At 29.2% G+C, this 92,343-nt stretch carries 83 protein-coding genes and 1 pseudogene (1 of these 84 cut by a window edge); 6 read left to right on the plus strand and 78 right to left on the minus strand.

Annotated features, from left to right (window positions below; all coding sequences use genetic code 11):
• From HBE96_RS26095 to mraZ, 16 genes are all read right to left on the minus strand, one after another.
• Nucleotides 1-124, minus strand: partial view of a YlmH/Sll1252 family protein gene (locus tag HBE96_RS26095; protein WP_169296019.1) — the start only. 647 nt of this gene lie to the left of the window's left edge; the window shows 124 of its 771 coding nt (coding positions 1-124); its start codon is at nucleotides 122-124; its stop codon lies beyond the left edge, outside the window.
• Between the two features lie 2 nt (nucleotides 125-126).
• The gene (locus tag HBE96_RS01590; RefSeq protein WP_169296020.1) at nucleotides 127-396 is read right to left on the minus strand and encodes a YggT family protein; all 270 of its coding nucleotides are present in this window, start codon (nucleotides 394-396) and stop codon (nucleotides 127-129) included.
• 15 nt (nucleotides 397-411) lie between these two features.
• Nucleotides 412-876, minus strand: a complete 465-nt coding sequence (locus HBE96_RS01595; RefSeq protein WP_169296021.1) for a cell division protein SepF — start codon at nucleotides 874-876, stop codon at nucleotides 412-414.
• Nucleotides 877-890: 14 nt separating this feature from the next.
• The gene (locus HBE96_RS01600; protein ID WP_169296022.1) at nucleotides 891-1,553 is read right to left on the minus strand and encodes a YggS family pyridoxal phosphate-dependent enzyme; all 663 of its coding nucleotides are present in this window, start codon (nucleotides 1,551-1,553) and stop codon (nucleotides 891-893) included.
• Between the two features lie 175 nt (nucleotides 1,554-1,728).
• Complete coding sequence (locus tag HBE96_RS01605; RefSeq protein ID WP_169296023.1) at nucleotides 1,729-2,457, minus strand: DUF881 domain-containing protein; 729 nt, start codon at nucleotides 2,455-2,457, stop codon at nucleotides 1,729-1,731.
• A gap of 10 nt (nucleotides 2,458-2,467) precedes the next feature.
• Nucleotides 2,468-2,809 carry a DUF1290 domain-containing protein gene (locus tag HBE96_RS01610; RefSeq protein WP_169296024.1) on the minus strand — a complete coding sequence of 114 codons (342 nt, stop codon included), beginning with the start codon at nucleotides 2,807-2,809 and terminating at the stop codon, nucleotides 2,468-2,470.
• A 123-nt stretch (nucleotides 2,810-2,932) separates the two neighbouring features.
• Nucleotides 2,933-3,643: a DUF881 domain-containing protein gene (locus HBE96_RS01615; protein WP_169296025.1), complete on the minus strand. Its 711-nt coding sequence runs from the start codon at nucleotides 3,641-3,643 to the stop codon at nucleotides 2,933-2,935.
• A 12-nt stretch (nucleotides 3,644-3,655) separates the two neighbouring features.
• Complete coding sequence (locus HBE96_RS01620; protein ID WP_169296026.1) at nucleotides 3,656-4,426, minus strand: cell division protein FtsQ/DivIB; 771 nt, start codon at nucleotides 4,424-4,426, stop codon at nucleotides 3,656-3,658.
• A 141-nt stretch (nucleotides 4,427-4,567) separates the two neighbouring features.
• Nucleotides 4,568-5,680 carry a stage V sporulation protein E gene (gene spoVE, locus HBE96_RS01625; RefSeq protein WP_169296027.1) on the minus strand — a complete coding sequence of 371 codons (1,113 nt, stop codon included), beginning with the start codon at nucleotides 5,678-5,680 and terminating at the stop codon, nucleotides 4,568-4,570.
• Between the two features lie 55 nt (nucleotides 5,681-5,735).
• Nucleotides 5,736-6,689 (minus strand): phospho-N-acetylmuramoyl-pentapeptide-transferase, encoded by a 954-nt coding sequence (gene mraY / locus HBE96_RS01630; RefSeq protein WP_169296028.1) that lies wholly within the window; start codon nucleotides 6,687-6,689, stop codon nucleotides 5,736-5,738.
• 11 nt (nucleotides 6,690-6,700) lie between these two features.
• A complete protein-coding gene (locus tag HBE96_RS01635; RefSeq protein WP_169296029.1) occupies nucleotides 6,701-8,089 on the minus strand; it encodes a UDP-N-acetylmuramoyl-tripeptide--D-alanyl-D-alanine ligase in 1,389 nt (462 codons plus the stop codon).
• Nucleotides 8,090-8,259: 170 nt separating this feature from the next.
• Nucleotides 8,260-9,717: a UDP-N-acetylmuramoyl-L-alanyl-D-glutamate--2,6-diaminopimelate ligase gene (locus HBE96_RS01640; RefSeq protein WP_169296030.1), complete on the minus strand. Its 1,458-nt coding sequence runs from the start codon at nucleotides 9,715-9,717 to the stop codon at nucleotides 8,260-8,262.
• A gap of 82 nt (nucleotides 9,718-9,799) precedes the next feature.
• Complete coding sequence (locus tag HBE96_RS01645) at nucleotides 9,800-11,989, minus strand: stage V sporulation protein D (protein WP_169296031.1); 2,190 nt, start codon at nucleotides 11,987-11,989, stop codon at nucleotides 9,800-9,802.
• A 59-nt stretch (nucleotides 11,990-12,048) separates the two neighbouring features.
• Nucleotides 12,049-12,537 (minus strand): hypothetical protein, encoded by a 489-nt coding sequence (locus HBE96_RS01650; protein ID WP_169296032.1) that lies wholly within the window; start codon nucleotides 12,535-12,537, stop codon nucleotides 12,049-12,051.
• A 27-nt stretch (nucleotides 12,538-12,564) separates the two neighbouring features.
• Nucleotides 12,565-13,494 carry a 16S rRNA (cytosine(1402)-N(4))-methyltransferase RsmH gene (rsmH, locus tag HBE96_RS01655; RefSeq protein WP_169296033.1) on the minus strand — a complete coding sequence of 310 codons (930 nt, stop codon included), beginning with the start codon at nucleotides 13,492-13,494 and terminating at the stop codon, nucleotides 12,565-12,567.
• A gap of 24 nt (nucleotides 13,495-13,518) precedes the next feature.
• Nucleotides 13,519-13,947, minus strand: coding sequence for a division/cell wall cluster transcriptional repressor MraZ (mraZ, locus tag HBE96_RS01660; protein ID WP_169296034.1), 429 nt, complete (start codon nucleotides 13,945-13,947; stop codon nucleotides 13,519-13,521).
• A gap of 586 nt (nucleotides 13,948-14,533) precedes the next feature.
• On the opposite strand from mraZ, the gene ychF reads away from it, so the two are divergent.
• Nucleotides 14,534-15,634 carry a redox-regulated ATPase YchF gene (gene ychF / locus HBE96_RS01665; RefSeq protein ID WP_169296035.1) on the plus strand — a complete coding sequence of 367 codons (1,101 nt, stop codon included), beginning with the start codon at nucleotides 14,534-14,536 and terminating at the stop codon, nucleotides 15,632-15,634.
• A gap of 155 nt (nucleotides 15,635-15,789) precedes the next feature.
• On the opposite strand, the gene HBE96_RS01670 is transcribed toward ychF, so the two are convergent.
• Complete coding sequence (locus HBE96_RS01670; RefSeq protein ID WP_169296036.1) at nucleotides 15,790-18,099, minus strand: AAA family ATPase; 2,310 nt, start codon at nucleotides 18,097-18,099, stop codon at nucleotides 15,790-15,792.
• A gap of 318 nt (nucleotides 18,100-18,417) precedes the next feature.
• Between HBE96_RS01670 and HBE96_RS01675 the strand changes: the two genes are divergently transcribed.
• Nucleotides 18,418-18,822, plus strand: a complete 405-nt coding sequence (locus HBE96_RS01675) for a hypothetical protein (protein ID WP_169296037.1) — start codon at nucleotides 18,418-18,420, stop codon at nucleotides 18,820-18,822.
• A gap of 35 nt (nucleotides 18,823-18,857) precedes the next feature.
• On the opposite strand, the gene HBE96_RS01680 is transcribed toward HBE96_RS01675, so the two are convergent.
• Complete coding sequence (locus tag HBE96_RS01680; protein ID WP_206154789.1) at nucleotides 18,858-21,404, minus strand: calcium-translocating P-type ATPase, PMCA-type; 2,547 nt, start codon at nucleotides 21,402-21,404, stop codon at nucleotides 18,858-18,860.
• 198 nt (nucleotides 21,405-21,602) lie between these two features.
• Here HBE96_RS01680 and HBE96_RS01685 point away from each other — a divergent pair, with 198 nt between their 5' ends.
• Entirely contained in the window at nucleotides 21,603-23,237 is a 1,635-nt protein-coding gene (locus tag HBE96_RS01685) for a putative manganese-dependent inorganic diphosphatase (RefSeq protein WP_169296039.1), read from the plus strand.
• A 59-nt stretch (nucleotides 23,238-23,296) separates the two neighbouring features.
• Here the strand turns inward: HBE96_RS01685 and HBE96_RS01690 are convergent, their stop codons facing one another.
• The 36 genes from HBE96_RS01690 to HBE96_RS01865 all read right to left on the minus strand — a co-directional run bounded on the left by HBE96_RS01690 (nucleotide 23,297) and on the right by HBE96_RS01865 (nucleotide 60,855).
• Nucleotides 23,297-23,578, minus strand: a complete 282-nt coding sequence (locus HBE96_RS01690; RefSeq protein ID WP_169296103.1) for a hypothetical protein — start codon at nucleotides 23,576-23,578, stop codon at nucleotides 23,297-23,299.
• A gap of 137 nt (nucleotides 23,579-23,715) precedes the next feature.
• Nucleotides 23,716-24,507: a flagellar hook-basal body complex protein gene (locus tag HBE96_RS01695; RefSeq protein ID WP_169296040.1), complete on the minus strand. Its 792-nt coding sequence runs from the start codon at nucleotides 24,505-24,507 to the stop codon at nucleotides 23,716-23,718.
• Nucleotides 24,508-24,522: 15 nt separating this feature from the next.
• On the minus strand, nucleotides 24,523-25,302 hold the full coding sequence (locus HBE96_RS01700) for a flagellar basal-body rod protein FlgG (RefSeq protein ID WP_169296041.1): 780 nt from the start codon (nucleotides 25,300-25,302) through the stop codon (nucleotides 24,523-24,525).
• Entirely contained in the window at nucleotides 25,299-25,454 is a 156-nt protein-coding gene (locus HBE96_RS01705; RefSeq protein ID WP_169295908.1) for a hypothetical protein, read from the minus strand. Before HBE96_RS01705 ends, HBE96_RS01700 begins: the two co-directional genes overlap by 4 nt.
• A 44-nt stretch (nucleotides 25,455-25,498) precedes the next feature.
• Nucleotides 25,499-26,020, minus strand: a complete 522-nt coding sequence (locus HBE96_RS01710) for a hypothetical protein (protein WP_169296042.1) — start codon at nucleotides 26,018-26,020, stop codon at nucleotides 25,499-25,501.
• 30 nt (nucleotides 26,021-26,050) lie between these two features.
• The gene (locus HBE96_RS01715; RefSeq protein WP_169296043.1) at nucleotides 26,051-26,776 is read right to left on the minus strand and encodes a FliA/WhiG family RNA polymerase sigma factor; all 726 of its coding nucleotides are present in this window, start codon (nucleotides 26,774-26,776) and stop codon (nucleotides 26,051-26,053) included.
• 4 nt (nucleotides 26,777-26,780) lie between these two features.
• Nucleotides 26,781-27,455 carry a flagellar brake protein gene (locus tag HBE96_RS01720; protein ID WP_169296044.1) on the minus strand — a complete coding sequence of 225 codons (675 nt, stop codon included), beginning with the start codon at nucleotides 27,453-27,455 and terminating at the stop codon, nucleotides 26,781-26,783.
• Nucleotides 27,456-27,466: 11 nt separating this feature from the next.
• Nucleotides 27,467-28,345: a MinD/ParA family protein gene (locus HBE96_RS01725; RefSeq protein WP_169296045.1), complete on the minus strand. Its 879-nt coding sequence runs from the start codon at nucleotides 28,343-28,345 to the stop codon at nucleotides 27,467-27,469.
• The gene (gene flhF / locus HBE96_RS01730; protein WP_169296046.1) at nucleotides 28,342-29,553 is read right to left on the minus strand and encodes a flagellar biosynthesis GTPase FlhF; all 1,212 of its coding nucleotides are present in this window, start codon (nucleotides 29,551-29,553) and stop codon (nucleotides 28,342-28,344) included. The genes HBE96_RS01725 and flhF overlap by 4 nt, the downstream gene beginning before the upstream one ends.
• On the minus strand, nucleotides 29,553-31,568 hold the full coding sequence (gene flhA, locus HBE96_RS01735; protein ID WP_425350697.1) for a flagellar biosynthesis protein FlhA: 2,016 nt from the start codon (nucleotides 31,566-31,568) through the stop codon (nucleotides 29,553-29,555). Before flhA ends, flhF begins: the two co-directional genes overlap by 1 nt.
• A 65-nt stretch (nucleotides 31,569-31,633) precedes the next feature.
• Entirely contained in the window at nucleotides 31,634-33,466 is a 1,833-nt protein-coding gene (locus HBE96_RS01740) for a fused FliR family export protein/FlhB family type III secretion system protein (RefSeq protein ID WP_169296104.1), read from the minus strand.
• A 49-nt stretch (nucleotides 33,467-33,515) separates the two neighbouring features.
• A complete protein-coding gene (gene fliQ / locus HBE96_RS01745; RefSeq protein WP_169296048.1) occupies nucleotides 33,516-33,785 on the minus strand; it encodes a flagellar biosynthesis protein FliQ in 270 nt (89 codons plus the stop codon).
• Between the two features lie 10 nt (nucleotides 33,786-33,795).
• Nucleotides 33,796-34,572: a flagellar type III secretion system pore protein FliP gene (fliP, locus tag HBE96_RS01750; protein ID WP_206154790.1), complete on the minus strand. Its 777-nt coding sequence runs from the start codon at nucleotides 34,570-34,572 to the stop codon at nucleotides 33,796-33,798.
• Nucleotides 34,565-34,921 (minus strand): flagellar biosynthetic protein FliO, encoded by a 357-nt coding sequence (gene fliO, locus HBE96_RS01755; protein WP_169296049.1) that lies wholly within the window; start codon nucleotides 34,919-34,921, stop codon nucleotides 34,565-34,567. Before fliO ends, fliP begins: the two co-directional genes overlap by 8 nt.
• Before the next feature lie 35 nt (nucleotides 34,922-34,956).
• Nucleotides 34,957-35,484 carry a flagellar basal body-associated FliL family protein gene (locus HBE96_RS01760; protein ID WP_169296050.1) on the minus strand — a complete coding sequence of 176 codons (528 nt, stop codon included), beginning with the start codon at nucleotides 35,482-35,484 and terminating at the stop codon, nucleotides 34,957-34,959.
• A gap of 97 nt (nucleotides 35,485-35,581) precedes the next feature.
• A complete protein-coding gene (locus HBE96_RS01765) occupies nucleotides 35,582-35,800 on the minus strand; it encodes a flagellar FlbD family protein (protein ID WP_169296051.1) in 219 nt (72 codons plus the stop codon).
• Nucleotides 35,801-35,906: 106 nt separating this feature from the next.
• The gene (locus HBE96_RS01770) at nucleotides 35,907-36,953 is read right to left on the minus strand and encodes a flagellar hook-basal body complex protein (protein WP_169296052.1); all 1,047 of its coding nucleotides are present in this window, start codon (nucleotides 36,951-36,953) and stop codon (nucleotides 35,907-35,909) included.
• A gap of 84 nt (nucleotides 36,954-37,037) precedes the next feature.
• On the minus strand, nucleotides 37,038-37,427 hold the full coding sequence (locus tag HBE96_RS01775) for a TIGR02530 family flagellar biosynthesis protein (protein WP_169296053.1): 390 nt from the start codon (nucleotides 37,425-37,427) through the stop codon (nucleotides 37,038-37,040).
• A 20-nt stretch (nucleotides 37,428-37,447) separates the two neighbouring features.
• Complete coding sequence (locus HBE96_RS01780; protein WP_169296054.1) at nucleotides 37,448-38,179, minus strand: flagellar hook capping FlgD N-terminal domain-containing protein; 732 nt, start codon at nucleotides 38,177-38,179, stop codon at nucleotides 37,448-37,450.
• Nucleotides 38,180-38,216: 37 nt separating this feature from the next.
• On the minus strand, nucleotides 38,217-39,662 hold the full coding sequence (locus HBE96_RS01785) for a flagellar hook-length control protein FliK (protein WP_169296055.1): 1,446 nt from the start codon (nucleotides 39,660-39,662) through the stop codon (nucleotides 38,217-38,219).
• 5 nt (nucleotides 39,663-39,667) lie between these two features.
• Nucleotides 39,668-40,108, minus strand: a complete 441-nt coding sequence (gene fliJ / locus HBE96_RS01790) for a flagellar export protein FliJ (protein WP_169296056.1) — start codon at nucleotides 40,106-40,108, stop codon at nucleotides 39,668-39,670.
• Nucleotides 40,109-40,123: 15 nt separating this feature from the next.
• On the minus strand, nucleotides 40,124-41,431 hold the full coding sequence (gene fliI / locus HBE96_RS01795; RefSeq protein ID WP_169296057.1) for a flagellar protein export ATPase FliI: 1,308 nt from the start codon (nucleotides 41,429-41,431) through the stop codon (nucleotides 40,124-40,126).
• Nucleotides 41,432-41,443: 12 nt separating this feature from the next.
• Nucleotides 41,444-42,223 carry a FliH/SctL family protein gene (locus tag HBE96_RS01800; RefSeq protein ID WP_169296058.1) on the minus strand — a complete coding sequence of 260 codons (780 nt, stop codon included), beginning with the start codon at nucleotides 42,221-42,223 and terminating at the stop codon, nucleotides 41,444-41,446.
• On the minus strand, nucleotides 42,207-43,223 hold the full coding sequence (fliG, locus tag HBE96_RS01805; RefSeq protein WP_169296059.1) for a flagellar motor switch protein FliG: 1,017 nt from the start codon (nucleotides 43,221-43,223) through the stop codon (nucleotides 42,207-42,209). The genes HBE96_RS01800 and fliG overlap by 17 nt, the downstream gene beginning before the upstream one ends.
• A gap of 6 nt (nucleotides 43,224-43,229) precedes the next feature.
• Entirely contained in the window at nucleotides 43,230-44,816 is a 1,587-nt protein-coding gene (gene fliF, locus HBE96_RS01810) for a flagellar basal-body MS-ring/collar protein FliF (protein WP_169296060.1), read from the minus strand.
• Nucleotides 44,817-44,837: 21 nt separating this feature from the next.
• The gene (fliE, locus tag HBE96_RS01815) at nucleotides 44,838-45,149 is read right to left on the minus strand and encodes a flagellar hook-basal body complex protein FliE (RefSeq protein WP_169296061.1); all 312 of its coding nucleotides are present in this window, start codon (nucleotides 45,147-45,149) and stop codon (nucleotides 44,838-44,840) included.
• 11 nt (nucleotides 45,150-45,160) lie between these two features.
• The gene (gene flgC / locus HBE96_RS01820; protein ID WP_169296062.1) at nucleotides 45,161-45,595 is read right to left on the minus strand and encodes a flagellar basal body rod protein FlgC; all 435 of its coding nucleotides are present in this window, start codon (nucleotides 45,593-45,595) and stop codon (nucleotides 45,161-45,163) included.
• A 115-nt stretch (nucleotides 45,596-45,710) separates the two neighbouring features.
• Nucleotides 45,711-46,112 (minus strand): flagellar basal body rod protein FlgB, encoded by a 402-nt coding sequence (gene flgB / locus HBE96_RS01825; protein ID WP_169296063.1) that lies wholly within the window; start codon nucleotides 46,110-46,112, stop codon nucleotides 45,711-45,713.
• Nucleotides 46,113-46,559: 447 nt separating this feature from the next.
• Nucleotides 46,560-47,417: a flagellin N-terminal helical domain-containing protein gene (locus tag HBE96_RS01830; RefSeq protein WP_169296064.1), complete on the minus strand. Its 858-nt coding sequence runs from the start codon at nucleotides 47,415-47,417 to the stop codon at nucleotides 46,560-46,562.
• 36 nt (nucleotides 47,418-47,453) lie between these two features.
• Nucleotides 47,454-48,134, minus strand: a complete 681-nt coding sequence (locus HBE96_RS01835) for an Ig-like domain-containing protein (protein ID WP_169296065.1) — start codon at nucleotides 48,132-48,134, stop codon at nucleotides 47,454-47,456.
• Between the two features lie 210 nt (nucleotides 48,135-48,344).
• A complete protein-coding gene (locus HBE96_RS01840; RefSeq protein WP_169296066.1) occupies nucleotides 48,345-48,659 on the minus strand; it encodes an ArsA-related P-loop ATPase in 315 nt (104 codons plus the stop codon).
• A gap of 85 nt (nucleotides 48,660-48,744) precedes the next feature.
• Nucleotides 48,745-49,428, minus strand: a complete 684-nt coding sequence (locus tag HBE96_RS01845; RefSeq protein ID WP_169296067.1) for an Ig-like domain-containing domain — start codon at nucleotides 49,426-49,428, stop codon at nucleotides 48,745-48,747.
• Nucleotides 49,429-49,749: 321 nt separating this feature from the next.
• Nucleotides 49,750-55,014, minus strand: a complete 5,265-nt coding sequence (locus HBE96_RS01850; protein WP_169296068.1) for a DUF5050 domain-containing protein — start codon at nucleotides 55,012-55,014, stop codon at nucleotides 49,750-49,752.
• 293 nt (nucleotides 55,015-55,307) lie between these two features.
• Nucleotides 55,308-57,557 (minus strand): cell wall-binding repeat-containing protein, encoded by a 2,250-nt coding sequence (locus HBE96_RS01855; protein WP_169296069.1) that lies wholly within the window; start codon nucleotides 57,555-57,557, stop codon nucleotides 55,308-55,310.
• Nucleotides 57,558-57,572: 15 nt separating this feature from the next.
• The gene (locus tag HBE96_RS01860; protein WP_169296070.1) at nucleotides 57,573-60,335 is read right to left on the minus strand and encodes a cell wall-binding repeat-containing protein; all 2,763 of its coding nucleotides are present in this window, start codon (nucleotides 60,333-60,335) and stop codon (nucleotides 57,573-57,575) included.
• Nucleotides 60,336-60,516: 181 nt separating this feature from the next.
• Nucleotides 60,517-60,855: a hypothetical protein gene (locus HBE96_RS01865; RefSeq protein ID WP_169296071.1), complete on the minus strand. Its 339-nt coding sequence runs from the start codon at nucleotides 60,853-60,855 to the stop codon at nucleotides 60,517-60,519.
• Nucleotides 60,856-61,141: 286 nt separating this feature from the next.
• Here HBE96_RS01865 and HBE96_RS01870 point away from each other — a divergent pair, with 286 nt between their 5' ends.
• Entirely contained in the window at nucleotides 61,142-61,474 is a 333-nt protein-coding gene (locus tag HBE96_RS01870; protein WP_169296072.1) for a single-stranded DNA-binding protein, read from the plus strand.
• 536 nt (nucleotides 61,475-62,010) lie between these two features.
• Here the strand turns inward: HBE96_RS01870 and HBE96_RS01875 are convergent.
• From HBE96_RS01875 to HBE96_RS01975, 21 genes are all read right to left on the minus strand, one after another.
• Nucleotides 62,011-63,072, minus strand: a complete 1,062-nt coding sequence (locus HBE96_RS01875; protein WP_169296073.1) for an HD-GYP domain-containing protein — start codon at nucleotides 63,070-63,072, stop codon at nucleotides 62,011-62,013.
• A gap of 476 nt (nucleotides 63,073-63,548) precedes the next feature.
• Nucleotides 63,549-64,343: a flagellin N-terminal helical domain-containing protein gene (locus HBE96_RS01880; protein ID WP_169296074.1), complete on the minus strand. Its 795-nt coding sequence runs from the start codon at nucleotides 64,341-64,343 to the stop codon at nucleotides 63,549-63,551.
• Nucleotides 64,344-64,700: 357 nt separating this feature from the next.
• Complete coding sequence (locus HBE96_RS01885) at nucleotides 64,701-64,877, minus strand: YjfB family protein (RefSeq protein ID WP_169296075.1); 177 nt, start codon at nucleotides 64,875-64,877, stop codon at nucleotides 64,701-64,703.
• A 348-nt stretch (nucleotides 64,878-65,225) separates the two neighbouring features.
• Complete coding sequence (locus tag HBE96_RS01890) at nucleotides 65,226-66,233, minus strand: dTDP-glucose 4,6-dehydratase (RefSeq protein ID WP_169296076.1); 1,008 nt, start codon at nucleotides 66,231-66,233, stop codon at nucleotides 65,226-65,228.
• A gap of 5 nt (nucleotides 66,234-66,238) precedes the next feature.
• Complete coding sequence (gene pseG / locus HBE96_RS01895; protein WP_169296077.1) at nucleotides 66,239-67,282, minus strand: UDP-2,4-diacetamido-2,4,6-trideoxy-beta-L-altropyranose hydrolase; 1,044 nt, start codon at nucleotides 67,280-67,282, stop codon at nucleotides 66,239-66,241.
• 251 nt (nucleotides 67,283-67,533) lie between these two features.
• Nucleotides 67,534-68,340, minus strand: coding sequence for a flagellin N-terminal helical domain-containing protein (locus HBE96_RS26820; protein ID WP_169296078.1), 807 nt, complete (start codon nucleotides 68,338-68,340; stop codon nucleotides 67,534-67,536).
• Between the two features lie 109 nt (nucleotides 68,341-68,449).
• Nucleotides 68,450-69,451 (minus strand): SGNH/GDSL hydrolase family protein, encoded by a 1,002-nt coding sequence (locus HBE96_RS01905; RefSeq protein WP_243186797.1) that lies wholly within the window; start codon nucleotides 69,449-69,451, stop codon nucleotides 68,450-68,452.
• 2,089 nt (nucleotides 69,452-71,540) lie between these two features.
• A complete protein-coding gene (rffA, locus tag HBE96_RS01910; RefSeq protein ID WP_169296079.1) occupies nucleotides 71,541-72,668 on the minus strand; it encodes a dTDP-4-amino-4,6-dideoxygalactose transaminase in 1,128 nt (375 codons plus the stop codon).
• Between the two features lie 404 nt (nucleotides 72,669-73,072).
• Nucleotides 73,073-74,260 (minus strand): hypothetical protein, encoded by a 1,188-nt coding sequence (locus tag HBE96_RS01915; RefSeq protein ID WP_169296080.1) that lies wholly within the window; start codon nucleotides 74,258-74,260, stop codon nucleotides 73,073-73,075.
• The gene (locus HBE96_RS01920) at nucleotides 74,257-75,369 is read right to left on the minus strand and encodes an SGNH/GDSL hydrolase family protein (protein ID WP_169296081.1); all 1,113 of its coding nucleotides are present in this window, start codon (nucleotides 75,367-75,369) and stop codon (nucleotides 74,257-74,259) included. Before HBE96_RS01920 ends, HBE96_RS01915 begins: the two co-directional genes overlap by 4 nt.
• A 16-nt stretch (nucleotides 75,370-75,385) precedes the next feature.
• Nucleotides 75,386-76,375 (minus strand): Gfo/Idh/MocA family protein, encoded by a 990-nt coding sequence (locus tag HBE96_RS01925; RefSeq protein WP_169296082.1) that lies wholly within the window; start codon nucleotides 76,373-76,375, stop codon nucleotides 75,386-75,388.
• Nucleotides 76,376-76,403: 28 nt separating this feature from the next.
• Entirely contained in the window at nucleotides 76,404-77,705 is a 1,302-nt protein-coding gene (locus HBE96_RS01930) for a radical SAM protein (RefSeq protein ID WP_169296083.1), read from the minus strand.
• A gap of 161 nt (nucleotides 77,706-77,866) precedes the next feature.
• Nucleotides 77,867-79,039, minus strand: a complete 1,173-nt coding sequence (locus HBE96_RS01935; RefSeq protein ID WP_169296084.1) for a glycosyltransferase — start codon at nucleotides 79,037-79,039, stop codon at nucleotides 77,867-77,869.
• A 23-nt stretch (nucleotides 79,040-79,062) separates the two neighbouring features.
• Nucleotides 79,063-80,151: an FkbM family methyltransferase gene (locus tag HBE96_RS01940; protein WP_169296085.1), complete on the minus strand. Its 1,089-nt coding sequence runs from the start codon at nucleotides 80,149-80,151 to the stop codon at nucleotides 79,063-79,065.
• Between the two features lie 98 nt (nucleotides 80,152-80,249).
• Nucleotides 80,250-81,848, minus strand: coding sequence for a radical SAM protein (locus tag HBE96_RS01945; RefSeq protein ID WP_169296086.1), 1,599 nt, complete (start codon nucleotides 81,846-81,848; stop codon nucleotides 80,250-80,252).
• A 187-nt stretch (nucleotides 81,849-82,035) separates the two neighbouring features.
• Entirely contained in the window at nucleotides 82,036-83,664 is a 1,629-nt protein-coding gene (locus HBE96_RS01950) for a TDP-N-acetylfucosamine:lipid II N-acetylfucosaminyltransferase family protein (RefSeq protein WP_169296087.1), read from the minus strand.
• A gap of 79 nt (nucleotides 83,665-83,743) precedes the next feature.
• Complete coding sequence (locus HBE96_RS01955; RefSeq protein ID WP_169296088.1) at nucleotides 83,744-84,748, minus strand: DUF268 domain-containing protein; 1,005 nt, start codon at nucleotides 84,746-84,748, stop codon at nucleotides 83,744-83,746.
• 23 nt (nucleotides 84,749-84,771) lie between these two features.
• Nucleotides 84,772-86,094 (minus strand): radical SAM protein, encoded by a 1,323-nt coding sequence (locus HBE96_RS01960; protein ID WP_169296089.1) that lies wholly within the window; start codon nucleotides 86,092-86,094, stop codon nucleotides 84,772-84,774.
• Between the two features lie 29 nt (nucleotides 86,095-86,123).
• The gene (locus HBE96_RS01965; protein ID WP_342590146.1) at nucleotides 86,124-86,693 is read right to left on the minus strand and encodes an acyltransferase; all 570 of its coding nucleotides are present in this window, start codon (nucleotides 86,691-86,693) and stop codon (nucleotides 86,124-86,126) included.
• Between the two features lie 26 nt (nucleotides 86,694-86,719).
• Complete coding sequence (locus HBE96_RS01970; protein WP_169296091.1) at nucleotides 86,720-87,868, minus strand: glycosyltransferase; 1,149 nt, start codon at nucleotides 87,866-87,868, stop codon at nucleotides 86,720-86,722.
• Complete coding sequence (locus HBE96_RS01975; RefSeq protein WP_206154794.1) at nucleotides 87,869-89,185, minus strand: nucleotide sugar dehydrogenase; 1,317 nt, start codon at nucleotides 89,183-89,185, stop codon at nucleotides 87,869-87,871.
• 526 nt (nucleotides 89,186-89,711) lie between these two features.
• Here HBE96_RS01975 and HBE96_RS01980 point away from each other — a divergent pair.
• Together HBE96_RS01980 and HBE96_RS01985 are read left to right on the plus strand one after the other, a co-directional pair.
• Nucleotides 89,712-90,017, plus strand: a complete 306-nt coding sequence (locus tag HBE96_RS01980; RefSeq protein WP_169296092.1) for a hypothetical protein — start codon at nucleotides 89,712-89,714, stop codon at nucleotides 90,015-90,017.
• A gap of 116 nt (nucleotides 90,018-90,133) precedes the next feature.
• Nucleotides 90,134-90,388 carry a flagellin gene (locus HBE96_RS01985; protein ID WP_169296093.1) on the plus strand — a complete coding sequence of 85 codons (255 nt, stop codon included), beginning with the start codon at nucleotides 90,134-90,136 and terminating at the stop codon, nucleotides 90,386-90,388.
• A gap of 22 nt (nucleotides 90,389-90,410) precedes the next feature.
• Here the strand turns inward: HBE96_RS01985 and tnpA are convergent.
• From tnpA to HBE96_RS26115, 3 genes and pseudogenes are all read right to left on the minus strand, one after another.
• A pseudogene (gene tnpA / locus HBE96_RS01990) lies at nucleotides 90,411-90,887 on the minus strand (IS200/IS605 family transposase).
• Between the two features lie 201 nt (nucleotides 90,888-91,088).
• Nucleotides 91,089-91,580 (minus strand): hypothetical protein, encoded by a 492-nt coding sequence (locus tag HBE96_RS26110; RefSeq protein WP_243186798.1) that lies wholly within the window; start codon nucleotides 91,578-91,580, stop codon nucleotides 91,089-91,091.
• A gap of 10 nt (nucleotides 91,581-91,590) precedes the next feature.
• The gene (locus tag HBE96_RS26115) at nucleotides 91,591-92,193 is read right to left on the minus strand and encodes a transposase (RefSeq protein ID WP_243186799.1); all 603 of its coding nucleotides are present in this window, start codon (nucleotides 92,191-92,193) and stop codon (nucleotides 91,591-91,593) included.
• Nucleotides 92,194-92,343: the final 150 nt, after the last annotated feature.

Consider the following 92,343-nt stretch of genomic DNA (forward strand, 5'->3'; position numbering starts at 1 on the left):
TATAAAATTCTCCTGTACATATAACTTTATTAATTTTTTGTGCTAAAATAATTTTATCGTAAATACTGGAAACTACATTATTATCTAAGAAACTTACTTTTTTTAAAAAACCTTTTTTATCCACAATTATAGCAATATTGTAAATGCAATCTTTCTTAATATATCTACTATGAATAACGCCACTATAGGGGAAAAATCTATCATAAATCCTGGCATAAGTTTCTCTTGAATTTTCCTTCCTGGTATCATAAATGGATCTGTAAATACATGAAGCAAATCTAAAAACCCATTATTTCTTCCAGGCATAACCCATGAAAGAATCACATCTAATAATATAGCACCTTCAATAAACCTAAATAATAAATCTAGTGCCACTGCCAAAGTACCACTTATCATTTTCTCCTCCGAATATTACTTATTCCAGCCAAAAATCCCTTTGTTTGACAATTCACTTTTGAAATCATTGCTTACTTCTACCGTCGCTGGTGACAGTAAATAAACACCTCTTTCTACTTCTTCCAAATCTCCACCTAGAGCATAACTTGCTCCTCCCATAAAATCTAAGAGCCTTTGAGCTATTCTTGATTCTAATCCTGTAGTATTTATAACTACGATTTTTCTGTTTTTTAGCTCGTCACAAATATCTGCTGCTTCTTCATAAGTAGTAGGTTTCACTATTTTTACTTTAGCAGCAATAGTTGTATGTATACTTACAACCTTATTTTGTCTCTTTGTGCTGGATATAATTGGTTCTACTGGAGTTGTATCATTAACTGCTTTTTCCTGTCTTCTTTCTTCTGTTTCTTCTATTTCTTCTTCCAAATCATCCTCTAGTCCCAAAAAACCCATAACCTTGCTTATAACTTTACCTGACATTTAATTTGCCCTCCTTAAATATTATAATTTCTTTTTCCAAATATACCTTGCCCTACTCTTACCATATTTGATCCTTCTTGTAAAGCCATTAAGTAATCACTACTCATACCCATGGATAAAATATCCATCTGTATATTTTTAAAACTTTTTTTCTTTAGGTCTTCAAAAATGTTTTTCATTTTCATAAAATAGCACTTACAACTTTCTTCTGTTCCTTTTGGTATAATTGCCATAAGTCCTTTAACCTTTACATTATTACAGCTTTCGCATTGCTCTAATAATTCTCCTAAATCATCCAATAAAATACCTGTTTTGCTTTCTTCTCTACCTATATTTATTTGGATTAGAACTTTAGCTATTTCATCCTTGATGGAATATTGCTTTTCTATTTCCTGTAGAAGTCTTACACTATCTAGTGATTGAATAAGGTCAACTTTTCCTACTATATATTTCACTTTATTTCTCTGAAGGTGGCCTATTAAATGCCACTTTATGTCTTTGGGAAGTTTATCATATTTATCTACAAGTTCTTGAACTTTATTTTCTCCAAAGTCTTTAATTCCTATATCGTATACTTTTTTTATTTCTTCAACAGGTTTAGTTTTTGAAACTGCTATTAAAGTAACTTTTTCCTCTATAGTATTTTTTATCATTTTCACATTTTCTTCAATTGACAATTTCATCGTCTCCTTTTACTGTCTAATTGAACTTGTAATTTTATGTAATTTTCATGGTATAAAACACATTCTCCATATATATTCTTCATAAAATCGAAAAATCCTTCAACAAATTAAATTTAAAATTAAATTAATTATAACATGTCATTAAACACTTAGACTACACTAAACAACATTATTCATTTTTACTGCTTAAAAACTCCTTTTTTTGTTCCCCTGTATATGCTGGAATATTTAAGTTATCCAACTGCTCTATATCTACTGATAACTTTCTTGTTATTAAGCTTTTTAAATAATTTTCATTTGCTAGCATATAATTATATAAGACTTCTTTGTTTCCTATAGCATAAATTGTAAAAGGAGCCATCATTTTAATGCCATTTATTCTTAAAAAAGCACCACTACAGTATATTTCTGTTTTATCTATTACTCTTTGACCATTTATACTTATAGCTTCTGCACCTGAGTTCTTTAAGTCATTTATCACTTGCATAATATCCATATCATGAACTAGTCTTAATTTCTTTTCAAATCCAATGGAATTTTCTATATCGCTCACACTAGCATCGTTTAAACTTATTTTTATCCCTTGTCCTTGCAGTGGAACTTTTCCTAATAAAATATTATTTTCATTTAGTTCCTCAATTATGCCATCAGTAACTTGTTCTTCACTTTCCTCATTGCTTTTATACTTTAAAAGCTTAGAATTGTATTTTTTATACTGCTGCATAAGTCCTACTATATCGCTATAGAGCTTATTCTTATAATTATACGAATCTTGATATTGCTTCGCACTTAAAAAAACTCTATCTGTAGTTCTCGTAAAACTAATATTCATAGATATTAATACACCTATAATTATTGAGGCTATAAAAACAAAAGTATTAGCTTCATTGTTTTTCATTTATCTCACCTCATTGACGATTTCTAGCCTTCTCTATTAATAATCTTCTTATTGTAGCAAAATTATCAAAAATTCTACCGCCAAATACTATTACTGCTGCAAGATATATAGGCACTCCCATTTTATCACCTAAATATGCAAGAGCTGCTGCTAATACTGCATTTCCAAAAAAGCCAGAAATAAATATATCCGGTTGAAACTTTTTTGATAAACTTCCTTTTATTGCACCAAATACAGAATCCAAACAAGCAAGTATTGCTACAGACATATATGGAGAAAATTGATCTGGAATATTTACCTTCCAAACAATGCCAACAATTATTCCTATTATGAGTCCAATAAAGCCAATCACTTTAACCATCCTCCCAAATAATTATATACTTAATCTAATCATTTATATTACTTGTATTTGTAAATAACTATCTAACTTTCTTAATATAAGCATATTGCAAATCCTTGCTTAGCATTATGCTTACTATTGTACTGGTTTTGCATATTCAAATTTATAAGTCTTATTATACTTTTTAATAAGAATATTATCTGATTTTTCAAACTTAACATCGCACAAACCTTTGAAATCAGAAAAAACTTCTGGAAAACTCATATCTCCATATAATAAGTTTTTATCTCCTATAGCCTGAATAACAATTCTTCTAGATGGAGATATTTTTTCATCATTTATTAAAATATAATTTCCAGCAGCTCTTATACCTGTCCTTGAAAGTATTCTTGTATCATTTATTGATATAGCCTCCGCTCCTGCAAACTTTAATTCATTTACTAAATATACTAAATGTTTATCAGTTATATGATCTTCTACATTATTCCCAAAAATTTTAGCATCTGGTGTAATGTAAATTGTTATACCAGGACCTTTTACATCTGTAGAACCAGTAAATATTCTTGTATCCTCTAACTCTTTTAAAAGATTCTTTGTAGCATCACTTTTACCTGCTGCTGCATTTTCATAGTTCTTAATTTGATTTTGAAGATCATTTACTTTACCTTCCAGTTCCTTCTTTTGTTTTTTGTATTGCTCAATTTCAACAGTAACATCTGTACCATTCTTATTACTTAAATTTAGTGTTTTATCCTGTTTCAAAATCATCTTAAATTGATATGAAAGCATAAATCCCAATATGCCTAATACTACAGCAACAGTTATTTGAGCCTTAATCTTACCCATTTTTTCCTCCTCCTACTTTTGAATAAAGAATACAGGGTTACCATCAAAACTTACATCTACATATCCCTTAGCACCTTTAAGTCCTCTACTACTAATTACATTTAAAGCTTCATTAACTTTTTTATCCAAATTATCTCTTCTACCTAATTTAACACACATATCGTTAAAATACATTTTTAAATCCACAGTATTGCTTAAATCTATAGAGGTAATTCCCATTGAATTTTTACTATTTAAAATAATGTTTCCCAAATCAGTTACTATATCTATTTTAGATTTATCATCATTTTCTAATATTTTACCAATTTCGCTTTTATCATATTCGAAACCTTCTAGTTTAATTAAATTCATTCCCTTTATTTCGTCTCTTTTTTGAAGGAGGATTGCATTTTTATCTACTACAAAATACTTATTATCTTTTACATTATAGAATAAAGCTTCCCTCTCTTTTACGTTTATTTCCACGGAAGCTGGCAACTTTCTTTTTATCTGCACTTCAGAAATATATGGATTGCTTAAAATATTATTTTCTCCGTTTTTAATATTTATATAAAATATATTATTACCCTTGTACACATTTGATAAATTAATAATTTCTCTAGAAGAAATATTTCTATTTCCAACTACTTTAATAGCCTTTATACTAAAGTACGGATGTTTTAAACATAATGTAACACACACTGATACTAGCAAAATAAACAGCATAAGTATTTTTTTTATTCTTTTTCTCTTTCTCCTTCTTAAAATCAATTCATTTCCTGTTTTTGGAGAAGTTAAAGCCATAGTATATCAATCCACCTCAATTTTTTATAAGATATATATATAATAACACTTCGTTAAATTAATTTCATTAAATTTTTCATTAAATTTTTATTGAATGTGCCTTACATAAATTGTAGCATTGCTATTTGCAATGCTACAATTTTATTCATATTCTTTTTGTCTAGATATATTTAAAAGTATTCCCATAGCCATTAAATTGATTGCTAGCGCGCACCCTCCATAACTTATAAAAGGAAGAGGTACTCCTGTTACAGGCATAGAACCAGTGACAACAGCTATATTTATTATTGCCTGTATTGCAATAACTGATGTAATTCCTGTAGCTAAAAGAGTTCCATAGGTATCTTTAGCCCTTACTGCTGTTACTATTCCTCTCCATATTAGGATAATAAATAATGTAATTATAATTGTGCAGCCTATGAGTCCCAGTTCCTCTCCAATTATAGAAAATATAAAATCATTATGAGGCTCAGGTATGTAATAGCATTTTTGCCTTGATCTTCCAAGACCCATACCCCATATTCCTCCAGAACCTAATGCTAAAAGTGATTGTATTAACTGATACCCATCACCCTTAGGATCCTTCCATGGATCTAAAAAGCTCTTAAACCTATCTAACCTATATGGCTCAAATGCTATTCCTGCTATTCCTGCTAAGGATACCAGTCCCATTAAACCAAACATGTGAGATTTTCTAGCCCCTGCTACATAAAGCACTATTAATGTAACTATCATTATTACTGAGGCTATACTTAAATTTTTTTCTGCTAGTACCATACCTGCATAAAATCCAGATATTATAAGATAAGGTACAACCCCATATAAAAGCGTCTTTAACTTTTCTCCTTTATTTTCTATGCTTTTAGCCAGGTAAAGCACTACAACATACTTTGCTAGCTCTGAAGGTTGAATTGATGGTAATCCACCTATCTGTATCCATCTTCTAGCTCCATTTATTGGTTTAAAAGCAAACACTGCTAATAAAAGCACTACAGTAACTATCATAATTATTTTTGTATATTTCTTTATTTTATGATAATCCATCCTTATAGTAATAAACATAAATAAAATTCCTACTAAAGCTGCTCCTGCCTGCTTTTTTAAGTAAAAAGTGCTATCTTTTATGTGTGGATTAAAATATGCACTGTAGGAACTGGCACTATAAACCATAATAACGCCAACAGCTACCAAAAGCATTACAGTTGAAAATAGTACAAAATCAATAGGCCCCATTTTACTACCGGGTTTATTCATTCCTATATCCTCCTAGACAATTACTTTTATCAGACTAAACTCTTAACAACTTAAATCATAAAGACAAAAAGGCAACCAAGCACAATATTACAGTAACAATACAAAAAACGGAAACGACCTTAGTTTCGTGCCAGCCTGATAATTCAAAATGATGATGTATTGGACTCATTTTAAATATTCTTTTTCCTGTAAGTTTAAAAGATGCTACTTGAAGAATTACAGATACTGTTTCCATTACATATATTCCACCCACTATTATAACCAATAATGGTAATTTTAATATCAAAGCTACTGCTGCTACTGCTCCACCTAAAGCTAAAGAGCCTGTATCTCCCATAAAAACTCCTGCTGGAAAAGCATTATACCTTAAAAAACCTAAAAGTGCACCAGCAACTACACCACAAAATATTGATAAAGTATAGTGTCCCATGGCAAGACTTAATAATGCAAAGAAAGTCATAACTAATAATGTAACAGATGTTGCTAATCCATCTAAACCATCTGTTAAATTTACAGCATTAGTAGTAGCTGTAAAATAGAAAATTATACACGGAATATAAAACCATCCAAGGTTAAATGTTATATGAGCAAATGGTATTATTATAGAAGTACCTATATCCGGATTTTTAGCAGCATAATATGCAAAACATCCTGATACCCCTAAAAGTAATATCATTTTTTGATAAGCCCTTAATCCTAAATTTTTCTTACGTATAATCTTTAGTCCATCGTCTAATGCACCTATTACTCCAAAGGCTACAAAAGCATATAAAGCTATCATTGCTTCGTCACCTGGCTTCTTTGCTACAAGAGCCATAGTTATAAATGAAGATAGTATGAATATTATTCCTCCCATAGTAGGTGTTCCTGATTTTTTTTGATGACTCTTAGGTCCTTCCGCCCTTATACTCTGTCCAAATTTTAGTTTATGTAATATTGGAATTATAATAGGACCTTCTAATATTGATATAAAAAATGCAACTAATACTGAATAAATTAATCTATCCACCCTATAACCTCCTATAAGTTATTTTTCTTAAGTTCTTCTACTATTTTTTCAAATTTCATAGACCTTGAAGCTTTGACCAAAACTGTATCTCCTGATTTTAAATATTCATCTACTAAATATCTTACACCTTCACTATAATCACCAAAAGCTTTATATTTAGATTTATTATTAACTTTAAAACCTTCTTCAAAAGCTTTATTATATTCTCCAAAAGTCAAAAGTAAGTCCACTCCATTTTTAGCTGCATACTCACCTACTTCTTTATGAGCCTTACAAGATTCCTCTCCAAGTTCTCCCATAGTTCCGAGTACAGCTATTCTTCTGTTAGAATCTATATTTTTTAGTACATCTATAGCTACCTTCATTGAATCAGGATTAGCATTATAACAATCATTTAATATATTAAAATTCTTACCCTTAATAATATCCATTCTCATAGCAGTTGTTTGAAGATTTTTCAAGCCTTCTTTTATATCCTCATATTCCATACCTAATATCTTCCCACAAGCTATAGCTAGTAATGAATTTGATATTGTGTGTTTTCCTGGTATTTCTACATGAAATACTTCTTTGTGTTTTTTGCCATTTTCCTCTACTTTAAATTCTACAAAACTTTCTTTAAGTTCTATTTCAGAAGCCTTAAAATCGTTACTATCTTCCATTCCAGTTTTGCATATAGAAAATTTACTACTTTGCACCTTAGAAAGAAGATCATTATCTCCATTTATAATTAAAATACTCTTTTCATTAAAAAAGTCTGTAATCTCCAGCTTTGCCTTTAGTATATTATCTCTTGTTTTTAGGTTACCTATATGGCTTACTCCTACATTGGTAATTAAAGCTATATCTGGTTTTGCAGCTTCTGCCATTCTGTGAATTTCATTTAAGTTATTCATTCCCATTTCAAGTACTGCTATATCATAACTGTTATCCAGTTTGAATATCATTAATGGAAGTCCTATTTCATTATTAAAATTCCCTTCAGTTTTGAATACCTTATACTTAGAACTTAATGCTGCCGCTAACAGATCCTTGGTAGAAGTTTTTCCATTAGATCCTGTTATACCTATTACTTTTAAACCTAGTTTGCTTCTGTACGCCTTAGCTAAATCAAGCAGCGCTTTCTTTGTATCTCTAACTTTTATTATTGTAGTTCCTTTTTCTATTTTATCCTCTTTATATTTAATTTCATCTATAATGCATATAACAGCACCTTTACTGCTGGCAGCTTCTATATATTCATTTCCATTAAAATTTTCTCCTTTTAATGCTATAAATATATTACCTTTTCCTATTTTCCTTGTATCTGTACTTATTTCATTAAAATTGTCATAGTCACCCTGTAATACAACTTGACCTTGTACTGCATTAACTATTTCACTAAAGGTCATATGTTCCAATTGTAAACACCCCTTCTATATGGACATCTTCAGAAAAATAACTAGTCAGTATACTAGGATATTTTCCATCATACTACGTCCACAGAACCTATTGATAAAATAACTATCTATAGAACCTATCTCCTTGTCTGATAAAAAATATCTGTCGTACCTTCCGCTTATTATTTCTCTTAAGATATCTTATTCAATTCTTCTATAATTTCTGCAATTACTTCTCTTTCATCAAAGTGAATAGTTTTGTCCTTTAATATTTGATAGTCTTCATGTCCTTTTCCAGCTACCACTATAACATCACTTTTTTGAGCCATCTCCATAGCCTTTTTTATAGCTTCTCTTCTATTTTCTACCACAACATAATTATCTTTTTCTACACCTGCTACAACTTCTTTTATTATAGACATAGGATCCTCAGTTCTAGGGTTATCTGAAGTAATAACCGCTTTATCACTTAATTCTGTACCTATCTTTCCCATAATAGGTCTTTTCGTATTATCTCTATCTCCTCCACATCCAAAAACACTTATAAGTTTTCCTTTTGTAAATTCTCTTGCTGTTTTTAGTATATTTTCAAGTCCATCAGGAGTATGTGCATAATCAACTATAACCTCATAGCCTAAATTATAATCTTTAGTTACTATTTCACATCTTCCAGGTACACACAGCATACTTTCTAACCCCTGCTTTGCAGCTGCAAGACTCATTCCTTCTCCTAAACATGCTGCTGCGCTACCAAGAGCATTCATAACATTATACCTTCCTGGTATATTTAAATTTATATGCTGAGTTTCATTTTTGTATGTTATATCAAATTCTACTCCTCTAGAATGCATGTGTAAGTTACTACCTTTAACATCCGCATCTTTATCTATAGCATAAGATGTCTTTTTTCCTTCAGAATCTTTATATACTCTTTCACCATAATCATCATCTATATTTACAATCGAGCTTGAAGTGTTTTTAAACAATATAAGTTTTGCATTATAATAATTTTCGAAGGTCTTATGAAAATCTAGATGATCTCTTGTCAAATTAGTGAATATTCCTTGAGAAAATTTTACTCCATATACTCTATCTAAATATAACGAATGAGATGATACCTCCATAATACAATAATTAACTCCTTCTTGTACCATTTCTGCAAATAATTTTTGAAGCTCTAAGGACTCAGGTGTAGTTCTATGAGCTGGTATTTTTTTATCTCCAATATAATTAGCTATAGTACCTAAAAGTCCAACTTTATATCCTTTAGCTTCTAAAATAGATTTCATCATAAATGTTGAAGTAGTTTTTCCATTTGTACCTGTTATTCCTATCACCTTCAATTTATCTGAAGGATGATCATAATAATTAGCTGAAGCTAAAGCTAACCCTTTTCTAGTGTCTTCAGTTTTTATGACTGTACAATTAGGAATGTTTTCTATATTTCTGCTGCAGATAATAGCAGTAGCTCCACTATTTACTGCATCATTTATATATTTATGTCCATCTGTACTATATCCTTCAATGCATACAAATAGATCCCCACCTTTTACCTTTCTAGAATCATACTGAATCTCTTTTATATCTAAGTCATCGCTGCCATTTATTAATTCATACTTAATTCCTTTTAGTATATTTTTCAAGTTCATAAAAACACCCCTCTTTAATTATTTTTACATAGTATTGGCATGCAACACATATAGCTTATTTATGTATTGCATGCCTAATATTTTAATCTCCTAATATGTCAGTGTCAAGTTTTACTACCGTTCCTTTTTGTACCTCATTTCCTGGTTCAATACTTTGATCTGACACTATTCCTTCATCATTAAAGTCTGCCTTCAAACCTAAACCATTAAACACAGCTACTGCTTTTTCAGAACTTAGTCCTTTAACATCAGGAACAGATACTACTTTATTATAGTTTTGTGTGTTTCCCGTGTAAAGTACAATTTTACTTTCCTCTTTTACTGTATAACCTGGTTTAGGATTCATATCTATAATATAATCTCCATTTGAATCTAATTCATAGGTTAAATTGTGTTCCTTAAGCACCTTTTCAGCATCAGCTTTTTTCATACCTCTTACATCGGGAACTATTACATCTTTTAACATACTTTTCTTTATATCTTCACTACTAGCATCACTATTAATAGCTAGGTAATTGAATATATCATTAAATACTTGCTTTGCTACTGGTGCAGATATTTGTCCTGCATAATAATTAGATGGATCAGGTTCATCTATAGATACAAAAAGAGTTATTTTAGGATCACTAGCTGGTGCCATACCTGCAAAAGATGCTATATATTTTCCCTGTTGATATCCACCAGCCCCAGCTTTTTGTGCTGTTCCGGTTTTTCCAGCTATATGATAACCATCTATAAAAGCTTTTTTACCTCCACCTTCTGCAACTACTTTTTCAAGATAACCTCTAAGCTGTGCCACTTTATCTGAATCTACAATTTTTCTACTATTAGATCCTGATATATCAAACTTTTTATCTACTATTTCGCTACTACTCTTTTCATCATAATGTGATATTTCTTTCATTACATGAGGTGTTATTAAAGTTCCTCCATTTGCAACTGCATTAAAAGCTGTTAGATACTGAACTCCTGATACTGTATTGGCCTGTCCAAATGATATGGTAGCTAAATCAATATCACTTATACTGTTAGTTTTTTTTACAATTCCTTTAGCTTCTCCTGGTAAATCTATGCCTGTTTTTTGTCCGAATCCAAATTTTTTTATATACTTATTTAAATTTTCCTTACCTATCATTTTTCCTAATTGGGCAAAGCCTACATTACAAGAATTTTTTAATATGTCGGTAAAGACTTGTTCCCCATGTCCACCTCTCTTCCAACAATGTATAACTTTTTTACCTATGGTAATACTTCCTGAACATGAAAACTTATCACTTTCTTTAACAGCTCCTTCTTCTAAAGCAGCTGTTGCTGTTATAACCTTAAATATAGATCCTGGTTCAAAAGCGTCATTAACTGCTCTGTTTCTCCATAACTTTTGAAGTTCATCATAAGATTTATCTTTAATCCAGGGACTGTTCGGATTATAATCCGGTTTGTTTACCATGGCAAGAATTTCTCCATTTTTAGGATTCATAGCCATTATAGTAACTGCCTTTGCTTTATTATCACTTAAAGCCTGATCCGCAGCCTTTTCGCAAAAATGCTGTATTGTCTCATCTATAGTTAAAACTACATCTTCTCCGTCTATAGGTTTAGTATACTCAGAAATAGTATTGGTAAATTCTTTACTTTTCTTATCAGTTTCTGCTATTCTCATACCTGGCATTCCTGAAAGTTCTTTATTATAATAAAGTTCTACTCCCGTAAGCCCATTTCCATCAGAATTTGTATGTCCCATAACATGTGAAAGAAAATTATTATTTGGATAATACCTTTTAGTATCTGCAGATACCAAAATACCTCTTAAATTTAAACTTCTAACATTATCAGCTTCTGTTTTTTCAACTCTTCTTTTTAATGTAGCAGATCCAAGCGGAAGCCCTCCCGGCAAAGTTTTATTAAGCACTTTAGTTATTTTATTTTTATCCATAGATAAAGCAGAAGATAACCTATTTGCCACATCCTCTTTAGATAAATTTTTCTCTTTCATGGTATCTCTTAAGGTATTCATATCTAAATCTATTCTATAAACATTAGCACTTACAGCTAATTCATGACCACCTCTATCAAGAATCCTACCTCTTTTAGCTTCAATTTTTACTTCACTTGTCCATTGATCTATGGCAATAGCTTTTAATTTAGCAGATTCATAAGCCATAACATAAGTCATTCTACCAAGCAATAATAAAAATGTTATAAAAAGAAAACCAAAAATTATCATCATCCTTTTTCTTATGATAACTTTATCTCTGTATTCCTTTTTATTCAATAATTTTCCCCCCGTAAAACATTGCTTTCTTAAAAAGTTTAATAATACACTGATGTTAATTAAAATAACATCTTAGTAATTTTGTTCCACACACCTTTAGGAACCTGGTTTTCTGATTTTTTATCGGAAGATTTTATAACTTCCTTATCCAAATCTGCTTGTACTGCTGTACCTTTATCCGGAGCTATCATATGTAATTTATTAATTGCAGAATCTTCTATATATTGAATGTTATTATATTTAACTAAATCTACTTTTAGATTTTCATTATCTCTATTTACTTGATTTATATTCTTATTTATAGAATTCAACTGCTGCTGCATATTATAAATTACACAATATCTACCTACAAGTAATACTCCTACTGTAAAAGCTAAACTAATATTTCTTATTGTTTTAATCTTACCTTTTAATCTTTTTTGCCTTAGTTTCTTTTCCTTTGCTTTTCTTTTTAAATCTTCCTTTTCCTTTTCTTCCAGGTAAGGCACATATTCAGGTTGGAGAACAGTATTTCCTGATACAATATTATCTTTATTTACCACTATCACTTTATTCACCTCACACTTTTTTTAGAACTATATTCTCTCAGCCACTCTTAGTTTTGCACTCTTACTTCTTGAATTATTAGCTATTTCTTCTTTGGAAGGTTCTATAGGCTTCCTACTTATTATTTTTACAAGAGGTTTTTTTCCACATGCACATATAGGAAAGTCTGGTGGACATGTACAAGGATCTTCTAACTGTTTAAATTTAACCTTTATTTTTCTATCTTCTAATGAATGGAAAGTTATAATAGATAACCTTCCTCCCTTGTTTAAACGATTTATACTGTCCTCTACAGCCTTATCTAATATTTGCAATTCTTTATTTACTTCTATTCTTATAGCCTGAAATGTCCTTTTAGCAGGATGACCATCTTTTTGAAACCTTGCAGGTATTGCTGATCTTATTATATCTACAAGTTCCAATGTAGTTTTTATCGGAAATTTTTCTCTTTTCTGTACTATAAATTTTGCTATTCTTTTAGCAAAATTATCTTCACCGTATTCCTTTATTATCCTGTAAAGCTGATCTTCGCTATAAAGATTTACTATGTCATAAGCAGAAGTATCACTGTCTCTGTCCATTCTCATATCTAGAGGCGCATCTTTCATGTAGCTAAAGCCTCTTTCAGCCTCATCTAATTGATAAGACGATACTCCTAGATCCATCATAATTCCATCTACTTTTTCTATATTAAGTTCCTCTAAAATTTCATCTATATTATAAAAGTTATTATGTACATATGTTACATTATTAAATTCCTTTAATCTTTCACTTGCTGCTTCTAATGCAGATGTATCTTGGTCTATTCCTATAAGTCTACCTTTAGAAGACAACCTTTTAAGTATTTCATATGAATGTCCTCCTCCTCCTAAAGTACCATCTACATATATTCCATCCTCTTTTATGTTTAATGATTCTATAGTTTCTTCTAACAATACTGATACATGTTTAAATTCCATCTACAAACCTACCTCCGACTTATATTATATTCCAAGCTCACTCATTTGTTCTGCAATCTGATTAAAATCTATATTTGAACTATTATACTGTATCCATCTCTCTTTGCTCCATATTTCTAATCTATTAGACACTCCAATACTTACTATTTCCTTTTTTATCTCTCCGTATTCTAAAAGGCTCTGTGGAATTAAAGTTCTTCCTTGCTTATCCAGTTCCATTTCATTAGCACCGGAAAAAAAGAACCTAACAAAAGCTCGTGCATTTTTACTAGTTAAAGGAAGTTTCCTTAATTTACTTTCAAGCATTCTCCACTCATCTGAAGGATAAGCATACAAACAACCATCTAGTCCTTTAGTAAGTATAAACTTACTTCCAAGCTCTTCTCTAAACTTAGAGGGTATGATTATTCTATTTTTATTATCTAATGCATGTTCATACTCCCCTATAAACATTTTTTACACCTCTATTGGGTTATTTACTCCACTTTGCTCCACTTTTAACCACTAATTTTACATATTCTATATTAACATAAAAATTCCTTCTTTGTCTAAAATAATTTTAATTATTTTTTTAAGGGAATTAAAATTATTTTTCACTATTATTCGATAACATCTCCTTTAATGTTCCAATAAATGGTACCTAAATCAACTACAATAAAAGTCATATTACCACTTAATTCCATATAATCTTGAATAAAGTATACAACCTTTTAAAGGACAATTGACAGAGGACAGAGGACAATGAAGGTAAGTTTTCTTCCTTATGTCAGAAAACTAATTTATTTTTAAAGCAGCAATATTTCGCTTTAGCGAAATGAGCCATTAAAAATTTAATTAAAGATTTTTCGTAGTGTAACGGAGAAAAATTATCCTTCACTGTCCTCTGTCAATTGTCCTCTGTCCTCTGTCCTCTTAAAAATAAACTTATCCTTAATCATCATAGCCTTTGTCAGGTTGAAATACCTTCTCTTGTAGGGTATAATTTAATAGGAAAAATTTAAGTTTTTTATAATTTAATAATTGAAAGGAATGTACATAAATGAAACTTGGAATCGTAGGATTACCTAATGTAGGTAAAAGTACTTTATTTAATGCTATAACAAAAGCTGGAGCTGAGTCTGCTAATTATCCTTTCTGCACCATAGAACCTAATGTAGGTGTGGTTAGTGTTCCTGATAAAAGATTAGATGTTCTTGAAAAAATGTATAATTCTAAGAAAAAAGTATATACAGCTATAGAATTCTATGATATAGCAGGGTTAGTTAAAGGAGCAAGTAAAGGAGAAGGACTTGGAAACAAATTCTTATCACACATAAGAGAAGTTGAATCTATAGTTCATGTAGTGAGATGTTTTAATGATCCTAATGTAGTTCATGTGGATGGATCCATAGATCCTATTCGTGATATTGAAACTATAAATCTAGAACTTGTATTTTCAGATATAGAGGTAATGGATAGAAGAATTGAAAAAATTGTTAAACTTGCTAAAAGCGGAAGCAGCAAAGAAGCTAAAGCTGAATATGAACTAATGCTTAAAGTAAAAAAACATCTTGAAGATGGTAACCCAGTTAGAACTTTAGAGCTAACTGAAGATGAAAATGAAATTGTTAAAGGATATTTTCTTCTTACAACAAAGCCAGTATTATACGTATCAAATATTTCTGAAGATGACTTGATTTCCGGAAACTTAGAAAATGACTATGTAAAAAAAGTTAAAGACTATGCTTCTAAAGAAGGTTCTGAAGTAATAGTTATTTCAGCTAAAATAGAAGAAGAGCTTTCCACTCTTGAAGATGATGAGAAAAAAGAAATGCTTCAAGAATATGGGCTTGATGAGGCCGGACTTGATAAATTAATACATTCAAGTTATAAGTTACTAGGTCTTATGAGCTTTTTAACTGCTGGTGTTCAAGAAGTTAGAGCCTGGACTGTAAAAAATGGAACAAAAGCACCTAAAGCTGCTGGAAAAATTCATACAGATATTGAAAGAGGATTTATAAGAGCTGAAATAGTATCTTATGATAAACTTGTAGAATGCGGCTGTGAAGCTGCTGCAAAAGAAAAAGGCTTCTTTAGACTTGAAGGAAAAGATTACATCATGCAGGACGGTGACATTGTTAATTTTAGATTTAATGTTTAAAATATGAAAATAATGCAAAGCATTATTTAGAGGACAATTGACAGAGGGCAAAAGACAATGAAGGTAAGTTTTCTTCCTTACGTCAGAAAACTAATTTATTTTAAAGCTTGTTTTGCTAACGCAAAGCAAGCTTTAAATTTATTAGTATAAATAACTTACTTACTTTTTCTATGTTTTGTTGTGTATTTTTTCAATTCTCTATTCAGTTTATCCATAATTTCATTATACCCAAAACTTTCTTCTCCCATTAACACTTCTACAGCATCTTTGACAGAACTCATAGAATATATATGAAAATTTCCATTTTTGATTTCTTCCTCTACTTCTTTATTTAAAACGAGACTACTCAAATTAGATTCTGGAATTAATACACCTTTATATTTTACATTATCCTTTAACTTACAAATTTTAAAAAACCCTTCTATTTTCTCATTTACTCCACCTATAGGCTGTACTTTTCCAAATTGATTTATAGATCCTGTAACCGCTATATTTTGCTTTATACCAATCTTACTTAGAGATGATATTATAGATACTGCTTCTGCTACAGATGCACTATCACCATCTACTTTCCCATAGATTTGCTCAAAGCTTAGGTGAAAATCTACAGGTATTCTTTCATAACCACCTATAAGATTAGTTATAAATCCTTTCAAAGTATTTATAGCTTTATTATGAATATTTCCACTTAAATCACTTTCTTTTTGTACATCTATTATATTTCCTTCACCTTTATAACAACAACAGGTTATTTTTATAGGTTTTCCAAAGCTGCAGTATCCTGTATCTATCACTGATAAACCGTTTATCTGGCCTACTAATTTTCCCGTTACATTTATAAATATCTTATTGTCTTTATAACTTTCATTTATTTGTTCTTCTATTATATCTTCAGTATAAACTGTATCTATTATATCTTTTTCTTCTATTTCATTTCTATTATTTACTTGCACCTTATTGTTAGAAACTGTAAGTATTCTATTTAATTCATAATCATCCATATAAAACTTATTTCTATTTTCAGCTCTTCTAGATAAAAATTTGGCTAACTCTACTACAGCATCCTGAGATAAATGATAAAAATTATTAGCTCTGCAGATTCCATATATTTTTAACAAAAATAATTTTTTGGTTTCTTCATTAATTTCCAGCATAGATTTATATTCAGCTCTTACTTTAAATATTTTTTTAAAATCTTCATCGTAACTATATAAAAGATCGTAAATATTATAATCACCTATGATTAATATCTTCTCACTAAATTTAACAGGCTCAGGTTTTAAACCACTTAAAGACAAAAACTCTAAATATCCTCTATTATAGTCTAAATCTACTTTTCCACTCATAATAGACTTTTTTAAATGGTAATATGATGAAGGATTGTTTAAAAGACTGCTGGCTCTAATTATAATACATCCTCCATTAGCCTTTAAGAGTGATCCTGCTTTTATCAAGTTTATGTCTGTATAGTATACTCCATTTTTACTTTCATACTCTATAATACCAAGTAAATTATTTACACTAGGATCTTCTTCAAATATTACAGGTGGACCTGGATTTTCACTATTATCCACTAATACATTTACCATATACTTATATATTATATGACTTATTTCATCTTCATCATCATCATAGTTTATAGAGTATATTTCCTTTATACCACTTTCTATTTCGCTACAAACATATCTTAAAAATTCTATGGCATCATTATCTTCCATAAACTTTTCCAAATACTCTTTCTTAATATCTTTAGTTTTTTCACTATAATGCTTATCCATAAGTAGTTTTATTTCTTCGACTCCAGATAGTTCTATGTCTTTTAATTCTTCTAAAACCTTTTGAGCATTATTCTTTAAAGTACCAGCTTTACTTAATATTTGTTCTTTTTTATCTACTTCTAGCTTTTCATACTCATTTTCATTCATAGTTTCATCTTTATCTTTCAATGGTATAAACGAAAAACCATTTTGAGTAGCCTTAATAGTAAATCCTTGCTCTTCAGAGAACTTTAACAACTTATCTATTATATCCGATCTCTTTTTTTGAATCTCTTCTATTATTTCTTCTTTTTCTCTATTAGATGAATCAATATAAAATTCATAGGTTATCTCTGAATATACTTTTTGTATTTTTTCAAGCATTTCTTTCAAAACTTTCCCTTTGCCTGCACCTAAAAATAACACTTTGGGAGATTTTTCATCTTCTTTTATAACATAACATATATCCTCTGGCCTTTCTTTGGATTTTAAGTTTTTCTTTACAAATTCCATAACTTCCTTTAATTTATTTTTTGAAAAATTGTCTATAAAATAAATGTTATATCCTTCTTTATCTATTTCCAAAGCTGTTTTTAATTTTTTATATACTTCGTTGTCTTCAGGCATATGGCAGCTATCTTCCCTCAAATTTGTATTTTCAAATTCAAATTTGTATATAACTTCTTCAGCTGTTAACTCTTTATGCATATCCCATCCTCCTTTCATCGCTTACTATAATAATATTCTTAAAATTATTATTTAGGCACAAAAAATAAAAAAAACTATAAATTTGAATTTTCTCACCACATTGCATATAATAATACTGTAACTTAATTTTTTTTGACAAAGTGCAATTTTATTTAGTATACTAATAGCGTATGTGTATATCATATTATAAATATGCATTTTAAAAAGGCATACATAATAATACCAAGTTATAATAAGCTACAAAATTAAAATTCTGCAGACTAAAACTGCTGAAGAACTCGGCATTCCATAAAATTTAAACGTAAAGGAGTTATTACCATGAGTTTTAAAGAAAAAATTGCTCAATATTACACAAAATCTTATTTAAAAAAATATGGTGACAGACTTACTCAAGTGCAAGGAACAGTAATATCTGTTAAAATTACTGAAAAAACTATATTATGGATATTCCATAAGTTAAATGTAACCCTTTTGGTAAGACCTGAAAGAAGCAAAAATATTGTAAAATGTTCTTACATAAGAAACAAGTGGTTCAAGAAGCCTGAATTTATAGGTTTATCTCAAGGAAACTTAGTTTTAGTTCAGGGTTTAAAGGGTAAAAAGGGTAAAGAAAATAGAGAACAAATTGAACTTATTAATATAAGAAACATTACAACAAAAAAAGACTTAGTGCCTATGGATGGAAAACCTCAGAGAACACAAAAATTTCAAAGGATTAAATAGAAAAAAAGTAGAATTGCCTAAGCAATTCTACTTTTTTATTTAAAATATAAATATAAACTATTGGTTAGTGCTATTATTCCTGAGAAAAATATTACAATTCCCCACTGTACTATACTTAAAGCTGTAGTATGAAATATCACTTGCATAAATGGAATATACAACACACATAAAAGCATGGTTATAGATATTCCTACAGCACCTACTAAATATATATTTGTAAATAAGTTTATTTGGAATAGAGAATGTTTTTCTGATCTACATTCAAATACATGTATTAATTGAGATATTATTAAGGTACTTAATGCTAATGTCCTGCATGTTTTTAAATTGTAACCATTTAACTTTCCTACCATAAAGGCTAATATTGTACATACTCCTATCAAGGTTCCTCTTATAATTATTTTTTCACTTAAACCTCTTGCAAATATGCTTTCCTTCTTAGGTCTAGGTTTTCCAATCATTATATCTTCATTTGGAGGATCAACACCTAATGCTATAGCTGGCAATCCATCAGTAGCCAGGTTTACCAATAAAATTTGTATAGGCAAAAGCGGCGTATCCAAATAAAAAAGGGATGATAAAAACATAGTAAGTACTTCTCCTAAGTTACATGAAAGCAAGTATCTTATGAATTTCCTTATATTATAATAAATAACTCTTCCCTCTTCTACTGCAGCCACAATAGTTGCAAAATTATCATCTAAAAGTATCATAGAAGATGCTTCTTTCGTTACATCAGTACCTGATATCCCCATAGATATACCTATGTCCGCTTCTTTAACTGCTGGTGCATCATTTACACCATCTCCAGTCATAGCTACAATTTTATTCTTTGATTTTAATGCTTTTACAATCCTCAATTTATGATTAGGACTTACCCTGGCAAATACTGATACATGATCCACTAAACCCGATAGCTTTTTATCACTTATTTTATCTAACTCTTCTCCAGTTATAACCTGTGACTGATCTTTACATATATCAAGCTCTTTCCCTATAGCAAAAGCTGTATTTTTATGATCTCCTGTTATCATTATTGCTCTTATTCCTGCCATTTTACATTTCAAAACAGCATCCTTTGCTTCCTTCCTAGGAGGATCTATAATCCCTGCAACACCCAAGAACACAAGATTATCTTCTAATGATTTTCCTCTTACAATACCTTTATCCTTATATGCACCTGCTATACATCTTAATGCATTAAAAGACATATTTTCTACAGCTTTTACTACTTTTTCCTTGTAGTTTGAAGTAAACAATCTTACTTCTCCTCTGTCTAAAATATATTTACATCTAGCTATTATTCTTTCTGGTGCTCCTTTTACATAACAAACTTCTTTTGACCCCTCTTTCATTATTACAGACATCATCTTTCTTTCAGAATCAAATGGAATATCGTATATTCGCTGAGCCTTGTCTAAAAAACTCTTTAATTGTGTATTGTCCTTAAAAAAAGACTTAATTAAAGCTGTTTCCGTAGGATCACCAAATAAACTTTTGGAAATATTCTTTCCCTTAAAATCAAAATTACAATCATTACAATATGTAAAAGCCTTCTTTAGTAATGAATTTTCGGGAATAGAATCTTCATCTACCTTATATATTTTCTCACCAAAATATACAGCTTTTACTGTCATCCTATTTTCTGTTAAAGTTCCTGTCTTATCACTACAAATAATAGAGGTACACCCTAACGTTTCTACTGCTGGAAGTTTTCTAACCAAAGCATTTCGTTTAAGCATTCTTGAAACACCAAGAGCTAGAGCCACTGTAACTATAGCTGGAAGTCCTTCTGGAATAGCAGCTACAGCTAAACTTACACCTAGAAGAAACATTTCATATTTATCTTGTCCCCTCCAAATACCTGTAAGTGTTACAATTATGCATATAGCGATACAAATTATTACTAAAACTTTTCCTAAGGAGGCTAACTTTTCTTTAAGAGGAGATCTTTCGTTTTCTATATTTTCAAGCATACCTGCTATTTTTCCCATTTCTGTTTTCATACCAGTTTCAACTACTCTTGCCCTAGCTTTCCCCTTTAAAACTATGGTTCCCATAAATATTGAACTCTCTTTAGTTTTGCAACTTTTTTCTACGCCTACAGATTCACCTGTTAAAAGAGATTCATCTAACATAAAATTACTATCTTCTATTAATATAGAATCTGATGGTACTCTATCTCCACTTTCTAGTAATATTAAATCACCTACTACTAATTCTTCTGCATTTATTACACTTAAAGTACCTTCTCTTATTACCTTAGCTGTAGGAGCTGCTAGCTCTTTTAATGCCTCTAAAGATTTTTCTGTTTTGTACTCCTGTAAAAAACCAAGTATCGCATTCATTACAACAATTATAAGTATAGTAATAGCATCGGCTTTTTCTCCCATAAAACCTGATATAACTGTAGCCACAATAAGTACCCAAACCATAAAATCATTAAACTGCTGAAGAAATATTTTTATGGCAGATATCTTTTTCTTTTTTTCCAATCTATTGGGTCCATATTTTTTTAATCTTCTCTTAGCTTCTTCTTGCGTTAGTCCATTTTGTAATTCCCTTTCATTAATCAAATCCATCCCTCCTCTTTTTTAACATAATAAGTTCACTTTAAATATATGCCTATAATTACTGCTATTATGAGAAAATAATAAAAACAATTAATGAAAGAGTAAATACATGAGATTTTGTATATATATTGTATAAAACATTACTATTGTATATAATAATATGTAGCAATCATTAGAATTTAATATAAAATTAGGAGGACATTAAAAATGAACGATGTAGTATACATAACAGGACATAGAAATCCGGATACAGATTCTATTTGTTCTGCCATATCTTATGCAGAATTTAAAAATAAAATGGGCGTTAATGCTATTCCCATAAGACTCGGCAATATAAATAGAGAGACTGAATTTGTACTTAATTATTTTGGAGTTAAAGAACCTAAATTAGTTGATACAGTTAAAGCACAGATAGGAGATCTAAACTTTGATAGTGTAGCTCCAATTTGCCCAGACACTTCTTTAAAAACAGCATGGTCAATGATAAGAAAAAACAACGTAAAAACTCTTCCTGTAGTTGATGATGAAGATAGACTAATAGGCCTTGCTTCTCAATCAAATATAACTTCCAGTTACATGGATATATGGGATAATAATATAATACAGAAAAGCGGAACAAATCTTGAAAACATATTGGACACACTTTCTGCTAAATGCATCTATGCTGTGGAAAGTGAACCTAAATTTGCAGGAAAAGTAGTTGTTGCAGCTATGCTACCTGAAAGTGCTCAAGAAGTTATAGAAGAAGGTGACATAGTAATCTGCGGAGATAGAGAAGATGCTCAAAATGTATGCCTAAACTGCAAAGCTTCTCTTATGATCATAGCAGGTAATCATGATGTAAGTGATACTATAATAAAAAAAGCTAAGAGTGTAGGTTGCTGTGTAATAATAACTCCCTATGATACATTTACTGCTTCAAGATTAATAAATCAAAGCGTTCCTGTAAATTACGTAATGACTAAGGAAAATCTAATTTCCTTTAAAACTGACGATTTTATTGAAGAAGTTAGAGAGGTTATGCTTGAAACTAGATATAGAAGCTATCCTGTAGTAAATTCAGAAAATAAAGTTGTAGGAAATGTTTCTAGATATCATTTAATATCTCAAAAGAAGAAAAAGGTAATTCTTGTAGATCATAATGAAAAATCTCAATCTGTACCTGGACTTGATGATGCTGATGTACTTGAAATAATAGACCATCATAGAATTGCTTCTATCCAAACAGGTGCTCCAATATACTTCAGAAATGAAGCTGTAGGATGCACTGCTACAATAGTTGCTTCTATGTTCTTTGAAAATGGAATAAGACCATCTAAAAAAATTGCAGGTCTTTTATGTGCTGCTATTATTTCAGATACTTTACTATTTAAATCACCTACAGCGACTAATGCTGATAAACATATACTAAAGAGATTAGCTAATCTGGCTAATATAGACCCTGAAACTTTTGCAAAACAAATGTTTAAAGCAGGATCATCTCTTGAAGGAAAAACACCTGCTGAAATACTTAATCAAGATTTTAAAGCATTTACTATAGGTGGAATCAAGGTTGGCGTAGGTCAGGTATCAACTATGGACGTTGAAAGCTTTAACCCAATAAGAAAAGACATGATAGATTTAATGGAAACCACCTGTAAAAATGAAGACTTTGGCTTAATTTTGCTTATGTTAACAAACATCTTAGAAGGTGGATCTGAATTAATCACAGTTGGAGACCATACAGATGCTGTTTCTGAAGCCTTTGGTGTAGTATTAAAGAATAATTCTGCATACGCACCTGGAGTTCTTTCAAGAAAAAAACAGGTTGTACCACCATTAACAGCAGTAATGGCAAAATAAAAACCATTATTATAAAATTAGTACATAGACTTATAAAGTCTATGTACTTTTTAATGCTTTTAATCTTCTATTTCAGTCATTTCTACAGATTTCATTTTTATGCCATACATACTTTGAGGCGGTTTCCCCATAATTGCGCCCTGCATATTTACCTGCATCATTGGATTCATCATCATCATCGGATTCATCATTTGATCCATAGAATTCATCATCATCGGGTTCATCCTGCCCATCATAGGACACATATATCCCATCATAGGGCACATAAATTCTTTCATTGAACAATGATTTTCTTCCATTCTAATTTCCTTTTTATTATTACAACGGCACCCATCATACATATTTTCCACTAAAAATCCTCCTAATCATTACATCCTTATATTATATGTACGCAAATCCCATTTGTTGACAAAAATGCTATATAAAAAACACTGAATTAATATTCAGTGTTTTCTCAAACTGATGCAAACAACTCTGTTTATCTACCTTTCATGCTGTTTACAAGTCCCCACATATCGTCCCCAGTTTTCATAGCTTTAGAACTTAATTCAAATGCTCTTTGTGCTATTATCATATCTGTCATTTCTTTTCCTATGTCCACATTTGATCCTTCTATTTTGCCCTGGAGAATACTATTATTTTGTGTAACAGTAATTTGTGCCCCTGGATTAGCCACATACAAGTTATTTCCTATAGAGCTTAAGGCTTCATCCCCAACTGCACTATAAGTATTAATTTTACCATAGTACACGCTCTCATTGCCAGTATTTAAATATATTTCACCATTTTCTTTAACAGCAAAGTTATCTTGTGTAAATACAGTTCCCGAATTAAATAAGTTTGATCCCTGTTCAGTAAATTCTATGTCTAATCTGTTACCACTTTTATCTACAATATCTCCATTATTATCTATATTAAAGCTTCCAGCTCTTTCATAAGCTTTACTTCCATTAGGTAATGTAACTCTGAAATATCCTTCTCCATCTATAGCAAAATCTGTTTTACTATCTGTTTGTTGCAGCGATCCTTGAGTATTATCTCTATACCACTGAGTAGCTTTAACACCTGTACCATTTATAGGTTCTTTAGGATTATTGCCACTATTAGGATAACCCTTTCTATTTAAAGTTTCATAAACTAAATCTTGAAAGCTTACTTCTTCTCTTTTATATCCTGTAGTGCTTTGATTTGCAATGTTATTGGAAATACTATCTAACTTTTCCTGTTGCGCGTTCATGGCACTTTTACTACTCCACAAAATTCTTAACACAATATCGCTCTCCTTTTATCTTACAGATCCTATTTCATTAGCCGCTTTTGATAACGTTTCGTCAATTGATTGTACGATTTTCTGATTAGTTTCAAATGTTCTCATAGTAGTCATCATACTAACCATTTCATTAATTACATTTATATTAGACTTTTCCAAAGCTTTCTGTCTTACTATTGCTGTATTTTCTGTAGGATTCGTTCCCTGATAAAGATTGTCTCCTGCCTTTTTTAAACCATTATAATCATTGAAATCTACTGTATATAACTTATACATTTTTACATTGTTAATACTTAAATTTCCATTAATATCACAACTTAATTCTCCATTTCCTACATTAACAGGACCTAAAGAATTGTTTTGTAAATTTCTAGCTAATACTGTATCACCTGAATCATTAACCAGAACTCCACTAATATTTACATGAAAATGACCATCTCTTGTGTAATATTGACCATTATCCACTCCATTATTTCTCTGTACAGTAAAAAATCCTTTTCCCTCTATTGCAAAATCTGTACTTTTATCTGTAGACTGTATACTTCCTTGAGTAAAATCAGTATTTACAGCATCAATTTTACTTCCTAAACTTATTGATCCTATAACATTTCTTACATTTTTTCCGCCAACTATTTTATCATAATTTTGAATCATTACATCATCAAATTTCTTTACAGCTAAATTGTCACCTTTAAAACCAACTGTAGTTGCATTGGCTAGATTGTTAGTTATTACATCCTGTTTCGCTTCTTGTGTTATCATTCCAGAAATCGCAGTATAAAGACTTCTTATCATTTTCCCACTTCCTTATTATTAATTACTTTCACTTCATCGGGATATATCATCCCCATAGACCTTGCTTTATCTTCAACTTTAACTTTACTAATTTCATAGTTAAATTTAACCCCTGTCATAATAACTGTAGATATGATAATACCTATTCCCATACCTATTAATAATTTTCTATCACTTAAAAAATCTATTAAAGTTTTTACTTTACATATAACTCTTTTATTAATAGTACTTCCCCCTTACCAATATCTAATTTCTCAGCTATTTCATCCACAGATGACCCTTTATTTAACATTTTATTTATTTTATCTATTTTTACACTATTATTTCCTACTTTAATATTTTCGTATACTTCGGGTTTATTATTTACTACATTTTTATTGTTTTCTATATTTATTTCATCTTTTTTTTCAATTTCAGGTTCAATTTTAATTTGTAACTGTTCTTCTTTTTCATACTTAATTTCATTTTCTTGCTCATATGTACTAATTTGTTTTAAATCCACTTTATCTTTTAACTCTTCTATTTCCTTTTGTAGCTCTAATATTGTTTCAGAAAATTCCTTCCTAAGCTTTCCAATTTCTAATTCATAATCTGTTAAATCTTCTTCTTTATTATTTAATATATGTGCAAAAGTTTCCTTTTCCTTTTTAGCTGCATTTAAATTTAATACTATTAATAATATTCCTATTATAATTAGAATCATTATAACAAAAATCATATATTCCCTCACTTCTAATAAAAATTTGTACTATATATATTTGAGTTTTTGCATAGCACCTCTTAAATGTACAATAGCTCTACTATGAAGCTGACACACTCTAGATTCTGACACACTTAAAACCTTTCCTATTTCTTTTAATGTCAAACCTTCATAATAGTATAAAGATAAAACTGTTTTATCTTTTTCATTCAGCATATCTAGTGCTTTTGCCAAATATTCCAGCTCTTCTTTTTCTTCTAAAGTTTTTTCTGGGCTTGGACTTTTATTATCCTGTATAGTACCAATTAAAGGAATATCATCATCCTCTGAAAATATCAAATCTTCTAAGGAAACAATAGATATATAATTTATGTAATTTTCTATTTCTATCATTTCTTTTAGTGTCATATTTAATTCATTAGCTATTTCTTTATCAGAAGGTTCTCGGCCTAAGGTCTTTTGGAGTCTTTCTACAGCAAAATTATACCTATTAAGCTTGTCCATAGCTCCCTTTGAAATAGGACTATTTTTTCTTATTTCGTCTATCATGGCACCCTTTATTCTTATAGAAGAATAAGTAGAAAACTTCATCCCTCTAGTATCATCAAATTTACTTATTGCATCCATGAGTCCAAGCATTCCATAACTAACCAAGTCTTCATACTCTATATATTTAGTTTTACCAATTATGACTCTAGATGCAATATATTTAACAAGGGGTATGTACTTTTTTACTAATTCTTCTTTAACATCTAAGCCATCCACCAATGCCATAATCCTATTCCTCCTTTGCTCCATTTTTTATCTGATTTCTCATAATATGAAAAACCAATTTTATTATAGTTTCTCGGGAATATTTATCTAAATCAAAAAAAATAGTTCCATAAATAATTTTAGGGTTTTTCCTATCACTTTCCACCCTTACTATTTTTGTCTTTACAGTAATACTCTCTTGCCCTAAAGGTATTGTTATCATTAAAATATCATCACAATGTATTTTTTCTTTTAAACTCCTATCAACAGCTAGCCTCATACCACCGCCACTTATATCCAACGAACAAGCTTCAAAAAACTTTATCTGGTTATCACCTATACTTTTTATATCTTTTGTCAATTTTATTTGTGCACAACATATATTAGTCATAAAAGGAACCCTTACAAAGTTTCTTCTTTGTAACTTTTTGAAAGTATCAGGTTTCTTTATCATTATAATAAGTATCTTATCTATTTTTCTTCCTAAAACTACAGTTTTAAATCTATATATTTCTTTATCATAATAGTATACACCAGTAATTTTTTCTTCTTTCCTTAAAGGTAGATATTGACCGTTATTTACCGGTATACTTATCGCTACATATTCTTCGGTAATATCCTGAATATTACTTTTATAATACCCATCTTCCATTTCAATTTCTATTTTACCGTTAATTACAAACTCTACCTTTTCACTCATATGATTACTCCTTATGAAAATATATTGAATATTTTTTTAAATAAATCCTGTATGTTCTTTCCACTTTTTTCACTTTCAATACCCATTATTTTTTTTGCTATACACTCTATGTCCCTAGCCACATCTGAATTAGGATAACTTATTAAAAAAGGTTCCTGCTGCCTTACAGCCTTAATAAGTTTCTTATCTTCACTCATGTTTCCCAAATACTGAAGCTTTACATTTAAAAACTTTTTTACTACATTATAAAATTTATTATATGTAGCTTCTCCTTCAGCTGCATCTATTGTCTTATTCACTACAATTTTAGCAGAATCCTTTACTTTAAAGTGATTAACTGTTTTAAGAAGACTATACGCATCAGTAAGAGAAGTAGGCTCTGGTGTAGTAATAAGTATTAGTTCCTCACAGCAAGTAATAAAACCTAGTACACTTCTGTTTACACCTGCACCTGTATCCATTATTACATAATCAATATCATTCAACTCTGATAATTTATTTATAAAATCTTCTCTCTGAGCTTCTGTAACCTCTTCAAGTTTTGAAATACCAGTTCCACCTGGAAGAAGTTTAACTCCAAGAGGTCCTTCAATTACCACTTCTTCTATAGACTTATTATCAAATATTATATCATATACATTAAACTTCGGCAAAAAACCCATAAGTACATCATCATTCCCCATACCTATATCTGCATCAAATATGAGTACCTTTTTACCCATTCTTTGTATTGCAATAGCTATATTTACTACAAAATTACTTTTGCCCACTCCTCCTTTACCAGATGTTACAGTAATAATTCTAGGTTTATTTAAATTTAATTTATTTTCTTGTTTTAATATCTTTCCCTTCTGAACTAGATTCCTCAATTTCTCAGCTTGATCCATCATATACTATCCTCTCCTAGTATAAGATTAGTTATTTCCTTTGAGGTCATTGATTTTATATCATCTGGAACATTTTGCCCCGTAGTAATAAAACTTATGGGCTTCTTTGCTCCTTCGCATATATTTATTATAGAACCATAGGTGGATGTTTCATCTAATTTTGTAATTATTATATTATTATAATTTAGAGGTTTATAACCGTTAAGTATTACATCTATATCTCGGTTTTTGGTAGTACAACTTACTACTAAATGAACATTATCCGTATTAACCTTTTCTATAAATGCCCTAAGTTCCGATATTTGCATTGTATTTTTGCTGCTTCTTCCTGTAGTATCTATTAAAATTGCATCACAATCATTCATACTTTCTACAGCTGATTCCATTTCTTTTATAGTTAGAACCACTTTAAAAGGTATATTCATTATATCTGCATAAGTTTTAAGTTGTTCTACAGCTCCTATTCTATATGTATCTATAGTTATAAGTCCTACCTTTTTATTTTCTAAAAGTGACATCTTTCCTGCCAATTTTGCAATAGTTGTAGTTTTACCAACTCCAGTTGGGCCAACTAGCACTATTATATTGCTTTCATTTTCAGACTTTATAGCTTCCGACTTTGAAACTACAATACGTTCCATTACTTTTCTAACCTTTTCTTTATCAGTTATATTCTCTGGAATTACTTTCATTTCATTTATCATCTTTTCAATGATTTTATCTTCTACATCTATCTTCTCTAGGTATAATTGAATTTTGCTTTTACCAATAGTTAGATTAGATTCTTTTACAATTTGACCTAGTATATTTTTCATTTCTTTTACTTCATTTATAAGATTTTCATTACTTTTATCTAACAATGATTTATAATTTTCATCAAAAAGAACTTCAGTTCTTTTTACACTATTATCATTTACTTCTACACTATTTTCTCCATTATAATTGGTGCCTTCCTCTAATCTTTTATTCATAATATTTTTTATAGCTTGTATGCTTTCTTCTACATTTTCTTTTTTCTTAATATTCTTGGTCCCAGATTTATTGTTATCCACAGCAGCTGTAACTTCTAAAACTTTTTTAGAGAAAAATCCAAGCAAACCTTTTTTTCTTACTTTTCTTTGACTTACTATAACAGCATCTTTCCCAAGCTCATATCTTATTCTAGTAACTGCCTCATTCATGCTATTAACTATATACCTTTTAATTATCATTATATTGAAACCATCCCTTCAGTTTTTATCTCTATATCATTTGGTATTTCATTAAGAGATAATACATTTACTGCTGGAAAAACCATTTCTATAAGTCTTCTAAAAGCTGGTCTTATTTTAGGAGATACTAATATTACCGGTTGGTTTTCATAAAAGTACACAGAATCTAAAGTCTCTTTTACAGCACTTAATATTTTACTTGTAGTATCTGGATCTATGGCTGGAAATGATCCCTGCATAGACTTTTGAATATTGTTTCCTACTAAATCCTCTATTTGAGGATTTAATGTAACTACGGATATAGCTCTATTCTCGTCTACGAGTGGATTACAAATACTTCTTCCTAGTGCAAATCTTACGTATTCAGTTAAAACCTCAATATCTTTTGTAGTTCTTGAATTATCTGCTAGTGACTCCATTATAGTTACCATATCCTTGATAGATACTCTCTCTTTTAAAAGATTTTGAAGTACTTTTTGTAGTTCACCTATGGTAAGCAAATCTGGTATAAGTTCTTCCACTACAGCACTGTACTTTTCTTTTACAGAATCCACCATAACCTTAACTTCTTGTCTTCCTAATAGTTCATAGGAATGATTCTTTATAGTTTCTGTCAAATGAGTAACCATAACAGTAGTAGGATCCACCACTGTAAAACCTTTTATTTCTGCTTCTTCTCTTTGATCTTTGTTTATCCATACTGCTGGAATTCCAAAGGATGGCTCTACAGTTTGAATACCTTGAATTTCTGTTTCCCCATTAGTAGGGTCCATACACAAAAGCATATTTGGCATAAGTTCTCCACTTGCCATTATGGTTCCCCTTATTTTAATTACATATTCATTAGTTTTTAATTGAAGATTATCTCTTATTCTAATAGGCTGTACTACTATTCCCATTTCTATAGCACATTGACGTCTTACAGAAGTTACTCTTTGAAGTAAATCTCCTCCTGCAGCTTCATCTGCCATAGGAATAAGTCCATAACCTATTTCAACCTCCATAGGTTCCACAGAAATCAAACTCATTACATTTTCAGGTTCCTTGCTTTCTATTTCCGTTATTTCCTGCTGATCAACTTCCATTTGTTGAATAACTTGTTCCTTTGCATCTTTGTAAAGTAAGTATGCAGCTATTCCACAAAGTACAGCTAATGTTAAAAATGCAAAGTGTGGAAGTCCAGGTATAATAGCAAGAAATAAAAGTACTATAGATGCTATAGCTATAACTTTTGGAAATCCTGTTAACTGCTTTATAACAAGGGAACCAAAGTTTTGATTACTGCCTGAACGAGTAACCAATATACCTGATGCTGTAGATATTAAAAGTGCTGGTATTTGTGTTACAAGTCCGTCACCTATGGTAAGCTTTGTATACGTTTGTGCAGCAGTTGATGCATCCATATTAAGCATTATAACCCCTATTACAATACCACCTATAATATTTATTACTGTAATTATAAGTCCTGCTACTGCATCCCCTTTTACAAACTTTGAAGCACCATCCATAGCTCCATAAAAATCTGCTTCATGCTGTAAATTTTCTCTTCTTTGTTTTGCTCCATTTTCATCAATAAGTCCTGAATTTAAATCTGCATCTATACTCATTTGCTTACCAGGCATAGCATCCAATGTAAATCTAGCTGAAACTTCTGATACTCTGCCTGCACCATTAGTAATTACTATAAATTGTATAATTATTATAATAAGATATATAATTATACCTACCACATAATTTCCACCTACAACAAAGGTTCCAAAAGCATTAATAACTTCTCCTGCAAAAGCATCTCTAAGTATTAACCTAGTAGATGATATATTAAGAGCTAACCTAAATAAGGTAGTAATTAATAGTAATGTTGGAAATACAGAAAATTGTAAAACCTCTGTGGTAAACATTGTTAAAAGTATAATTACTACAGATACAGTAATATTAAAGGCTATAAGTACATCTAATAAAGCTGCAGGTAATGGTATTATAATCATTAACACTACAGATATAACTACAAAAGCCATTATTATATCTACATTATCTTTTATATTAAATCTTTTTCTACTGTTCTCCAAAATACCACCCCTGTTTATTTACGTTTTTTTATTTTATAAACTAATGCCAATATTTCTGCTACTGCCTCATACATATCCATTGGAATTTCTTCATCTAATTCAACTTCACTATACATAAGTCTTGCAAGAGGCTTATTTTCAATTATAGGCACCTCATTTTGTTTTGCTATTTCTTTTATTTTTAATGCTACTCTATCTGCGCCTTTTGCAGCTACTATTGGAGCATTTGCTCCTTCTTCATATTTAAGTGCTACAGCTAAATGAGTAGGGTTAGTAACAACTACAGTTGCTTTAGGAACTTCCTGCATCATTCTTCTAGTGGCCATTTCTCTTTGTTTTTGCTTTATTTTACCTTTAATTTGAGGATCTCCCTCATCTTGCTTATATTCTTCTTTTACTTCTTGTTTAGACATTTTTAAATCCTTATTAAATTGAAACCTCTGATAAATATAATCTATTAATGAAATAATAATCATTAACAGAGTTATTCTAGAAAATATATTAACTGTAAGTTTTCCTACTGCAGCTGCCACTGCTTGTGCATTAACACTTCCTAAAGTAAGTATGTATTCATAGTTATCCCTTACAAATTTATACCCTACAAAACCTACTATTGTTATCATAGCCAAATCTTTAAAAAGTTCCATAACTGTTCTCATAGAAAACATTCTTTTAAATCCATTTAAAGGATTTAACTTTGATAAATCAGGTTTTAATGGTTCTGAAGTAACAAGAGCTCCTGTTTGAAGAAAGTTTGCTAGTACTCCCATACACATAATTGGAAGTACTACTGGTAGAAACAATACTCCTATCCTCCATACAACTATAATTGCTATTTTTTGCACACTATCATAACTTAAAGACATAGTTAAATAATTGTTCAAGAAAACTATTAGTGTACTTTTAAGTCCATTACCAACATAACTGCCTAAAGCTACAATTACTATAGTAGAAGCAAGTAAAGTTAATGCCAAAGCTATTTCCTTACTTTTAGCTATCTGTCCTTTTTTTCTAGCATCACTCTTTTTTTTCGGTGTAGCTTCCTCAGTTTTGTCATCAGATGCGAATATTATAAGTAGAGGTATTGTTTTATAAAATCCATTTATAGCATCCTGTATTCCATAAAAGGAATTTTCTATCATTTTTAAAAATATAGGAAGTGCGAAGCAAAATGCTCCAAGTCCTACGAGTATTTTTACTGGCATTCCAAGTATCATTATATTTAGTTGAGGAACTGTTCTAGAAACCAGTCCCATGGTTATATCTGTTATAAGAATTATCAATACTATAGGTATTGCTATTTTCACCGCTATTTCAAAATACTGAATGAATACTTTTACTATTAAATTTATTGAATTTTGGTTCAACCAAAAATTTCCTAATTTTATAACCTTAAAGCTTTCTATTAAAGCTTTTATGAGCATGTGATGTCCATCTACTATGAAAAACACTACCATGCTAAACCAATATAATAAATGTTCTATAAAAGTAGTATTACTGCTTGATGTTGGATCAAACATTGTCATCATTGAAAATCCAACTTGCATATCCATAATATTACCTGCAAATTTCACACTATTAAAACATAGATTTGTTATAAATCCTAAAGTAAATCCTGCCACTGCTTCATTCACGCAGTTTATAACAAATGGTAAATTATTATTAATATTATTGATCCCTGTATAATCTACTCCAGGTATCAATATATATGCAATAACTAAAGTTATACCAACCTTAACTGTATTTGGAGTTCCACTTGGGAAAAAGATAGGCACTACTACAAAAAAACAAAACATTCTAATGCTTATAAGTATTAATGCTGTAAAATATAAAATATCTACTAAAATCCCCTCCCAATATTTTAAATTAAATTTTTAAACACGTAATTTTTAACATTTACTGTGTAATATGCGCTATGTACGTAAATATTCTTTCTGTAAAATTCACTAATTGATGAAGCATCCAGCTTCCTGTAAGAAGTCCAACTACTGCTACTGCAATAAGCTTTGGTACAAAAGTCAAAGTCTGCTCTTGTATCTGTGTAGTAGCCTGAAATATACTTATAATAAGTCCCACTAATATTGAAATTATCAAAATAGGTGCAGATACTATAAGTCCTGTCTGTATTGCATCCTTTATAATGCCTATTACCATATTTTCACTCATTTAGCTCACCTCACGAAAAACTCGTAACCAAAGATTTTACTAATAAATACCATCCATCTACCATTACAAATAATAATAATTTAAATGGCAGTGACACCATAGCTGGAGGAAGCATAAACATACCCATTGACATAAGAACACTAGCTACTACTAAATCTATTATCATAAATGGTATATATATCATAAATCCTATTTCAAAAGCAGTTTTTAGCTCACTTATCATATAAGCAGGCACTACTACATAAAGCGGTGCATTATCCTTTGTAACTTTATAATTCACTTTTGCTGTATCTATAAATAACTGAAAGTCTTTCTTATAGGTATACTTAAGCATAAATTCTCTTAAAGGCTTTGCACCTGCATCAATAGCCTGTTCCTGGGTTATTTTATTTTGCATATATGGTTGAATAGCATTAGCATTAATTTTACCGTAAACCGGCTGCATAATAAATACAGTTAAAAATAGTGCTAGTCCAATTAAAATCGTATTTGGTGGAGATTGTTGGGTTCCCATTGCACCTCTTAAAAATCCAAATACTACTACAATTCTTACAAAGCTTGTCATCATCATGATAAACGAAGGTAAAATGGTGAGAATTGTAAGCATTATAAGTAATTTTAAATTTCCAACATACTGCTGTGGTGTACTTGCATTGTCTACTGAAATATTTACTTTTGGTATTGGAAAAGCCTCTGGAGCTGCATAAGCTTTTGATGTATAAAATGCTAAAAACATAAATACTAAAACTAAAGCACTTATTATAACTTTACTCTTGTTTTTATTCATCTTTATCTTCCTTTTTAAATTTAAGTTTATTATAAAAATCTTTTAAATCAGCATATTGAGGTATAGTTTTAGAGGCTTCTATCTTTAAAATTTCATCTTTATCAATTTCCGAAATTATATTTATTTGGCCTAATGTAGAAGATAATACATATCCCTTATCTCCAATTTTAACTACTAATAGAGAATTTTCCTTTGATAGCGGTGTTCTGTCTAAAATTTTTACATATTTTCCATTCTGAATATCTTGAAGTTTACTTCCACCAAATTTCACACAAATGTATATAAGTATAAGTATAAAAGGTAAAAATATTAGTATTTTTAAAAGCATCACCCCAAATTGTAAGTTCATGCAAATTCTCCATTCTCTCAAATTTTAATAAAAAACTACTGAACTAAAATATCACTAAAATAAACATTGTTAATCTGACCTTTTTTAAGTAAAGGATTTATTTTTTGAATAAGCTCCATTTTTATAGCGTCCATATTTTTGGGTACTATGTCAGCTGCTTTTTTATTTCTAAGTACAGCTATAACTGCATCTCGCACCAATGGTTTTTTATCAGTTAACTCAGTTTCTAACTTTGAATTTTTATCGTATCCTACAAAAATTTTTGCTTTTAAATACCTCTTACCATCTTCATCTGCTAAATTAATCAAACACTCATCTAAACCTACATTTTTTTCTGAAACTATTTGTTCCAAATAACTTTGATTTTGATTTGTTTGCTGAGTTTCAGTCTGGGTCTGAGTTGTTTTTGCTGCAGTTTGAACTGTAGTTTTTGCTGTTCCTTTTGACTTACTAAACATAGTGTAACCAAAATATGCACCTGCACCTACTATTACTAGTGCTACTAAACCTATTACTATAAATATTACCTTTTTTCCACCTTTTTTTTCTGTTTTATTTTCCATTTTACTTTCTCCTTTTCGTTACATATTAGTCAACTTACATAATTTTAAGGTTAACCAATAAACATGAAGTGAAGCTTAGTTTAACTTACTTATGTAATTAAAATGTTTTTTCAGAGGGTTGTTTCATTCCATCACCTAAAAATATTTTTCTTTTGTATTCAATAACTTTTCTAATAATCTCATCATTAGATTCTTTCACTAAATATTTTCTGCCATTAACTAAAGTTACAACACTTTCTGGTACTTCCTGCAGCTTCTCTATCTGATCTGCATTAATAACAATCTCCTTATTATCAAGCCCTACAAGTTTTATCATATCAGCTCTCCTTTTTTAGTTGAAAGTTAAAAGTGGATAGTGGACAGTTAAGGAAGTTTTCCTCCTTAACTCTCACTCTTCAATTATCCACTATAAACAAAATAAACTACCTCTTCAAGTTAACTAAGTCCTGTAATATTTCATCTCCAGTAGTTATTATTTTTCCATTAGCTTGAAAAGCCCTGTTAGCTATTATCATATTAGTAAATTCTTCTGCTAAATCTACATTTGACATTTCAAGCATTCCTTGACGCACATCTCCATAGCCTGCACTATTATCATTAGCTGAACCCAAATTACTTCTTACAACTGGATCTCCTGAATTTGGTGATGTTTGATATAGATTTTTGCCTAGCTTTGAAAGTCCAGCAGGATTTTTAAAAGAAGCCATAGCTATTTGGCCAAGAACTGCTGTACCAGTATCTAATGTAGCAGTAATTGTTCCATCTGATCCTATAGAATATGACTTTATCTTATGACTAGTAGCACCATCAGACAAGGACTCTGGTATAACTAATGGTACTAATCCTCCAGCAAGAATATTTGTATCCGCCCCACCTGTAGCATTTTTAGTATAAGTACCTGTAAATGGTACTTTAGGATTCGCTTTACCATCAGCATAATTTATTACAACATTCTCATTCGCATATCCATATACTCTTAATCCATCAGATGTTAACAAACTTCCTTGGGTATCTCTTGTAAATGAACCATCTCTTGTAAAATTGGCAGTAACTCCAGTACCTGCCATAGTATGATTTTCATCATCAGTAACATAAATCGTACCTGCTACATCTTCTCCTGCTTCACTACTAGTATTATCAGGTACAGCGCCTGTTCCTACAATAAAATATCCCTCTCCATCTATTGCTGCATCAAGAGGATTTGAAGTTGGCTGCATACTTCCCTGACCAGTAGAAGTATCTATACCTGCTAATTGAACACCAAGACCAACTTGTCTTGGATTAGTACCACCTAACTTTGAACTAGCCCCTGTAGCTGCTGCCATACTTTGGCTTACCATATCTTCAAATCTTGCTCTTTGACCTTTATAAGCTGTAGTACTTGAATTTGCTATGTTATTACCTATTACATCTAATTTTCTCTGATTAACTTTTAATCCACTAATTCCTGAGAACATGGATGGTAACATAATTTTATACCTCCTAAAATTCATTTATTTTTACTTTGCTTCAATCGTTCCACAAAGTTTGGCATCCTTGTTTAGGTCCTGCCTTTATAATATAACTACACTATCAATATTAGTAAAAACATTGTTTTTGCTATTTTCTTTAGCCATTGCTGTAATAATAGTCCTATTTTTTATCGAAGTTATAAGAGCTGTATCTTTATAAAGAATTAGAGTTTCTTTGCTTCCTTTTTGTTCTGCTTTATTAATACCTTCATTTATATTTTTCATGTCACTTTCATTAAAACTTATATTTCTTTCTTTAAGTCTTTCTGCTGCATGATTGGATATAACAAAGCTTTCCTTGTTGTCTATTTTCTTATTTAGTAAATCTTTAAAAGAACCACTATTATTTTCATTAACTTTCTTATTGCTACTATTACACCCTTGAAAGTCCTGAATTAAATAAAGCTTACCATTAACAACTCTATATCCCATAATATCACTCTTCCTGCAAATTAACTTTCCTTTAGGTTAGTTATATCATCATATGAGAAGTCCTTAGTTTGATTATTTCCAATATCTACAGTTACTTTTATTCCTTCAGCACCTCTTGATACTGCTTTTACTACTCCAGTGTAATTTTTATTATTACTATCTTTATCACTTAGCTCTACTGTTTTACCAACTAAAGCTGATGCACTTAAAAACTCATTAGTATTATTTACAGTATTTGAATAGTTATTTAAACTACTTGCATCATCTATTTCAGTTGCATCATCAATATCAAACTTTCGAATATCATTAACTATATTTCCATCTTTATCCTTTGTTTTTCCTACTAGTACATTTAATTGTATATTACTACCACTTTTAACTACATTAGTTACTAATCCACTGTAAAAATTACCATTTTCATCTAGTTTGTTTAAAGTTACACTTTTACCTATTAAATTATTAGCTCCCGTAAACTTCATAGTAGTGTTTAAATTAACCATTTGTTCCAAACTTGAAAACTGTGCCATTTGTGATACATATTCAGTTCCATCCTTAGCATTAGAAGGATCTTGATTTGATAACTCTGCAGCTAAGATCTTAAAAAACGCATTTTTATCCATATCCTGACCTTTTTTTACTATTCTAGTACCTCTTGAAGTTTTAGTAGCATTACTATCCTCAGCCTTTTTAACATCACTATTCTTTGAGTTAGCAGCAGTACTCGTATTGGTAGCACTATTTACTCCAGCCATACCTTTGCCCCCTAACTTTTTTAAATTAAGCCTTTTACTATGCCAAAATATTTACATTACTGTCTATTTCATTTTGATCTTCTAGTTCATTTGTAGTTTCTTCTATAGCACCTATAGCCTTAGCCTTTTTATTGTTTTTACCATTTTGATTATTTCCACTATTGGAACCATCTTTAAAGAAAGTAGTATCTTCATTGTAAATATTTAAGGAAAGACTATTAATTTTTGTATCATTATTTTGAAGCTTTTGTGTCATATCTGTTATATTAGAATTTAATAAATTAAAGGCTTCCTTATTTGAAGCACCAATAGATGCTTTCATAACCCCACCTTCTACAGTTAGTTTTATAATAACTTCTCCTAGTTCTTTTGGTGCAATTTTTACTGTTAAGTTCTTTATATTATTAGTTTCCATATACTTTATAGTTTTTATTACATCATTAGTTATATTATTTTTGTTTATTACCATGTCAGCTACATCTTCTACTTTAATATTTTTATTTACATTATTAAATTGAGTCATAAAATTTGTAGCCTTTGAAATTTTATCTTCCTTACCTGTATCACTAGTAAGAGATTTTAAAAAGTTATCTTCTTTTGAAGTTTCCTTATTTAAAGAAGAATTTTTATCAGAATCTTGTTTTTTACTTGCAACAGCCAATTCAGAAGTATTACTATTTGAAATTTCTCTATAAGTTTCTTTGAAATCTAAAATAGTACTTTTACTGTTCTTGTCTATATTATTATCTGTATTAACATCCTTTAAACTTGAACTTAAAGCTAACTTTAATTCTTGTTGTATTTTAGTTAAAATATCGCCTGAAGCTTCCGGCAAATTAACTTTGCTTAAGTTCTCAGTTATTTGTGGTATTACTTCTTTCTCTATTTGATCCATTACTTCTTTTGTTAAAAGTAATCTAACTGTTGGATCTTGCACTTTTGAAAAGTTTTTATCCAAAACTTCCTTAACCTTATCTCCAACAGAACTCAAAATTTGTGAAAGCTTTTCTGTAGCAATATTTTTTTCTTTATCACCTACTGCTTTAACAATAGTATCTAAAGCATCTTTTATTTCAGATATAGTTTTTGCTTTTAAATTTTGCAAATCTTTAGCATCTACTTTTAAAAGAGCTGCTAAAATCATTAATAACTTATCTAAATCAATTTTGCTATCTGAATCTCCACTTAATACTTTTTCTACTATAACACTTTTCAAGTCATCTGGTGATTTAATATTTTCTATGTCCTTATCAGATAAACCAGCTTCTTTTAAAGCCTTTTTAGTTTCTTCAGAAACCTCAAATTTAGAATCTTTTAAATCCTGAGATTTATTGTTTTTATTCAAAGTTTGAGAATCCTGGTTTACTGAATTAGTTTTAGATAATACAGTATTAAATGTACTATTATTGTCTTTTGAAGTACTAATATCACTTTTATAATTACTGCTATTATTGTTTACTACACTTAAAACATTCATATTCATTTTTTTCACCTCCCTTCACGATGGTTTCTTATAAATCCATATAGAGCAAATTCATCATTGTTCCTCTGCTCTATAAGATTTTGCTCTTTTAAAAATGCTGCCTCACCTTTTTCTTTAAGTATTTCAACTGTTTTTCTTTCAACGCGTTTTTCATTTAAATCATATCTTTTATCTTGTAAAGTTTTTTCCTTTAATTTAAGTTCCTCACAAGCTTCATTTATACTATAATTTATAGCATTCAAATATATATGAGTTATTCTGCGTTTTACAGCCGATTCAGTACCTGAAATGTTTCTGTACTTTTCATAATTTTCATTAAGCTGTTGTAATTTTGATTCAACTTTTAATTTTTCATTTTGTGCTTCAGTAAAATTTCTCTTACTTTCTTCTTCTTTGTCTAGTCTGATATCTAAAAGTTTTTGCAATCTAAAATTGTATTTGCTCATAAAATCCCCCCTTAATTATTGAAAAATACCTTTTAAAGAAGCTACACTTTCCGAAAAAGCTGTATGTTCTTTGATCCCCTGTTTTAAATAACCTATTATGTCATCATAATACTGTATTGAAGTATCTACTTTCTTATTGCTGCCTTTTACATAAGCTCCTATATTTATCAAATCCTCTGAGTTCTTATAGGTTGAAAGAAGATCTCTAGCAAATGATGCTGTTTTTTTGTGATCATCTTCTGCTACTTCAGACATAAGTCTACTTATACTACTTAGTACATCTATAGATGGATAATGATTTTTAGCAGCTAAATCACGAGATAACACAATATGCCCATCTAATATACCTCTTACTGCATCTGCTATAGGTTCATTAAAATCATCACCATCCACTAGTACAGTATAAAAAGCTGTAATAGATCCCTTATCAGACATACCTGCTCTTTCCATAAGCCTAGGAAGCTTTGCAAAAACAGAAGGCGTATACCCTTTTGTTGCTGGTGGTTCTCCTATAGCAAGTCCTATTTCTCTTTGTGCCATAGCAAATCTTGTTACAGAATCCATCATAAGTATTACCTTATTTCCTTTGTCCCTAAAGTATTCCGCAATAGCTGTAGCTGTAAAAGCCCCTTTTAATCTTACTAATGCCGGTTTGTCCGAAGTCGCACATACAATTATAGACTTTTTCATACCTTCTTCGCCTAGATCTTTTTCTATAAAGTCCTTGACTTCTCTTCCTCTTTCGCCTATAAGAGCAATTACATTAACATCTGCCTCTGCATATCTTGCAATCATACCAAGAGTTGTGCTTTTTCCTACACCACTACCTGCAAAAATACCAATTCTTTGTCCTTCTCCACAGGTTATAAAACCATCAATAGCACGAATTCCTGTAGGTATAACATCCTTTATTCTTCTCCTTTTTAATGGATCAGGCGGTTCAGTGTCTAGCGGATAAACCGTTCCTACTCCTATTTCTTCTCCATCTAAAGGTTGTCCAAGTCCATTTAAAACTTTTCCAAACAATTCATCTGAACACTTTACACTTAAAGGTATTCCTTCTGGTACAACTCTGCAGCCTGGAGCAATTCCTATTAATTCTCCAAGTGGCATTAGGATAACATTATTCTCCTTGAAACCAACTACTTCACAGGTAACAGGATGATTTTTTTCATTATATATAGTACAAACCTCGCCAACAAAAGACTTTATTCCTTCTACCTCTACTGTAAGTCCTATAACTTTACTTACTATTCCTTCTGAGTAGTCAAAATCCATTTCATGTACCTTCTTATTTAAGGAATTAAAGTTTATGTTAATCATAAAAACACCTGCCTACTGATCCTTAAGTACTATCTCTTTTACTTTTTCTATGGCTCCATCAATACTGACTATAATCTTACCATTTTCTCTCTCAATGATAGCTTTTCCAATTTCCACATCTTTATCAGGTATAATAAAAATATCTCCTCTAAATGGAAGTTGTTCTTTCCACAATTCTACTTTATTTTTTAATTCTTCACAATACGTTTCATTGCTTTTTATTATGAAAGTTTTGGTGTTTTTCACTCTAGATAAGGCTTCAAATATAACATCATTTAAACCATCCTTATCTTTAACTTCTCTTTTTAAAATGGATTCAACACAGTTTACTATTAACTCTCTTATTTCTTCTTCTTTTTCCTTTAAATATCTTTCTTTTTCCACTTTACAAGTTCTTAATATATTATCTGCATTATCTTTTATTATTTGACCTTCTTTTTCAGCTTTTTCTATATTTTCCTTATATCCTTCTTCATAAGCTTTATTAAATCCATCTTCACTACCTTTTTGTAATCCTTCATTATATCCTTTATTATATCCTTTTTCACATGCTTCTTTTTGTAATCTTTCTGCTTCTTCAAAAGCTTTTGAAATCAATTTATCACTTTGCACTCTAGCATTTTCTACCATAGTCTTAGCTAAACTCTCATAACTATCTATAAAAGTTTTAGCATTAGTTTCAGCCAAGTTTTTTTGTTCAACCGATTCTTGAGTTTCAAATTCTGTTACTATTTTCTTTAACCCATCACTAGCTACGCTGGTACTTTTAATAATTCTATACGATGATTGCATCTTCTCCACCTCTTGATATTACTATCTCTCCAGCTTCGTCTAATCTTCTTATAATACCTACAATTTTCTGTTGAGCTTTTTCAACATCCATAAGTCTTACTGGTCCTAAGAATTCTATATCTTCCTTTAAAGCAGCTGCAGCTCTCTTAGATTGATTTCTAAAGATAGCATTTGCAACTTCTTCAGAGCAGCCTTTAAGAGCCAATCCAAGCTCCTTATTTTCAACTTCTCTAAGAACTCTTTGTATAGAAACATCGTCAAGAGTAATAATATCCTCAAATACGAACATAGACTCTTTAACTTTTTCTGCTAATTCAGCATCTTCTTTTTCAAGTCCTTCCGTAATATTCTTCTCTGTAGTTCTATCAACTTGATTAAGAATTTCTACTATTGTCTGAACTCCACCAATTACCTTCATATCAGATTTAACTACAGAAGATAGTTTACCATCTAGAACTTTTTCAATTTCCTTTACTACTACTGGAGATGTATTGCTCATTGTAGCTATTCTATATGCTACTTCTGCCTGTACGTCTTCTGGCAATGCAGATAATATTTGTCCTGATTTATCTGATTGAAGATAACATAATATAAGTGCAATAGTTTGAGGATGCTCATTAGTTATTATGTTTAAAAGCTGATGGGCATCTGCCTTTCTAGCTATTGCAAAAGGCCTAAACTGTTGTGTAGCCTCTGTAACCTTATCCAATATCTCCATAGCCCTTTGACTACCTAAAGCCTTAGACAAAAGACTTTTAGCATAATCCATTCCGCCCTCAGTTAAGTAATCTTTAGCCTTATTCATTTCTATAAATTCTGCAAGTATTTCTTGTTTCTGGTCAGATTTAACTGATGCTATATTAGCTATTTCATAGGTTATTTTTTGAATTTCTGATTCTGGTAGCTTTTTAATTATTCCTGCAGAAGCCTCTGGTCCAAGGGTTATAAACAATATGGCTGCTTTTTGAACACCTGTTAACTTTTCATTTTCTTTAGCCAAATCCTATCACCTCTCATCTTCTGCTAGCCATGTTTTTACAATATCTGCAACTTGTTCTGGCTTGTCTTTTGCATAATTCTTTATTTCATTTTCCATATGAGTCTGTTCATTCTCTTCTTCTAAATCTGCTGATTTAAACTTAAACTGCTGTTTTGTAGGTTCTATTTCATCTCCTACAATTACATCAATTCCTTCAGTTTCATCATCAAATAATTCTTCTTCTTCCTCTTTCTTCTTTCTTCTCCATAAGAATAAAGCTACTGCTGCACCAAGAACTAGTGCTCCTAAAACTCCAAGTATAGTATACATTTTTGTCTTTTTAGCCTGATCTGCTGCTTTATTCATAGCATCTAAATCTTTTTTAGCTTTATCCTGCAGTGTGGTATCAAAAGGAATACCTTCTACATTTATAGTATCTCCTCTTTTAGCATCATAGCCTATAGCTGACACCGCAAGATTATTTATGGAAGTTTTAGTTGTAGGATCTACATTTCCATCTAAAGCCACAGAGGCTGTTAATCTTTTTACTGCTCCTGCCGCCTTTATAGTTTTCTGTTTTACCTCTGATACATCATAGTTTTTAGTACTTTCATCATGAGTTGATGTACCATTGCCATTATTTGCTGTTGTGGTGTTAGTCATATTATTATCCACAGGACTGCTAGAAGCTGTGGTTCCTTTATCTGTAGAAGTATCTTTTATATTATGTTCACTTACCACTACACTCTTTGGATCATATGTAGTAGAATCCTGCTGTACAGCATCGAAATCTAAATCTGCATTAACTTTAACTTTAACTTTGTCCTTTCCATAAACAGCCTCCAGCATATTTAAAAGTTTCTTTTCCAATTCTTTTTCATATTGTTGTTTTAAATCTTGCTGTTTTTCTGCTGATGTAGTAGAATCGCTTATATCTTTATTACTATTATTAAAAATATCCTTGGAAAGTAAAGTTAACTTGTCATCTATTACTTCTACATTTTCTTTAGGAATATTCTTAACACTTCCTGATACTAGTGATACTAATGCTTTTACTTGATCTGAATTTAACTTTTGTCCTTGTTTCATCTGCAATGTTACAGACGCAGTTCCTGGTTGTGTATCCTTAACAAATTGGGTATCATCTGGGAGTACAAGACTTACCCTTGCATTTTGTATTTCTGGAAGACTTTTTATAGTTCTTTCTAATTCTCCCTGAAGAGCTCTTTGGTAATTTATCTTCATTTCTGCATCTGTAGACCCTAATTTAGTTTTATCTAAAAGTTCAAATCCCTGGCTTCCATTAGTCATACTAACTTCCGATAACATCTGCATTCTCAATTTATCTACTTGACCTTTAGGTACTAATATAGAATTGCCTTGAACTTTTGCATCAACTTTGTCAGTTTGAAGTTGTTTATAAACTGCTGCAGAATCTGCAGAGTCCATATTAGAAAATAAAACCTCATACTTTGTTGAACCTAAATACATTCCTAAATATATTAAAGTTCCTATAATTGCTGTGAAAATTATTCCAAAAGCTATCTTCTTTTTTTTACTTAAGCCTTTCCATTTCTCTATTAAATTTTTAAAAATTTGTGATAGCTTACCCATTAACTTAGCACTCCTTACTTACTATAACTGTGTCCTATTTAGTTCTTGATAGGCCTCCACGAACTTATTCCTAATCTGGACTGCAAGTTCTAATGACATTTTAGCTTCCTCAGTATCTAACATAACTTTATGTATATTTGTTTCATCACCTTTTATAAAACTCTCAGTGGTATCTTCTGATTTTATTTGCTGTGCATTTACTTCATCTAATTTTCCTTTTAAAAATTCTCCAAATCCCACAGATTCTGTTTCTTTATTTTCTGAGTTATCATTACTACTAGTTCCAATTTTTTGAAAAATTTTACTATCAGGAACAAATTCATTTATCTTCATAATAAATCACCCTACTTTCCAATTTCTAATGCTTTTGAGAACATAGTTTTTTCAGAACTAATTGCATCTATATTAGCTTCATAAGATCTTGTAGCTACCATCATATCTGCCATTTCATTTAAGATATTTACATTTGGTTTAGATACATATCCTTGGGCATCTGCATCTGGATTTGATGGGTCATAAACTCTTCTAAGAGGTGATTGATCATCTACAATTCCTACAGCTTTTACTCCTAGAGGAGTTTGTTCATATTGTCCATTCTGCTTATTTAGTTGATTAGTTAAATTTTCTTGAAAAACCGCAATTTTTCTTCTATAAGGTTGTCCATTAGTACCTCTAGTAGTATCTACATTAGCTATATTAGAGGCTATGGTATCCATTCTCAGTCTTTCTGCCGAAAGACCACTGGCACTTATTCTTAAATTATTAAATGCTTTAATCATAAAAATTCTTCCCCTTCATAAAAATAAAATTTTCTCTACTAAATTTTACACAATTGTTACACACTCTAAGTTACAACTTTATTAATATTTTGTTAACAAAACTTATTTTTAAAAATTACTTTCCACTGATAACATATTTTTCTGAAGTTAATCTACTATTAGCCTGATTCAAAAGTGCCATATACATTAATGTATTTGCAGCTTGATTAGCTTTTTCATTTTCTATATCTACATTATTTCCATCTTGATTCATACTAGTGGAGTTATCTACATTCGTTTTTATTTCTCCATAGTTTCCTTGTAATTTAATATGTTTGTTATCTGTAGTTTTTAAATCTAAATCATCTAAATTACTTTTTAAAGATTCTTCAAAAGTTACATATTTTCTTTTGTAACCTTTTGTATTTATATTTGCAATATTATCTGCTGTTGCTCTGCTTCTTTCTGTGGAAGCATCCAATCCCTTTTTAATCAAGCTATAAACTTCTTGATCTTTAGAAAGACTACTAATGTTCAACTTACAATCCCCCATTTTTGTATAAATTTTTTTTTCAAATTCTTATAATTTTAATATAATTTTATTTTGTATTAAAACACACTCAACATAAACTATTTTATCATAAAATTTAAAAGAAATGTTAATTTTAAAGAAAAAATGTTGAATTTTTTTTTATTTTTTTAGTAAAAAGTTTTAATTGCATTTAAAAACGCATTAATTTCTATAATTATCAAAACTAAAATCATAAATTTAATTTAAATACCAGGATTTTGTCCCTTTTATTATACAATATCAAAGTATGTTTTGCTACCTAACTTTCACATGTAAATTTTTCTTCAATATAATTTTACAAATTTTTTTGAATAAATAAGTCGTTTTTCTATTTTTTAATTAAAAAAAACAGCACCATTTTAGTTTTTCATGAAATTTGGTACTGCTTTCTACACATTATTTAATTTTTATATATTATCTACTTCTCACATTTTCTAGTACTTTCAATGCATCCTGAGGTAACTTATTTGTTTGAACCATCATAGCATTTCCCGCTTGAACAAGTATACTTGACTTGGTGTAATTAATCATTTCCTCTGCAACATCTGCATCACGAATCCCGCTATCTGCAGACTCAAGCCTGTCAGACATTTCAATTGTATCACTAAAACTTTCTTGAAATCTATTTTCTAGTGCTCCATACTGACTTCTTATAGATAGTATGCTATTTAAAGATTCATCCACAATATTTAAAGCATCGTTAATGTTATTACTATCTGTTATATTGTATAAACCTCCAGATTTCATTTGCGACAAACTTTTACCGTCTGAAGTTTTCAAGTTATTAACACTTACATCTTTTTGTGGTACAATAATATTTTCTCCCACATTAGCGCCAACAACCATTTCCAAATCTTTCTCCTGACTTAGAAACTTAATCCCATTAAATTCAGTATTTTTAGATATGTTATCCATTCCATTTATCATCTCATCAATTTCATTTTGCATTATCTGTTTATCTTGTGAAGTATTTGCGCTTCCTGATTGTACTACAAGTTCTCTTATTCTTTGAAGCATTGAAGTCATATTGTCCAAGCCACCCTCAACAGTTTGAAGCATACTAATACCATCTTGTGAATTTCTTGATGCTGCTTGAAGTCCTCTTATTTGCATTCTAAGTCTTTCACTATCAGCAATACCATTAGGGCTATCCTTAGCATTATTTACTTTATACCCTGAAGATATCCTGTTCATAGCAACACTTTGGCTCTTCAATGATTTTGAATAAGCTGTATACACATTTAGCGATGCTGAATTATGATTCAATCTCATATTATTCACTCCATATCATATAATTAGTTTTACAATTTAATCCGCTAATACCACGCTCATATTGATATTATTTCTTGTAGAACTTACATCCAAATTACAAGTTCCAAGTAAATTTTCTTTATTATCATATAAATAAACTTTTACTGTATTGCTCCCTATAATCGAAATTGCAGTACTACCGATATTAAATAAATTATTATTTCCTTCTATTTTATATTTAGAAACAGAAGGTAAATTTGTAGATACAGTTATTTGTTTAAATACAGAAATAGCTTGAGCAACTATCACATTTGCTGAAGCAGTATAACTATTATTATCTTTAGAATCTAAGTTAAAATTTAATACAACAGATTTTGGTAAACCATGACCTTTTTTAGATTTAACATTTTTTGCTATAGATAATTTATATTTATGTGACATTTTATATCCTCCATAAGGTGGATTAATCTTTACTGAATTTTCATCATCCCCTGCTGAAATAGTTACATTAACAGGACTTCCATCTGTAAGATCTTGCACAGTAACATTATTATTTAAAGAACTAATATCTACTGGCGTTGTAAATTTTAATATCCAAGCTTTGTTCACATCACTTATAGCTCTATTTCCCATATCTTTAAAATCTTCTGCTGCCGAAACATTTAAAGCACCATAAGAAACACAACACATCATTACAAAAGTTAAAATTAAAGCAGCTCTTCTTATAATTTTTTTCAATTCTTATTCCCCCTTTAAAGTACTACTTATTTATTATCGTTAATATGTAGTTAATTCTTTATGGTCATTACTGTATTTTGTAAATTTAGTTTTACAAAATGTATTAACGTATTTCCATTATAATCACTTTATTTAATTTTTTAATAATAATAAAAATAAATAGGCTAGATTTTTTTTACTCTAGCCTATTTATAATACTTCTTCAATTAACTATTTAACATTACTAATGTTAATTACCTTTTTAAGCTTATCTATATCCCTTGTTTTTTCTTCTAGCTTTACAAATTCACTATCAGCCTCAGTAATAAACCTCACAATTGTTGTCTGAGTTGTTTTTATTTCATTTTGAACTCTTTCTAAGTTGTCTAACTGTTTATCCATTTTATCTAAACGCTCATCCATCTTATCCGAACGTTTATCCATTTTATCTAAATGTTCATCTATGCTATCTAGTCTTTGATATATTGGCTCTAACTTTTTATCTAATAAATTTCCCATTGCTTTCAATAACAATTCATTTTCCATTTAATTCACCTACATAATAAATTATTTTAGCAAGAAAATTTTAACATATTTATTGTGTGGGTTCAATACATAAAATTTTACAATATTATTTTAAATTCAAACTCATATTATTTTTAGTAGTTGAAACATCCAGATCAGCTGTTCCAATTACATTTCCTTTTGAATCATATATATAAACTTTAACAGTATTTCCAGGTACCACTAAGAATATAGATTTGCCTATGTCAACCAAATTATTGTTTCCTTCAATCTTACATTTTGCTGCATCTGGTAAGTTTGTAGAAGTTATTGTTATTTGTTTAAAAATACTAATTGCTGGTGATACAGTAACATTTGCAGATATAGCATAACCACTACTAGTACTATTAGCTTTTGATGTAACTATAAAATTAAGTGTAGTAGTTCTAGCTAAAGAATTTCCACTTAACAATTTTATATTTTTATTTACAGTGACTTGATAAGTATGACCTAATATATAGCCACCTGAAGGAGCATCCACTTTAACAATTGCTTTGCTATCACCCTGCATTGGAGTTATTGAAAGATTATTACCTGAAGTAACATCTTTAATTTGTATGTTGCCAAGTACAGAACTAAAATCTATTGGGCTACTAAAAGTTACTGTCCACGTCTTATTTACATCTGTTATAGTTCTGGTGCCTAAACTTAAAACACTATCATCAGCAGCAAAAACACTGATGCTGTTAAAAGCTAGAAATACAAACATTGTTAATGCTATTACACTATATTTTTTAACTTGTTTTATCAATATAATTTCCTCCTCTTCTAACAGTTGAGAATTGAGAGTGGAAAGTTATGGGTGATCTTCTTCCGCTATCGATGCAGAAAATCTAAAATATAATAAATTTAAGATTTCTCGGAGAAACATCCTCCTTCACTGTCAATTGTCCGCTGTCAGCTCTCAACTAAAAAAGCATTGCCTTGCTTTTTTAATTTAAGGAGGAAGGTATCTCCTCCCTCCTCTTGTTGTTTTGCTTATATTTACCACTTGCTATTGTCTTTTTCTATTATCCGTTCACACTTTGTTCATGACCCCCGGGGGATGTTGCGAACGAAGTGAGCTTGCTACTTACCCTGAAATGGTCCAAGTTGTTCCATTCAAAGTAGCTGTAAATTGCTTAGTGTTTCCAGCAATATCTGTCACTGTAAATACTACTGTTTGTGTATCACTTGCTGTAATTCCAGTTATATTACAAGTCTTTCCTGCTGATACAGAGTAACTTGATGATGCTACTTTTGCTGAACCACCATTTGTTATTGTAACAGAAGCCCAGTCGGTTTCACCATTACTTGCATTTAATACTAATGAGTTTATTGTCGATCCACTACCAACTGTTGGTGTGCTTATAATTTTGTCAACAGTACATTTAAATGCTGCTGAAGTAGCGCCTGCATCTGTACTTGTTGCTGTAGTTACAGCTGTAGCTGTTAACGTATGATCACCTTCTGATAAACCAGTAACATGAACTGTTATTGTAGTTTGTCCTGAAGCTACTATTCCGCTGCCTACTGATACTGGTGTATTACCATCATAGATAGTTACTTTATTTCCTGTTGACACACCATTAACTACTACATCAACATCACTATCCTTTGAAATTGCTGGTGATGTTGTTTTACCTGCTACTGAAGCTATTGTTGGTATTGGTGCATTACTAAGAGTAAAATTCTCTACTGGATCAGATAATGAATTTATATTAGCCGCTCCACTTGCTATAGCCATTACATAAATATCATAAGCTGTTCCATTTACAATTTTTGCACCACTTGTATCATTAGCTGATGTATCTAATACTCTTGTTATAGGTAATCCCGTTTTTGAAACATCAGTATAATTTCCTGTTGATACTTTATTTGCATCTGCTAATGTAAAGGTAGTTCCGGTAGTTCCATGTTTTACTACAAATATTCTATAACCACTTACCTTTGTACCTTCCTCCGATGATGGATCAAAAGTAACTTGTAAGTCTCCTCCATTACCGTTATTTCCAACATCTTTAACTACTATTTTATCTTTTTCTACAGGTGCTGGTGCTCCATTAAAGTTTATAGCGATAGCATTTGTTTTTAAATCAACATCTGTAGCTTTTGCCGCTGTTGGAGTTATTATATCTTTACTTATAGTAAATACCAAGTTATCTACACTATCTGATTTATTACCCTGACCCTTTGTTGGATCTGCTGTTCCTTCAATAACTATTCCAACATGAGTATCATCTAATTTTACTGCACTGTAAGTTAATCCTGCTGGCATAGTTCCTGTGGTCAATGTTACGCTAGATGTTACAACAGCACTTTCAGCTCCCTCTACTGTTCCATTCTGTACTTCTACAGCTATAGTATTTGTTTTACCTCCTCCAGTTGCAATTCCATATACCTTACCAGTATCTTCTTCTTCGTTAAGAATTACTGGTGAAATTGATTTTATACTTGGTGATAATGCTAGCGTCTTTTGTGTTCTATTACTTTCTGTCTTTCCAGCATTAGTTTGTGTTACATAAATACAAGACTCAGTTGGTGATATTCCTCCAGGGATAGTTACTGTCACAGTTCCTTTTTGTCCAGTATTAGTTTGTGAAGCCAAGAAGCTTCCTGAACTATTATATACCTTAATTGTAGCATTATATGGTACATTTTTTACTGTTACACTATTGTTATCCGTTGCTACTAAAATATCGTCTATATTTACACCATCAGAAACATTAGTTGCGTTATCTACAATAAATGGTATAGATTTGTGAGCTGTTCTTCCATTTACTACATTTACAGTATCTAAAACTAACTGGTACGTACCCTTCAATGTTATATCTCCACTAGTAGCACTATCTCCAGGTTGCGTTGGGGTCATAGGGCTACCATCTTTCTTAGTAAGTTGTGTTGAGTAACCATCGCGAGTAAGTGTTGGGGTAGTTATACTTTCTGTTCCCTTAGTTGTGTCATCAGCTATAGTAATTGACTTCAATCCTCCATCATAAGTGCCGTTCTCAACTAGTGTAGGATCAGCTGTAACTGTTGGTAAAACTGCAATTCTACTATTGTCTACTTTGAAATACTTTACAGTATCATTAGTAGCTTTATTATCATCTGCAGTAGATGTTATGGTTAATTTATAATATCCGTCCTGTGTAATAGGTGTATTAGGTGCAAAGGCAACCTTAGCTGAATTTTCCCAATCCATTGTTTGCAAAGTAGGTATAGCTACCTTTGATAAGTCATTCCCAGCACCAAAAGGAATTCTTTGAAGGACAGCTGCACTTGATGTACTTGGATAATCAGTCCATGTAGGTGTTGCACTATAATAAGTCAATGCATCTGTAGCTGGATCTATTTTTTGCCAAGCTCCAGATACTTTTTTCATTGTTCCTGGTTTTTCAGCCATAGTTACATCTACAGTCTGAGGTTGTCCTGAACTTACAGCAAAATGCACAGTTGTCTTAGATTTACCAGTTTGACCTCCTGCACTCTTTGTAGCTGTTACTACAAGTTCATAACTTGTTCCCTGTGGTAATGCACTAGTAATTTTACCTGAAGGACCAATTAAAACACCTCCATTGATAATACCAGTAACTGGATTTTGTCTATTTGGATCAGCAGTTAAATTATAAATTACTGCATCATAAGTTACTCCATCGTTAATCTGCCAACCTACATTAATATCCTTTTGAATTGCATAAGTTTCTTTATCTTTAATTCCTGTAATAACTGGAGCTGGGAATAATCCAAAGGTAACAACATCACTTTGAAGGTGAGGTCCGTTAGCTTTTAGCCTTACAGAAACTTGTAGGGATCTGGTCATTGATACACTAGTAGTTATTGCTGTACAAGGAGTCCAATCACTAGAATTTGTATTATTAATACTATCATATGCATAACTATATTCCATCTCTGCAGAAGTTCCAACGATTCTTGCATTAGATAAATCTACACTTAAATCTGTAAGTTTAGGTTTTCCTACTTCTATAGGTGCAGATGGAAGACTATCACTCATGTTTGTTGCGACTAATCTTAATTGTTTTAAATCAGTCATAGTCATTAGTTGTGGAACTGATATAGTTCCGTTTGTTCCCGCTGTTATTGTACTACCTACTTGCTTTGTAGTATCCGGAACATCTGGCAGACTTCCAGTCTTAGAATCTGGTGTCTCTAAGAATACCTTATAACTCATTCCTGATTTTAATCCTGAAATTGTTCCAGCAGCAGCATCTACAGCAAAGTTTACTGGAGCTTCTGGTGCATACAAGTAAGCAGTTTTTTGACCTTCTGCTTTACCAACCTTTGTTATAGTAATGTATAAATAGTCTCCATTTGGATTTAAGTTCAAGCCTGTCATATTAGCTATACCATTTGATGCTGCAGTAGCTGTTTTAATTGGTTTAGTATCTGTATAACCAGTATATACACTTATGATATCACCTTGATTTAATTTACTTACTACAACAGTATCCTTACTTCCAATTCCATTTGTAACAGCAACATTTGCTGGATCTATAACTCCTGAATCTAAGATTACCGATACAGTAACACTATTTCCATATCCTAAAATAGTTCCCGAGAAAGTGTATACGCCCTTATTTGATTTAGGTATAGTTTTATTCCAATTAACGACAAGTTGTTCTGTCTTTTCTTCTGTTGACCCATTTCTCATTACTACAGAAACTCTCTCTGGAAGATTAACTTTGTTTATATCATCTGTTCTAATAGTATCTAGCTTCTTTATTTCAACTATCTTAAAGTTTGATTTAGGCTTAGTTACTGCCGTACCCTTTGCTGTACCATCAGAATTTTTAGGAATAGAATACATTTTTCCACTTTTTAAGTAATAAATATTATCTCCAATAATATTTACAAAATCAACAGAGTCATCTAAAACTTTATATCCATTTCCTGTTTTCTTATCTAATTTATATAACTTTCCACCATCAGCATAACTCTTATAATAAATATTAGCATCATCTTCAGCACATATAACAGTAAGCTTATCATTTACAGTCTTTAGTGTAGTACTAGTTCCTTTGCCTGATGGAATATTTGTAACTGCTGTTGTACCTTGTGGATTAGAATAATAAGATCCATTAGTAGCATATAATAACCCATCTTTTCCTGTATATAATACAGAACTATCTCCTATAACATTTATATGCTGTGCTGAAACATCACTAACAGGTGATTTACTACCAGTTGTTAAAAGATATTTATATAATTTGTTTCCATCTAAAGTATTTAGATAGTACAAGAAATTATTAGTTCCAGCACTTAATAAGCTAGCTGAATCACTGCAAAGTTGTCTTTTTCCTTGAGAATCTATCACATAAATTCTTGCTCTGTCACTATGATTAATATAATAAATTTTACCTGACATTATATTTAAATGAGATGCCATATCATCAGCAACTTTTTGTCTTTGAGTACCATCTGTTCTTACTTTATAGATCTTTGATCCATCACTGTAGTTAACATAGTATATCCAATCCCCTACTACATTTATATATCCTGCACGGTCATCACTTATAGGTGTATCCTCTACTCCATTCACACTTTTTTTGTAAAGTTTATTTGAATCAGCAGTGTTAACATAGTACATCCATTTAGCATCTGGATCTATGGCAGTAAAACCACTATTAACTAAGTTAACAGCAGTATTCCCGTTTCCTGATTCTGTTCCCTGGCTTCCATCATAATGTAAAGCTACTGGTACATCAATAGTACCACTATCTTGGGTAAGAGCTATTCCTGTTATTGTACCACTAGCTATATCTTTTTGAGCTGAATTATATACAGTCAATCTAGGTACACTAGCCAGTGTAGTTCCTATATAAGTGTTAACTTCACTTAATGAAACAGTAGAACTAGTATCTAAACTGAAATAAGCAGCATCCTGCAGTCCTAAAAGCTGATTTACTTTTACAGTATAAGCATATAAGGTTTGAGTACCAATTGTAACCTTCTTATAGCTTATATTTAATACAGCAGACAAATTTCCTACTATTACTCCACTATCATCAAACTGATTATTTGAATCTGCTACTAGCTTTTGAACAGTTCCAGTTGAAGTATAATAATTTAATGTGTTTCCAACTCTGTTTACTATTTGAGCATCATCAAGAGTTGATCCAGTAAACATGTCCTTTGTTGTCTTAGTGCTATCAACATAAAAAATAGACCCTAAATTATTCATTATTTCATCATTTATTTTTGATATATTACTGGTCAAATAGTTTACATCATAAATGTTGCTTCCAATCACTACAGCATTAGCTGGTAATTTAGCTTCTACGGCCGTACTAAGTCCTAATACCATAGCTGCGGTTAATACCAGCATTTTAGTTTTTTTCATTAAATAAACCTCCTCTTTTATATAAACTTACTATTTTAGTTTAAAACTAAAAATTTATCACTAATTGTTATTCAAAAATAATTTTGATTATATTACTATACTCGTAAACTAATTGCAAACTTTTAGTTTGTATTTGGATATTTATTAATAATATTTACAAGAAAGGACAGAATTTCCGTCCTTTCCTATACTAATTAGTAACTTTAATTGTAACTATTACTCCATATTATTATAATCGTAACAAATTGTAAAAATTTTAGTATAAAAGAGCAGAAACTCCGCTCTTTTATATATTAACTAATAACTTTTATCGTAACCGCAACTGTTGATGTACAATGTTCTATAGTTGCTGTTACATGATAAGTACTAGCACTACTTAAATCTATAACCGGTGGATTCCATAAAAGGACCCGTAATCGTTTCGCTTTTTTAGTTCCGCCTGAGCCGTTTATAACTGCATATATCCTATCTGATAAACTACTCATATTAAGCACACCATCTGTACAGTCACTTTTCAAAACATTTATAGTTACTTTAGTCAAAGAACTACTTGTACCTACACTTGTGCTTCCATCTCCATTAATAGCTAGAATTCTTGGAATTACTCCTACAGTTGCTTTAACTTTTCTATTACCACTTATGACACCATTTAAAGTAAACTTAGCAATTCTACAATCATCTAGATAATCACTAGTATCTGTAAAATTAGAATCAATACTAACAGCATCTGTCCAAGTTACTGCTACTTGTTTTCCTGTTGTTGGATCCTTTACTGTAGCAGGATATGAATCCCCCTGCATTATAGCTGCTAATTCACCTAAATCAACTGCATCTGGATTGCTAGGATCTACTGGATTGTCTGGGTAACTTGGATCATTCGGATCTACTCCTCCTTCTCCTGTAACTATAAGCATAAGGCCTACTTTTCCACTATATCCACTTACAGTTCCTTCATAAGTATATACTCCAGTACCATACTTATTTTCAGCTCCCCAAGTTACTGGTACACTTTGGGTTGAATTATCGGTCATTATAGCTGTTACAGTAGTTGGTAGTGTGAAACTTGATTTAACACTTACAGTTTTCTTTATATTGTTTATAGTCTTTATAATTTTTGTACTTGTTCCACTATCACTAACTGTTAAAGTAAGCTTAACCTTTTTACTGTAGTTATCAACAGTACCATTAAAAACATATACACCAGGTTTATTTCCACTTTGAGTTCCATAATCCCAAGTAACAGGCACTTGGGTTTTTGTACCATCAGTCATTTGAGCTTCCACAGTAGTTGGGAGATTATAAAAATTCCTGCTGCTTGCTGTTTTTACCAAATCATCAATCTTATAAGGTATTGGCTTAACTATAAGAGTAGAAAAGACCGTTTTATCTGTACCATGAATAGTTCCTGTAAAAGTATATAATCCTGGTTTAGATGTATTTATTTTAGTAAGGTTCCAATCCACACTAACTTCCTTTTTACTACCATCACTAGCAGTTACAACCATAGTTGGTCTAGGTGTATACTTTTCATTTTGAATTATAGTATCTGTAACATTCTGTATGCTAGCTACTGCACTCGGTAAATTTTTAGCAATTTGCTCAGATTCATAAGTAACTGCTCCTGGACCTCCTAAAACCTTTATATTATTAACTATATGAGATTTTAAAAAATTCTGCGTATCATAAGACATAGGAGAATCTACAAATACAACAGGTGAATACGTTCTTGGTGCAAGTGCTGAAGCTCCTAAAGAATCTGGAAAATCTTTAGCTGACGAAATATACACAGTATCTGTCTTTAATTCCCCTATGAAAGCTTCTATTATACCTATATTGGAACTGTAACTATCCCCGATACCTATTCTCTTTACATTAGGAAGCCCCAATATTACAGAATCACTTATTTTATCTTGTCCACCTACTACATATATTTGATCTGCTTTTTTATATCCTTGAAGATATTTGCTTACAGAAGCTGGCATACTATATGTATCTACAGGAATTACTGGCATACCTTTAGCTGCTGCTATGGCAGAAATAGACATTCCAGCTCTAAAATCGTTGCTATTTACAAGTGCAATTTCATTAGATTTACCAAGTTTTCCTGCTATCTGTATAGCTGTATCATATCTGTCAGCTCCACCTAATCTGGTAACTTTAATTCCTCTGGACTTTAAGGAATCTTCTATAGCCTGAGATATTACTCCTCTACCTCCAATTATAAATACATTTTTTACACCTAGCCTATTTATCTCTACCGAAGTATAAGGATTTAACACATCTCTAGATGTAAGTAAAATAGGAGCATCAAATTTTTTAGCTAAAGGAGCTGCTGATAAAGCATCTGGGAAATTTTCTCCATTTACTATAACTGCATATGAAGAACTAGCCTTCCATCCATCTTGACAAACTTTAGCTGCAGTTTCATACCTATCTATACCATTATACCTAGTTGTTACAACCTCAGCCTTAACTTTAAAAGTTGAAAAACATAAACTGGCTGCTATCATTGCTACAATAAAAGTTAATCTTTTACTTTTCAATGTTACTACTCCTTTCTAAATTTCTTCCAAAACTGCATTTACAGCATTAAAAAAATCTTTATAATTTTGATACATTATTATTTTTTGCGAAGCCAAATCACTATCCTTTTGAATTTCATCTAAGGCATACTGAAGATTCTTTATATCCTTATTACTTGAATAATTTGCTGTTTCATAGGATGCTTCTTGAATCTGCTCTTTAATTTTTTCCATATCACTACTGTATTTTTGTACTAAATTTCTATAATAGTCATATCTGTAATCTGCATAAACATAATTTATTTTTCCTATTAGCTTCTCTTTTTCTATAGGTTTAGATGTATATAAAAGTTGTGCTTCCAAATCTTTAACCTTCTTATTCATAGAATCTTTCTTACTCATTTCCTCTACATTATAATTAATACTATTCAATTGATTTTTAAGGTTGTCTATATATCCTTGAGTCATACCACTTAAAGATATTTCATAAGTAATCCAATTTCTATTTTTATAAAGATCTTGCAATTGACTATCATATGTGCCTAAATCATATGCATGATATAGCTTTCTATACCTAAGTTTAGTATAATCTCCATAGCTATACATGCTTTGAAAATTTGAAATTTGGTCTTTAATTTGAGCATCAATTGTAATATCACTGTCATAGGAGCTCGTACCTATAATTGATGACACATCGAAATCTTTATAATATAGAGATTTTGAAATATCTAATATTGGTGTATAGTCTTTTATAGGATTATCCTCTATATAAAGAGTAGTTAAATGTGTAAGTCCACTAAGCAAAGATACATCATCTATTTTATCATTGCTAGCATTTAAATATTTAAGATTAATTAATTTTTTTAAAGGCTTTAAATCATCACTATCTATAGAGCTGTTATAGCTTATATCTAGATAAGTTATGCCTGTCAGTTTTTCTATAAAATCTAAATCATATAAGTCAGCATGACTTAATTTTAATGTAGTTAGATTAGTTAAATCCTTTAAGCTATCCAAGCTGCCAACATCATTACCATTTAAGTTCAAAGATACTAAACTTGTCATATCCTTTAAATTACTAAGACTTGTTATTCTATTTCTATTGCTAGAATAATCATCTAAAATACTGTTACTTAAATCTAAAGAAACAATATACTTTAACTTTTTAAAAACATTATCACTAGTTTCTTCATATTCTGTCTCATTTTCTTCCTTATACATTTTTCTTGAATGATTAAGATCCTCTATTCTATTATCACTTACATTAAGTTCTTTAAGATTTACTAAATTTGAAATGTAAGATATATCTTCTATATTGTTATGGCTTAAATTAAGATTTTCAAGTTCATCTAATCTGACAATAGGACTTATATCTTTTATTTGGTTATAACTTAAATTTAAACTTTTTAAATGAACTAAATTTTCAATTCCTGAAATACTTAATATATTTTGATTAGTAAGATCTAAAGAAGTTATTCCTTTTACATCTGAAAAATATATATTCCTATCATGAATGTTCAATTTATCTCTTATAACTTTTTCAAAAGCTTTATCTGGAAATTTAACTGAATCCGAATCTGACTTAAATCCTACTGCGTTATCGAAAGCTATATTTCCAAATATTTCACTTACTTTTGCTCCTGGCATTACTCCTTCTCCTCCAAGAACTGTAAGATATTCAGGATTTACAGAGTCGCTTCCGTAATTAGGAATCTTGCTTAAGATAAAGTCTTTCACTAACCCTGAATTAGACGAACCAGAAAGTATTATAGGAGATTTTGTTTTTGCTGCAAGTGCTGCTCCAGATAACGCATCTGCAAAACCTCCACCTGAAGCTAAATACAAATTATCAAGACTTAACATATCGCCCTTAACAAAATATTGAGTTTGTTTGTTATTATCATCATTATAATTACTATTTTGTGTACTTGTAGCACTGGCCTTTTGAACGAACCTACCTATTGCATTTATATTTCTATAATATTGATCTTTTCCTTCAATTCTTTCTACAGTATTCCCCTCACCTTGAAATTCATCAACTACATTATCAGTTACTACGTTACTGTCTCCCATTACAAAAACATGGTAATCTCTAAAAATTCCCGAACTGGTGTTAGCATTATTACTATTATTACTATTATTACTACTATTTGAACTACTATTGCTGCTATTATCATATTCACTATTTTTTATAGTATTTAAATTTCTTATATACTTCTTCGTTACATCAGGAACATAATTTTTAGGAACTAAAAGCACAGGAACTCCCATAGCTGCTGCAGCAGGTCCTATAGATAAAGCATCTGCATAATCCTCTCCTGTAGCTACTGTAATTGCTTCTGTTTTTCCAAACTTTTCAGCTATCTTTACAGAAGTCTCGTATCTATCAGCACCTGCTAATCTTTCAGTTTGTATTCCTTGATTTTGCAATTGCTTCTCTATGCTACTATTTATAGACCCTTGTCCTCCTATTAGAAATACTTTTCCTACATGGAGCTGCTTAATTTCATCCATAATTTTTGATGGCATGAAATTGCTATATGTTAGAAGTATAGGCGCATCATACTTTTTAGCAAGAGGAACTGAACTTAAAGCATCGGGATAATTTTCTCCACAAGCAATTACTGCATAGTAAGAAGAAGACCATCCATCCTGTGCTACCTTAATACAAGTATCATACCTATCACTTCCCCCCAATCTTTTTATATTAGGAAATGAAGCTCGTACTGTATATGGAAACGTAGTACTTAAAACAAATGTTAATACTAAAATGGCTATATTCTTCCTTCTCTTAATCACTTTTTTTCCTCCAAATGTAAAATATAAATTCATAGTTAAAAACATACTTTGTTTATATTATTATCGAACAATATTAAATTATCCTTAATCATTGTCTAAAGGATAATTGTACCATAACTTACAAAATGCATCAAAAAAATCTAGGAATATGCACAGCATCCATCCTAGATTTAATTCTTTTTTAAAACATTTTAGTTTCATAAGGTTCTATCTTAACATACATATCAAACATTTCTAAAGCTTGCTTTCGAGTTATCTGACCATTTACTAATTTTCTATGTAAAATATATAAATTGGCATTCATATCTGGATCAGTATTTTTGGTTTCTTTCATTTTTTTCAATATTCTCTCCTCAAGAGACAAACTATTTATACTTATCTCTTCATCTAAAAGATCAAATAACTTTTCTGCTTCTTTCCTTATATCTTTTTCCCTACTTGACATTTTTATAATACTTAACCCATTTCTTACTTTTTCTATAAGTTTTTTATCTATATACATTTTTTCTTCATTTTCCAAATTAAATTCCCACCTTTATATTAATAAATTAACCTACAAAAATAAACTTTATTAACTTTATTTTAACAATTTACTTAGCTCTAGTCAATTGAATATATAAATTAATTAAAATTTTTATTAAATATGAATTTTATTTATTTTTAATCATATGCACATATATTACAATAAATATTAAAATTATCGAATACATTTTTAATTTTTTAAAAATAGTTTTATGTCTTTATGATTAATGCATCTCTATCTGGTTATAATTTTCTATAAGAAAGTTAATAGGGAGGTTTAAAAATTGAATAAAGTAATGCTTATTGGAAGGCTTACAAAAGATTCCAAAATTATAAAATTGCAAAATAGTACAAGAGGCGCCGTAAAATTCAGATTAGCTGTAAATAGAAATTATTCCAAAGATAAAGACAAAAAAACAGACTTCATTGAAATAGCTTACTGGAGTGACCACCCTTGTAAGATGCATGAATATCTTACTAAAGGAAAATTAGTAGGAGTAAGTGGAAAAATAATCACTGGAAGTTATGTGGACAATAATAATATAAAAAAATATTTCACTATGGTTCAAGCAGATACAATTAAATTTTTAGAAAGTAAAAAAGAAAAAGCCATGTAGCAAAAACTAGTAACTAATTCAACCTTCACAGTTTGGGCATATTGCGACGCAAAGGTGCAGTAGTAGTTTGGATTTTAACTTTTACTCCATGATATATGGTAAGTGTTTCATCACTGCTAAATGTTTTAATTATTCTAAAGCTCGAAATTTTTGAAAGCCTAAGAACTTTGTCAAACTCGGTTCCCTCAAACAGGACTAAAGTTCTAAGGCTTTCAAAAATTTTGAACTAAGAATAATACTAAAACAATTTAGCTAATGTGATGAAACACTTACCATATATCACTACATAAAAGTTAAAATCCAAACTAGTAACTTCAAGCGTACGCATATAATTCAATTGTCATAAGTTATTTTCTATTTTGCATAAATATTTCGAAAGAGATTGATCATAATGTATTATAAGCAATTTTTAATATTAAAATTACAATAGTTACTACACAACTTTTTAGGTGGAGGGAGCTTTTATACACCATATATTCAATGCGGACTCCACCTAAAAAGTTGCGTCGCAATATTTTTATTTTACGAATTACATTTTATACAATACTAGTTATGACTAAACTTATACTTTTTACCAAATCTATTTCATAAGGTTCCACATCTTTTTTAGTTTCACTATCATAAATAACTCTAATTACAGGTCTATCAGGAAAATTTTCATTTTGTCTTACCACATAGCCTTCCACACCATCAGACAATTTTACACAACATCCAAGTGGATATACTGAAAATGATTTCTTAAATATTTTTACTATATCCTTATCAAAAATAGTGCCACTACCTGCCAATATCAATTCATAAGCATCATTGGGTGTAAATGTTTTTTTATATTCCCTGCTATTAGTTATAGTATCATAAACGTCACTTATGGTAATTATACGTGCAAACCTTGATATAGACTTTCCATCCATTCCATAAGGATAGCCTTTACCATCCATTCTCTCATGATGCTGCTGGACAGCCTTTACTATGGCATCTGATATTCTTAAATTCTTCTTTAAAATAGCAGCTCCCAAATATGGATGCTCCTTAAATTGCTTTAGTTCTTCTTCCGTAAAATTTCCTTCTTTATTTACTACATTTTTAGGTAATACAATTTTTCCAATGTCATGAAGAATTGCTGCAACTCCTAATTCTTTAATGGAATTTGAATCTAATTTCATAGCAGTACCTATAAAAGTAGACATAATACATACATCAATGCTATGGACATAAGTAATATTACTATAGGTTTGAATATCATATAAGCTTTGGTTTATATCTGCGTCTCTTTGTATATAACTTATAAGATCTTCTACAACTTTTATATAGTCATTCATTGCTTTTTTATCTGATACCATAGATGTGCTTTTCATTATCTTTGACATATTCTCCAAAGTTGTCTGTTTCAACTGACTTACTTTTTCATCTTCTACATTGACATCTGCTAACCTTTCGTCTTCAACATATACATAAAAAATTCCCATTTCCAACATTTTTCTTATATAACTGCCATTTAACTTTGTACCTGCTTTAAGAAGTACCCTACCATCACTTGTAAATATATTTTTTCCTAGTATTTCATCTCCGTTTAAGTTATTAATAAGCTGCAACTTCATTTAACACACTCCTATAAATTATAATCAATTAAGAAATATATCAGTTGGCTTTAAATTCTAATTTTATTTAAAATTTAAGTCAAATATATTGAAAATACTTACAAATTGTTTTCTTATGAATTATATTATATACAATTTTTATACATTTTTCATCTATATTCGAAATAAATATTAATTTTTTAAATTGCAGTTATCTAATTTTAAACTTTAAATATATTCTTTTTCTTATTTTCTATACAAATATTAAATTCTTCTACTTTTACTGTTTTAATACTAGGTTTTCTAGCCTCTAAAAAAATTCTCTCTTTCTGAATACTCTTACTTCATAAACTTCTTGAATTTTATAGATATTTTCTTCACATTTAAGTCTATATTATTGTTTATAAAGCTTTATTAAAAAAATGCAAGAATAATTCTTGCATTTTTTATTATTATTCTTTTATTTATACACAAAAAATTAGATATATTATTGATCTTTATACCAATAAAGATATACTACTTTGTTGTTGCTGCATTGAATTTGATAAAGCTGCAATACTAGAATATAATTTTGTATTAGATTGGGTAAATAAGCTTATTTGTTGAGCAATGTCAGAATCTGTATAATTAGAATTAGCTGATTGATAATTAAGTGATGTTTGATTTGCATTATCCATAGTATAATCAAGACTATTAGTTATAGCCCCAATTTTACTGCGGGAAGATGAAAGTCGATTAATGGCACCATCAATGCTTTTCAAACTATCTGAAGCTGAAGACTGTGTTGCAACATTTGTACTAATACCTAATGCATCACTAGAAACATTTCCTATAGATATAGACATATTTTCACCACTATTAGCACCTATTTGTGTTGTAAAATTGCTCAATGTTCCATTATTGGTGTAAATACCATTAAACTGAGTGTTCTTTGCATTTGAATCTAATTGGGACTTCAATTGATCCATTTCCTGCTGTATACACGAGCGATCCTCATCAGTTAAAGTACCATTACCTGCTTGTACAGTTAATTCTCTCATGCGCTGTAAAACATCTGTACTGTTGCCCATTGAGCCTTCTGCTGTGTCTAGCAAAGATGTAGAATCCTGAATATTTCTAGATGCTTGATCTAACCCTGTACCTTGACTTTTCAAATTTTCTGATATGGCCAAATTTGCAGCATTATCAGCAGCACTATTAAGCTTACTAGCTGTTGCTATACGAAGCATTGCCATTTGTTTACCAGCAATAGATTGATTATAGTATGAGGATGAATATGATTGTATCTGCATATTTAATCACCACCTTAAATTATTTAATTGTGTAAAACTTATATTTTTATACTACCATTTTCCACAAATATTTACAATACTCTTCAAAATTTTTATGTAATTTTATAGATTTTTGGTTTCATTCATAATTTATCAGCTTTATTATATTCATAAACTCTTCTAACTCTATTAAATAAGATACGCCTAATATTCGAATTATGCTAAATAGAAAGTTGTTTTACACATAAATGTATGAATATACCATAATGTCATAAAAAATAGAAGCTAATAAGATCATTGTAATCTCCATTAGCTTCTATTGATTAAATAACTGACAACTGTAAAACTCTCATCTAATTGAAATTTTACTCTATTATGTTATACTTTTATATCTAAATTTTTGCCTAAATTAGGATTGGCTGATTTTTCAATCATTTCTGTCATATTCTGCGAATTTTGTTCACATGTATTCATAGCTATTTTCATTACTGAAACACTAGCTTGAGTCATTACTTGAGATTGACTCATTGCCACTGATAATGCTGATATATCCATACAAATCCCCCCTATAACTTAATTTTTATTTTAACTTAGGCTATATCATATAAAAATTAATTATAATTTAAATATATCACAGCCATTTATTATTAAGTATCGTTTATAAAATAATAATTTAAAGAGTTTTCCTATATATTTTTATCTGTAAATTACAAGATTAACTTATTTAAAATAAAACGTAAATACATTATGCTCTATATTCTCTTCTTTTAAACGCACACACTAACAGTTATTTTTCCATAAATTCATGTTTCTATGTATAATATTGAAGTACTATCATTATTTAAGCAAAAACTGTATTGCCATAATCTGAGTATCTTTGACCCATTGGTGATTTTATCACCTCTATTTTAGAAGTTTTGTACCTCTTATCCACTGTTCAGTTTCCTCTATTCCCTGCTCTAATGTATATTCTGGTTCCCAGTTAATAAATATTTTTGCTTTATCATAATTACACTTTAACTTCATAATTTCACTTTGAGGATGAATATGTTTTACATGATTTACTTTTACTCTACTCTTTGTAATAATTTCTGCCAATTCATTTATAGTAACATCTCTTCCTGTTCCAGCATTAACTACTTCCCCATTAACTTTATCTGAATAGCCTGACATTACTATAAATCTAGCACAATCCTTCACATATAAAAGATCCCTGGTCTGTTCACCTGAACCATATATATTAATATCTCTACCATGTATTGAATTATTTATAAATATAGCTACTACTCCACCTTCGCCACCAGTTTTCTGGAATGGTCCATAGGTATTAAAAGGTCTTATTACTACAGTTGGCAATTTATATGCATTATAATAAGAAAGCACCATGTTTTCTGCTGCAATTTTGCTTCCCCCATATGGTGATACTGGATTCACTGAATGATTTTCGTCTATTCCAGCTTCTCCAGCTAAATCGTATACCATACAAGTACTCATAAATACAACTTTACAAGGATATGTATCTTCACCAGAATCTAAAATCCAACCAGCTCCATCCATTCTTCCGTTTTTTCCAAACATCTGTATCTTAGCTTTTTCAAGTATGTTAAAAGTTCCTACTGCATCATTAAAAAAAGTTGTTCTTGGATCATCTATACTATCCTGAACATTTATAGACGCAGCAAGATGATATACTATATCAAACTTTTCCTTGAAAACCTCATTTAAAGTTCCCTGATCCTTTATATCGCCTTTTATAAACTTAAAATTTTTATTTTCCTGAAACTCTTGTATATTTTCTATTCTTCCATTAGATAAATTATCTAGCACCACTATTTTATGTCCATCTTCCAATAATCTTTTAACAACCCAACGTCCTATAAATCCTGCTCCCCCAGTTACTAACATATTCATACTATTTATTCCTCCTCTGTAAGACAAGCCACTAATCTTTGTACACCATATCCATCTATCATACTAGAAGCATTTTGGCTCATATATAATCTTAAATTATAGTCTCTACACAAATTTTCTATCATATCTATTAAATAATCTTTAGTTAAATTGCTACACCATCCAAGATTTTTAATAATTTTCATACTATTTAACTTTTGTGCTACTGCTTCCTGGTTATCTGCAAGTATTATACCTAAAGCTGGTATTCCCAAACTTGCTAATTCATATAAAGTGCTTCCACATGCACATATTGCTAAATCACATTTAAGCATTATTTCTTTCATATTTGCTTTAAAATATAATTTTACATTTTTATTTTCGAAGGCTTTTAACAATTCTACATTAGTAAAAGATGGACCGATAACCACATGAAATTTATAAGGCATACTATATATCCATGTTAATATTTTTTTTGTAATGCCATTAGAATCAGCTCCACCCATAGTTATCATAATATCCTTAACCTTCCTATTTATATTTCTTCTTTCACAACCTATAAATTCCTCTCTAAGCATTATATACTTTGGACCTAAAAGTAGTTTTGTAAATGAATTAACACTATAATTAAAATCTAGAGCATTTACATTTTGATTAATTAAAAAATCTACATTAAAGTGATAAAGATTTAAATCATCTATATAAGCAGTTTTAGAAAAAATTTTTTTAGTTTTATTAAAGTAACCTTCATCTACATTATAACTATCTGTAATAAGTAAATCTGCTTCTATTTTTTTTAAATCTTCAATAATAAATTTTTCTCTTATAAGCTTAACTTTAAAACCTTCATTAATTATTTTTTCTATTCCATTTCTATATTTATCTTTATTCAAAATGTCTATAATATTTAAACTATTTATATTCAAAAAATTATGAACTGTCCTCTCACTTGATAAACATATATAAAAAACTTGATGATTCTCACTAAGTTCTTTAGCTAAAACTAATGTCCTCATTATATGTCCCATACCTATTTTACTGCCACCATCTGCTCGTATACCTATTTTCAAGCAATCACCTACCTACTTTAGTTAACTGTAAATTAAGATTTTTATTATTAATGTTGGCACAAATTCTGTATTTATGTCAAGTTAAAGTATCAAATTTGTGAAATTTTATTTTTTAATCAACAACACCTACTATTTTTACATACGAAATTATACTCTAAAAATTTTGTTTCTATAACTTTATCAAAAAACATAATAAGGACATTAAATGTCCTTATTAATTTTTACATTAATATTCTTATATACCATATATCCTAACTTAAAAGTTGAGCTATGTATTTAGGACTTGAATTGGCAGTTGAAAACATAGATTGACTATAATTTGTAATAACTTGATTCTTAACAAAATCCATTAAAGACGTTGCCATGTTAGCATCTTCAATAACAGATAGTGAAGCTGTAGTATTAGCTTCTGAATTACTTGCACCATTTATTTCATGTTGAAGATTATTAAGATCAATACCAACTTTTACTCTATTACTTGATACCATATCCATTGCCTTGTCTAATTTGGAAATAGAATTAAATGCATCTGCTTGTGTATTAACACTCAAAACATCTATACCAGTAGTAGAATTATTACTATCATATAATTTAACATCATATTCCATATAAGGATTATCTTTAGTTTGAATAGTTAAAGACTTATTTTTATCCAATAACTTTATACCATTAAATTCAGTTTTATCTACTATTTCTTGTATAGCATCTTTTAATTCATCAAACTCTTTTCCTATACTTTTTCTATCTTCATCCACATAAGTGCCATTTGCAGCCTCTACTGAAATTTCCTTCATTCTTTTCATTTGCTCGCTTACTTCTTGCAATGCACCATCTGCTGTTTGAAGTAAGGAAATTCCATCCTGAGTGTTTCTCTGTCCCTGGGATAAGCCTCTAATTTGTGCCTTCATTCCTTCACTTATTGTAATACCGGCTGCATCATCAGCTGCCTTATTTATTCTTTTTCCGGATGATACCTTTTCTGAAACTTCACCAGTCTTTTTTCTATTTTGATTTAACTTATGAACATAATCTAAGGCATTTAAAGTTCCAACAAACACTATTTCACCTTCTTTCCATATCTGACCAATATATTTTTATTATCGGTAAAATCTTCATGTTCTTTATGAATAAAAATAAGTTACATTATAAAAAGCTTCTTTCTTATATTTAATAGATCATATCTACCAAAAAAGCTCCTACTGCTACTTTATTTCCTTTGCTATCAGAATTCTTTCTATCACTTACTTTGATTATCATATTATGATTTCCTCCTTTTAAGTTAAATAAATTTATTGCAGAAGAAAAATAAGGTGATAAATTAGTATATAAATCTAGAAAATAATTTACTCCATCTATATTTATTTCCATACACCCACTTTCCTGTGAAAGCAAGGTAGTTATTGCAATACATTTACCACTAAAATTAAATTCTATGCAATCTCCAACAGTATCAGAAACTGCTGCTACCTCTATTTGTGGTATATTTATATTTTCTTCTCTCCAGTTACCATAAAAAGTTGCCTTTTCATAACTTACAATACTTGGATTATTAAACTCATACCCTGTTATTGTTTCTATTTTTTTAATAGCTTTCTTATTAATTATATCCAAATTTTCTTTTATACTATTTATTATGCATTCTGCATATATTTCATGTCCTTTATCATTTGGATGAAAATTATCTATAGATATATCCTTCCATGAATATTCTTCTTTACCTATGTGTCTATACACATAATCCTGTATATCAATGACAGGTGCATCATAATAATAAGCTATACGTTTATGTACGCTGCTGCAGGCATCTGAAAGTCCTGTAGGTGTAATTAATATTACTACAGCAGGTTTGTTTTTAAGGTTTGCTAACTGTCTAAGTATTCCTTCAATTGTAACTGCAGCATTGTACGAGTTTTCTATTCTATCATTTACTGCAAATTCAATAAATACTAAATTTGGATCATTATCTATTACATCTCTTTTTAATCTGAATACTCCAAAATTAGAACCTGTTCCACTAACTCCTGAGTTTATTATATTTAATTTTTTGTTTTGATATATAGTTTTTAGGTACTCTGCTACTTTATAGACATAAGAATTTTCATATATCGAGGCTCCTAACCCTTCAGTTATTGAGCCTCCTAAGAATACTACATTGAAATTATTATTCATAATGATCTCCTGTAATTCACAATAATACAACATATTTATTTACAACTTTTTTACACTTTATAATAATCTTAAAATATCATAATTAATTTACATTAACTGTGCTTCTCTATGTATTTGGTTTATCTTTTCTTCACTATTTCCTTCACCTACTAGATTAAGCTTATCATATGCTTTAAGTAAACATAATTGTATATTCTTCATCCTGTAATAAACTATATTAGTTTAATTTCTATAGTAATAATTGTCTTGACTTTCAATTAACTGATCATTCTTAAACTTGCATTTAGATATATTAACAGTTTCTAACTCTTTAGGCACTCTAGCAAGGTTTTTCAAATAATAAAAACCCTTTAGATTAATACATATAGGAATAGGTAAGACCTTTATATTATCTCCGCCTTTTCCCCTCCTCCACACCGTACATGAGACATTCACCTCATACGGCGTTTCATCAATGAAAATTATACTTTAATTTATCAATACACCTGAAAGCTTTATGTTAAAACTAAGAAAATCATAAAACCCCATCCAGTCAACATCTCGCATCTGAATATTCCAAAGTTCTGCTTTTTTTAGTCCTAATCGAACCTGGTTGTAATGTATGATAATTTATTTCTTGTTTTTTGACTTGTGGCTATCCCTCCATTTGCTTTCACAAACTTCAACGGTACCATGCCACTACTTTCACTGATATTAAAGCAAGTTATAATTATTCATCTTTCCTTACTACCACTTCAACGAAAATAAGTTCTTTACGTTACCAGCTTACCACGTTCCAATAACTTTATCCTTGCATATATCCTTAGGTAATTCTTATTAGCCTGTGTGTATACTATATTTAGTACTCACCACCTTTAATGGTATAAGTTCTTTCATAGCATAAATTTTTACTAAACCTCACACACCCTACAACTTTGGTAGTTAAAGCATTTCTACTTTATAAACTCTTAGACCCGTATATTTAGAATTTTGTCAGTAATTTTGGACACTTTTACCATAGATATTTTATGGACTCCCGACCTATCTTACACTTGACTACCTCCAGTTCGCTTTTCCTAGAGCTATCGCTCCTTAGAGTGTAATCTCAGCCGTCTTCACCGAGCTTATAATAAAACTTTTCTTATAAAAGCTTCGCTATTCGAAGCATCACAAAAAGCCCTTCAAGGTGTTACCCTCTCATTTGACTTTTCAAGTTATCAGTTCTTAAACAGTTCATCTGTTTAGGCAATACTTTTCATATTGCAAAGTGTCGCACTTATGTATTCTAAAATGTCTATGAGTCTTTTTAGAGGATAAAGTTCTGCCGCAATAATGAGAAATAAACACTGTTGGATTAGTTGTATAATTATTTTCTTTAAAGTTTCTTTGCAAATAGATCACTGATATTGACGTTTTACGCTATTATTACCGTAAATGTCCAAAACGTGAAGCACCACATTTTCCACATTTAACGTTTTCGGAATTTTTTCCCAAGCCATCTTTTAACAAGTTTAATGCCTTTGCTATATTTGTGTTTGTAATATGCTAAAAGCATATGATAATCTACCATTTCAAAATAAATGATTTTAGGTACCTTATTAGCTTTAAACTTTTGACATTCTGGACTATTCGAATCCTTAAAAGCCCACTGCTTAAGAGGAATATATTTAGCAATAAATAAAAGCAATTGATAAATTACCTTAAAAAGGTACTAATTGTACAAAAGCCAATAAATTACAATTAAATCTAAGGCAATGACATCCTTTTATGTTATTTTTGATTTTTGGCAGATCTAATTATAACCTTTGATATACAAAGAAAATTTATAAAAATAGTGTAAAAAAATTTCACACTAACTTACACATATAAAGTAAAACATAATGATGATTTACGATACTGTGAATTATAAGTAAGTGATGAAATATTAAATTTTAATATTGGAATTAAAGTTACAAGAACCCAGATTAAAAGAGAACAAGTATCTTGGATTTTTAATTAAGCTTCCACAGTGAATCCCTCGAAACTATTTTTTGCAAGATTAAAAATAGCTTAAGATAACTGATTTAAATTTCATATGGCAAAATTTATTTTCAATTCGTTTATCTATAGCTTAAATATATTTATGTATTATTTCTACAATATAGTTGATTTCCTCCACCTTTAATTCAGCATACATAGGTAACCTTAATAGTCTTCCACTTAAATCTTCAGTTTTAGGTAAATCCCCTAGTTTATATCCAAATTTCATCCCCATAAACGAATTATGAAGTGGTATATAGTGAAAGACTGCTGAAATTCCATTCTTTTTGAGGTTATTCATTAAATAATCTCTCTCTTTTTCTGAGTTAAGAATTATATAAAACATATGATAGTTACTTTCGCAGTATTTTGATATTATAGGAAGTTTTAGCTTACCTTCTTCCTCTAAATCTTTTAAACCTTTATAATAAGTTTCATAAACTACTCTTCTTTTTTGCTGAATTTCATCTAGTTTTTCAAATTGAGCATACAACATAGCTGCTAAAATATCTGATGGTAAATAACTAGAACCAATATCTACCCAGCTATATTTATCCACTTCTCCTCTAAAAAATTGACTTCTATTAGTTCCTTTTTCTCTTATTATTTCTGCTCTTTTTTCCAGCTCTTCATCTCCATTTATTAAAATAGCTCCTCCTTCTCCACAGACATAATTTTTAGTTTCATGAAAACTATAACAGCCTATATGTCCTATAGTACCTAGGTATTTTTTCTTATACTTAGCATTTACACCTTGAGCTGCATCCTCCACAACCTTTAATTTATTATCTTTGGCAATTTTCATTATGCTATCCATATCGCAACTTACGCCTGCATAATGTACAGGAAAAATTGCTTTAGTTTTATTGGTTACTTTATTTTCTATATCCTTAGGATCAACATTCAATGTGTCCTCACATATATCTGCAAAAATAGGTTTTGCTCCTCTAAGTACAATAGCATTGGCAGTAGATACAAAAGTATATGATGGAAGAATTACTTCGTTTCCTTCTTTTAAATCTAAAAGTATCGCTGCCATATCTAATGCTGAACTTCCTGATGTAGTCATTAAAGCTCTCTTAGTCTTAAATGTTTTCTCCATAAATTCATTAACTTTCTTTGTATAATATCCATCTCCGTGAATAGCTCCTCTTTTTAAACAATCTTTTATATATTCTTCTTCTTTTTTTGTTATATAAGGTCTATTAAAAGGTATCATATTTAATTTCCTCCATCCATAATCTTTAAATTCCTTTAATCTACTCACTTATTCTTAGACTTTCACAACTGACAAAACTAAGTTTTAATATAGTATTTTTAAATACAAAATATTTTGGAATTACTAGAGCGCGCTTAGTAAACGTATGTAACATTGAATAATTTATCTCTGCCTTTAAATTTTCTCAATGTTCAAAGTAGTTTATTCCTTAATGTAAAAATACCATTCTAACTCTTCCTAAATTTTTTTATTAAGAATCTATACCTAAAAATTCTTGATAACTATTTTATAATTAAACTATAAAATAGTTATCAAGATTTTTTAAGGAACTTTGCTTGCAACTTTTAGATATTTAATATCATTTATTTCTAATTTCTATAATCATTATAGTTTTGAAGGACTCTTTATGTACCATTTTTAAAAATATATGAATTTAACAATTTCGTAAAAGCAGTAGCACCATTATAATTTAAATGTTCCAAATCATAATAAAAATTGTTTTTGGAAGATATTTCTTCATTATTTTTAAAGTCTAAGATTTCAAAGTTATAATCTCTTTTAAAATCACTTAATATTTTGTAAAATCTTTCTTTCCAATCATTTTCTATTATTTTTAATTTATCTTCTACTACCTTATGCTGAGGTATCAATACTATATATATTTTGATTTCACTATTAATTTGTTTTAACTTTTTTAAAAGTTTATCAAAAATTTCAATATTTTCTTTCTCAGTATTTATAAAAACATTTTTTTGAATACCACTATATACCACAGGTTGATTTTTATAATTTTCTACTTCTTCATTTTTTAAATTTTTACTTATGCCATTCTCACTTGGAAAATCTGAATATAAATCATAGCCTGTTTGTTCGTAATCATTTTTAATATTTATTATGGCCGTTTTAAATAAGTCATTAAATAAAGGTTCTTCATTTTCTTGAATTGTTTTTAATTCTTCTATGCTTTTTTTTAAATTATGAGTTTCTTCAAATTCCCATCCATTTGCTCGAAGAAATGTGACTGCATTTTTAGTACGTGAAACATCATAGTTGAAATATGTATAAGTGTACATATCTAAAACCACATATTTTAAATTTTTAATTCTATCTTTATAATTTTTTAATAGCTCATCCAATTGCTTTAGATTATAAAATAAATCCTGCCTACCAAGTGCAAAATTATAGAAACTTTTATTTAAGTATTGAGGATTTATTCCTACTTCTCCATGAGAAATACCTAAAATCAAACCATCGAAAACTTTATCTGTATTTTGCATAACTCTATTGACTTTTTTTAATTCACTTGCAAATTTATAACAGTAAACTTTATAAAACTCTATTATTTTCTCTTTTTTTATTTGATAACTTATCAAATCTTTAACTACCTTATTACTAATAGCGCCGTCTCCAATTGCAATTATAATAAAATCAAATTTAATATCTAATAATTCTTTAGGCTTATAAAAGTTTTTCTTATTAAAACATTTACTTGAAAAGAAACTATCACTATAACCAATTATTTCATGTTCCATTTTTAGATATTTTTCCACTCTTAACCTTCCGCTTCCTATACCATATATAATAATCTTCATGAAATATCCCTCCAATCTATTTCTTCATTTAATAGTTTGGTTAGTTTTTCTGCTCCTTTATCATTTAAGTGAGATACATCAGCAAAATCCTCATCCTCAAATAAATCTAAGCGAAAATAATCTATGTACTGAAAATCATATTCCTTTCTGACTCCATTTATTATAGAATGAAACTCATCTTCTATTCGCTTTGAAAAATATGTAGTATAATATTTCGATGCTGGGAATACCACTACTATTGGTTTTATGTTATAATCTTTTAGAAGTTGTAGGTAATCTTTAAATATTTGAGTGTTTTCCTTTACTGTTTCGGGATAATTTTTGTTACAATCTAGTTCAGCTTGTTTTTTGCCTATATTCCACTTATCATCATAATGTATAGACGTTTGTATATCACTTTTCAAATCATATGTTCCATCATTATTTTTTTTAAGCACAACGTTAGCAATATTTTTATTAAGTTCATAAGCTTCATAAGCTTTGTCTATATCTTTAAAATTATGTGCTTCTTTTAACACTGAATAGTATAATGGCACCTTACTTCTCATAGAAGAAAGAGACATATCATATTGAAAGCTATAATAGCATATACCTATAAGAACGTGCTTCAAATCGCTCACCTTATTAGGAAACTTTTCCAATAAAAATTTTACTGTATAATAATCATAAAAAATATCTTGGCTTCCCCATGTAAATGAATATGCATTTTTACAGCAAATATCAGTTCTAAACCCTGTGTTAGCATATGATATTCCAGTAGCTATTATCTCTACACTTTTTTTATATTTATTTAAAAATTCATCCATATTAGTTTTGTAATAGTTATAATAATTTATATAAAACTTATAATATTCAAATATTTTATCACTATCAATTCCCATATTTAAAAGTTGATAATATATTTCTTCATTAAACTGACTAGCAATAAGAATATAATCAAATTTATATTTCCAAATTTCATTTGGTTGTATTATGCATTTACAATTTTTTAACTTTTTCCATTTACTTTTATCATTATCTACATATGCAACTATATTAACATCATTATTTAATGAAGTTTCTAATATATCTGAAACTTTTCCTGTGCCAAACACCAATACATTGTACAATACTATCACCTTTTTACTAATTAAAATATATTTTTTTCTGTATTTCTTTCGCTAGTTTTAGTGCATTTATTCCATCATATGCGGTTACTTTCAACTCATCTACACCTAAAATAGCATTAATAAAATTTTGTTGCTCTTCATGAAGTGAATCTGTGTTATTAACAAAAACCTTTTGAACAATTGATTCTTCTTGATACTTTGTATTTTTGTTACCCGTTGAAGTTTCACCTAATGTAGCAGTAAAATTTTTATATATTGTTAAACTTTTGTTTAGGTAATCCACTTCTATAAATCGACCTAATTCATTCACTGTTAGAGTTCTTATCTTTTTATCCGTAACTCTGCTAGCGGTCAAATCTACTATTGTACCATTCTCAAACTCTATTTGAACGAGACAATAATCTGCATGTCCTTTTTCCATAGAATCTTCTTTAACTATGTTCTTCATAGCCATTAAATTTTTCACTTCATACGGTTTCATTAAATCTAATACAATATCTATATCATGAATCATAAGATCTAATACCACATCTATATCTTTAACTCTATAATCCATGGGACTCATTCTCTTTACACTAATAGCAATAAGCTTTTTCTTATTTATAATATTACCTAAGTCAATCAAAGGCGAATTAAATCTCTCTACATGTCCAACACAGAAAATAACATTATTTCTCTCTGCAATTTCTATGAGTTTTTCGCCTTCTTCAATATTTATAGTTATTGGTTTTTCAACAAGAACGTGTTTCTTATTTTCCAAGAAATATTTAACAACTTCGTAATGGAACTCTGTTTGAACAGATACTATAACTGCATCTACATGATTTATCAAATCCTTATAATCATAAAAAGCCTTTATTCTATATTTTTCTGATAATTTATCAACTCTTTCTTTTACTATGTCACAATAACCAGCAAGCTCTACATTACTTAAGCCTGTTGCTATTCTAGCATGGTTGTTTCCCATTCTTCCTACTCCTATAATGCCAAGCCTAACTTTATCCAAGTAAATCATCTACCTTTTTATAAACTTTTTATAATGGCACTATTTCGTTTGTGTCATATAGTCTAACTATATTTATTCCATATGAAACTTTACTTTTTATTTCATTATATATCTCACTTTCAAAAGCTCTAGAAGATATTATAATGTCAGAACAATCATTTATATTATTAAAAAAGTTTTCTTTATATAAAACTGGTATATCAAATATTTTCATTCCATCCTTATGTGGATTAGAATCTATAATGCCTTTTATATTTTTCATATTAAATTTCTCGTTTTTTAATAGGGTCAATAATTTATCTGTATGTATACCAGCTCCCCATAGAAAAATATTGCTACCTCTAATTTTTTTCTTAATTTTTTCAGTAAAATAATATTCATTCTTTTCCCAATACTGGATCACCTCATTACTTGATATACATAACTTTTCCCACATTTTAAAATTGGACTTATTATCCATGTCATAATTTCTCATAAATTCTTCTTGTTCCATATAAAAAGAGCAGACACATTTTTTACTTAAACATTCCTTAGGTTCATTGTAAATTCTATGCTTAAAATCAGAAATATCATCTTTCAAGAAGTTAAATAACTCTATATTATTTAATTGTTCACAAGGTGTTATCTTACCATCAGATAAAAACATATTAAACCTGTTATATCCAGATCTGCACTTCTTAAAGGTAGGTGTATAGTGACCATGTTTTAATAGATATAAAGATCCTAAATAATCTGTATTATCACATAACATTTCCAATTCATCTTGCTTATACGAATATGGATAATTTTTTCCACCATGCTCTCCCTGAAGTGCCATTAATCTAAATTTACTTCCCAAACTTTCAAAGTAAGCTTTTATTTTTTCTATCCTATTTAATCTATCAGGAGCAGCGACATAAACAATTTCTGAATTAATTTTATGTTTCACTAAAAATTTTATGTTATTTATAAAAATATTATTATAATAACTGTTTTCTTCATGAATTGGGTGATATGACAAAGTAATATAATTAACTTCTTTTAGTTCATCTTTAGTAAAAACATCACTAAAAAGGATAGATCCATTAGTTATTAAATTTATACCGTGTCCTTTAGTCATTAACCTTTTACATAAATCTATAAGCTTAGGATTTATCAGCGGTTCTCCTCCTAAAAAGCTTATATTCCACTTACCGGTACTATTAAAAAACTCCTCCAATTTAATTAACTTTTCATTATACATAGACCAATCTTTAGGCACATCACTTTGGGCCCCTACACAAAATGAACAGTTAAAATTACAATGCTGCCATAATTGCACTCCTGTTTCAAAATCATATATTTTATTCATATGTGTAAAATCTCCTTATCAAAATATCAACATTTCATCCATCTGATGCCCGATACAAGTTTTACTTTAAATGCCATAAAATTTAATATCTTCTATGTTTTAAATTACCTTTCCTAACACCGGAATAGATTCAAAATTAACATCTACGTGCGAGTTTCATTTTATTTCAGTAAGGCATTTTCCTCATGAACCACATTTTTTCTTAAAAACTTAGTCGTAAATCTATTTAAAACTAAGCTTTTTTTCAAACTTTCATTGTTTAACTTTGCATCCATATAAAGTGGCTCCAATTCTAATGCCTTTAACAAATATTTATATATATCATTATTATTTTCTAAAATACTGTTAACTACAGCAATATTATTAAAAATAGTAGGCTCTTCTGGTAAATATTCTAACACATTATTTAAACATTCCATACATTCTTTATATTTTTTTAAATAATAATATACAGTAGCCTTATAAAATAAATTATCGCAAAAATCTTCTTTAGAATAACTGTTAAAATTAAATTTTTCAAAACAATGTAAAGCTTGTTCATAACTTTCTTTTATTATGGAAAATATCCCTAACGTGTTATGTATTCTATTATGATTTAAATTATTTAATTTTAACTTATTATATAAATCTTCTACATCATATTTATTTAATATAAATTTAACAGCTTCATTTGTTTCCTTATATCTAGCAGACATATTGTTATCATGTATTCTTACTAATGCTAATGCTTCATCCATAAAAAAGGCTTTATATCCCTTGCATACGAGGTTTAGGAAAAAATCATAATCCTCCGAATATCTCAAATTTTTATCAAAAATTGCATTCTTTGTGTTTTTCATTACACATAATCCAGAAAACATATAATTTCTTCTTAATTCATTATCTAAAAGCTTATTATTATCATTTATATTATTAGGCCAGGTTAACTTTCGACCTGTTCTTATGCCATCTTCTGACATAGTCTCATAGTTCGAAAACACCATATCTATATGTGGATTAACTTCTAAATAGTCTATAGATATTTTAAATTTATCTTCTAATTGTATATCATCAGAACCAATAAAAGTAATATAATCACCTGAAGCATTTACTGTTCCAGTATAAAAAGAATTACCTGCACCACCATTTTCCTTAAGATTTATGTATTTAACCTTTTGTGGATATTCTTTTGAATATTCTTCACATATATAGTGCGAACCATCTGTACTAGCATCGTTTACTAATATCAATTCCCAATTATCATAGCTTTGGTTAATTACACTATCTATAGCCTCTTTTAAATATTTTTCTCTATTATATACAGCCATTACTGCACTTATTTTCTTTTTGCTCATAACTATCCCTCCAAACATAATATTTATATAGTTACATAACAAATTGTTTCTGCTAAAGATATGCTACTATAATGCCTTATATATATTTTATAATCTGAACATAAAGATTTTATATATAACGGTATATTCCATAAATCATCTGCTTTATGATATATACATATAGCCATTTTAGGTTTATATTGTGTAATTATTTTTTTTGCTCCAAGTAATGCATCCATTTCTGAACCTTCAATGTCCATTTTAATAATTGTAGGTATATCATCATTATCAAATTTAAATTCATCTAAGTTATATACCTTAATACTCTTCAAACCTTTGTTATCTATTTTTGAACGTACTGTATTGCATTCATCAAATTGAATAACTTTATTTTCAGAATGTAATCCTCCTTCTTTACAAATAACTTTTGACTCAATTTTTTTTGTTTTTATGAAATTTACCATTTGATCATAACTTTTCTTATCAGGTTCAAAAGCATATATCTTTTTAAACTTATTATCTACTTTATAAATAAATTCTGATATTGTATCACCAATATATGCTCCTGCATCTATAAAAACCTCATTATCGTTTAATTTTAATAAATCATCTGGGAAATACTCTTCTTCTTCATTTACAGTATTATTTAAAATACCAAAATCATAAGTTAATCTATGATTAATAATTGCCATAAATGTTTCTTTTGATATATCATCATTTAGAATATCAAGTACACTTTTAATTTTATCTATATTATTAAAAATATATTCTGTACAATAACTTTGAATAAATGTTGTAGTTTGATCATTAAAAGACATTATATTTTGAAAACCAAGTTTTCTTAGCTGCACAGTTATTTCTTTAACATATAAGCTTGTTATAACAATGTTAACATCCTTACCTAAAGAAACTAATTGATCTAAAGAAATAACCTCAATACTATTAAATTGTTTTCCCCATTTTTTCTCATCATTATCACAAAAATAATCAGGCTTTATATTTATAGCCTCAAATCTTTCTAAAATCTCAGTTCCACACTTTGAAGCTCCAAAAAAAACTACTTTTCTTTTAGACAGGTTGTTTATGTCATATATCTTTTTACTATTATATAAAGAACTTAAAAATTTTATCATATTTATTCTCCCTCTATAATCTTAAATTTATTTAATATACTCACTTATTCTCCTAAATTTAATAAATAGCTGCAAAATAACATTTTTATAGCATAAGTTTAATAAATACAGTAATCATAGCATACTTTAGGAATTTTACTATTAAATACATTCCATCTAAACTGCTTCCAATTATTTATTATAACATCCATATTATCCTCATAAGTTACGTTTCCTAAATTATATAGTTCTGGACTAATATAACTACAACAAGGAAGTACATATCCATCCCAATTAATCCAAAAAGATTCTTTTATTCCATTACATTCATTGTAAATATTATGCTTTTGAAATATATTATCATGTTTCATCATACTAACTTTCATATCATTTTCATTCGCAATTTTTTTTGCTTCCATCCATATATTATTAAAATCGTTTCTATCTTTAATTATGTATCTTTCTACAAGTTCTTTATTTTCCACATATTTGTACTGCGCATACAAAGAAAATACTATATCTTTGATACCTAACTTCTTCATAAGTTTTACAAATTTAGGCATTTGTCTGTAATTTTGTTCCATACATACATAATTAATTTTTATAGATTTTAATGAAACATTGCTGTTTCTATAATATATCTCCATAAACTCACTGATATTTTTAATCAAAACATTAAATTTACCATTTAGTCTTATTGCTTCATAAGTTTCTGCTTCTGATGCATCAATAGAAAATGTAATACTTTCTAAAGTTTCTATTAAAAATCTGGATATCTTCTCATTCAGCAATAATCCATTAGTAATGGTATTAATTTTAATATTTTTTTCTTTTGCATATCCAATTATGCTTAAAATATCTTTATTTAAAAGAATTTCTCCACCTTGAATCAATATACTTTTAGTTTTAGGGAATTTATCTATTATATTTTTGAAATTTTCAAAATTCATATTTCCTTTTTTATCTTTTACTTTTGAGTATTTTGAAAGCTCACCACACATTCCACACATTATACAACTAATGTTACAAATATTGTTAATTATGAAATTAAGATTTGGAATTGAATCTTCCTTAAACTCATCAATAATATCTTGCCAATTATTACTTATAACACATTTAGAAAACTTATCTATATTAAATTTATGAAAGCTTAAATTGATAAAAGAATGGTCATAATATTCTCTATCTGCCTTCATTTCAAATTTTTCACAGGAACTATTTCTTAAAGATTGCATTATATTCACTGATTTTACATTCTCTTTCTGTAAAATCTCTTCATTAAATAGTACTTTTTTTGAAATTATTTCACTAAACATTATTCCTCTTGGATATCCAGTATTATAGGTATAATCCATTTTTTTCTCTAAATGTTGCTTCAATCCATCCATTACAAGATTGGGTATTAATAGTATATTATTTCCAATTACTCTTATTATAATATCTAGACCTTCATTTAGAAAAATTTTTCTGTAGCTTTTGATAAAACTTGTATCATCTTTTTTATATATTCTTATGTTATTTTTTTTAATAATATCTAGATCCACACATTCCTTATTTCCTTCTGATGTTAAAACAATTACCTTGTGCACATTACAACTTAATGCTTTTTCAACAACTGTTTCTACAACCGTATTTCCATTAACAATAGCAAAAATATCATTATCCCTTATATTGTCATCATATCCAAGTTGAGCTTGAACTACTAATCCAACTTTCATATTTTTCTCCTTAACAATTCCTTATTTTCTTTAATTTACTTATTTATTCTTAAATATGTGCTATTGACAAAATAAACCCTTTACTTGTTTGCCAATTTCACCAATAGATTAGCATATATATTAAATTTTATTGCCTAATAGTTGTCCACATACTAATAATATTAAAATATTGTTATATATTATAATTTTAAATTTTAATAAACTTTTTTATATTTTGAAATAATACATCCTCATTATAATTGTCTAATACTATATTTTTGTTTCTAATTTTATCTTCTGGATTCATTAATATAAAGTCTTGAAAATCTTTAAAGTCTATTTCATTAACATTAAACAGTGTAAATCCTAATTTCTTGAAGGTTGCGTAAGTTGTAATATTATTTTTCATATACACCTTTTTCCCAAGGTACAATAATGGCAATATATTTGATATAGCTTGTTGTCTATTATGATTCATTATTGCAACATCAACTTGATTTAAAATAGAAAAATAGTCTTCTGAATTTAAAAATGTTGTGAGAGGTATAAATCTATCTCCTAGAATCTTCTTAATTTTAGGTATCACTTTATTTATATAAGAAAAGTTTCCATAGGAAAGTGGGCATACAACACAAAAATTACTTTCATTCATTTTTGATAATATCTCTACTATTTCCAAATGATTATTTGATGGATCTCCCGAATTTCCTAATTGAATAACATATTTGTATTTTTTCTTTAAATTAAACTCATTTTTTATTTTGTAATTATTATCTAAACTAATAAAATCGACAGGATTTGGATAGATAAAATACTCATAAGAAGCTTTTGTTAAAAAAAACTTTTTTGCAATAATATAGTCTCCTTTAGTTCCATCAGGAATTATTTTATTAAGTCTTCTTATAGTAGATTTTCTGTAAATATACTCATTTGTATTTTTGTAATCCTTCATTTTCAAATTACAATCTTCAATTAAAAATTTTTCTGTTAATTTATCATATAACTTTATATCTATATTGTGATACAAATCTGATCCCCAAACAATCCAATTCATTTTTGCTTTTATATCATACTTACATATTAACCAAGTTATAAAATCACTTAGTTGGTGTATATATATTTCCTCTGAATTATTTATAAAAAAAAGAATTTCTTGTGTATTAACATCTAAACATTTTTCCCAGCCTTTCTTTAATTTAATATATATAACATTACTAGCTATATTAGCATCCATATATTCTAAATTATCTTTATAATCTAAAATTAAAAACAAATTTTTTTTGCATTGAAAATGTTTATTCATAAATTCAATAAATTTTTTAGAATAACCACTATCTATCATTAAATGAAGATTTTTATAATTTTTTTTCATATTACATATTTCATTTATTTCTGAATTTCTTCCTTGAAATTCGTGATAAATATTTGAACTAAATTGATTTTCTAAATTAATTATTTTCTCCCTAATTTCATTTTTAACTTCAAGATTTTCAACTTCAGCTAAAACTTTTTCGTAAATTTCTAAGGCTTTCAAATATTCATTATTATCTAAAGCTACTTGTGCTAAACTTTGATTATAATTATAATCAAAGTTTAAAGGTGACTTTTCAAGTCCTTGTAATATTAAGTCTTTATATTGTCCTAAGTTATCATTACTAACTTCCATTTTAAGTAATACCTTTATAAAAGGTATTCTATAATCTGTTGGATTTTTTTCTTCATAATTTTTCATGAATTTTACTGCTTCTTGGATATTATTATTTTCTATAAATCTTTTAACATTTTCGAGTAATTCTTTTGATATTTTTAATATATCATTTTTCATACTATCATTCATTTTAATCAATCCTTTATAATAAAAACTAGATAGATAAATCAAATTATATAACTATAATTCACAAACGCATATTGTCTATTTAATCAGTATAACCTCGTCTAAAATGTAAAAATATAATTTTATACTCCCCATTTTCATATTTATCTATGTTTAAATCCTTTGTATATCTTTTTTCATATTCTTTTATATACCCTCCAGCATGATTGTCTATTAAATAATCTATAAGTTCCCATCCTTCAAATAGCAACTTAATTGTGTCAATGTCAAATATCCAGCCGCAGTCAAATAATAAGGATTTTTTTCCATACATTGTACTAATAATAAGGTCACCTTTATTTTTCATAACTCTATTGATTTCTTGAATAAAATTTATTAATGTATACGGATTCACTTCATCTCCATATCTCCCAAAACCTAGCAGATGAATTGAAACTAATGAAGAAAATACATCAAATTGTCCATTCTCAAAAGGAAGTTTATCTTTAACATCCTGTATTAAATATTTCACTTTCGATATTTGATCATCACAATCTTTTAAAACAATTGATGTTATATTATTATTAAGTGATAATATTGCATTAGCTAACTTTTTATTTCCTAAGTCAAGTATTTTTTTATTATTTCCCATATTATTTATTTTATCGGCCATCCAAAAACAAGAAGCTTCATAATAACTAAAAAATTCTACAGAATCCTCTGGGTTACTGCCACTATTAAGTATTTTAAAATTCTTCACTGGATAATCTTCATTAATAAGACTTAAATATCTATTGTATTTAATATCACCTAAAAAAAACTCATAAAATTTTCTTTCATAATTGCAATAACTTATTAACTTTTCTTCACTAACTCCTAATGTTTTTAAGACTTCTTCAATTTCATTATAAAAACTACTTGATATAATAACAAAATCATACTCTATTTTTAGAATTTCATTTAAACTTATTAAATCATACCCATCAAACTTACCACCATTTTCACTCTTACTATCACATACACTAACTATTTGTGCTTTAGAAAAATCTATATTATCTTTTACTTTATGGTATACGCTCCCCAATCCAAATAATATTACTTTTTTCATATTATTTCTCCATTCTTTTCCATTTATATAAAAATAATAGTATCTTGCTTATCATATATTTTCATAATCTTAACTCCAATATCTTCATATTGTTTTAAACTTTTATATATTTCTTCTTGAAACCTATGACTAGATATTATAATCCTGTCTAAATTTAAAGAAGGTATAGATTTAGGATCTAGTATTTTTGAATTGAGATACTGTTTATTCCATTTAGTCTTATCAGAATCAAAAAAAACTAGTTGAAAATCAACTTGACCAAATACTTCTTTATACACTTCAAATATTTTTTCTGTATGCTTACCTGATCCGTATATTCCTATAACTTTACCAGAAGCATCTTTAAAAATCTTTTGTAAAATTTCTCTTTGACGCCTTTTCCAATAATCTGAAAACTGTTGAATTTCTAAAGACTTATTCTTATATTCATCAAAAATATATTTATCATAATGTACTTCGCATTTTAATATTTTATCTAAATCTTTATATAATAATTCTTCAATTTCTAAATGAGGTTCAAATATACATGTACAAGTTTTTGCTTTACACTTCTCTGGTTTTTCACTTAAATTTATATTATTTTCATAAATATTTCCTAAGTCATTTGTTACTTCTAATAAGCACTTGTATACTTTTCCGCTTATGCCATCAATATATACTCTTTTATATCCAGCGTTACAATCCTTACCAAATGGCTTTCTGTCACTTGTTTCCAAAAGGGACCTATACATAGCAGATATCATGTATTTATCTAAAAATTCTCTTTCTTCACACGTATATGCATCTGGATATATTAACCCATTAAATTTCCCTCTAAATGGTTGGATAACAAAAGGGATTCCATTTTCCATAAAAAGCTCATAATACTTTTTTACTAATTCTAATCTAGTTGGTACAGCTACATAAGTAACAAAAACTTTAAATCCATTTTCTTTTAGTATTTTTGCTCTTTCCACAAATTTAAATAGTCTTTTTTTCTCTTCATCTTTCTCTTGTAAAGAACATTGAATATAATCAAACCGCATTGGATCAATTTCTTTAACAAATTGCTGCAACTTTTCATCATTCATAGAATTATTTGTAGCCATTCTAATGTAATGATTTTGGGATAGTTTTTTGGTTAATTCAATAAAATGAGGGTGAATTGTTGGTTCCCCTCCTGCATATAAAATATGCCATTGACCTCTTTCATTAAAAAACTTGATTATTTTTTCCATTCCTTCTTCTGTTACAGCCCTACTAAATCGTCCCAATCTATTGTCAATACTCTGTGCAGCAGTACAATAACTACAATTATAATTACAGGTATGAAATAAATATATACTAGCTACATTAAAATTCTTCATAGAACATTGCCCCTTAATTTTTTTATATTTTACTCATCAATTACAATTAACTTATTCTTTGAATCTTTTTTATATTGTATTTTACAAAGATCACAAAGAAAATTTTCATTTAATTTAGTACCACACTTGCAAACATATCCTACAATTTTCCCTGGATTTCCAACAACTAATGCATAATCTGGCACATTCTTTGTAACCACACTTCCTGCTCCAATCATGGCATATTTACCAATCACAATCCCACATATTATAGTGGAATTAGCTCCAATAGAGGCACCTTTTTTAACTAAAGTCTTTTTCACTTCAAATTCACTATTAAAAGCTCGTGGATAAAAATCATTTGTAAATGTCATACTTGGTCCAAGAAACACATCATCCTCTATGGTAACTCCATGATATAAATTCACTCCATTTTGAATTTTTACATTGTTTCCTATAATTACATCAAAGTCAATATATACACCTTTACTTATTACACAGTTATACCCAATATGAGCATTTTCTCTAATTTGCACATCATTCCATACTTTCGTGTCTTCACCAACTACAGCCCTATCACTTACTTCAGCAGTTGGATGTACAAAATAATTCATAAAAATCAATCCTTTCTAATAAAAAACAATAACTATAATTTTGAATATAATTCAACCAGTTTTTCTTCTTGCTTTTCCCAAGATAAATCTACTTGAGATCCAATAGAATTGTTAACTTTCTTAATATACAAATTCTTATCTTTTAATAAAAGATCGATTTTTTCTGCTATATCATTTAAATTTGCACAAGTAAATCCAAAATCATACTTATTAATAAATTCTTTATATACATCAAAATCTCTTACAATAATTGGTTTAGATGCAAAAACATAATCGAAAAATTTATTTGGAATTGTATATTTCATATTTTGCACCATATCTCTTGGATAATATACTAAAATATCCGCTGAAGCTGTATATTCTAACAGCTTACCATTATCTAAAAATCCTAAGTACTTGATTTTTTCTTCTACATTATACTTTTTAGCAAAATCAGTTAGTTCTCTTAGATACTCTTCACTACAATTTCCTGCAAACATAAATAAAGCATCTGATTCTATGTATTTTAAACTTTCAATTATATATTCCAATCCCCTAGAATAATCAATATTACCTTGAAAAAAAATTATATGTTTATTTTTTTCTATTCCAAATTCTTCTCTAAGTAAATTTACTTTTTTATTTACTCTATTCTTAAAAGGTTTAGTGTTATATAAAGCCGTAGGTTTTTCATTTAATTTATATTCATAATAAAGCTTTTCTGCTATAGTATCTGTTACAGTAATTACAGCATCCGCATATTTTATGTAATTACCTCGAATATCTATAAGCACTTTTGAAGCTTTATATTTATTTTCATCATTATAATTTTTCTTGATTATATAATCAGGAAAATATTCATGCGAATCACATATGAATTTTGCATTATCCGTTTGAGAGAGTATATAGCCTATAGGCCAAGTTTCCGTATCATGACAATGATATACATCATACTTTTCATTAACAGAATTCATTAAATCAAAATGAGCTAAAAGATATTTCTCTACAAGTACAGAGGTTCCGAGATTATATCTAAAAACTCGCTTTACTTTATATCCATTTCTTATTTCTTCTAGCGGTAAATCGTTCGCTATTTTACATAATATTGTAACTTCATGTCCAGCTTTTGCAAGACTCTCAGCTTCTTTTTCCACTCTATTATCTGGATTTAATGGGTTATCCAAAATCATTGCTATTTTCATTTATATCCTCCAATATTTAAATCCACTTTCTTCTGCTTCCCTCTTACCTATCACTGCTTTTAAATCCATAAATATAGGATGTATTTTCATAATACTAGAAAACTCCTTAAGATTATCATAAATAATTCCATCTTGTTTTACTAAAGCTAAAATTGCATCAGAATTTTCAATTGCCTCTAATTGAGTATCTACTTTATAAGTATACTTAGTGGAAACTTTTGGGTCAAAAGCTTTAACTTCAACTCCCTTTTGTAATAATAATTTAATTATTTCTATAGCAGGACTCATTCTATCATCATTTGAATAATCCTTCATTGCTATACCTATAACAGCTATTTTAGACTTTTTTATGTCTTTTCCTATTGAAATAAGAAGTTCTTGTAATTTTCCAACAATAAATGAAGGTATTTGTTCATTTTTCTTCCTACTTAATTTTAACAAATCTAACTCTAATGATATTTGTTCAGCCTTTGCATTTAAATAATAATACGCATTAGGAATACAATATCCCCCAACGCCTGAACCCGGCATTAATAAATTAACCCTTTTATGGGTATTAGCTAATTTAATTACTTGAAAAATATCTATATTTAATGCTTCCGTAAATCTTGCAAATTCCTGAACCATAGCAATATTTACATCTCTTTGCAAATTTTCTAATATTTTTGCTGTTTCAACTATTTTTATACTATCTGCTCTGATAACTTCTGCATTACATATTATCTTTAATAGTTTCTCAGCTCTACGCGCACTTTTCTCATTTATTCCTGCTATAACAGTAGGCATACTTTCAAACTCTTCAAAAGCTCTTCCTTCTGCAATTCTTTCAGAAGCATATGCAAGATAGAAATCTTCTCCACATTTTAAACCTGAATATTCTTCTAATAAAGGCTTTATTAACTCATCAGTAGTTCCTGGTACAACCGTACTTCTTATAAGTATCAAGTCCTGCTTTTTTAAGTTTCTAGCCACATCAACGATGGAACTTTTTAAATCACTAAACTCGGCATTTCCGTTTATTATTGGAATTCCAACAGTTATTATTATGTTGGAACACTTTTCTACTCCTTCTGATATTAATGTGGTTGCTTTATATTTATTTAACCTTAACTGCTCCTCTAAAATGTTCTGAATCTTTTTATTTTCATGCTTTTCAGTATGATGAGTTACTCCATTATTTAGTTCATTAACTAGCTCCTGTTTTATATCTACCCCAACAACATTACAACCATTTATTGAATAACTGAGAGCTAACGGCAACCCAACAAAACCTTGGCCGATAATACATACATTACACATACTGTTGACTTTACTCATCTGATAAAACATCCTTTCAGTATTATTTAAAAATCATATCAGTATTCTTCTTTAACAAAACTATTATTTTTATCGTAGTCATTCTTAGAAACTTTATTTTAAAAACACGTTTCTAAATAAAGCAAACCAATTTACATTTTCCCACATAGCCTTTTTTAAGAATGAAAAAAATAAACTCCAAAATCTTATTTTCATGCTTAAATTCATAATTATTCTTTTTTGACACTTTTACATTATTTAACACATAAATTTTCACGCCTAAAACATATTATACGTATTTTTAAATTATATCTTTAGTTCCGCAAAATAAAGATATAAATTGTCAATACTATCAAAAAATAAATATGACATACTTTTAACCACCGTGATATATAAACGTTACCACACAAATACACATACAGGAGGTAGTCAGTATGCCCAGTAATAATATTGTATCATTAATGATGAACTTTACAACTACTTAAATAATGTAAACTATGGAATCTCTAAGTCACAGCTTAATCATTTAATCACTATTGTAACCGGGTTGATAAATTTACCTGTTACTAAAACTTTATCTGAAATTGCAAAATTTGTACTGTCTTCAAAAGACAAAAGTTGTGTTTATAGATTTTTAAGTCATTCAAAATGGGAGAATGGTCTTCTAAATACTAATAGACTTAGTCATTTAGACTTTTTTCTTAAGCATAACATTAAACTTGAATCCGTAGGATTTTTAGTTATAGATGATACCGCAAATTCTAAAAAATCAACAAAGAAAATGCAAGAACCATCATATAACTATTCCCATACTGAAGGAAAAATGTCTGCTCCCATTGTGTGGTTACTTTAAATTTTGTTGTAGACGATAAATCTATTCCTTTACAATTTTTCATTCAAGTTGAAACAAGCACTGGGCAAGTTTCCTTACTTTATTTGTGTAAAACAGATAGTTGAATCTTAAGTCTAATGGATGTAAATTTAAGAATAGATCCGCAGGATGCTATAACAAAGTTTCATAGTACTATAATATTGAGAAGTATCCAAAATAGTTTAGAGCATACTTATAACATATTCCAAAATTCTGGTGAAAATTTAACATCTTATGAATGTAAAATAAGAGATGTAGATATAGCAACAGAAATGATGAATTTTACTAAAAATAATATTCTTGCTAAAGCATCTCAATTTATGATTGCCTATGCAAATACCTCAATCTATTAGGATAACTTAAAAATTTAAAAAGTCATAACCACCCGTAAAACGGGTGGCTTGCTCTGAGGCTATAAGCCTCTTTTACACTTAATTTATCCACCATAATATCGTGTTTCTCTTACTCTTGTATATACTTCTTAATAGTTGCTTCATTTAGTCCTACTGTACTAACATAATATCCTTCTGCTCAGAAATGTCTATTCCCAAATTTATATTTTAAATTTGCATGTTTATCAAATATCATCAATGCACTCTTTCCTTTTAAGTATCCCACAAAGCTTGATACACTTAACTTAGGTGGTATACTTACCAACATATGTATGTGATCATTCATTAGATGCCCTTCAATTATCTCTACTCCTTTGTAATTGCATAATTGTCTTAATATAACTCCTATGCTTTCTTTATATTGATTGTATATTATTTTTCGTCTATACTTAGGAGTGAACACAATATGGTACTTACACATCCATTTTGTATGTGCCATATCATTACTTTTATTAGCCATTAAAATCACCTTTTCTTTCGTTATCATAGTAGCTTGAACAACTCTATTATAACGGAAAGGTGATTTTTTTGTATAACTTCTGTCGCGCACCCGCATAGCGCAACATCATAAACTTAAGAAATTTTAAGTATTATTACTGACATTCTTTATTGAATAAAGTATAATTATTTATTTTAAATTCTAAAAAAGAGCATAAAAATCCTATGCAATAAAGATAGATTTTTTTGCTCTTTTAAAAACTACTTTTTTAGTTATTCTGATATTTGTTAGATAAATTATGCTTCCTTGGCTTTTAAGATTTCTTGTAGGAAGAATATATTTTTCTATTGCTTTTTGTAATTGCAGCAGTTTTTCCTCTCTAATCGTGTCATTTGGTTCAATTAATAGTTTTATAAATTTTTCTTTAAACATCCCTATTGCTATATTTTCATTGATCCGGATAGGATATTTATATTCATGTTTTTCTGTTTCTTTTTCTACATTTTTATTTGACGAATGTAAGACATCCTGTATCATATTATAAATAACTATTTGTGCCCAAAAATCTTGGTATACACATAATGTTGCTTTTCCTGTAACACTTTCAAACTTCATTTTATTTTTCAGAGTGTGATATTTTTTTTCAATTTCCCATCTCTTAAAATATAGATTTTCTATTTCTTTTCCACTAAATTCAATTGGGAGATTTGTCATCAACGCAAGTTCACTTCCAGACAACAATAAAATCAGTATTTGGTAATATCTTTTTTATAGCATAAATATTTTTCTTTGCTAGCTCACTTTCACTTGTCTTTATAGAGTCTATTTGCAAATCCAAAAAGAAATGATTAAATACATCAAAGATGCCACTTACTAAAGCTCTTACTTCACCCCTGGAATAATTATTACCACATTCACCGAAAAACGCTCTGTTTTCATCAGAGTTTGAAACTTCCGCCTTACTTCCATCAACAGCAAATACTAGATAGTTATTCCACAATGATGGTTCATTAGAGTTGTAAAAATCCTGAAGATATTCCTGGTTCAAAAATGAAAAAACTTCATAGTTTAGTTTTTTACGTTGCTGTAAATATCCTTGTTTTGAGATATTCATATGATATGCTCCTTTTTGAGTAAAATATTGATGAAGTTCCATTGATGTGGTTAATCCTTTTTTAGAAAGTGTACATAAGACAATATCTGCAAGTGGCATTTTTCTGTTTCTAATAAAACTATTTTGCTTATCTAAACGTGCATATGTTTTTGTAATATCTGAATTAATAGAGTCAAACATTTTTTTAAATCTATTAATATAGTTATTAGACATATACCCACCCCTACTTTAATTTTGTTAGTGTAAAATTTTTTTACACTATTTTTATAAATTTTCTTTATATATCAAGGGTTACAGAGTTTTTTAAATAAAAAAACAATGACCCCCTATTTCATGTTATAATTGAATCTCTCACCAAACAAA

The sequence above is a fragment of the Clostridium muellerianum genome (assembly GCF_012926525.1).
GTDB classification, from domain to species: domain Bacteria; phylum Bacillota; class Clostridia; order Clostridiales; family Clostridiaceae; genus Clostridium_AM; species Clostridium_AM muellerianum.

Excerpts from the sequence above, each read along its gene's own strand:
- HBE96_RS01590 (WP_169296020.1), bottom strand. The coding sequence starts at position 396 with ATGATAAGTGGTACTTTGGCAGTGGCACTAGATTTATTATTTAGGTTT.
- HBE96_RS01595 (WP_169296021.1), bottom strand. The coding sequence starts at position 876 with ATGTCAGGTAAAGTTATAAGCAAGGTTATGGGTTTTTTGGGACTAGAG.
- HBE96_RS01605 (WP_169296023.1), bottom strand. The coding sequence starts at position 2,457 with ATGAAAAACAATGAAGCTAATACTTTTGTTTTTATAGCCTCAATAATT.
- HBE96_RS01615 (WP_169296025.1), bottom strand. The coding sequence starts at position 3,643 with ATGGGTAAGATTAAGGCTCAAATAACTGTTGCTGTAGTATTAGGCATA.
- HBE96_RS01620 (WP_169296026.1), bottom strand. The coding sequence starts at position 4,426 with ATGGCTTTAACTTCTCCAAAAACAGGAAATGAATTGATTTTAAGAAGG.
- spoVE (WP_169296027.1), bottom strand. The coding sequence starts at position 5,680 with ATGAATAAACCCGGTAGTAAAATGGGGCCTATTGATTTTGTACTATTT.
- HBE96_RS01640 (WP_169296030.1), bottom strand. The coding sequence starts at position 9,717 with ATGAACTTGAAAAATATACTAAAAGGAATTAAGTATGAATTAATAAAT.
- rsmH (WP_169296033.1), bottom strand. The coding sequence starts at position 13,494 with ATGGAATTTAAACATGTATCAGTATTGTTAGAAGAAACTATAGAATCA.
- mraZ (WP_169296034.1), bottom strand. The coding sequence starts at position 13,947 with ATGTTTATAGGGGAGTATGAACATGCATTAGATAATAAAAATAGAATA.
- ychF (WP_169296035.1), top strand. The coding sequence starts at position 14,534 with ATGAAACTTGGAATCGTAGGATTACCTAATGTAGGTAAAAGTACTTTA.
- HBE96_RS01670 (WP_169296036.1), bottom strand. The coding sequence starts at position 18,099 with ATGCATAAAGAGTTAACAGCTGAAGAAGTTATATACAAATTTGAATTT.
- HBE96_RS01675 (WP_169296037.1), top strand. The coding sequence starts at position 18,418 with ATGAGTTTTAAAGAAAAAATTGCTCAATATTACACAAAATCTTATTTA.
- HBE96_RS01680 (WP_206154789.1), bottom strand. The coding sequence starts at position 21,404 with ATGGATTTGATTAATGAAAGGGAATTACAAAATGGACTAACGCAAGAA.
- HBE96_RS01685 (WP_169296039.1), top strand. The coding sequence starts at position 21,603 with ATGAACGATGTAGTATACATAACAGGACATAGAAATCCGGATACAGAT.
- HBE96_RS01690 (WP_169296103.1), bottom strand. The coding sequence starts at position 23,578 with ATGTATGATGGGTGCCGTTGTAATAATAAAAAGGAAATTAGAATGGAA.
- HBE96_RS01700 (WP_169296041.1), bottom strand. The coding sequence starts at position 25,302 with ATGATAAGAAGTCTTTATACTGCGATTTCTGGAATGATAACACAAGAA.
- HBE96_RS01705 (WP_169295908.1), bottom strand. The coding sequence starts at position 25,454 with ATGGGAATAGGTATTATCATATCTACAGTTATTATGACAGGGGTTAAA.
- HBE96_RS01710 (WP_169296042.1), bottom strand. The coding sequence starts at position 26,020 with ATGATTTTTGTTATAATGATTCTAATTATAATAGGAATATTATTAATA.
- HBE96_RS01715 (WP_169296043.1), bottom strand. The coding sequence starts at position 26,776 with ATGGCATTGGTGGATGGCTTAGATGTTAAAGAAGAATTAGTAAAAAAG.
- HBE96_RS01720 (WP_169296044.1), bottom strand. The coding sequence starts at position 27,455 with ATGAGTGAAAAGGTAGAGTTTGTAATTAACGGTAAAATAGAAATTGAA.
- HBE96_RS01725 (WP_169296045.1), bottom strand. The coding sequence starts at position 28,345 with ATGATGGATCAAGCTGAGAAATTGAGGAATCTAGTTCAGAAGGGAAAG.
- flhF (WP_169296046.1), bottom strand. The coding sequence starts at position 29,553 with ATGATAATTAAAAGGTATATAGTTAATAGCATGAATGAGGCAGTTACT.
- flhA (WP_425350697.1), bottom strand. The coding sequence starts at position 31,568 with ATGGCTTTTGTAGTTATATCTGTAGTGTTAATGATTATAATACCATTA.
- fliQ (WP_169296048.1), bottom strand. The coding sequence starts at position 33,785 with ATGAGTGAAAATATGGTAATAGGCATTATAAAGGATGCAATACAGACA.
- fliP (WP_206154790.1), bottom strand. The coding sequence starts at position 34,572 with ATGAATAAAAACAAGAGTAAAGTTATAATAAGTGCTTTAGTTTTAGTA.
- fliO (WP_169296049.1), bottom strand. The coding sequence starts at position 34,921 with ATGAACTTACAATTTGGGGTGATGCTTTTAAAAATACTAATATTTTTA.
- HBE96_RS01760 (WP_169296050.1), bottom strand. The coding sequence starts at position 35,484 with ATGGAAAATAAAACAGAAAAAAAAGGTGGAAAAAAGGTAATATTTATA.
- HBE96_RS01765 (WP_169296051.1), bottom strand. The coding sequence starts at position 35,800 with ATGATAAAACTTGTAGGGCTTGATAATAAGGAGATTGTTATTAATGCA.
- HBE96_RS01770 (WP_169296052.1), bottom strand. The coding sequence starts at position 36,953 with ATGTTACCATCCATGTTCTCAGGAATTAGTGGATTAAAAGTTAATCAG.
- HBE96_RS01775 (WP_169296053.1), bottom strand. The coding sequence starts at position 37,427 with ATGGGATATAGAGTTGTTAATGGTAAGCTTTATTTAATTCAGGACTTT.
- HBE96_RS01780 (WP_169296054.1), bottom strand. The coding sequence starts at position 38,179 with ATGGCTGGAGTAAATAGTGCTACCAATACGAGTACTGCTGCTAACTCA.
- HBE96_RS01785 (WP_169296055.1), bottom strand. The coding sequence starts at position 39,662 with ATGAATATGAATGTTTTAAGTGTAGTAAACAATAATAGCAGTAATTAT.
- fliJ (WP_169296056.1), bottom strand. The coding sequence starts at position 40,108 with ATGAGCAAATACAATTTTAGATTGCAAAAACTTTTAGATATCAGACTA.
- fliI (WP_169296057.1), bottom strand. The coding sequence starts at position 41,431 with ATGATTAACATAAACTTTAATTCCTTAAATAAGAAGGTACATGAAATG.
- HBE96_RS01800 (WP_169296058.1), bottom strand. The coding sequence starts at position 42,223 with ATGCAATCATCGTATAGAATTATTAAAAGTACCAGCGTAGCTAGTGAT.
- fliF (WP_169296060.1), bottom strand. The coding sequence starts at position 44,816 with ATGGGTAAGCTATCACAAATTTTTAAAAATTTAATAGAGAAATGGAAA.
- fliE (WP_169296061.1), bottom strand. The coding sequence starts at position 45,149 with ATGAAGATAAATGAATTTGTTCCTGATAGTAAAATTTTTCAAAAAATT.
- flgC (WP_169296062.1), bottom strand. The coding sequence starts at position 45,595 with ATGATTAAAGCATTTAATAATTTAAGAATAAGTGCCAGTGGTCTTTCG.
- HBE96_RS01830 (WP_169296064.1), bottom strand. The coding sequence starts at position 47,417 with ATGAGATTGAATCATAATTCAGCATCGCTAAATGTGTATACAGCTTAT.
- HBE96_RS01840 (WP_169296066.1), bottom strand. The coding sequence starts at position 48,659 with ATGGAAAATGAATTGTTATTGAAAGCAATGGGAAATTTATTAGATAAA.
- HBE96_RS01850 (WP_169296068.1), bottom strand. The coding sequence starts at position 55,014 with ATGAAAAAAACTAAAATGCTGGTATTAACCGCAGCTATGGTATTAGGA.
- HBE96_RS01875 (WP_169296073.1), bottom strand. The coding sequence starts at position 63,072 with ATGAAGTTGCAGCTTATTAATAACTTAAACGGAGATGAAATACTAGGA.
- HBE96_RS01880 (WP_169296074.1), bottom strand. The coding sequence starts at position 64,343 with ATGCAGATACAATCATATTCATCCTCATACTATAATCAATCTATTGCT.
- HBE96_RS01885 (WP_169296075.1), bottom strand. The coding sequence starts at position 64,877 with ATGGATATATCAGCATTATCAGTGGCAATGAGTCAATCTCAAGTAATG.
- HBE96_RS01890 (WP_169296076.1), bottom strand. The coding sequence starts at position 66,233 with ATGAATATGTTAGTAACTGGGGGAGCAGGATTTATAGGACGTTGGGTT.
- HBE96_RS01905 (WP_243186797.1), bottom strand. The coding sequence starts at position 69,451 with ATGAATAATAATTTCAATGTAGTATTCTTAGGAGGCTCAATAACTGAA.
- rffA (WP_169296079.1), bottom strand. The coding sequence starts at position 72,668 with ATGATACCTTTTAATAGACCTTATATAACAAAAAAAGAAGAAGAATAT.
- HBE96_RS01915 (WP_169296080.1), bottom strand. The coding sequence starts at position 74,260 with ATGAAGATTATTATATATGGTATAGGAAGCGGAAGGTTAAGAGTGGAA.
- HBE96_RS01930 (WP_169296083.1), bottom strand. The coding sequence starts at position 77,705 with ATGAATAAAATATATGATTTTGAAACAGGAGTGCAATTATGGCAGCAT.
- HBE96_RS01935 (WP_169296084.1), bottom strand. The coding sequence starts at position 79,039 with ATGAGCAAAAAGAAAATAAGTGCAGTAATGGCTGTATATAATAGAGAA.
- HBE96_RS01940 (WP_169296085.1), bottom strand. The coding sequence starts at position 80,151 with ATGATAAAATTTTTAAGTTCTTTATATAATAGTAAAAAGATATATGAC.
- HBE96_RS01945 (WP_169296086.1), bottom strand. The coding sequence starts at position 81,848 with ATGAAAGTTGGATTAGTAGTTCAAGCTCAACTTGGATATGATGACAAT.
- HBE96_RS01950 (WP_169296087.1), bottom strand. The coding sequence starts at position 83,664 with ATGAATGATAGTATGAAAAATGATATATTAAAAATATCAAAAGAATTA.
- HBE96_RS01955 (WP_169296088.1), bottom strand. The coding sequence starts at position 84,748 with ATGAAAAAAGTAATATTATTTGGATTGGGGAGCGTATACCATAAAGTA.
- HBE96_RS01960 (WP_169296089.1), bottom strand. The coding sequence starts at position 86,094 with ATGAAGAATTTTAATGTAGCTAGTATATATTTATTTCATACCTGTAAT.
- HBE96_RS01970 (WP_169296091.1), bottom strand. The coding sequence starts at position 87,868 with ATGAAAATAGCAATGATTTTGGATAACCCATTAAATCCAGATAATAGA.
- HBE96_RS01975 (WP_206154794.1), bottom strand. The coding sequence starts at position 89,185 with ATGAGTAAAGTCAACAGTATGTGTAATGTATGTATTATCGGCCAAGGT.
- HBE96_RS01985 (WP_169296093.1), top strand. The coding sequence starts at position 90,134 with ATGGATGTAAATTTAAGAATAGATCCGCAGGATGCTATAACAAAGTTT.
- HBE96_RS26110 (WP_243186798.1), bottom strand. The coding sequence starts at position 91,580 with ATGACAAATCTCCCAATTGAATTTAGTGGAAAAGAAATAGAAAATCTA.
- HBE96_RS26115 (WP_243186799.1), bottom strand. The coding sequence starts at position 92,193 with ATGTCTAATAACTATATTAATAGATTTAAAAAAATGTTTGACTCTATT.